We start from the raw sequence: 115,343 nt of genomic DNA, 5'->3' as shown, positions 1-115,343 counted from the left end.
TCTATTACAGAAGTTCCCACCATTTTACACCCAGATGGACGTACACGACCACCACATTTACACACATGGAGCGATGGTTGGCGACATTTACGCTTTTTATTACTTTACAGTCCACGTTGGTTATTTTTATACCCTGCGTTTTTTTGTATTATATTAGGAATCGTGTTGTCTTCCCTATTAATTATCAAACCTCTCACTATTGGAGGAGTTGTGTTTGATGTTCATACATTACTATACACATCAGGATTGGTAATTATAGGATTTCAATTCTTAATGTTTTACGGACTTACTAAAGTGTTTGCTGTAGAAAATGGACTCTTACCCAAAAGTAAACGTTATAACAAACTCTTTCAATTTTTAAACCTTGAAAAAGGATTAATCATAGGTTTTCTATTCTTCTTCTTTGGAATTTACTTAAGTATTGATGGTTTTCTTACATGGAAAGCTACCAATTTTAGTGATTTAAAACCAGTAGAAACACTACGAACTATTGTGCCAGCCGTTTTCACAATCATGCTCGGCTTTCAAATTATACTATTTAGTTTTTTCTTTAGTATTTTAGGGTTGAAACGCACCTAATTTCTTTGAATTACTTAGGAGCTGTTTGTTACAAAATGTTCTTGTAATAACTATACAGATAGTTTCTAAACACAATACATATTAAAATACTTTTCTGAACTTTACAGATAAAATTGCAGACTATGAATACAGAAGAAACCAAAAAATACTGGTCACAACGCTATAAAGAAGCCAATACAGGTTGGGACATTGGCGCACCTTCTACACCAATTAAAACATATATCGATCAATTAGAAGATAAAGATACTAAGATTTTAATTCCAGGAGCTGGCAATGCATATGAAGCTGAATATTTGTGGAAACAAGGATTTAAAAACGTTTATATTTTAGACATTTCTGAGCTTCCGCTTCAAGCATTTAAAGAACGGAATCCTGACTTTCCTACAGAACAGCTAATTTGCGAAGATTTCTTTACGCATGACAATACATATAATCTCATCATCGAACAAACCTTTTTTTGTTCCTTTCCTCCGTTTCCCGAAAAACGAAAAGCATATGCTACACATATGGCAAAACTATTACAGCCTAAAGGAAAACTTGTAGGCTTATGGTTTTGCTTTCCGTTGACAGACGATTTGATTAATCCACCATTTGGAGGTAGTAAAGAAGAATATATGGACTATTTTGAACCATACTTTACAGTTAAAACACTTGAAAAAGCACATAATTCTATACCTCCACGGGCAAGTAGGGAACTTTTTGGAATATTTGAGAAATTGTAAGACTATGAATGAGTTGTGCTAGAGAATTAAATTTTATCCTATTTCATACCAAACGCAAATAAATGATGAGGAAAAGATAGCTGGAACATTTGAGAGAACAATGTGTTAGCTAGAAAGGAGCTATTTTGTTTTTGATAAAAAAACATACCAATTTGTCATTGACAATATAGCAGAAAAAGCTTTTAAACGTTAAAATCTGTTAAAATAAGAAAGGAATTCAATATTGTTCGACAAATTCAACGATTCAACTAAAAATCAATCCAGAATCGTGAACTTTATAAAATTACCACACTTTTTTCTAGCAGTAGTATTGCTTTCTTGTTTTGTGGCATGTAAAACAGAAAAAAAATCAACTGTTACTACAAAAACAGCTTCTACCCATTCGCAAGAGCAGCTTAAAACCGTTACTAAAGCTTCTGCAATTTTAGATGAAACCATCAAAGCACACGGAGGCAAATTGTACAATCAGGCTCATTATCAATTTACGTTTAGAAACAAGACATATCGTTTTAAAAACAATGGAACGCATTATACGTATGAATCATTAAGCCATAATAATGATACATTAACTGAAGATATATTAGAAAACGGAACTTTTTCTCGTAAAGTGAATGGTGAACAAGTAACACTTTCTGAAAAGAAAAAAGCAAGTGCAATAGGAGCAATCAACTCAGTTATCTATTTTGCTACATTACCTCACAAATTAAATGATCCTGCTGTAAATGTTAGTTATGTAGAAAAAACGACAATCAAAGGACAGCCATATGAAGTATTAAAAGTAACTTTTAGTCAAGATGGTGGTGGCGAAGATTTTGAAGATGAGTACCATTATTGGATTAATCAAAGTACAAAAAAAGTAGATTTCTTGGCATATAATTATCATGTAAATGGTGGTGGCGTTCGTTTTCGTAGCGCATACAACGTGCGTGTAATAGATGGGATTACTTTTCAAGACTACATCAATTATAAAGCTGAAGTAGGAACACCTTTGAAAGACTTGCCTGCATTGTATGAAGCAGACAAATTAAAAGAAGTGTCAAAAATAGAAACCCAAAACATAATTAATCTAAACAAACAATCATGAAAAAATTAATGATGATGCTCGCGTTTTTCGCAGCAATTAGTGTAGCGAATGCTCAAGAATTTCAGAAAGCAGACAAAAGTCCTGTAGATATTGCTCATTATCCAACCGACGCAGCTAAAAGAGCGTTTGCAAAAACAGAAGCACAAAAGAACGCTTTAGAACCAAAGATTCGTGTTATTTATGCTCGACCATACAAAAAGGGAAGAGACGTTTTTGGTGGATTGTTAAAATACGGAAAAGCATGGCGTGTTGGAGCCAATGAATCGACAGAGATTTTATTTATCACTGATGTAATGATTGGTGACACTAAAGTGAAAGCAGGTCGTTACTCTGTAATTATTATTCCAAATGAAGATTCGTGGACTTTAAAAATTAATTCTGAAAACGATGGTTGGGGAAATTTCTCATACGATGCTTCCAAAGATGTAGCAAGTATTACAGTTCCTACACAAAAAAGTGATCAAGAAATTGAACAATTATCGATTGTATTGTATGAAAAAAGTAAAAATGTAGTGCATTTAAAAATTGGTTGGGACACAACAGTGGCAGAGTTTCCAATTACATTAAAATAGAAGTTACTTTTAGTTTATTTATATGGTAAAAAGCATTTACGTATTATATACGTGAGTGCTTTTTTATTATACATCTTAAATTTGTTGTGAGAGCTAAAAACTAATCTACAGAAACTATTTCATGACCAACATGTCTTCCAGAAAGTCTTCCTCCAACATAATCAAAGTCCAATACTGTAAGACCAACTTTTGGAGCTAATTGTATAGGAATTTCTACGAGTATTTTACCTTCTTCATCTTTTGCCATTAGTTTTCCATTTTCATAGCTTACTTCCCCTGTTTTAAATGCTGGATTATGTAGCTTTTCTAAAGCATTATTATCTGAAGTAAAGGCAACATGACGGCATATAGAATCGTGGTAAACTTGATCTAGTGCATTTCGCTTCGGGTCTTTATTTACAGGAGCATATCTATACAAATCGTGACTAGTAACTGTATACATAGAATTTCCTTTAGAATTGACCGTATTCTTGGAAGTAAATTTTGAAGGAACATTATTCCAGAGTTTTTTCTTTTGGACTTTACGATTTTTAAGAGGAGGTAAATGTTCTTTCCAACCACCAATATTATCTTCAACTATCCAGCCACTTACATCATTTACAGTACCATATACGTGATTTTTACTTCCAAATAATAAACCCGTAGTAAAGCCTTTCATTTTACTTGAATTAACACTAATGACATCGTCCTTTTTATAGTTTCCTATTTTTTGATGCTTGTCGTTTCTTACATTTCCATCATTTTTTGCAAAATAATTGCCAATATATTTTGCACGCTGCACAATAGAACTTTCTTTGGAATGATTTTTTAATGGAAGAGTTGTTTTTTGTTTCAATTGTACTGCTTTTTTACCCATTACATCAGCTTCTTTTTCTAAACTTACATCATCATTAATTGAAGCTCCCGAAACAGTTTTGGTAGGACGCACACGTCCTTGTTTTTGCTGTACTACGTGCCACGCTTCATGCGGTAAATGTTTTTCTTGTCCTGGTGCTACATGAATATGTTTTCCTTGGGCATAAGCATGTGCATTTAGTTGCGCTGGTTTGGATGAATTATAGTGTACTTTTACATCATCTAATGAATGTCCTGAAATATTTTCAATACCAGATTTTAAGTTATTAGGAAGTCCTGTTTTGTTTTTTCTAGTTTGTATTGCAGGAGCTGTCCGATTATCTTCAAGAGAAAAACCTTTTGTATGTGTATGCTCATTTTTAGAATGAGCAGCGGCAATTGGTTTGTGCTGGTTTTTTGGTTTATGTGTAGACTGCTTTTCCATAAAATACAGAGATAGTTTTGTTGTAAAGGCAAACTTAAATTTGTATTGATTCTTACTTATTTGTATTTGGAGCTTGGTGTGTAAAGTGATTTCCATTTACATGATAAATAGTTAACTGATGACCGTGACCAGCAAAATTTTCTGGCGGAATCATTCCTTGATATACAATAGTTATTGGGTTTTGTATATTCAACACTTGACGGATAATTTGAATAATTCTAGGAGAAGCAATCAACATATTACCATAACTTCCTATTTGCTCTCTAATACGCATTAATTGCCCTAAATTTGGCATCGCATTATGTGCAGCAAGTGCAATTGCATTGATAAGACAATTATTTACATTCAATAGTCTGTTGGCGTCTTCTTCTATCTTTGCATTCATTTTGGTTACCAAAGCACGTCCTCCAGTAATGGCTGGTTTGTACATAGGAGATGTACCCGCAAAAACATCTGAAAAACTTAGACTTTTTTTACTTTTTTTGATAGCACGGATTGTTTTATACAAGTAATGACGTCCACCTTTACTCCCTTTCATTAAATCTGCTCCAATAGCAGCAATTGCTTCTGCCGATACACTGTCCATTTTCATTTTTCCTCCTCTTTTAATATAAAAACGTAATAGATTTATCATTCGCCTTTTGCTATCAGTGTATCCCATTTCATCAAGACGCAATGCTAAATTTCTCCAATTATAATCACTACTCGTTCCTTGACGTTTATATGTTCTTCTCTTTTTTTTCTTGATTCCTTCCAAAGGAGTTGCATAAATATCTTTTGTGCCAGGATTATCAAGCTCAATATAATGTCCTCCAATATTTGTAATCATTGGTAGCCTATGGTATGAATCTCTTTTATTTACTTGTCTTCCAAAGCGAATGGCATCAAATGGATTAAATACAGAAACGTCTTTTTGATTTCTTTTTGAATCTGTTCGTTGCAAATCCATAGTTTCTTGTGATTTGCTTTTCATCACAGTATCTAAATCGGTTTCATCATCTTCATCAGAATCGTAGTTGGCTAAATCGTCAATGGTGGTAAAATCGGTGCTTTTTGGGAGCAAATCATCAGGTTTTGTAATTTTATACATTCCTGTTTGTTTATAGTTCCATGAGTTTAGTAAGCCCAAACGAAGTTTTTTATCATTCGAACTGTTTTGCACATAGGTTTGTACTTCCAAAAAAGTAGCACCAATTCCTAGGTTATGATCTTTGATAAATTTTTGAGCATTATTTTTTTTCAACTGCATTACGTTTGTGCTTTCGTAGGAAGTATGCAATTGCGTTACATGTGTTTGAGATTGTTTTTTTTGAATAACATTCTGTTGTTTTAGGGCTTTTTCGCCCATCACGTCTGCTTCTTTCTCTAAACTTGAATCATCATTAATTTTTGCTCCAGAAACAGTTTTGGTAGGACGTACTCGTCCTTGTTTTTGTTGTACAATATGCCAAGCTTCATGTGGCAAGTGTTTTTCTTGTCCGGAAGCAATATGAATATGTTTGCCTTGTGCATAAGCATGTGCGTTTAATTGTGCCGGTTTGGATGAATTGTAATGAACTTTCACATCATCAAGTGAATGCCCTGAAAGGTTTTCAATTCCCGATTTTATAGTATCTGGTAATCCTGTAGTGTTCTTTTTAGTTTGTGCAACAGTTGAAGAACGGTTGTCTTTTAAGGTTCTTCCTGTATACCCTTCTGTAGCAATTTCTCTATGCGCAGCCGCGATCTGGTTTGTTTCACGAAGAGTTTTATTTTTATGGTAGGATTGCATGAAAAAATAGTTCAAGTGTTATAAAATGATTTCATCCACAGCAACGATAACAGGTCCTTTTCCGCCAGCATAATCTAAAGCAGAACTATATTTGTGCTGATGAATGTAGTTTTTCAATCTTTCTACATATGGATTGTAAAAAGGACTTACTATTTTTTTTCCAGTGATTAACTTTCTAATGTATTCATTGTAAAAAGGGTATTTGTCAAACAGTTCATGCGGTGTGTCATAATCTATATCACATGAATTGTGATGTATAAAAGCAGCGGTTTTTTTGTAATGAAAAATCTTTTGAGCTACTTGCTTGTAGAAATAGTGTAAAATTTCTTGAAACGGAGTTGTTACACTTGAACCGATTAAAAATAAACGTCTCTTTGTAATGAGATATCCTAGCACATTAAAATCCTTGTGAATAGTACACTCATTTAATGATTCTGCGATGATAATATTGCGAACTTCTTGCGGAATGTCGTGACGCCATGATTTCATAACTAACAATTGCGAATTTTCTTTTAATAATATAAGTTCTTCGATATCCATCATTGACAAAGATTATGTTCGTGCTATTAATTTGTTTTCTTTTTTCAGTTCTCTTCGAATGCCTATAATCAATTCTTCTTTGGTTACAATGGTAGATTCTCGTTGAATTGCAGCCAAAGCGCAATAGCGTAGTACGTTAATAATAGCGCCACCTGCCAATTCATAATTTTCTGCTATTTGATACAAATCAATTTCTTCTGATAATGTTGGAGTTCCTGAAAATGCATTTTGCCAAAGTTGATATCGTTCTTTTGTAGAAGGCATAGCAAAGTGAATGATCGATTGAAATCTTCTCGAAAAAGCGCTATCCATATTATCTTTTAAGTTGGAAGCCAAAATGATAAACCCCGGAAAATCTTCAATGCGTTGTAGTAAGTATGCTGTTTGCTGGTTGGCATGTCGATCATTTGATGAATTGGCTTTGGTTCGTTTGCCAAATAACGCATCAGCTTCATCAAAAAATAAAATCCATTTTTGATGAGCCGCTGCATCAAATATGCGAGAAAGATTCTTTTCAGTTTCTCCAATATACTTAGATACAATCATTGAAAGGTCTACCCGATATACATCTAAATTTAGTTTTTTTCCTAAAAGAGATGCTGTCATGGTTTTTCCTGTGCCTGGCGGGCCATAAAATAGAACACGATAGCCCGGTTTGATGAGTTTTGATAGATTCCAGTCGTTAAGTAAAATTTCTTTGTGAGTTAACCACGTTTTCAATTCTACTATTTGATCCATTACAGAAGGATTCAATACCATATCGTCCCAACTTAAATTGGTAGTTATTTTTTGCGCAGGAAATGTGATGCTGTGTTCTTGTTCAGTTTTTTTTCCAGTTGTAAAATAGTGTAACCAGCGTTGGTTGATACTTAATACTCCATTATATTTAGGCAAATAACTTTCGGTTGATTCGATGTGTATTATTTGTTCTTTTTGAAAAACATGTTCGTTTTCAAATAGTTGAAGTACTTCTACTCGCCATTCAGGATTTAGTGCTGTAATCAAATAAAAAAGAGTCTGTCCTGTTGGTAAAAAACCACTGTGAGCTTTATCGATTACACCGCCAAATTCAGTAAAACCTCTATTGTACATTTTATTCTGTCCGAAAAAAATATCTAATATTTCTGGTCGAATGTGTGGAGCAATTGCTAAAATCAAGGCAACTCGCTCTATATTTGTCAAATTCCATTCTTTAATACAATTTGCAAACGGCGTATCGGTTTCAGAAATATCAGGCATTGCGAGTTCTGTCCAATGTGTTTTAGCTCCTTCATGCTGTAAATACATACTAATAACATGATGAATGACCTCGTGAAGCCAGTCAATTTCTTTGTGTATTGAGTCTATGTATTTTTTAGTATCCATACGAAGTGAATAATTTTTCTACATCATCTAAGCTGGTATTTACCCATGAAAAATATTGCAATGCTGTATTAGGATTAAGTTCATTGGCTTGTAACATGTCTAAAACAGAAACTTCTGCATTTTTAATTACCTGTGGATGAAATGAACTTTCATCATGATAGAAATCATATTCATAAAAATTATTTATCCATGAAGGGAGTTGTGATCGCTCACTAAGTAGTTGACTAATAAAAACATCCAATTTTTCTTGACGAACCGTTAGTTTTTTTGCCTTAAAAAAAGAAGGTTTCCTTTTATTTTCTCGATGATAAAATTCAATATCTCTTGCTTGAATGGTTTTTGCATTTGAATCGCCAAAAATATCTACCAACCCAAAATTTTCTGTTTCTGTAGCAATTTCTAATTCTGCATTTTCAGAACCCGCAATAGCTAGTGTCCAACTTTCAGTAACAGCACTTTCAGTGACAATATAAAGTTCTCTGAACGAAAACAAAGTTTGTGTCATTTTGATGATGAGTTCTTGTTGAAAATCACTCCAATTAGCAAATTTAACAGATTCGGGAGCACTACTTTTAAAGAAGAAACTTCCAAATCCGTCAAAAGCTAATAGTTGTTTGCTGTATTCAAAGTTTCCTTCAATCGGGTTTTGTCCTATATCTCTACCTGAATACGCTTTGTTAACACCTTCATTAAAATTCCAACTAGCTGCATTGAGCTGTACCCCATTTTCAAAAACAACATCATCTACATTGATAATATTTTTTCTGAAAATGTTTCCCAAAACAATCATTTCTCCATTTTTTATCTGAAAAAAATCACCAGGATATACATTTTGATTGAGTGGTTTTGTACAGATAAATCCATTAGTTCTATGATAAAAACTGCGATAAAACTTTTTAAATACGTCGTTCATAATTGTTGGGTTTTAGATGAAGCACCATGTTGTTGTAATCACAATTAGGAAGCGAGAGCTGCAGCATTTGCAGCTGCAAGACCAGATTGTAACGATTTTAGATTGACCTGTGCTTTGCTCAATGAATTTTTTGTAGCGTTTAATTGGCTAGTGGTATCATTGGATGCTGCCAATATTTCTTCATAAATATTACTAGTAATGTCGTATGCATCATATAAGTACTTTTTCAATGATTTTTTAGAAGAGGAAATTTCATTTTCTACGTTGTCTATTTCTTCTCCAATAATAAATTCATATAGCTTTGTAGCTTGTAAAAGTTCTAATGATAATGCTGATTTTGATTCAATGGTAGATGCTTGTGAAGCAAAAACTGACTCTAGCGCAACGAGTGTTAATGCAACGGCATTATTTGCATCAGAATCTGCTTTGGTTACCATAGAAATCAATTCGTCTGAAATAAGCGGATTGATTGCTTTTTTTCGAATGACTGCATTGGATAATTTATTGATTACTTCAGCAGAATAAATAAGTTTATTGATTACTGTATTTATTTCTGTAGCAACAGTTTTAATTTTGTCTTCTGCTGTAGCAGCTTCTTGATAGGTAACTCCAGAGCTTTCATACAAATCTTTAGCATTGTTAATTACATTATCAACAGCGTTTTTATTATTTAACGCTTGCGTTTTATTTGCTTCTGCAGTTGCAAGTTCGGTTTGCAACTTAGTCGATTTTTCAGTTAATGAGTCAACAATTGCCTGATATTGTTCAACTTCATTTTGGGCATTTAAGACCTCTTGGGTTAAAAAATCGATTTCTTGTTTTTTTCGTTCGGTAATTCCGTATTTATCACTTGCTGACGGGTCTGGAATTAGTATTGTTTGTCTACTCATAATGTATATCTTTAAAGGATTAGTTGATTGTTGGTTTTGGATACGATGTTAGTTTCGTTTTCGATGCATACGGATCTACGTAAGTAAATGGTGCAGTATGTTGAAAATCGGAAAGGGCATTGATAAATTGTACATTTACCGTTTCGTCAGGATTGTTAGAAATAGAAATAATTGCCGGAATGTATTCGTTATTGTTGATAAGACGATTTCCAAAATTATCGGTAGTTTCAGGAGCTAATGTTACTGTTTTGCTATAAAATTGATATCCTTTAGAAAGTAGAATTAGGTCCTTGATGAGTTGCCCGTAATCTTTGAGTAACGAATTCAATGTTTTACCAACCACTTCTTTGATTGTATCTTCAATATAAGTGATAGCATCTTGTAAAAACTGCTCTGTATCATTTTTGGCAGATTTCTTAGAAGCCAACCCTGTTAAAGTTGTATTCAGTTTTTGCACTTTTTCATCTTTTAAGCTCTCTTGAATGTCTTCAATATTTCTTAATAAATAAGCAATTAGCGAATCAGTTCCTTCTTGTGCTGTAGTATAACTTCCAGCAGGAATTTGTTCTGCAATTGTTAAGTTAAAGAAGAATCCAGGTTGTAAATGTCCTTCATTAGAGGCTAAGGCCGCTTGTTCTTTTTCAAGAATTTGTAATTGCTCGTTCAGCAATTCTTTTCGTTGTGCATCTGTAATAGTATTTGAGTTTGGCTTAGAAGCTTTTTTTGCTGCAGTTCCTTTAGGATCTTTTGCCGGAGTTTGTTCAGTTTTCTTTGCTTTAGTCTCAGCGTCAAGTAGTGCTAGCTTTGCTTTGATTTCACTAATTTTCTCTGTGTACAGATTTTCAATTTGCTTGCGATCATTTACTTCTTGATCAATATATTGCAATTCTTCCGTAGTAAGTAATCCGAGAACTAATTCTTTATTGTTAGGCAAGAAAGCACAACGATATTGAACTTTATAATCAGGATTTTCAAACACACCAAAATTGATTACGTTTTTATCATTAGGAAGTTGAATTCCACTAGAATCAGCCATGCTTAGTTGATTCTGTAATGAGAACCTTTTTGAAGGCGCTGTTAGAAAATCTTCAAAAGTATTGATTGATTTTTTATAACCATTTGTAAATACTGCAAAAACAAAAATTACGTAGTCTTTTCCTAACTCAAGTAGTTTTCCTTCAGAATCTTGTAGCACTTTATGATCATCTGTGGAAACTCCTTTAATATAAATTTTTTGAGCAATAATAGGATCATCACTTGGAGCAATTGACACAAAACGATCTGTATATCCTTCTGTCACAATTCCTTCTGCATCGTTAATACTAAAGGTAGCACTCTTACTATCTTCTACTAATAAAACATAATAATTTTGAACAGGATAACCCGTTGGTAATTGGGTATTTTCGTCAGGAGATTTTAAATTGAAAGGACTTTTGTATGGTTCAAATGATACAGTATAACTTTCGTGCGTACCAATGTTTATAGGAGTTGTAACCATTAAATTTAAGTTCAACTCGTTATTATTGATGGTATAGGCATCGTTTGCGGAATTATAGGCAACACTCAAATCTTCTAATTGTCCTTCGGCTTTCTTTTCTTTGCTATTGGCAGAAGCTAATTCTGCACTTTGTGTAGAAAGTAACGCTGTTGTACTATCAAATTGATTTGTAACCACGCTAAGAAGATCTTTAATAGAAGTATCTGTTACGGTTGCTTTGCTATTTAAGTCGTCGGTAGTTACTTCTGCTATAAGTGCAGATGCTTCCATACTATGCTGAGAAGCTTGTTCAGCAGCATATGCAGTATCATTCATTAAAACATATGCTTTGTTACTTTGTGCATAAATCTCAGTATCAAAATCTGCAGCATTGATAATGCTAAAAATACTTCCTGTGTCGCTTGCCAACTTTAAGATTGCATTCGCAGCAATTTGGACATTTGCAGCGGCAACTGAAGTATTGGAAACTGATTTTGAAGTAAATGATTTTGCATTTTTTGTAGACTGTAATACGTTGGTGGATACATCACTATCTACAATGGCTTGTTCGTGAATATTTTTTTGAAAAACATATTTTGCCGTTGTCACTTCTAATTCTTCGGCAGTCGTAATGCGCGCACCTTGTGCGTAGTAGAGTGAAAACATGGAAGCTTCCAGTTTTGCTTCTACATTTTGTAATTCTAATTCTTGTGTGTTCAATGATGAAACAACACTCGAATGTAGATTGTCGTTGTAAGAACTCATAAATGTTATTTTTTAGTTTGTTAATAAATTGTGTAACCTATTTGGTTATGCTTGGATTGATATTTTGTTATAGCTAACTACTGTCTATTTGTATAGTAATGTTATTTTTTTTCATGATGATTTGTATTTTAAAATGGCCACGTAACGTGTAAAGGTTTTTGCATCCATGGAAGTTTTATGATTGAAAAAGAAAAAGGAGATTTCAACATTAATATATCGTAAGGTCTTTTTTCGACAAGTAATTCCCAACGATCTTCGGTTTCTTTTAAAACCCCTTCTCTAACCAACCAATTTCCCCGAAAACCGTTTACAGATGTTTGTCCAATAGCACTCCAATATTGAATAACAGCTTCAATCATTCCATCAATTAACTGTTTGTCACTATCAGTCATATCAATACTGTCTTGTACAGGTGTATTTGGGGCTAATCCAGCCAACACTTTGTTGAGTGTTAATAATGACTCTTCCGTTTGTGTTAAACCTGTTACGATATACTGTAAGTAATGAACAGATTCAAGTTGGGCTTGTTCAGAAACAAATTCATTATCTTTTATAATTCCTAAACGATTAAAAAGAATAACAAAATAACTATTGAGCAGCACCAATCCTGCGTTTGGAATGTAAATACCTTCTTCTGGAAATGTGTTTGATTCGTTACTCATAGATTGTTTTTTTAGTTTTTTTGAAATTAAATGTTCTGGTGTTGTTTCAAACGATGCTACGATATCTTCAGATGGGAGTAATCGATTGTATGTGAGCTGTAAAGAAGCTGGTAAAGCAGGTTTGATTATATTAATTGCTGTAAAAAAATCGTTTTTATTGACTCCCATTTTTCCATGAATTTCCCAAAGTAATTCATTCCAAATATGAGTGCTTTTGAGAGTGTCCCAACGATTGGTTTTCCAAGCAATCAGTATTTTTGTAATGATAATTTCCTGTATTTTTTTAATAGAGATTCCTTTTATAGAAGTCATTGTAATAGCTTCATATAGTTTGGATATCTCTACAAGCGATTTTTTCTGTGTTGGATATAAACGCAGTAATGAATCAATGAACGAATGAAATTGTATTGTTTGTGCTAGAGTGCTTAGTTGTACGTTAGAGTTTAACTGACTTCGTATGGTTTTGAGCACTACTAAAGGTTGTTGTGTAATTAATTCATTTATCAATTTTGAATACGTATAATTTTTTGCAGAATACAACCACACAGGGATTTCAAAATGTGTAAAAAGATAGTCACTGAGGACTTCTATTTTTCCGTTTTCTAACAGTTCTTGAAAGATTTTTTCGGCTACAATAAATGGTTGTTTTTCAGTTAGGAGCTCAAAAATAGAATCTCTTTCAATGAGCACACTTTTGAGTAATGTTGGAACTTTATAATGATTGTTTTGAATATGTTTTACAATTGTAATTTGATCTAATGTTGGAATTTGTGAAAAAGCATCAAAAATAACTTGTACAAGTATCTCAATAATTTTCTTAGCAGTATACGTTGCTTGTAACATAGCAACAGTTTGTTTCCACAGTACAGGTTGTAATGAAGTAACTATTTGTGTGTTTCCTAACTCTTTTGTCAATACATAAAGTAAACGAATAGCATGAATTGCTGCAGATTGATTTGGAGAAGCATTACAAGCAATAATAGAAAGAAACATTTCAAAATCAATAGATTTTTGCAAGAACAACAACTGTTTTTCTGAAGAGAGAACATCTTTTAAAATAGTTCTGATTCTTTGTGGAGATGTTTCGGTGGCTATTTGAAACAGTTCTGAAAAGGAATAAAAAACACTGTCAATTTCAATCGTAGCATTACAATGTTCAATTTGTTGTGTCAATGCTTCAAACAATATCGTTTCTGAAATGCGATGATTTTGCACAACAATCGTACGTTTTGTAATCGTTGAATGCTTTGATGTTTTTTGATTCTTTTCTTTAAGAAGTATTGGAAAAAACTCCAGAATCGTTTTTTCAAAAAGCGTACAAAATGATGCTGAGTTTCCACGATGTTTTTCAAAACGAATTAATACGCTCCAAAAGCAATAATCAAATATATCTTTGTTGTTAATAGATGTGGTAAACCTGTTTTTTGTGAATTTTTTTTGCTGAAACTCTTTAAATAAATGCTTGTAAATAGATTCTGAATTTGGCAACAAGTACGAACGTATTTTTGCTTCATGCACTTTAAATTCGTATTCCTTATCTTTTTTATCAATTACTATTTTTTTTATCAAATTAGCCACCAATAATTGCTGATTAGGTTGTGCCATCAATTCTTTTACAAGAGAAATATTTGTCTGATTTCTTTGCAACTCAAATTGTGTTTTGCACAGTTGTACTATTTGGGTTGATGGCACTAATAGTTTCAATTTTTGGGAATGAAATAGAGTTTCAAAAGTTTCTTCAATCATTGTTTTAGAAAAATGTGTCGTTAATTCTTCTCGTTGAATGTTAATAAACAATTGCACCATCAAATCATTCACACCAATATTTGGCTGATTCCAAAGAATGTGAAAACTGTGTTCAAAAAGATGATTTTTTATTTTTCGAAAGATGGCCGTTTTTTTGGCATGTCGCGTAATTAATTGTTCTATAATTGATTGTAATGAAACAATAAATTGAAATATTTTAGGAGCTACTTTTCTAAGAAACGGAACGATTCCATAGTTTGAAACTAGAGCAGAAACACGAATAGTTGTTTGCGTGTTTTTCTCTATTTTTTGAACAGCTTCCCAAAATTGAATAGGAGCTTTTTGAATCCATTTTTCTAAGGTTTGCTCTAATTTTTTATAAGCTTTTGTAGTTGTTGACGATTCCTGAATTTGAGTAAAATAGGTTTCTACACTCTTCTTTAATGTTGCCTCGTTTGTCACAACAAATGAAGAAACATTAATTTCCCGTTGATAGTTTGTATGCAATGTATGATACAACGAACTAAAAAGAGGTCTTTTATCTTCAGATAATGCTGTGTTGGTCAAAAGTTGATCTAAAACAGTTCTCTTTTCTAACCGCTGCTTTTTAGCTATTTTTTCAATGACATATTGAATAAAAGCATCTTTTTCAAGTGATGAATGTTGATGTTTTACGCAAAAAATAAGCCCATGTGTGTACAAATCAAGAGTATCCATTTTAGCTGTATTTTTTAACGAAAGTGAAGCTAAAAACGAAATTTGTTCTAAAATTTGCTTGGAAAGCGAAGGAGATAATACTACAAATAAGCTTTCAACAGCGGCAGGAATCAAATCATGTAAAATAGTTTTCCATCGGTGAGTTGAAGTTTTTACCGCTAGGAGTATTTTTTGAAAACGAACAGAATCCAATTTGGGTAAATTAATGACTAACTCATTCAATTCATTTTTTTCAATGGATGATTGAGCCGAATTAGGATCTTTGAAATAGTCAGTTATTTTTATCCAAAAATGCTCTTTTTGCTTTTCGGTTTTTATTCGGATAAAAGGCTGTTCGTAAAGTTCTTTTGATAATAATTTAATAATTGCGATGAAGCTTTTATCTACTTGATAATACTCGCTCGCTTGTTTGATGGCACTTTCCATCAATTCAATCATTGCTTGATATGTCAAATTGAAATGTTGTGCCATTTGTTGAATGGTACTCTTTACAAAAGCTACTTTGTTAAAAATGGTGCCTCTGTCTGTAAATAAGTAATTGAGTATCCAAAACCATACATTTTTTCTTAAATCATTCGTGCTTGTCTGTACTACGGTTTCCTTTTCTTGAATTTTAATTAATTCATCAGAAAAACGGATAATTTGCTCATGACTACTAGGCTCAAGTCCTGCAATAATCTTTTTAATAATGACTACTGAAAACTGCCATGCAATTCGTTTGCGTACATTTTCAACTTTTCCTATTTCTTGAATCATTTGGATGACGTCCAAACGATTATTTGTAAGCTGAGAAAGTGCAATTTCAGAGATACTTCCATAGGCTTCTTGATAATTCCATGGCAGTATACCTTGTTGTAAAAATGTACGTAATACGTTGATTTGTGTTATATATTCATGCACAATTTCCAAGCGAGCTTCCCCACGTTTAGGATACATAATTAGCTCAAATAGTGTACTTCGTAACGCTTCTTCCAAGCGGGTTGGTAGCTCACTCCACAGGTTTTCATATACAATACTACCTAAATCAATTTGTAGCTTGTCTATCTTTAATGTTTGACCTTCAGGGCAAATACTGTCAAAAACACGATTTATAATACGTTGCATCTTGTAAGAACTCCACGCACTAATATCGTTTTGTAATTGATACGAATGTTTTTTCGAATCAAAAGCTGTATCCCAACAACAACGAGTAATGATATGTGTGCCTTGACTATGCATTGATGGAAATTTGACTTAATATTGAGATAAGATTACTTGTTGCACTTGCGAGTTCTTGCGAGTTGATAGTTTCTGTTTCAGCATTGTAAATATTAGCATTATACCAGTTTGCATATGCAGGAATAAGCGTTTTCATATCTGCAGCTGTTATGTTCAACGTTTTTACTGTAACCTGCAAGTCTAATTCGGTTTCTATAAAGTAGGAGAGGCGATATTGCCAATCGGCGGCATTAATTTCAGGTATAAAATCTGGAAATATCCAAAGCAAACTATTGCTTAAAAGTGAATCGGTAATATATATCGTATTTTCCTCGTTCCAGCTTACATTTGCTGTCCATGCATACCCTGTATTTCCAATAGGTGTAAATATTGCTTCATTTACGGAGCTACTTTCTATTTTTTCTAGTGCATATGAGGAGTCAATAGTAGTTAGATAAGTGGTAATATCTTGTGTTGACATTGTACTTAAACCTGAGGAAAGCTTCACAAAATCGTTATACATTAAAATTGTATTTAGGCGATAATAGGTTTTAGATAATGTATTCTCTCTAATAAATAATTGAAATTTTCCACTTTGCAAAAGAATATTAGTTTCAATACTAATCATTCCTTTTCGTTGTGTAATGAGCCATAAAGAAATTGCGCACTCGTCATACAATGTTTCTTTTTTATCGTTTGGAACATCGGTTTTTTCTACAACAGACTGAATAAAGTTCACGTAGAATGGACGCAACGTAAGTAGTATATTTAACTTTAAGGATACAGTTGTATAGTCTAAAGTATTCTGTGTGGTAATTTTTTCCTCTTCATCTACACGAGCACTATCAAAAACACCGTTTTTTTGATAACTTTTTGTAAGAATTTGTTGCAGCTCTTTCTTGGCTTTGTATGTTGCTTCTAATGTTCGTAATTGTTCTTGTGAAATAGACGTGTTTTTCTCAATATTTTTTTCTGTTTTTGAGAACAATTCTACCGTGGTAATTGCTGCCAAATCATTTATTAATGTATCTGTAATTTCTAACAGTTTTGAACTTAACTTTGAAGCTCCAATAACATTGTAAGCTTTTGTTCGATTGTAACTTAGAATGTCAAAATTTTGCAAGTAGAGACTTTTAATAATAACACGATCTTTTAGCATATCACCAGAATATACTGTGCCATTTATGAGTGTGTCAATTACCAAAGGCGATTCGCCGTGACGTGCCAATAAATGATCTAAGAGTTGATTTCTACGAGTAAGATTGACAGTTTCATCTTCATTAATAATTAGCAATCCATACATATATGAGTTATATGGATCGTCTTGATACGATGTCCAATTTTTGTGTTCAAGTGTTGTTTGTGATTCATACACAGGACCAAATTTGAAAATAGAATTGTTGCGTAATAAAGGCTCAATATTAGGAACACTTCCATATAAGGATTGATAAAAGTAGGTTGGAGAGAAAACTTCAAACGGAACAGGGTATTTTTGATTTATCTTTTCTTCAGCTGTTTTTGTATTGTTGTAGTTTTCTAAATCAGCAGGACTTCCTGTTGAAGCATTTTTAAATGAAAAGAGCTTATCGATGTTTGCCAATTGAGCAAATTGATTACTTAACATTTGATCAAATAAACTCAAATATCCTTTTAATTGTCGTGATTGTGCAACTTGATAAGTAGGTGTGTTTTGATTGGTTGCATTGAGTCCAACAGCATATACTTCTGGAAAAGTATGTTGGATAGAATAATAACTCGTAATATCTCTAAATTTTCCACTAGGAAGTTGTGGAGCCATTTGGACAGAAGCAACTTCATTGGCTTGTGCATCTGAAGATTGCATACTAGCAAGTTCATCAATCAACGAGGTGTTAAGCGAAGTATTTAAGTGTTTTCCGTGTGCACTGATTTCTAAAAGAGGGGCGTTTGTATTTTTAGTTAATGATGAAGAAAAGTCAAATGTTAAGATTTCGTCTTCATTACATGTAGCCGTGGTCGATGTCGTATTGTTTTCACTAAATTTTACTTTGCTAATTGATGATACACCTTCAACATCATGTATAATTTTTGTGATTTCAAATGCTTGTATTGTATCTTTTTTAGGTAACAAACTGCTCGAAGAAATCCAGCCGTTTTCTAAAGAAGGACCGTTAAAAATGTCATTGATACTTTCGCCTTTTTTCTTTAATGTATCATAGCCTGTTTGAGTGACTTCTGGAAATACATAATTGTTTATTTTTTGGACAATTTTTGGTAAAATAGTATTTAAGTCATATCCAGTATCAAGAACTAAATTTCCTGTAATTGTATATTTTTTGGGAACTAATATTTTTGGAGGTAAAAACCATTCACCTACATTTCTATAACTATTCAGTAAAAAATAAGTGTCTGAAACTGGAGCATTTATTACTGAAGGATCGTCATAAGAAGTACTGAGTTGTATATACACTTGATACACACCACTCACAAAAGGAAGTGTCAATGGAATTGGTATTACAATTGCATTTTTTACACTAGGAATACCATCAATAATACATTTTGTATAATCTTTTAGTGTAATTGGAGTCGTTGTTAAAATTTGTTGAGGTACAAAAAATTGATTCTCCACAGTAAGATTGCCATTTGCGTTGGTCAAAATATCTTTCATAGAGAAATTAGCACAATATCCTAACTCTGTAAAAGCATAACAAAGTTGCTCCAAAATTGTAACTCCTGGATCACTTGGATTCAGATTAGTCCAAGCAGTACTACTATGCTTTTGGATATATGCCAACCCTTCCGATTTCAAAGATTTGAAATCGAGCTCCAACGGAAGTGGTGTATCTACTATGTAATTTTCATTGCTCATAAATGATACTTGATTAGACTGTTTTCCGTTAAATTGTTGAGAGATGGTACCAATAAGACTCCATTAGTAGGAGCTATTTCTTGAATATGATCTTGATAATTGATTTGCCCAGTCGTAAAATTTTTAGTGCCAATTTGAAAAGAAAGCGTTGTAATTTCGAGCACGCTATCATATTCATTAATAAAAGCTGCCAACTCTGCTGTATCTAATCCGTTGTCAATAGTGATTTGTGTTTGAGCGCTAGTAATCCATGGAGCTAAAAACAAATTAACCCCGTTATTAATTTCTTGAGAAACAGAGGTTACATCTTCATCACTATTTAATAGGATATCAGCAGTAATTTTTACATAGTTCAATTTAAAATTCTCAACTACAATTTTTGAAAATGCAGAAGTACGTTGCGCTATGTAATTTTGAATCTCTAGTTCATTACATTCACTCAAAAGAGGAATAAAAGCATTTGTGTCATTTACATCAGAAACACGTTTAGCTACAAATATTTGTGTTTGATTGGTAAGATTATCATAGCTAGTTTTTGAATAATACACTTGTGGAAACTCAATACGGATTGTATTAAAATAATCTTGTTTTGCGACTAAACGATCTTTAGTTTTAAGACGATTACTTACTCGTGAGTTGGTTTGTATTTTTGTTTCGGCTGCTTTCCCGCCAAAAGAAGGAAATGGTTGTTCAACACTAGCTATTTCTGGTATTGCAGTTTTTGGACCTGTAATTGTATTTGCTTTTATTTGTGGAACTTCCGTAGAAAAATCGTTCGAAGCTACAATGCGTTGCAATGTGCATCCATTGCTTTTTAAAAAGGAGGTTTCTGGAAAGCTATCTAAATTATGGGTAGTTCCAATAGCAATCCAATAATTATTTCCAGCAAATGTATCGTGCTGAGTGGCGATATCCTCCGGAATATCAATTGTTATAATTCCAGAACAAGTAAACTTATTGGTGTCATCAGCAATAGAAGGCAAAGTTTTCCAACCAGTATTACTCAAGTAACTATAGCTTATTTCTTTAGAAGACAGAACGTTTTCTGTATAAGTTCGTGTTAATTCAATATAGAAACTTACACTTGCAGGAATAATCAAGTCTTGCAATTCTAAAAATAATTGCCCTTTTGACGAAAACTTAGGAACTAATGGGAGTGCTTTCAAGGGAATAATAGTTCCCAAGGAGGTTCTGTCTGGAGAATTTCCTAAGGTGGTATTTTCCGTAATAATGGGCGTTTCTACAGATGTATTATCATATACTTTATAATTTTTGAAAGGTGTATTATAAAAGCATTGCAATGGATATGCTTCATTATTATTAGAAAAATCATACGTGACTGATGCTGTATATGTGCCAGAAAATAACTTAACCATTGGGACAAAAGGAATGTTTGCAGGAGATATCAATGTTTGCGTATCACTAGTATCTTTTATTTTTTCAGCAATAATTTCTGCATTAAATAAAGCAATTGCAGCAACAACTTTTGGATATAAATCAACACCAAACCCATATGTAGGATCTGACAATGTCATCTGTAAAAAACCTTTGGTGCTTTGTTCGCTAAATTTTAGAGGCGACAGTTGTAAAGAAGGATCAATTACAGCAGAATCTGTGGTAAGACCTGTAAATGAAAAAGTACGTACTGGTGGAATGTAATCAGTGGTTGTTTCAAAAGGGAAATACAAATTTTTTAGTGTTTCTGAAGAAACATTATGGTCATTTACGTTGGTCGTAAATGTATTCCAAACACCATTTTCTAACCATTGAAAATTTATCTTAAAGGCTGTATTTGAAAACATGGATGTTGCTTTGTGAGTAACAGATACTTTTTCATGTTTGTGGAAAATATTGCCTATAGAACTCGTAATTCTTTTAAAAAGAGATTTCTTTTCATGTAATGATGTAGTCAAGGTTGTATTCTCTGCAGACAACAATTTTTCAAACACATAATTTTGTGTAGTGCTTATAGTATTTAGAATAGATGTTTCTGTAGAAGCAACACTTGCAATAGGCACCTTTTGATTGACTTTGATATTTGACATCAATTCGTTTTGGGCATTTTTGATAGCCGTAACCATTGAATTTTCATTGTTAATTATTGCATTAACCGTACTATCATTGTTTCCTGCTATTTTTTGTAAATTTTTTACTTCAGCAGTAGCAGTAGTTACAAGTTCTGATTGGGCTGCTTGAATTTGAGAGATAGCTTTTGTAGGATCTTTTTGATCAATAGTTTGAAATAGCTTTTTTTGAGTATTTGAAATGTCTGTAAAAAATGTTTCTTGCGAGTTAATAATCTGCTTGAACTTTTCTTTAATTGCTTCAATATCTTCTGGAGAACCCGAATATAGATTGTTTAAGTAATTATTATATTCTTGATAATAGGTAGAAAAGTCAAAATTTGATGCAAATGGATTCCAATTGATTTGAAAACTGATACTGTTTACCGGTTTGCTAAATATTTCTGCGCTCCCTACTCTGAAATGTTGATTCATTTTTGGCGCAGGACCAAATAGTTGGAAAGGTTTTTTGGCATTCAACTGACCAAAATCATTATACAATTCAAAATTTTGCAGTCCATCAACGACAACGTCAATTGAGAGTTTTTTAATCTGTGGAGGATCGGCTAAATTTTCATACTCTGAAAATTCCATTTTAAACAGCGGCCAATCACATGCATATCCATCTGGGTTTTTAGTAAAAGCAGCAATAATAGGATCAGTCGCTTTGAGCGTGATAGTTATTTTCAATAACCGATCAATGGTCATAGGTAATTTATAATCAGGAGTTGTAAAATCTAAGACAATCTGTTCTTTAGGAATAGAAAACCATGTCTTAGCCGTACTTAGATAAAATGTAGTATCTTCTTGTAAAATCTTGGTAAAGTTAGCATTTGAAAATGTGAAATTAAATGTAATAATTCGAGAAGATGCTTCTGTAAGGTACAACATTGGAGAGCTAATACTGAACGCCATTTTTTGTTGTATTCCTTCAGCATTTAGCTGAGAACCAAATGTTTTCCAGCTCTGAATTGTGCCCGATTTATCTTTTGAAACCACATTGACAGGCGGTAAGGTTTTTAAAAATAATGCATTGTGAAAAGGGTGTGTATTTTTCTGAGAAAGGGTATATGCATTGACAATTTTAGCAGAATTTAAAGACACATTTTTCGTTGTTTTAAATAGAATAGCTTCTTTATTACTATCCAATCCTGCATTGAAAATAGTTCCTTTTAAAAGTTTAAAAGTATTGGCTTTTTTAGATAAATCGAAACTAGCAAAAACAGTATCAGGAGTGACACTATTTGGAGATTGTTTTAAAATATCATGGTAGTAAAAATGTAAATGTTTTTCTGATAAACCGTTGAACTGTTTTTTATAAATTTTTAATAGACTCGTAAATGTTCGAAGCAATATTGTATCTGGAAAATGACCAGGTACTTTTTGAATAGTTTCCAATTCTGTAGCTGCATAAGAAATACATTTACTGTAAAAGGCAAATACTTTCTTTCCAGTAGTAAATAAAGAATTGTATAAATCTTGCTGTGTTACGTTATAAATATCAAAACATTGTTGATTGGCCTCATCAAGACAAGGAGTGGTTGGTAGACCTAAAACTTCCCAATACGGCAAAGTTCCTTTATTGACACTCCAAATTTTTGGATTGAAATTTTGAAAAGCGTATGAATTCACATTGAGAATCCCAGGAATCTTAACTTCTGTATTAGGTTTTTTTGCATAATTGTAAAGTTGTTTTCGCAATTCTAGCAACGACCATAAAATCAATCCATACGTGTCTTTAACATTGTTTATAACATATGTTTTTAAGTTGTACTCCATGGAAGATTGTTGCATATAGTATGTCCAACGCTCAATGATTTGAAAAATAACACACAACTTGTCAAATAGTTGGTTAAATGCATTCGAAATGAAATCAGGAAGTGCTGTTTGATTCAATGCTTTTTGAAGCTGAAAGCATGTATTTATGAAAAGAGAATACGCTTTTTGAAAAGAAGTTTTTGCAATTGAAGCGACTAAAAAAACAGGATCTTTTAATAAAAAAGGTGACCAATTCCCATTAATTGAATTTGTTCGGTCATAAAAATTGAATAAAGAAGCAAAATCAACAAGCAAACGCAAATGATCTGTTTCCGTTCTGCTGTCAACCAAATCGGCAGTTGGCACTAAAGCTTTTTCAAGTGCGAGTATTGCGCTATGTTGATCAAATTGATTCATTCTTTATCTCGATAAATTGGTTCCTTCTTTTATGTAAAAAGGATATACATAATTATGTCTTGTATTGGTTTGATTGTACATATAGTTAATTGTCACTTCTACCAAGCCAGTTTGTAGATCTGGGAATTCAACAATCACAGATATTACTTTGATTCTTGGCTCATTGTTTAACAAGGCTGTTTTTACAGCTTCTCGTATTTCTCCCTGTAAAGTGGGACGCATTTCTTTAAAAAAAAATGTTTGTAAACCAGAGCCAAATTGTGGTTCAAATGGTCGTTCTCCAAAAGTGGTTTGCATAATCAAGTCAATCATCTCATTGATGTTTGTCTCATATTTGGTCAATTGCAATTGATTATTTTCTGCAGAAAATGTTACAGGAAAAGACCAACCTGAGCCTAAAAACTCTTTTTGTATGTTTGCTTCTCTATCCACCAATCATTACTGTAAAATCTCCTAAAACTATCGAACCACCATGAGCAGTGGTATCTCCCATACGTGCTGCAGGCATTCCGCCAATCATCACTGTTGCTGAACCTTTTACAATAGAGTCTGGCGGACCTACACAAACTAGCATATCACCTACTCGTGCTGCTGGCAAACCACCTATTAAAACAGTGGGTTCGCCAGGTCCCGTAATCGGTCCGCCTACATGTGGTATGGGAGCAGGAACTGCAGGTGTTTGCATTGGACATTCATGAAAATCTGTTAATCGTGCTGCTGGTGGCATAGTTTTATGTATTTGTTTTTATGTAACTTATTCAGTTTGCTTAGTTATACATTAGTTAATCATTACCATTGCGCCTTTAATTGTGGTTTGAGTGCCTCCTTGGAGCGACGCAGTCATACTTCCTTCGGCAGAGTATTCCATATCAGCATTGGATTTAATGTTCATTCCTTTAATCTGTACATCACCTCCAGAAGATTGTATAGTAACTCCTTGATTTCCTTGCAAGGTTAAATTCTCTGTAGCTTGTACAGTGATACTTTTTTCGCTTTTAATTGTAATACCGCTTTCTGACATCACAATACTATTATTGTTTTGATCTTTGATGGTAATTTGTTTGTCTTCGTCACTAAAAATGGCCGTGTTTTTACTAGGTGTTTCAAGCGTTAGAATTTTCTTTTCATCGTCAAATTGAATGTTAATCCCTGACTTGGAAACTATAGCTTTTGTTGTATTATTTTCATTAGGGTCTAACCCGTTAAAAGGTTTGTTATTAGACGAACTGTACATGCTTCCTATAATAATGGGATAACGTGGATCTTCATTTAGAAAACCAACAACAACCTCATCACCAACTTCAGGCATAAAAAAAGCTCCTGCTCCTGAAGTAGAGTAGAAATTGGTCAGTCGTGCCCAAAGTCCTTCACCATTTGGGTCAAATAAAGGGATGTCTACTAATACACGATATTGATTATCAGGGTCTTCATACATTTTTTTTACAGTAGCATTGAAAAGTCCTTGAACTCCAGGTAATAATCCAGATGCTGGAGGTGCCATAACATCAGGTTCTTCAGTAAACCAAACAGGTGATAATCCTACAGAAACTTCGGTGGTCCAATTTCCATTACCGATAACATGATGTACGTTTGAAATAATATGATCACCGTTAAATCGGTCTCCTAAACCAGCAAGTGTGATATATTTTCCAGGATCTACTAGATTACTTCCTTGAAATTTCACATCTCCTTGAATTTTTGAATATGAACTTTTCGTCAAAGCAGCTTTAGACCAAGTTGTTAAATCTGTACTTTCCATTGGTGCCGTACTTTGCAACTCATAATTAGAAAGTCCCACTACTTCCGAAAGTTTTTTAGAAGATAGATTTCCTGGTCCTGCATAGCTGTTGGTAGCTTCTCCTGAAACTGTAGCTTGTGTCGAAAAATCCCAAGAAGTTGCTTTTGCAGATCCTAATTGCGTGATTGAGTCGAGCGAGGCATTAAATTCTAATAGATTGTTTCCGTAAGCAATTTCTAATACAGAACTTGTATTAGTATCAGGAGGAAATACAGATACTTTTCCATTTAGCGTAGTTACAATCATTCCGTTTGTTTCGGCGCGAGCTAATAGAAAATCCCAATCAGTTGCATAGTATTGTACCTGTTCAGGCCATTCTGTTGAAGTTGCGGAAACATCAGCACTTAAGCCACTGTAATTCCCTATAATTGTGCTCATAATGTCACTATCTTTTTGTTTGGAATAAGTAACACTTTTACGACCAACAATCATTTTTACAGCCTCATCGCGGCATTCAACAATCAATACAGAACCTTCGGCTCCGTGTACACGTATACTTTGCTTAGTAATAATTCCTTTGAAAATAACTTCGTTTTTAGAATCATACCCTGCTTCAATTGTAATGGAGTTTCCAGGAATAAATGTGCTAGATGAACTAGCTTCAAATGTTTCTGTTGCAGGACTTCCATCAATGATAGTAACTTTAGCAACAGATATACGGTTTACACCTTTTTCTATTTCAATAGATTGTATATCCATAGCATCGGGAATGGCATTGCCTTCCGTTTTAATGTCAAAGGTTACTAAACCTCCGCTAGAAATATTTGTTGACGCACTCATTTACGATGATTTTATAATGGGAGGAAACAGTAATTGTTGTCCTCCTTTTAGTTGTCTAAATTTGTTTAGGTCGTTGTACTGAGCAACTTGTATATAGTAATATGGAGTATTCCAAACTTTGTTTGATAGCTGAGGCAAATTTTCGCCCTGAGTTACTTCTACCAAGTGAGAAATATCAGGAGAACTTTCATTATCTTCTTTTTTTCGTTTATCTGAAGAAATATATTTCCCAAAAGTCAATGAAACTTTAGCTCTTAGCGGACTTCCGTCAGGTTTAAAAAGAGTATAAGTCGTATCAAAAGATTTTAATACACTGTAGAAAACCAAATTACTTCCCCATTGAATTTTTACATAGTTTGGGCGGTGAATATCTCCATTATAGGTATACACAATGTCTTCTAACGCTTTAATTTCATTGCTTAGGTCTGTTCTTTTATTGTCAACAACACCTGTACAATCAATCACAATATCAAAACTCAAATTGTCACTTGGCGTACTTTTGTACTTTTGCGAAGTTGAACTTGTGTCAATAGGTTGTTGTTCATTATACTCTATAGAACGACTCCATTGAATAGTTTCTGGATTAATCATCAAATTATAGGGTTCACCCGAGACAGCTTGTGTGAAGTCTTCATCTTTGTATCCAGTTATTTTCATGTATTCTAAAGACATAATCGTATATTACCTATTATATTTTTCACGTTTTTGAGCTTCCAATATCATACGCCTGCACATTTCAAGGACTTCGTCTTTTAGTTTTGTTGAATCTTGTACAGTTCGTTTACTATGTACATTTTCATGAACAGTTTTTATTTCTGTTTTGATTATAAGTTCTCTAATTTCTATAGGCATGATTTGTTGCTTGTTTTAATCAAGATGTAGATGAAATATTAAAATAATTATAAGCGAGTTCAATGGTTTCAATGAGAATTTCACTTTCCTGAGATTTTAGGTCAGAAACTGCATAACTTACGGGATATGCATTGTAAAATGTCCATTTCATTAGTGTTTTGCCCTCATTATCTAAAAGATCTACAGAAACATCTTGTGTTTGGATAGCTGTTGCCAAACCGTTATCTAGCGTGTCAGCGCACCACGAAATTAGTTTTGATCCTGTTGGTACAATAGCTCTTTTGAGTACTAGATTTTTACTTGTGCTAACAGTTGGTAATCGATATTTGAACCGATTTTCTCCACCACCAGCAACTTCTTCGACACCAAGTTCTTTACTGATGCCCGATACTTCTTTAAAAGCTGCATCTTCACCTTCAAACGAAAGTGAAAAGTAAAAACCAACAGGATATGTAGAACTACTATCCATTCGTAATAATTAGCTGTTCATGAGCAATTTCTAAAGTGTCAATCGCAACTTCATTTCCATCAGACTTTAAATCGGTACTCGTAATTTTGGTTGGCCACGCATTATTAAGTTGCCATTGCATGGTTACTTTTCCAGATTCATCTAATAATTTGATGAGAACAGTTCTACGTTTGATTGTATTCATTGAAATTTCAGCATGCCAGTTCCAAAATGTGTTATCATTTACAAAAACGCCTCGTTTCATGGTTACGTTTCCATATTTGACTATGCCGGGCATTTTCTCAGTTGAAAACAACGTGCTGTTACTTTTGCGATATTCAATGATTTGGTTTTCTACGTCCATTCCAGAAACTTCTTGAAATGCGACTCCTTTTAACTCAGTTCCTAAGTCTACTTCAAATCGGAACTTTGGCATGGGCCATGTTGAGCCTTCTTTACTTCCATCATCTGCCATAATAATATGTTTTTAAATGTTAATTTATTTTTTGAATGATTTAATTTATTAAATTCGATTAGCTTGAGGTTGCTTGCTGTTGTTGGAATGTCAGTACAATAAATTCTGCAGGACGTACAACCGCAACTTTAACGGTTACGTTCATAAATCCATTCAAAATATCGTCTGAAGTCATAGTAGTACCTAAACCGCAATCTACAGAAAATGCACTAGCTGCAGTTGCACCTTGCAATCCACCTTCTTTCCACACACTTGTTAAGAAACTACCAATCATAGATTTTACAGCTTCCCAAGTGTTTTTATCGTTTGGTGCAAATACATATGCTTGAGCAGCAAGTTTACACGATTGTTCAAGGAAAATCATAGTTCTACGTACCGAAAGATAGCGCCAATCTTGACTATTACCGTCTAAAGTTCTTGCTCCCCATATCAAAATTCCAAGGCCATTGAAAAAACGGATAGCATTGATCGATTTTCCTGAAACTGCATCAACATTGAGATCTGCTTGCTGAGATTCGGACAATTTAATTGGCAACGAAGCGGCTCCTACCATTGAAGTATTTGCAGGTGCTTGCCAAGGACCAACCTCATTATCGGTTACTGTGATAACTCCAGCCATTCCACCACTCGGAGGCAACATATTTGCATCGTTTAATACATGATTAATGATGGTACTGTAGGTTTTACTTGCTGCAATAAGTGAGTTGTTATATTGGCTAACAGTTAGCGGAGTTCCAGAAGGATTTTCAATATTTCCAATAATTGTTTCTACTGTAGAATTAGGATTGTCTGCTGGACTTAATAACGGTTGTAATTGTTTTAAATCACCTCCAAAAAGATTGGTGTAATCCAAGTCAGAAGTTTGCATGATTGTAGTACCCACAAAAGGATAATAAGCAGCACCATAATTCAAACCATTGGCTCCTGTATTGTTACGAAACGTTTCAATATCGTTTGTATACATGATTGGGTCAGGATTCCTTCCGCCAATAATATCAAAAATACACACAGAGGTTTGCATGTCTTCACTTTGTAATAACATTTCCTGCATCAATGTTCCGTTGTTTTCAACAGAAAGCAAGGTTGCTTCCGGACAAATGTACATGGTTGGTTCTTGCTCATTTTTTAATAAAGCCAGTCCATTAGAAAGGTCATTAAGCTGTACATTTGGATTGACAATTTGGTCGCCTGGTGTCATTGGTTTTCCTGATTGCGGCCCGTATGTTCCTACTGAAACAATATACGCATCGCCTCCACCATTTTCGTAAAATAAACGAATGCTATTGTACATGTAGTAAATGGTGTTTGGATCAGGGACAATAGAATAATAAGTTCCGTCAATCAATACATAATCACCTTTTTCAGGTAAGCTTTTTTGTGCTACTAAATAATATTGTGGACTGTATTGTTTTGCAGGATCTGCAGGAGGTGACGGGTTAGGTAACATAAAGATGGCTTGAAAGTCAGCAAACGAAGATACCTTCGTTGGTACGTTGGTGTATGATTTTCCTTCGTACATGGCTTGTGGTGTATACCCAATAAAGGCGGGTACAGCAGTTGCTACAGGAACAACTGAATTACCGAAACCATTTATTTCGTTGATATAAACCCCTGGAGATTTAATGGTTGATAAATTCATAAAACATAGTTATTAGTTCGTGTTAATTGTTATAATTGTTGAATAAGGCATCTTAGATATATACATATGCTACAGATGCTATTGTGTGATCGTTTTGTATTTGTAAATTCTCCGGATTGGGAATGGGCAATCCTTTGATAATAATTTCGTTACGTTTGCCCGATGCTGTTTTTTTTGTATTAATAAGGTCTAATGGATTGATAATAGTGTCGTGAAGCGGAATCTTAGTTTCTTCAGAAGAAAAACAGACGGCTTTTTGACCATTTTGCAAAGTAGTTTGTTGAGGTTTTGAAAAATGAATTGAACGATCCTTACTTTGAATTGACAGTTCTTGATAGGATTGATCTGAATTTTGAATAATAAAATAATTCCATTGAGTGCTACGCGCCTCCAATTGTATATTGAATTGTAAAATTTGATTCTCTTTTTGAAGTGAAATTACATCCTGAAATTGTATTGATACAGTCATTGCTTTTTCAGCAGAAGAATTCGCTTCAAAATTTTCTAAGAGAAAAATACCATCACTACTTTCATTTCCAATATTGGCACTTGAATAGGTTAAAGTTCCAAGCATATTGTAGGGAACTTTTGTAAAGTTGTAAAAGTTTTGTGTAGTTGTGGTAGCCCAAAAATCGAATGAGGTTTGATTTGAAACCTGAGAAATGTATGTTAAGAAAGTTTCTATGGTTTGATTGGTGGCTGCAAATAGTTCAAAACCACTATTCATTATATGAAGTACAATTCCATATTTTTGCATCAATGCTTGTGTTTGTGGGTGAGCTTCATACTTAAAACACTCACATACATTTGAAGCATAGTAGGAGTGAGTGATATGTACCCTGAACATTGATGTATAGGTTGTATTCATGATTTTACATTGGTTTTTGAGTTAATATTTGTTACAGCTGTTTCAAATCCTTCAATTTCATTGGATACAATTGTTACTAAACGAATCTTATAAATGACCGATGGTTGGTATTTAGCTCCGAGAGCAGTCCACAAATTTTGCATTTGCATATAGTTCTCACCTTTTTGAAATTCATATTCCAATTTCCCTAACTCTGGAGGAATTTCTCCATTTTTAGTAGCATCAATTAGTGGATTAATCTGGAAAAACTGAATAGAAGCATCCAAAAACTTTAAAGCTTCAGTATAAGCCTCAAAATTAGGTGTGATAAGTGTGAATAAATTGTAGCGGTGACTTGGCGGAGTTTTGACGTATGTGCCACTTTCTAATTGTCGATTCCTATTATAAAATTGAGTAGTAGTATCTTGCTCAACATGAATTAAAGAGAGAATGATTTTATTTTGATTCTCTAGTGGAACAACACCATTTTGATCAATTATGGCATTGATTTTCACGATGTCTTCATCCAAGCCAAATTTTTTTTTGACAAATTGGTTGAGCGCTTTTCCCGTGAATTGTAATGCTTTTTCAATCATGATGTAACAATATGGTATTGGTTGGTTAGTTTAAAGCATGTTAAAATTACGCATACAAACAATAGAAGATAGCGCTAAGGCGTATACCATTTATACACATTTTACAAGCACGCGTTTTTTTTCGTAGACAATTCGTAGACAAAGGAAAAAAGTGAAGTACTCTTTTTTGTGTCAACGCAAAAAAAATACGTATAATGTTTGTATAAAAAGGACAATTGTTAGCAATACCTCAAACAATAAGATAAGAAAAAATGTTTTTTGAAGTGCCAACAAAATAGTGCTGTCCAAAAAAGAAAAAGAAACTATTCTAATTTTGACTCAGGAAGAGCCATTGCTTGCGGATATTTTTTTGCCCTACTTTTTCTATAATCAACTTTAGCCTTTTCTATTTGTCCAAGTTGTTCGTAACAATATCCGCGACTGTATTCAGCTTTTCCATCAGAGAATGCACTTGCATTAATTACAATAGACAATTTTTTAATAGCTTCTGCGTAGTTTTTCTGAATCAAATCAATAATCCCGATATTTTGAATAGATAAATAATCTTTAGGATTGGTTTCTAAAATTTCTTCAAAAATATGACGAGCTTGTTCATATTGTTGTTTCACGAAGAAATCATATGCCTCTTGGTGCTTGGCTTTTACCTCTTTTTTACTTAAGTAGGATTTAAAACTAAGCCTTTTTGAAATATCTTTCTTTGTGTCGAGAATTTTTTTACTATACGAGTTGTATGCGAGTCCAGTATCCAAAATTTTTTGCATTCGTAACGTATCTTTAGTAAACTCATAAACCATAGTAGCTTTCGCAATCCAACCATTTACATCTCGATAGTTTTTAGTTGTGTAGCGATTCATTACTCTCCATAAATTGACCGTATCTTTTTGAGCACGGTAGATGTTTTTCAAAATAGTGTAATTGGCTTTGAATGCCGGATATTCGTCAAATACTTCTTCTGCATAATATTTAGCACTATCTAAATCATCTTTTACATTCAAAAAAATCTCTGCTTTAAAGGCTTTCACTAAATGTGCATCACCATTATATGATTTGATTTCATTTAAAATTTGTAGTGCTTCATCATATTTTTTGGCTTTAATTGCATAGTTAGCTAAATATACTTTATTGGCAGTACCAACGTGACTCAATTGTGGATAATTAATCCATCTTTTTTGAATGTTTGCATAATTATTTTTAAGTGGTTCATCACTAAACAAAGTTTTTCCAGATAAATCTGTGCGTAATTCTCTTTGTAATTGATACGATTTTAATACCAAATAGTTTGAAGCAATACTTGCAGAAGTCATCAATAATGCAATACCATATATAATGAAATGTGTTTTTTGGGGAATAGAAGTAGATTGTTCGTTTGAGTCTTTTGTGGAGAAAGTCAAGATAAAAATTACTGCCAAAATAAAGAACAATTGTATTGGTGGGCGTTCTAATGGAAAGTTTAATAAGGCATCGATAGTGTAAGCTGTTGCGACTAAAAAGATACAGAGATATAAAAACTGTTTTTGATAATCACCATCACGTCTCATCAATTTTACAAACCAAATAAAAGGTACTATAAAAAGAGTTATATATAATAAGAACCCAACAATTCCAGTTTCTGCGAGTTTTTCAACAAAATCATTATGTGCTCGACGCGGATTTGCAAATGTTCCTTTATTATGCGTGTAGTTAGCGTAATGTTCTTTCTTTTCAAGAGCTTTAAAGTTTCCGTATCCAACTCCCAAAAGCGGATTTTTCTTAAAATTAGTATACGCAAGTTGCCATAAAGAAAAACGACCAGAACTTATTCGAGATGGCAGCTCAATATGAACATCTGTAGGTTTTTGATGGTCTGATAAAGTTGAAAGTACGTTTCTTCCATCATAAAAGTCAATATTTTTTGGATTCAATACGGTACTGATTGAATTCATGGACTTTTTATCAATTTTGTTAATGTTTATTCCTAAAAGGAGTACTGTTAAAGGAATGGCAACAAGAATAATGGTTTCTTTTATTGTTTTTTGATAAGCAGAACGTTTTACTATTCCATAAATAGCAAAAAGAATACTAACTCCATAAATAATGGTCAAGGATACAATTGCAGTTCGCGAACCGGCCAAAAACAACGCTAAACTTCCTGAGAATAAGGAAATCCCAGAAATGTATTTCCAAATTTTTGAAAAATAAACAAGTCCATAAATTGCCAAAGGAATCTGTATGACAATAAATGCGGTATAAATATTTATACTAGAAAAAGGATGTCTAAAGTTAGACACAAATTCTGCTGATCGAGCAATATGTGAATTTCCTATAAAATAATCAAGAGCATACCAACTTTGATATAAGATAACAAATAGTGATACTTTACAGAGTAGATAAAAAAACAGTTTCGGACTCTTTCTAACAAAAAGATATAAAGAGTAAAACGTAATAATTACATTAACAAAACGTGATAAATGCACAAGGCTCTCACTAACATTGATTGCCGTGATTATAGACAAACAACCCATTGTAAAAAAACCAACTAAAAAAGCTAAATAAATTTTGGGTTTTTGGGGTAAACTGAAAGGTTGAAAAAAGTCTCGATGCTTCCATAAAAACACCAAATAAGCGATATTCAATATAGAAAAATACAGCCATTGAACCGCATCGTAATCTACAGCGCCAAACAATGGTACAAAACTTACAGCAAGATACAATATGCAAAAAAGTTGTGCGATGATAAGTTGATTAGCAATAGCTGCGTTTGTAGATGTTTTGGTCGTAGATGATTTTGTTTGGGCCATTATAATCGCTTTTGGTTTGGGAAAAATACTATTTTTCAAATAGTAAATCAAGCTTAGTGCATAATTGCTATCTCTAGTAAAGATCGAAAAAAAGAAGATTCAACAAGTAAATGTAAAAAAAGGAAACCTCAAAAACTCGATAAACTACATAAAAAAATCTATGCTTAACTGTTACAGCTACAACTGATTTCCTTACAAAAGTGATAAAGGTTTATAAGAATAGTTAGTACCTTTGTAGCTTAGAAAAAGAAAACATGTTAGACATTCAAAAGATACGTAAGGACTTTCCGATTTTAGAACGACAAGTAAACGGAAAACCATTAATATATTTTGACAATGCGGCAACTTCGCAAACACCACAACAGGTAATTGATTGTATTGTAAATTATTATTCGCATTACAATGCGAATATTCATCGTGGTGTGCATACACTAAGTCAAGAAGCAACCGATGCTTATGAAGAAGCACGTATAAAAATTCAACAACATTTCAACGCTGCAAAGCCGTACGAAATGATTCTTACCTCAGGAACAACTGATAGTATCAATATGGTAGCTAACGGATTTACTTCGTTGCTCAAAAAAAATGATGAAATTATAGTTTCTGCTTTAGAACATCACTCGAATATAGTGCCATGGCAAATGTTATGTGAACGCACAGGTGCAATACTAAGAGTAATCCCTATGTTTGAAAATGGGCAGCTTGATATGGAGTCGTATACGTCACTGCTTACTGAAAAGACTAAAATTGTATTTTGTAACCACGTGTCAAATGCATTAGGAGTAATCAATCCAATCGAATTCATCATTGAAAAAGCACATGAAGTTGGAGCTGCTGTTTTGATTGATGGAGCGCAAGCTTCCCCACATATAAAAGCAGATGTACAAGCATTAAACGTTGATTTTTATGTGGCTTCAGCTCATAAAATATGCGGACCAACAGGTGTAGGTGTTTTGTATGGAAAAGAAGAATGGTTGCTAAAATTACCTCCATATCGCGGCGGTGGAGAAATGATTGATCAAGTAACCTTTGAAAAGACTACTTACGCAGGGTTACCTCATAAATTTGAGGCAGGAACTCCAAATATTTGCGGAGTCATAGCATTTGGTGCGGCACTTGACTATATGAATGGAATTGGTTTTGAAAAGATTGCTGCATATGAAGAAGAATTACTTCAATATGCTACAAAAAAATTGCTTGCAATAGGCGATGTAACCATATATGGTACTGGTAAAAAAACGGCTGTTATCTCATTCAATATAAACAATATTCATCCTTACGATATCGGAACAATTGTAGATAAACTAGGAATCGCTGTCCGAACAGGACATCATTGTGCACAACCTATTATGGATTTTTATAAAATTCCTGGAACAGTGAGAGCTTCATTTTCTTTTTATAATACCAAAGAAGAAATAGATGTATTTATTGAAGCTATTAAGAAAGCCAAAATGATGCTTTCGTAAAAACGAACTAAAAAAACTACTTATCTAAAGAATCGTGCCATTGGTCGATTCTTTTTTTTTGCGCATTCATAAAAAAAATAAATGCAGTTTATCGATTGCATTAGTATTTTTCACTTGCGAGTAAAATTAACATTTTATGATTTGTTTACATAAAAATTATTGATATCGTGCTATTTATCTAAAAATGTAGTGAATTTGTTAAATTTTTAACAAAAATAAATACATTTGACAGATTTTTTTATTAACCCAAAAAACTTAAATTAAGAAAATTATGAAAAAAATTTTTTTAAGCATGGCTGCTCTTGCGATGGTCATGGTATCGTGTAGCGATGATCAGGCTGCAACAACAAATGATGACTTACAAGGAGTAGATATGAGTAATTTCTACTTACGTACTGATGATGTAGAGACGAAAAATGCTGGAGGATGTTTTACAATGCAGCGATTGAATGCACAACTTGACAAAGATGCGGATCTTGCAGATAGAATGTTTGATATTGAGAAAAAATATCGTCAACGTATGTTAGCTAAAAAGCCAGGTAATGGCGGTGGTGGAAATGGTGGAGGAGATCCACAACCTCCAACAGACAATCTTGGTGTAGTGACAATCCCTGTATATGTACATGTAGTATATAGTAACAACAATGAAAATATCAGTGATGCACAGATCAATTCACAAATGGCTGTATTGAATGATGATTTTAGAAGAACAAACAATGATGCGAATCAAACGCCTTCATTATTTGCTCCTGTAGCTGCTGATACTGAAATTCAATTTACACTTGCAGGAGTTTTTAGACATGCAAATTCAAGAACTTCTTGGGGTACAAACGATTTAGTAAAATCAACGTATCCACCAGTAACACCTTCAACTCACTTAAATATTTGGGTGTGTAATATCGGTGGAGGAATTTTAGGATATGCTCAATTCCCAGGAGGAAATTCTGCAACTGATGGAGTCGTAGTTGGTCCACAATTCTTTGGGACAACTGGATATGTTGCCTCACCATTTGATGGTGGTAGAACTACAACTCACGAAGTAGGACACTACTTAAACTTACGTCATATTTGGGGAGATGGAAGATGTAATAGAGATGATTTTGTTTCTGATACACCAACTTCTGACAGACCAAACTACGGATGTCCTTCTTACCCTACAACTCACTGTCGTTCTACTGATATGACAATGAATTATATGGACTACACTGACGATGCTTGTATGAACATGTTTACTGCAGGACAAAAAAGTAGAATGCGTGGCGTATTAGTACCAGGAGGTGCAAGAGAAAACTTAGTGAATTAACCTAACATAAGTGCTAAATTTAATACGGAAAAGACGCCAATTGGCGTCTTTTTTTGTATCATTATATATTAAAAAATAAATACTATGAAATTTCTATTTTATGTTTTCTCAATAGTGATTCTTGCAAATGGCTGTAATGATGGTTCTTCTAAGGAACTAGCAACTAAAAGTGCGCAAGATAATATAACCATTGAATATGAGGCTTCTTCAAGAGGGTTTTATCAAAAAGTCAATTTATCTAAAGAAAATTTTTTACTTACTAATACACGAGATGGTAAAAACACAATACAACAAAATATGACTGCTGAAGATTGGAAAGAAATCATACAGTTGTTGGATAAAATTGATGCAGAAAAACTAAAAAACAACTATGTCAATCCAGACGATTTAGGACGAGATGCCGTTATTCCTGCCCTGTTAACTATCAACTACAAAGAGAATGTGGTAACCAATGTAGAGTTTGGGCATGGAAACCCACCAAAAGAATTGGACGCTTTAATGACAAAAATTGAAGCAATGATAAATGCAGTTGATAAACCGTAATAGATGTTGTATTTTTGCGTCAAAATAAAAACAATCGTGTAAAAACGAAGAACGAAATAATGACGATACAAGAAATACAAGCAGAAATAGTAGATGAGTTTAGCATGTTTGATGATTGGATGCAACGCTATGAATACATGATTGATTTAGGTAAATCGCTGCCACTAATTGATGAAAGCCTTAAAAAGGATGAAAACCTTATCAAAGGTTGTCAAAGTAAAGTTTGGGTTCATGGGGAAATGCAAGATGGAAAGCTTGTTTTTACAGCTGATAGTGATGCAATCATTACAAAAGGAATCATAGCAATTCTAATTAGAGCGTTTTCCAATCAAAAGCCATCAGCTATTATTGAAGCTAATACAAATTTTATTGATGAAATCGGGCTAAAAGAACATTTGTCGCCAACACGCGCTAATGGCTTGGTAAGCATGATCAAACAACTAAAGTTATACGCTGTCGCATATCAAACTCAACTCAATTAACATGTCAGAAATCACTATAGATACAGACGCTTTAGGCGAAAAGATTGTAAAAGTTTTAAAAACAATTTACGATCCAGAAATTCCAGTAGATATCTATGAATTAGGATTAATCTACGATGTTTTTGTAAATGAAAACTATGACGTGAAAATCTTAATGACATTAACGTCTCCTAATTGCCCTGTGGCAGAAACTCTTCCGTTGGAAATAGAAGAAAAAGTAAAATCACTCAAAGAAGTTAACAATGCCATTGTTGAAATTACTTTTGATCCACCATGGGATAAAGAACTTATGAGTGAAGAAGCTAAACTTGAATTAGGATTACTATAACAAGTGTATGGCAGACGAGATTATCAATAGAGTCGCACAAAGTAAACTAGTTACGATTGACCTTGAGGATTATTATCCTTCTGGGAAACGTGTGCTTTTTGATATTTCTGGTTGGTTAATGGAAGGATTGATTCTTCGCGAAAAAGAATTCAGGAATCATGTAGCAGAGCATGACTGGTCACAATACAAAAATCAATATGTAGCATTGTATTGTGCGACTGATGCAATCATTCCTGCTTGGGCATATATGCTGATAAGCGTACATTTGACACCTTTTGTCGAAAAAGTGATAATTGGCACTTTGGAGAATTTAGAAACGGCCATTTATCAAGAAGTCATTAATAATTTGGAAGTTTCAAACTATTTAAATAAACCTGTTATCATTAAAGGATGTGCAAACAAACCTATACCAGACAATGCTTACACGATGCTAATTGGTAAATTACATGGAGTTGCCAAAAGTATCATGTATGGAGAAGCATGTTCATCAGTTCCTCTTTATAAAAAGAAAATATAGCTCTATATATTTTGTAAAAATCTGAAATTCAAATAATTGTATAAATATTATTATTTTTGTGAACTGAAAAGCAACAGTTATATTTGCCGTCGCAAAAAAATAAAACAATACTTATGAAAAAAATCGTATTTGCAATTGTAGCGTGTTTAGGAATGAGTTCTATTCATGCACAGACAGTAGAAGAATTAAAAGCTCAAAAAGCAGAAAAACAAGCTGCTGCCGATGCTTTACAGGCGGAAGCAAATGCTATACAAGCTCAAATTGATGCACTACCAGGTTGGAAAATTGGAGCTTTTGGAGTAATTGGAGGAAGCCTTTCTGAATTTAATAATTGGTATGCACAAGGAACACCTAACAATGCTTCTGGGAATATTGGATTTACAGTAAATGGATTTGCGAATCTAAACCAAGAGAAATTTTTCTGGAACAATAGTTTAAATGTAAACTTAGCTTGGGTAAAACTTGATGATAAAGATGATCCAACTGATAGTGATGATTTTAGAGAAGCTACAGATGTATTTAATTTAACATCTTTATACGGACGAAAATTAAGTGAAAAATTTGCTGTTTCTGGATTGGTAGAATATAGAACTACAATTCTAAGTAACTTCAATGATCCAGGATACTTAGATGTCGGAGTCGGAGCAACGTGGACACCTATTAAAAACTTAGTAGTAGTTATTCATCCATTAAACTACAACTTTGTATTTAGTGATAATGACACCGTTTTTGAGTCTTCTTTAGGAGCAAAAATTGTAGCAGATTATACAAGAAATATTGGTAAAATTAACTTCAAAACAAATTTGTCGTTATTTCAGAGCTATAAGAGCAATGATTACTCAAACTGGACGTGGATCAACTCTTTTTCATATACTTTATGGAAAAGAATTGGTGTAGGATTTGATTTTGGACTGCGTCAAAATAAACAAGAAGCTGTCAACTTTAATCTTGCAAACGGGAACATAGGTACTACATTTGAAAATGTAGATAATAAACTTCAATCTTACTGGACTTTTGGATTGAGTTACAATCTATAAGGAATCCATTTTCAATAAAAATGAAAAGCACTTCAATATTGAAGTGCTTTTTTTATTTTTGCTTGGTATAATTTTTGATGCTGAACCTTCTTTTAAATATCTAAGACTAACTTTATGAAAAATGCACTAACCATCTGCCTATTTTGTATAAGTATGCTTCTTACTGCTCAAGAATCTCAAAAACGAAGAGAAGTAAAAGTTTTAAAAGGAGCAATTCGTAAATCAATCATACCTAAAAGAGATCCAATTCCAAAAGGTTGGCGTTCCGAAGGAAAGATATCATTTCTATTCAATCAAGCTGCTTTTTCTAATTGGGTTGCTGGAGGAGAAAATAGTATTTCAGGAACTTTAGGGCTTCATTACGATTTTAATTATCATCAAAAAGATTGGGATTGGGATAATAGAGTGATTGTTGCGTACGGATTAACTCAAACACGAAACAGTAAATTCACAAAAAAAACGGATGATCGATTTGAACTTAACTCTGTAATAGGAAAAAAAGGAAGAAATCATTGGTTCTATTCTGGGTTTTTAAATTTTAGAACACAAATAACCAAAGGGTTTCGATATACTACTAATGAAAACGGGAAAGAAATTCGAATGGAACATACCAATGCATTTTCACCAGCCTATGTGTCATTTGGACCTGGAGTTTTGTGGAAAAAAAATGATAATTTCAAATTCAATATTGCACCAGGAACTTCCAAAGTAACTATTGTTGATGACGAATTTACTTTGCCAAATGAAGAATATTTTGGTGTGGTTGAAGGAGAGTCTGTTCGTTATGAACTAGGAATGTATGCGTCTGGATACTGTAAATTTCCTTTATTGAATAATGTGATTATGGAAAATGTTGTCAACCTTTATTCAAACTATTTAGAAGATCCTAAAAATGTAGACCTTGATTATAGTGTAAATGTAGTGATGACAATCAATGAATATCTGTCAACAACTATAAATTTTCAAACCATTTATGACGATAACGCATTTAAAGGTTTCCAAACAAGAGAAGTTTTAGGGTTAGGTGTCAATTACGTCTTTTAAACAATCACCTGTAAGTTAATGGATAAGATATGAACCATTTCTATCTATTAACATTCAAAATATAAAACGCTGTAAACACATAGGTTTGCAGCGTTTTTTAGGTTAATGTTCGGTTAACGATATAAAATTTTATGGCAACCAGTAGGTGATTCGCTACTTTTGAAATGTAAAAACTGAGAAAACAGTTTGTGACAACCAACCAATCATACATGAAAAATAAAATCACCATATTAATAATTGCTTCAATTGCTACCTTAATTGCTCTATCGGGAATTCAAGCATATTTGATAGAAAACACTTATCAATTAAAAAAACGTGCTTTTATTCAAGAAACTGATGATGCAATTTCCGATATCGATAATCATCCTGAATTGGATTCACTTATGGATATTCTCGGAGAAGATTTAAGAGTGAATCTAGGGGATTATGAAAATGATAGAATCAGCAAAAAAACAGTAATTCAAAAATTGCGTACCGTAAGTGATAATATCAATACTCCTTACATGCAACGCTATCAAAAAGAATTGGATTCTATAAACTTAGGATATAAAATTCGTTACAAACGAGAGTTGGTTAGTATTGTTGTGTTTACTGGTGAAAAAAATGATACCATCTTTCCTTCTAGCAGTATGCAAAATGCTACTTTTTTAGGAGAAGATTTTAAAGATAAAGATTCGCATGTAGTTAAAAATTCAAGAACGTTTACTGAGTTTGATTTCATTACTCAAGAAAAAGACAGTGTTTTTCTAAATACTTTTGATGTGGAGCTGAAAACTCGTGATGTAATTCTTATTACCGACTGGAAAAGTATCGTTTTTAGACGTATGGCAACACTTTTAATCTGTTCTGTATTGCTTTTTTTATTTGTGGTAGGACTGCTATATTATTCAATCAAAAAACTCATCAATCAAAAGAAAATTACCGAAATCAAAACAGACTTTATTAATAATATTACTCATGAGTTAAAAACGCCACTAGCAACATTGAGTGTGGCATCCAAAAGTTTAAAAAACAAAGAAATACGAAACTCAGAAGAAGCTTTTGATAATACATTAGCAATTGTAGATAGGCAAAATACTAGGTTGCAAAAACTGATTGATCAAGTATTAACCAATAGTTTAAGTGCTAATGATATTGTATTATCTAAAGATTTGGTAACTGATACTGATTATTTCAATGACTTAATAGCAGATTTTAAACTCGCTACACAACAACATGAGCTAGAAGTTGAAAATAATATATGCTCGCAAGAAGTAGTATTGCGAATAGATACATTTCATTTTACAACGGCTATTATGAACATACTAGAAAATGCTGTAAAATATGGAAATAGCCCAACCAAAATTAGCATTGAAACATTTGTAAAAGGAAGCACCTATGTAATCAAAATTATGGACAACGGTCCTGGTATTAATCAAAAAGACCAACAGCAAATTTTTGACAAATTTTTCAGAGTAAGTCATGGAAATGTACACAATGTAAAAGGTCTTGGATTGGGCTTGTATTATACAAGTCAAATTGTGAAAGCTCATGATGGAGAAATAATAGTAGAAAGCGAAGTGCATAAAGGAACCACTTTTATTATTCAAATACCAATTCACTAATGGAACATACTAAAGTTTTACTCGCAGAAGACGATTACGATTTTGGAAGTATATTAAAACAATACTTGATGATTCACAATTTTGAAGTGATTTGGGCTAAGGATGGCGAAGAAGCATACACATTATTTATTGCAGAAGAACATCAAGGGGCAAAAGCTTTTGATATATGTGTATTTGATGTAATGATGCCTAAGTTAGATGGTTTTTCACTCGCTGAAAAAGTGATAGAACACGATCCGGAAGTGTCTTTTATTTTTTTGACTGCCAAAAAGATGAAGGAAGATAAAATACGAGGATTAAAACTCGGAGCCGACGATTATATCGTCAAACCGTTTGAAGCAGATATATTGGTATTGCGTTTGCAAAACATTTTAAAACGTACACAACGAAATCATCAATCATCAAAAAACGAACAACCCTTTTCTATTGGTGCGTATATTTTTGACAAGCAAAACTATCAATTACAATTCAACGGTACAATTCAACGAATTACTGAAAAGGAAGCGCAACTTATACAGTATTTCTTCGATCATAAGAACCAAATGGTGAAGCGAGAAGACGTTCTTGCAAACGTTTGGGGAAATGATGATTTCTTTTCTGGAAGAAGCATGGATGTTTTCATTAGCCGACTTCGGAAATATTTTAAAGAAGATCCAACAATTACCATTGAAAGTACTCGTGGAGTTGGACTTACATTTAAAATCAATAATTAATTCAAAAAAATCAAAAAACAATGAAAAATGTATTCATAGTAATCGCAATGTTTGCAACTCATTTAAGTATTGCGCAACAAGAGCCACCTTTACCACCAACTCCACCATCAACTTCTAGTTCTGTTAGTATCACAAGTAATAGTAGTCAAGGAGAAAGTACTTCAATTTCTATTAGTCATGATAATGATAGTTATAAACTAAGGGCTAAATTCCCTGAAAACAGGTATGATCGCTTAAAAAAATTAATAGAAAAAGAACTTGGCGGAAAAAATATGTTGCTCGAAAAAGGATATTCAAAATGGAGTAACGATGAAAAAGTATATGAAGTAAAACTTACAAAAAGAAGTTTGCGAATTTCAGTTGACTTAGAAGTAGCTTCACCAGATTTAGCTGAAAAAATTAAGGATCTCGGAGAAGATGTAAAAATGATTATTTCGGGTTCTAATGTTAATAGTGAAAAATTGCGTTTACAGCGTGAAGCTGATCGAAAGCGTCGTGAAGCCGATCGTATGCAACGAGAAGCAGAACGACTGGAACGTCAAGTTATGAGAGAGGCACGTCGCGTAGAACAACAAGTAGAGCGAGATGCGCAAAGAATTGAAAGAGATGCAGCGCGTATAGAAAGAGAAGCAAAACGTTTAGATAGGGAAGCTAAAAGAGTAGAAGAAAGGGCGCGTCATAGTGGAGGTGTGAGTAACTATATACAACGTTTGTTGGAAGACCCAAAAACAAAATATGTGCCCGTTTCTGGAGGGAAAATAAACTGGATTTGGCCAGAATTGCAAGAAAATCTATTAGCTCAACTAAAAAAAGATGCGCTAGTTGAAAATACAAACGAAGTTACTTTTACAATAGAAAAAAATCGCATGTATGTTAATGGTTCAGAGCTTACTCAAGTTCAGTATGCTAAATACAATAAAATGTTCCTAGATGCGGGAATGCAGTCAAATACTGATTTTTCTTTTTACAAAAAAGAAGACCATATTGTCATTGTAGGGTTGAATGCTCGAATCAAAAAAGTATTTAATGACTTATATAAAAAAGGATACATTGACTCTACAGACGAACCGGTAAAATTATTAATCAATGGAAATTCAATTAATCACAATGGTCGTGTATTATCTCAAAGCAAACTAGCTTCTTTTAATGCAATTCTTCGAGATAACGGAATTATTCCAGCGCCAGGGAAATATATTGAAATGAAAAAAGCAGGGAGTTATCGATTAGGATACACGTTGGGAAGTAATGGAAATGTTGGAACTTGGATAGAAGAAGATAGATAAAATAGAGTCAGATTTCAAAAGATATACGTGTCATTTTATAAATTGAATACATGCAAATTACAAGTCAAAAATTACGAAGCATTCGTGTGTAAACTATTGATATGTTTGAGGTTGTAGTTTTTGTATATACTGTGCGCTTTATAAAATAGTAATTACTTTCCTTGTGCTCTACAGTAGATTGATGTTGTTTTACACAAAATAAAACAATCAAAATTTACATCTTATGAAAAAACAACAAGTAAAAAATTTATCGTTGAGAAAAAGAGAAATTTCCAATTTGAATGCCTCTGCTCTAGAGGGAGGAAAAGGAGTAAGAAGTATTGATAGTCCATGTGCTACGCAAACTGAATTCCCAACTTGTGGTGTTGAAAGCATTAAAAATGTGTGTATTACTCAAACAGAATACCCTACATGTAGAAATTGCATATAATTTAAAGTATATAGGTATTATCAAAAAAAGTCAGAAGCAACGTGCTTCTGACTTTTTCTATTGTATAAAATACTGAAAATTCTAGTATGGATTAGGTGGAGGACAATAGTAACAAAAAGTTCGTGCCGTTGGATCGGTACAAGTTAAGGGCCCGCCTGTGTTTTCTGCTTTTCGCAATCCTCCAACTACTTTTTCTCCTAAACTTGAAACGGCTTTCTTGTTTAAAGAGAGTTTTTTAATATTTTTTTTCATGATTTTAAGTTTTAGTTGTTAACTATATATTTTTATCGTTGTCCAGGACATACAAAACAAAGAGTTAATGCAGTTGGTCCTGTTGGCCCTGTTGTATAGGTGTCGGTGGTGTCATCTTGACGACGAAGTCCGCCTTTAACAGTAAGGTTTGATACTTCTTTTTTGTTTAAGGCTAATTTTTTAAGGTTTTTTTTCATTTTAATTAGTTTTATAAAAGTGAACGATCTAACAAATATTTAGATCTAGAAAACTTTTCAAGTAAAACAAGTTTACTTTTAGACTTAGTTGAAAGTTGTTGGAGGACAATCAAAACATCTTGTGTTTGCAGTAGGATCGTTGGTTGGTAATCCATCTCCTGCTCTTCGCAAACCTCCTTTAATAGTTGAAGTTAAACTTGAAACTGCTTTTTTGTTCAGTGAAAGTTTCTGTAAACTCTTTTTCATCTTATTACTCGTTTTAAATTATTCCTACTCGTGCGTTTTTCGGATACCACGTAAGTGCTTGTGAAACTTCCAAAAAAAAAGAAACACAAACATGCTTGTTTTAGAAAAAGAGGGGAAAGGACTAATGGCAAATTAGTTGACAATTTGCGCTTTAGCTATTGAAAGATACATAAAAAAAAAGGAAATCATATAAAAGATTTCCTTTTTCTTGCGATTTCTTATTCTATATCTTCGTAATCTGGATAAAGAAAATTATTGTAAGGAAAACGAGTTACATGTATTTCGCGTACTACATTATATACTTTGTGTTTAAACTCGTCTAAGTTTTCTTTGTTGATAGCAGAAATAAATAGCACATCTTCTGCTGAAGAGTTCATCCATGTTTTTTTCCAGTCTTCAAGGGTGTAATGTGCTTTGGTTTTTTCAGTTATAAGATCATCATTATCAATGGTTTCATGTGTATAAGCATCAATTTTATTAAAAACCATTACGGTAGGTTTATCTGCACTGTCTATTTCACCCAAAATCTGATTTACAGAAGCAATATGATCTTCAAAATTAGGGTGTGAAATATCTACAACATGTAGTAATAAGTCAGCTTCACGCACTTCGTCAAGTGTGCTTTTGAAAGAATCAACCAATTGTGTAGGAAGTTTTCGAATAAAACCTACGGTGTCACTCAATAAAAATGGCAAATTCCCAATCACAACTTTTCGAACAGTAGTGTCTAGTGTAGCAAATAATTTATTTTCTGCAAACACTTCACTTTTACTAATCACGTTCATTAGTGTTGATTTTCCAACGTTTGTATATCCAACCAGTGCTACACGTATGAGAGCTCCTCGATTTCCGCGTTGTACAGCCATTTGCTTATCAATCGTTTCCATTTTTTTGCGAAGCAAAGCAATTTTGTCACGAACAATACGTCTATCAGTTTCAATTTCCGTTTCTCCAGGTCCACGCATTCCAATTCCACCTCGTTGGCGTTCTAAGTGAGTCCATAATCCTGTTAATCGCGGTAATAAATATTGGTATTGCGCCAGTTCAACTTGTGTTCTAGCATAGCTGGTCTTGGCACGTTGTGCAAAAATATCTAAGATTAATCCCGTTCGGTCAATGATTTTACATTTTAATAAGCGTTCAATATTTTTTTGTTGAGATGGAGACAGTTCGTCATCAAAAATTACAGATCCAATATCATTCGAATTGACAAAAGCTTCTACTTCTTCCATTTTCCCTGTTCCAATAAATGTTTTCGGATTCGGAATATCAATTTTTTGTGTAAAACGCTTTATGACTTCACCACCTGCTGTATATGTTAAGAATTCAAGTTCGTCCAAATACTCTTTTGATTTAGTTTCGTCTTGATCTTTAGTGATAACTCCTATAAGGATAGCACGTTCGTATGCAATAGATTTCTTTTCTAACATAATTAAATAAAAAAGCAAAGTTACACATTTCCTTTCTTGAATTTAGTACTTTTATACTTTATAAACAGACTTTTATTGCATTTATGGAGTATAAAAATACAATCCAAACATACCATACAGTCGCTTTTTACAATCTTGAAAATTTATTTGACACAGAAGATGATAAATATGTGTTGGACGATGATTTTTTACCTACTTCTGATAAAAGGTGGACTCCCAAAAGATATGATAAGAAAATCTACAAATTAGGTTCGGCAATATCAAGCCTTGGGCCAGATGATAGTGAAAATGCACCTGTGATTATTGGTGTAGCAGAGGTTGAAAATAAAAAAGTTTTAGATGATTTGATAGATTCTAAAAAAATAAGGGAATTTGAATATGATTATGTACATTATAATTCACCAGATGAAAGAGGTATTGATGTAGGTTTGTTGTATCAAAAAAAGTACTTTCAAGTAATCTATTCAGAATCTATACCTATTATTATATATAATGAAGAAGGAATTCGCGATTTTACAAGAGACACCTTATATGTAAAAGGACTATTAAATAATGAGCCTATACATATATTTGTGAATCATTGGTCTTCTCGGAGAGATGGTGCTGAAGAAACAGCATATAAAAGAATCAAAGCTGCAAGTGTCGTTAGAGAAAAAATAAATTATATACATACTGAGGAATCAGATCCACATATTATTATAATGGGTGATTTTAATGATGACCCAACCAGTACAAGTATTCAAAAATATTTAATGGATACAGACCTATATAATCCTATGGAAAAATTATTGACTATATATAAAGGTAGTCTTAATTATAGAGGTGAATGGAATTTGTTTGATCAGATTATATTTTCTACCAACTTTTTTGATTACAAAAAAGGAACTCACAGTTTTGCAACTGCAGATATATTTGATGAACACTTCTTAACTCAATGGAAAGGGAAGTATAAAGGGAACCCTTTTAGAACATATGTAGGTAAAAAATATCTTGGAGGATATAGTGATCATTTCCCCGTGTACATTCGTTTAAAATTCAATAGCTAAATCATTATTTTTTTCAACTAAATTGTTAAAGTAAAGTTAAGTTTCCATTTTTTTACTATTTTTAGGGCTACTAACTATTAACCAACTTTTTTATGAAAAAAATTACCTTGTTATGTATGTTAACGTTCCTATGTACGTTATCATATTCTCAAGTATTAAATCAGCCCGCAAGTTGGCCTAACACGAATTGGTCAGTAACAGGGACATATGCAACAGATCCGACAGCTTTTGAATCAGATCCAACAACATCAGCAAACTTTGCTTTTGATGATGATGATGCAGGAAACGGTGTTGCCAACACTATTGCCGCAGAATCAGATGTAATTGATATCACTGCTGCAGTAACTGCTGGTGAAACATGGCTTACGACAACTGTTGATTACACATATAATGATTTAGGAGGTACTCTAAATTTGGAGTATTGGGACGCAGATGCGTCTGCTTGGGTAGTCTGGCAAACGTTTGTAGGTTCTGCAAACCAACCAAATGACAATTTTTGTGGAGGAACAAGAGATTCTTTCACAAGTAATCCACTTGATGTAGCTGGATTTACTGCGACTCAGCAATCAGGTTTTCGCTATCGTTTGTCATTTGATGACGCTGGTGGATGGCAATGGGGGTTTTGTTTTGACTCGCCAACTATTGCCTCTTCAATGCCGCCTTCTTGTTTAGATATTTCAAACTTAACTTCTGCAAATGTTACGGACAGCACTGTAGATATTAGTTGGGATGCAAACAACGGAGAAACAGCTTGGGAAGTGGCAATTCAAGCAGCAGGTACAGGAGTGCCTGCAGGAGCAGGAACTGCTGTTACAACAAACGCTCCATACAACGCTACTGGATTAGCGCCAATTACAGCTTATGAAGTATATGTAAGAGCTGATTGTGGAACAGATGGATTTAGTAACTGGGTTGGCCCTATCAACTTCACAACATTAAATTCACCACCACCAGCGCCTGTAGGAGTTACTTGTAGTACAGGAACTTCTTCTTATATTTTTACAGAAGATTTTGATAGTAATCCACCATCAGGATGGACAGGAACTGGTTTTGACGGTTCTAATGGAAACTGGGATATTGCCGCTGGAGGAGCAAACTCCTTCGGTACTGGACCTTCAACTTCTTTTAGTGGAGGAACACACCTAGAATATGAAGCGTCGGGTAACTCAACTGCTATAGCTTCTGCAATTAGTCCTGTGATTGATTTATCATCTGCAACAGATGGGGCTGAATTGTCTTTCTATTTACACGCATTTGGTGCTGACATGGGAACACTAAATGTTAACATTGGAAACTCACCAACAGGTCCTTTTACCAATATATATACATGGTCAGGCGATCTTCAAACAGCTGATACCGATGCATGGGTTCCTGTAGGAGTTAATTTAGATGCATACTTAGGACAAGTAGTATATTTAGAGTTTAGTTACGGTGGAGCTGGAACTGGATTTGAAGGAGATTTATCAATAGATTTGGTACGAGTAGAATCTTGTGGTTCTTTCTGTATTGCTCCTTCTGCATTGGCTACTTCTAATATTACGGATAGTGCTGTAGATATAGCTTGGACAGCTAACAACGGTGAAACACAATGGGAATATATAGTACAACCAGCGGGAACAGGTGTTCCAACAGGAGCAGGTACAGCTATAACAACAAATCCATTTACTATAACAGGAATTAACCCTAGTACAGATTACGAAATTTATATAAGAGCTATATGTGGTCCAGGAGACGAGAGCGCTTGGGCTGGCCCTGTTAATTTTAGAACACTGAATGCACCGCCGCCACCACCAGTGGGTGTAACGTGTGCAACAGGTACTTCTTCTTATATTTTTACAGAAGATTTTGATGATAACCCGCCATCGGGATGGACAGGAACTGGTTTTGATGGTTCTAATGGAAACTGGGACATAGCTGCTGGTGGAGCAAATTCATTTGGGACAGGTCCTTCCGCTTCTTTTAGTGGAGGAACACATTTAGAATATGAAGCTTCAGGAAACGCTACAAATATTGCTTCTGCGATAACTCCTCCAATCGATTTATCATCAGCGACAGATGGAGCTGAACTATCTTTCTATATGCATGCCTTTGGAGCAGATATGGGAATATTAAATGTTAATGTAGGAACATCTCCAACAGGTCCTTTTACAAACGTATATTCTTGGGGAGGTGATTTACAAATTGCTGATACAGATGCTTGGACTCCAATAGGAATTAACTTAGATGCATATTTAGGTCAAGTTATTTATGTAGAATTTAGTTATGGTGGAGCTGGAACTGGATTTGAAGGAGATATGTCAATTGACTTTGTGCGAGTAGAATCATGTGGGGCTTTTTGTATTGCTCCTTCAACATTGGCAACATCAAACATTACAGCAAACAGTGTAGATTTAGGATGGGTAGCTAATAGTGGTGAAACGCAATGGGAATATGTGGTGCAACCAGTAGGAACAGGAGTTCCAACAGGATCAGGTACTGCAACTATGACAAACCCAGTTACAGCAACAGGTTTAAATCCAGATACTGAATATGAAGTATATGTAAGAGCTATTTGTGGTCCAGGAAGTGAAAGTACTTGGTCAGGGCCAATTACATTTAGAACATTTGTACAAGTTGATTGTGCTGCAGGTACTATAAATAATGTATTCTGTTATGATAGTGGAACAACTCTTACTTTTAATTATGCTAGTTCGGATGGAACGTCAACGCTTGCAGTTAGTGTAAACTCAGGAAATGTTGAAAACTTCTTTGACGAATTTAATGTGTACGATTCAGATGGTGTCACATTATTATATTCTGGATACGGAAATGCGGGAGATCTTGCGGGACTTACATTTGAGTCTACAGGAAGTACAATTACTATAGAAGTAACTCCTGATGGATCTATTAGCTGTCAATCAAGTGGAAATATTCAACCAATTGATTTAACAATTGGATGTATTGATCCAACAGCACCACCATCATGTGTGTCTTTAACGTCTCCAGTTGACGGAGCAACCGCTGTTGAAATTGATCAAAATATCACATGGGGATCTGCTATTGGTTCTCCTGCAGGATACATTTTAAGTGTTGGAACAACTCCGGGAGGTACAGATGTAGTAAATGGAATTGATGTAGGAAACGTGAATACATATCTTTTAGATACTGATTACAATACTACTTATTACGTTACTATCCTTGCTTACAACGGAAATGGTTTAGCAACAGGATGTACAGAAGAAAGTTTTACAACAAGACCTGATCCAAATCAAATATTTAATTTGGTATGTGCGAATGGTCCTATCAATGTGAATCACTGTTATACAAATAATGATGACAATACATTTACATTTACAAGTGATACAGGATTCCCTATCAGACTTACATTTGCTTCAGGAACAATAGTTGATGATGACGATGTAATTACGTTCTACGATGGATCTGATAACACATTCCCAGTAATTTTCTCTGGAAATAATGCAGGAGATTTAACTGGATTAATAATCGAGTCTTCTGGAGGAAACTTATTCATGGAAGTGAACAGTGATGGATTTACAAGCTGTTCTACAGGATCTGGTACTCCTTGGGATTGGACTGCAGAATGTCTTACTTGTTTCAAACCAACAGCAACGTACACAGTTGTAGAAGACTGTGCTGAAGGAGATCAATTCTTAGTAGATGTGGAAATTCTTACAACAGGTGATGCAAACTCTATAACTATAACGGATGACTTTGGAAGCCCTGCACAAGTAGTAACTGCACCAGGTGTATATACCTTTGGTCCATATCCTAACGCTACTGAAATAGTGTTTACTGTAGCAGATACTGATGATAACAATTGTGTACTTACAAGTGATCCTAAAACACAAGCATTTTGTCCAGACCAAGCGTGTGGAATCATTAATGCAGGGTATGATCAATTACAAGAGTGTGATGAAACATCTACAGATTTGTCAGCAACATTTATGGCAAGTTCCATCACATCTGACACAAGTACCTATACAATCAGTGACTTACAATGTCCTCCTGATAACTTAACAGGTTTACCAACATCAATTACGTTAGATGATAGATGGTCTTCTATTATTGATTTAGGATTTGAGTTCTCTTTCTTTGGAACTACATACAATCAGGTAATTATTGGAGCTAACGGATTATTATCTTTTGATATCGCTGATGCAGGAAACTTCTGTCCATGGAACTTTGCTCCAACAGATTTACTGCCAACACCAAACGTGCCAACAAATGCAATTCATGGAGCTTTCCACGATATTGACCCAAGTGTTGCTGGTGATCACTACATTGAATATGCAGTAGTAGGAACAGCGCCATCAAGACAATTTAAGGTAACATTCTTCGAAGTGCCACACTTTGGATGTAATGATATTACAACAACTCAACAGATTATTTTATATGAATCTTCTAATGTTGTTGATGTAATACTTATCGAAAAACCATTCTGTCCAACATGGAATGATGGAGGAATCGCAATAGTAGGAATTCAAAATGCTGCTGGAACTGTAGGATATGCTCCTCCAGGAAGAAACAATGGAGTATGGGAAGTTACACAGCAAGAATTGTGGCGATTTGTGCCAGCTGGAAATCCAAACTATACATTCGAATGGTTGGATGAAAACAATAACGTAATTAGCAATAATACTGATATTACAGTATCTCCAACAGAAGATACTACATATACAGCTTCTATTACGTATGCTTTAGCAAATGGATCGTTGGTTACTTTAACAGATGATGTAACAGTAACCGTGCAAACAAACCCAGAAGTGGTTGCTACAGAAACATTACAAGTTTGTGATGACGACTTTGATGGTGTAGCAGAGTTTGATCTTACAGTTCAAGATGCAAACATCATAGGAACGCAAACTGATGTAACAGTATCTTACTATGAATCTTTAGCAGATGCTGATGCAGGAACAAATATGCTTGTAGATCCTACTGTGTACTCTTCTTCAGGTGGAACTGTGTATGTTCGTATTGAAGATAACAATACTGGATGTTACGGAACTGGAGAATTCCAAATCGAAGTATTGACACAAATAGATCCATCAAATATTGGATTAGAAGGTGAGTGTATCAACGATGAGTATACTATCACAGTATCACCTCTTAATGGAGGATTTGATCCTGCAACAGTAACTTATGAATGGTCTGGTGGTTCATCAACGAACAATACAGGAGCTCAATTCATTGCTACTGAAGATGGAGAATACACTGTTACAGTAACTACAGCAGATGGTTGTTCAAGTTCACAAACATTTACAGTTATAAATTCTATGTGTTCATTCCCTCAAGGAATCTCTCCAAACGGAGATAACCTAAATGATTCTTGGGATTTAAGAGCTTTTAGAGTTAGAGAACTAGAAATATTCAATTCACATGGACGTTCAGTTTACAAAAAAATGAACTATACGAACGAGTGGACTGGACAAACGAATGATAATGATGCTTTACCAGTAGGAACTTATTTTTATGTATTAAGACTAGAAAATGGTGAAATGAAGAATGGATGGGTTTATCTAAATAAATAACATTCATTGCATAGAAACTAAAAATTATAATCCTTAACAACATTATACATCATATCATGAAGAACATATATATCGCACTATTTGTATTACTTTTTGCACTACCATCGCATGCGCAACAAGATCCACAGTACACACAGTACATGTACAATATGGCAGTCTTAAATCCAGCGTATGCAGGGTCAAAAGAAGGAATATCTTTAGGAGCATTATACAGAAATCAATGGACTGGATTCGATGGAGCCCCAAGAACGTTTACGTTCTTTGGGCATTCTCCAGTCGGAAAAAATGTAGGACTTGGTTTATCAATTATTTCAGATCAAATTGGTCCTGTAAAAGAAACGAATACATATGCAGATTTTGCATATACCTTAAACCTTGGAGGCTCACATAAATTGGCTTTTGGAATTAAAGGAGGATTGACATTTCACGATATCGGATTGCTTGATATCAATCCAACGTTAATTGACCAAGGTGATGAAGCATTTTCTAGCAATGTGAATGAAACTACATTCAATTTAGGAGCTGGACTTTTCTATTATACAGATAATTATTATTTAGCATTATCTGTTCCTAACTTTTTGAATGGAAAACATTTAGATGTAAATGGAAGAACTTATGGAACTGAAGTGTCTCACTATTTCCTTACAGGAGGTTACGTGTTCCAAGTTAGTCCAAACACCAAGATTAAACCATCTTTCTTAGTAAAATCTGCATTTGATGCACCAACATCGTTCGATTTGAACTTGAATGCATTATTCTACGAAAAATTTGAAATTGGGGCTTCTTACCGTTTGGATGATTCTTTCAGTGGAATGGTCAACTTTGCGATTAACCCGAGATTACGAATAGGATATGCCTATGACGCAGTAACATCAGAAATCTCTTCTGTTGCTAATGCATCTCACGAAGTATTTTTATTATTTGACTTATACTTCCCGAGAAAAATTTCTCGTTCGCCAAGATATTTCTAAAACCTAATACGCCTAAAGAAAATGAAAAAATTATATATATTATTCTTAATTCTAGCAACATCAAATATCTTTGCTCAGAATGAAAAAACCAAAAAAGCAGACAAGCTTTACAATAGGTTAGAGTTTGTAAAAGCGGCTGAGGAATATGAAGAAATCGCTATTGATGATGCTGATGCTTATGTGTATGAACAACTGGCTAATTGTTATTACAATCTTTTTAAAACAGAAGATGCTGAACGTTGGTACAGACAAACAATTGAAGAAGGAAATAGCAAAGCAGATGTTTACTTTAAGTACGCTCAAATGCTAAAGGCTAATGGGAAGTACGAAGAGCATAACAAGTGGATGTCAAAATTTGCTGCCGCTAAGCCAAATGATCAAAGAGCTATTGCATTCAACAAAAACCCAAATTACATTCCGCAGATTTTAGCAAAAGTGACAAAGTTTCAAGTGAAAAACGCTGAAATTAATACACAAAACTCTGATTTTGGAGCACTAGCTGTTGGAAATACAGTATACTTTACGTCAACTCGTGATGGAGGTAGAACGTATGGATGGAATGGACAACCGTATCTTGATATTTATATGGCTAGCTATGCTGGTGATGGAGAATTATCGAAGCCACAAGCACTTTCTAAAGATATTAATACCAAGTTTCACGAAGGAACAGTAAGTTTTTCACCAGATAACAAAACAATGTACTTCACACGTGAAAGTTATTACGATGGAAAATTTAAAAAAGATGAAGAAGGGAAAGGAACGTTAAACTTGTATACAGCAACTATGGCTGATGGAGAGTGGACAAACGTACAACCTGTTCCTTTTAATAATGATGAATATTCTGTAGGACATCCATCTGTAAGTGCTGATGGTAAAACATTGTATTTTGCTTCTGATATGCCAGGAGGATACGGTCAATCAGATATTTACAAAGTAGCTATCAATAGCGATGGAACTTTCGGTGAACCAGAAAATTTAGGAGCAGATATTAATACTGAAGGAAGAGAATTCTTCCCATTTATTAGTAACAATAATACATTATACTTCTCTTCAGATGGACACTTAGGAATTGGAGGATTAGACGTATTTGCTTCAAAAGTTGATGGAAATTCATTTGGAGCTGTTCGTAACTTAGGAACACCATTAAACAGTAATTCCGATGATTTCTCATTTACATTTAATGAAGAAACTAAAAAAGGATTTGTCGCTTCCAATCGTGACGGAGGAAAAGGAAGTGATGATATTTATGAAACTACATTAATCAATCCTATCTGTGATGTTGATTATGTAATTAATGTAACAGACAAAGAAACTGGAGCTGCATTGAGTGGAGCAAAAGTAGTATTAGCTGACGATCAAGGAAATGCTGTAGGTTCTAAAATGACAGACGAAGAAGGAAAAGTTGTTTTTAAAGTAGAATGTGATAAATCATCGCAAATTGAGGCAGCTATCCAAGGATATGTTCCTCAACAAATTGATGTAAATAGTGGAGACGCTCCAGAAAAAGTAATCAACATCGCATTGGCTCCTATTGAAGAAATCATTGAAGATGTAATTGTGTTAAATCCTATCTATTTTGAATTTGATAAACACAACATTACTAAAGAAGCTGCATTTGAGTTAGACAAAGCATTAAATGCAATGACAAAATATCCTAACATGGTAGTGAAAGTAGAATCACATACTGATGTAAGAGGTTCGGCTTCTTACAACCAACGTTTGTCTGAGCGAAGAGCTAAATCAACTGTTCAGTACCTTATTTCTAAAGGGATAGATGCTTCTCGCTTGAGTAGTGAAGGAAAAGGAGAATCTGATCCACTGATTGATTGTGGAAAGAATTGTACAGACGAAGAGCATCAAAAGAATCGTCGTTCTGACTTTATTATTGTTAGCAAAGAATAATTTTTAATCATAGTCATAAAAAACCTGTAACTCTGTTGCAGGTTTTTTTTATGTTTAAATTTTCCCTAAAAAAAGAATGGCAATCAACGAAAAAAATTAACACTTAAACGTCAAAACCAAGTATTTCTACCGTTAAATATTAAAGCATTTAATTCTACATTTGAAAAGTATGTAAATGAACTTTATGTGATTTCCCCTAAATGCACTAGTACACCAGAAATACCTTTACAGTGACTGCGACACATGAAAATATTCTCATTGGAAGTGATACTTCTACATCTTTGGCAAGTATTTTAAAAAGTTTGCAAGAAGTTGAGCAATATAGTTTTATTACAACTACTCGGATGTCTGATATGATACAATTATCTAAATCGATTAATCCCATATTAATTATACTAAGCTTCCGAGACAATCAAAATGTTATTAACTCATTAATGGCATACAGTAGAGAGTTTTTTATTCCTGTACTATGCTTAACGCAGCAAAATCAATATAAGAAGTTACAATTGCCTAATGCGAATATAATATTTACGCTGTCCTACGAACATGGCATTAAGCTCAATAATTTAGGTGTCAATGTGCGTAGCATCGTACAGATGACACAAAAAAGAAAAAAAACGTCAGAACAAAACTCTTCCCAACATTCGCTTCAAACGCATAAGCAAGTAACAGATCTTACCAGATATACACTTGAGCTTGATCAAAAAAAAGCAATGTTAGATAAAATTAAAGATCGTATCAAGCAATTATATGCTGAAGTAGACGATTCTACTAAAGTGCAATTAATGTCTATCGTAAATACAATAAAAATAGCGCGCAATGATCGGAAGCATTGGGATGATTTTAAACGATATTTTGAAAACATCAATCCAAACTTTCTAAAAAAATTAAGTACCAAATTTCCATGTCTTACCGCCAAAGATTTAAAATATTGTTGCTACTTGAAAATGAATATGTCCAATGAAGACATTCGGCTTATGCTCGGAATCAATCAAGAAAGTGTTCGTACGCATAAATATCGTTTAAAGAAAAAAATGGTACTTGCAAAAGAGCAAGATTTACGTAATTACATACAAACTTTTGTGAATTAAAAAAGAAGCTGTTTTTATAACAGCTTCCTTTCAAAAAATATGATTAGCAAATAAATTGAGAACCACAACCGTCAACTAACGATGGGCAGTCTAATGTTAATGGACAATCCAAAGTTTGTGGACATAAAGCCGTTTGCGGGCACAACAAAGTTTGTGGGCAATTTAAAACGGTTCTAGGACACAGCAAAGTTTGCGGACATGCCAACGTAATGATAGTACCTCCATTTACTTGACCTTCTTCTAATTTTGAAATTACACTTTTATTAAGTGATAACTTCTGAACACTTTTTTTATTTTTTTTCATGATTTTTAATTTTTAATGATTAATAAGGACAGGCAATAGTGTTTATAGGACACGCTAATGTTTCTATTGGACATACTAGAGTTTCAATAGGACAATTAATTCTTGTCACAATTGGACACGCAATGGTTTCAATTGGACAAATTAATGTATCAGGACAATTAAGTCTAGTATTAATAGGACACAACAATGTTGCTGGAGCACCTCCATTTACCTGATTGTTTTCTAAATTTGACACCACATTTTTGTTAAGTGTCAACTTTTTTAAACTTCTTTTCTTTTTTTTCATGGATAGTAAGTTTTTTAAAGGTTTATATTTCTGTAAAACCGCTACGTAACAGCCTTACAAAGTTTGATTAAATTAGGCAGTTGAAAAACAGCTTTATAGATACTTTTTTTAAGTGTTTTTCCTGTATTTCAATTAGGAAAAACACGGTCGCTGATGTCATCCTAACTTTCATTTTAATATATTTGAGTAACCAAACAAGTCTGTCTTATGAAAAAAGTCTTTAAAATACTTCTGGTAGTACTAGGAATACTAGCTATTATTGTTGCTTTTAATTATTCTCGACTCAATATAATTTCAGGATATTCTGCCAAGAATATGAGCTCTTCAGTTTTTGTAGCTGGTAGATCAGTTGCTTTTACAGATAATACAGATAACAATTTCGGACCAATCAATATAGCAGATGATGTAGTTGATCAACAGAAAAAAACTGCTTCTGCTTCTGTTTTTGGATTAATGGAACGAACAGCTATCTATCGAAAAGGATTGGGAAGTGTGCTCATAGATGATGAGTATGATGTTACAAAAAAAACATCAGTTCCTGCCCGAACCAATATTGCTCGCATGTTGCCATATCCTTACGGGAATATGCAGCCTAAAGACTCAATTTTTTCTAACATAGATTATCAAAAATTACAAAAAGCTGTAGAATATGCTTTTGCTGAAGAAAATGGGGAAGACATAAAAAAAACACGCGCAGTTTTAGTACTATATAAAGATCATTTAATTGCAGAAAAATATGCTGATGGGCTCGATAAAGATTCGAAATTATTAGGTTGGTCAATGACGAAAAGCTTATTAAGTACTATGTATGGTGTTTTACAATATCAAGGAAAAATTAATGTATGGGACAAGGCTCCTGTAGAAGCTTGGGCAAATGACGAAAGAAATGCAATTACAATTCATAATCTTTTACAAATGAATAGTGGACTTGAGTGGGAAGAAGATTATACTAAAATATCTGATGTCACCGAAATGTTATTTTTAGCAAAAGATATGACACAGCCTCAAGCAGAAAAACCACTAGTAGGAAAACCTAATGAAACATGGTATTATTCGTCAGGCACTTCCAATTTGCTTTCAGGAATCTTACGTAAACAATTCAACTCACATCAAGAATACTTAGATTTTCCTTACAGAGATTTTATTGATAAAATAGGAATGCATTCTATGCTTATTGAAGCAGATATGGAAGGGAATTATGTAGGTTCATCGTATGGATGGGCCAATCCACGTGATTGGGCAAAATTTGGGCTGCTATACTTGCATAAAGGAAATTGGAATGGCACACAAATATTTGACGAATCTTGGGTAGATTATGTAACAAAACCTACACCAACATCTGAAGGGCGTTATGGAGCGCATTTTTGGTTAAATGCAGGCGGATTCCACCCTGATGTTCCAAAAGATATGTATTCGGCAAACGGATATCAAGGGCAACGAGTATATATAATTCCGTCAAAAGATCTTGTTGTAGTTCGTTTTGGACTCGCTGGTGGCGATTATATAGATTTTAATAAATTCTTAAGCGAAATATGTGAGTCTGTAAAATAGGCTTTCTAGTTCCTTCAACATCTTCATAAAATAAAGCTGAAAGCTGCTAAATTGGTAGTTTTCAGCTTTTAATGTATCGTAAAAATTCTTCTTAGAACACTTTTAAGTAATAAGCGCCTTAAACATATTACATATTATTTAGTGAAATTACAGACTAAATGCATGTAATATGTTTTAATATAAAAACATTTGTTGTAGAATTGCGCTGTGGTTTTATAAAATTCATGAATTGAGTATAGAATCTCTATAAAAAATTAATCGCGAGTAATTTTTTATGATGTAAGGAGAAAGCCGAAAAGCCTTTTGAAAAAGAGTAGGTAAGAATTTAAAAAAAATAATTATGCCAGTTAGTCCAAACGAAATTGCCAATATTAATTTTAGCGCAATGTTAGGAAAGCCGTTAACAGCAGTAATTGATGCACAGGCGGCTGCAGCACTTTCTACCGTTGATTTTATCAATGAAGTAGGTCTTGATGACTTAGGGAAGGTAAAAAATGTATCGTTTATCTATTCTAAATTGATTGATGGAACCAATACAGAAGTTACTTTAACAACCCCTTTGTTAACGATTGTTCCAATTCCATTTATGCGAGTAGCAGAAACAACAATCGATTTTAATGCAAAAATCTCAAGTGTTTCTAAAGTAGAAACAGTAGCTTCCCATAAGCTAGACTTGAGTGCAGAGTTGAGTTTGCGTTGGTCTTTCGGACGATTTAACTTTAAAGGAAGTTACTCGTACCAAAAGAAAAATACGTATTCAGATGAGTCGAAACGTTCATACAGTATGAATGTAAGAATCCATGCAGTTCAAGACGAGATTCCTGCTGGAATGAGTAGAGTATTGGATATGCTAGAAGAATCAATTTCTGAAGTTTAGAGTACAATACTATAACTAATTCAAGAAACCTCTTCGGAGGTTTCTTCTTCACTTATTAATTAAAAAATCATGATTACATTAAAAGATTATATCGGGAAAATTTATAAAGAAGTTACGAATGCCAAAGTACAATCAGATATTGAAACACTGGCAATTGCACAAGAATATGTAGAAAATCCATTGTTGAGACATTTTTCTGTGCCTAATATTCGAATAAAAGATTTAGAGTTAACTATTCCTGTTGCAATTGATACTACAAAAACAGTGGTTCAACATTATAAGGAAACTGAAATTCAAAAAGTGTATGAAGATGCTTTTTTCAAAGTAACAACAGATTTTTACCCTAATCAACCAGAAGATCAAAAAGCATACTTTGATGGTATAAAACCTGAATTGAGTAGTAAGTCTCAACAACAATCAATTGAAGCTGCCGCAAATTTACAACAAGCTGATCCAACGACTGAAAATTATGCTTCTGAAGTGAAAATAGCTGCTACCAGATTTGCTGAGACTTCGTATAGCTTTTTAGGAGATTATGTAATTGAACAAGAGACTTTTAAACAAGCAATAGTTCAAGAAATTGAAAATAATTTGCAACCCAAGCCTCCTGTAATTGAAGAACTTCCTGTAATTGTTGAAACACGTGCTTTGAAAGAGATTAGTGATCCTGCAAGTATGGTGAATATTAAAATAAATATCACAGATGATGCTATGGAATGGACAACAGATATTGATGAAGAGGGCAATACAGTAAGAGTATTGAATTACGAGTAAAATTGATATTTCTTGTGCGATTTGTATTGTATGAGAGATGCTAAAAAAGAAATAACATGAAAACAAGTATCATAGAAAAAAATAACTTTTTTGAAGCTTCTATTTTTAAAGTAGAACTAATTTCAGAATTACTTCGTACCAAATCATCTCGTTTTTTAGATGAAATAGAAAGATGGCTTTCGGAAAATCAAGAAATTTTGCGAAAATTCGGCTTCGTTGAATCAAGTCGGATGAGTATTTTACAGAATCAATTGTTTACAGCCAAAAATAAAGAAGTTCCTCAAAAAAGAAGGTATCTATTGATGGTTGGTGCTAATTGCTTGGAAGCTGCTTTTGAAGTGCTATCAAATTTGCACGAGCCGATAAAGACAAAAGTATTACAGGGAAAAGAAACGATTCAGCAAATATTAGTAATGATTCGTGAAAATCCAGAGTACAAACAGCGACAAGAAGAAAATTTTAATCAATATGTAAAGAATACGTGGAAGCGTTTACAGCAAGATTCACAATTTGGCGCTGTAACTGTACAGTTACAAACCATGCTTCCAGAAGTAGATATTTACAGAATTATTGCAGAAGAAATTGAGCTTTAAGGCGAATCAAAAAGTAAGGCTGTCTAAAAAAACACTGCGGGTACAAAGTAGTAGCGCATGTGTTAACTAATTTTAGACAACCTTATTTTATTTATAAATCAAAACCTAGATTTACTCCTAGTTTTTGTGCAATAAGTTTATTAATTCGTGTTTTGATAGCGTTTATTTTTACGCTTTCTAATACATTATTTGCAAAAGCATACATTAATAATGCTTTGGCTTCTTTCGCAGGAATTCCTCGCGAACGAAGATAAAATAAAGCATCTTTATCTAATTGGCCAATTGTACAGCCGTGAGAACATTTAACATCATCCGCAAAAATTTCTAATTGTGGCTTGGTGTTTACCGTTGCTTTATCATCTACTAAAATATTATTGTTTGCCTGAAATGCGTTTGTTTTTTGCGCTTCTTTTTCTACAATTACTTTCCCGTTAAAAACTCCTGTAGAACGATCACCAAAAATCCCTTTGTAATCTTGATGACTTTCACAATTTGGTTCTATATGATGAACTAGTGTGTTGTGATCTACATGTTGTTTATCACCAATAATGGTAATTCCTTTCATAGTAGAGTCAATATGTTCCCCTTTTTGGAAAAACTGTAAATTATTGCGAACCAATTTTCCGCCAAATGCAAATGTATGAACAGAAGCATGACTGCTTTGTTTTTGTGAAATATAGGTATTGTCAATCAAAGAGGCATCTTGATTGTCATTTTGGATTTTATAATAATCTACAATTGCACGTTTGTTTGCAAAAACTTCAGTCACAGAATTCGTAAGAACCACATTAGAAGTTAAACTTTGATGACGCTCAATAATTTGAACATGAGAATTTTCGCCAACTATGATTAAATTACGAGGTTGCAAGAGCAGAGTTGCTTCATTTCCAGTAGAAAAATGGATAATTTGTATAGGTTTTTCTACTATTTTATTTTTCGGAATATGAATATAAGCACCTTCAGAAGCAAATGCAGTATTTAACGATGTTAAGCTGTGTTCCTTTTTGGCAATTTTGTTGTAATATGAATCAATAATGATTTTATATTTTGGCTTGTTCAATGCAGAACTCATCAAGCAAACATCTATTCCGTCATGCGTTGTCTCAGAAAGGAATGAACTATATTTTCCATCAATAAAAACAATTTTATAAGTGTCAATATCATGAATAAAATATTTTTTGACATCTTTAAATTCTACCGCAGGTTCATGTTTTGGAGAAATACAGTAATCGTGTTTCAACAAGGCATTGAGCGAAGTATATTTCCAATCTTCATCTTTTTTTGAAGGAAATCCTTGTTGCTGAAACGATTTAATTGCTTCATTTCTGATTTCATTCAAGTTTTTTGATTCATCGTCCAAACGATCTTCAAAAACCATAAAAGATGATAATAATTTATCTTTTAATTCCATGTGTTTTTTTTAAATCGTTGCTTCTTGCTTAATCCAATCGTATCCTTTTTCTTCCAATTCTAAAGCCAATTCTTTAGTGCCTGACTTAACTATTTTTCCGTTGTGTAAAACGTGCACAAAATCAGGAACAATATAATCTAACAAACGTTGGTAGTGTGTGATTACAATCACAGCATTGTCTTTATTACGCAATTTATTTACTCCATTTGCAACAATGCGAAGAGCATCAATATCAAGTCCAGAATCAGTTTCATCTAAGATTGCCAACTTTGGTTCTAACATTGCCATTTGAAAGATTTCATTTCGTTTCTTTTCTCCTCCAGAAAATCCTTCATTCAAAGAACGAGATAAAAATTTACGATCTATTTCTAGCAACTCAGCTTTTTCACGGATTTTTTTTAGCATTTCACTTGCAGGCATTTCTTCTAAGCCCTTTGCTTTACGTGTTTCGTTGATTGCTGTTTTTACAAAGTTTGTTACGCTTACACCAGGAATTTCTACTGGATACTGAAAAGATAAAAATACACCTGCATGTGCACGTTCTTCAGGGCCTAATTCGTCAATGTTTTCGCCATTTAAGAAAATTTCTCCTTCAGTTACTTCATATTCCTCTTTTCCTGCAATCACAGAAGATAAGGTACTTTTTCCAGAACCATTTGGTCCCATGATGGCATGTACTTCTCCTGCTTTCACTTCTAGGTCAATTCCTTTAAGAATGCCTTTATCTTCAATACCTGCGTGTAAATTTTTTATTTGTAACATGGTAAACTATATGTTTTTTTGAATCGAATATTATTGATTGTTTTTGATGATAATGGTTCCATCGTCATCAAGCTTGGGTTTTTGAACTGAAATAATTTGTTTAATCTCTATGATTTCTTTCCAAGCATTCTCTACTGGATTAGGTTTTTTAACACCTCTCACCACTACAGGAACCATATCGTACTCTTTATTTTTATAAACTTTGCATTGCTCGTTCAACGCTTTCATTTGATTGTTAACCACAACACCATACATTTTACTTCCTGTTTGTAATACTGCAGCATTATCGCTCTCCAAATACAAAAACATACCCGCAAATGTTTCAAACTCATTGTTTACAGTTTTTGTTGCCGTATAATTTGATGTATTTGCTGTCGTTTCTGTTTCGTGTATTTCGTTTGATGTAGATTTTGCCTCATTTTTACAACTTAGTATACTTAGACTCAGTATACATGCGAAATAAAATTTTTTCATGTTTTGCTGATTTTTATTTGATTATCCTACAGAACCTTCTAAAGAGATTTCTAATAACTTTTGAGCTTCAACAGCAAATTCCATTGGTAATTTATTCAATACGTCTTTACTGAAACCATTTACAATCAAGGCAATTGCTTTTTCTGTGTCAATTCCTCGTTGGTTGCAATAAAAAATTTGATCTTCTCCAATTTTACTGGTTGTAGCTTCGTGTTCTACTTGAGCAGTCTTGTTTTTGGCTTCTATATAAGGAAATGTATGAGCACCACATTTATTTCCCATTAAAAGCGAATCACATTGCGAAAAGTTACGTGCATTTTCAGCTTTTGCTGCAATTTGAACTAATCCACGGTAACTATTTTGTGATCGTCCGGCAGAAATTCCTTTAGAAATGATTGTACTTTTCGTGTTTTTTCCAAGGTGAATCATTTTAGTTCCTGTATCTGCTTGTTGAAAATTGTTAGTAACAGCAATTGAATAAAATTCTCCTACAGAATTGTTCCCTTTTAATACACAACTAGGATATTTCCAAGTTACCGCAGAACCGGTTTCTACTTGAGTCCACGAAATTTTTGAGTTTGTTTCGCACAATCCTCTTTTGGTTACAAAATTGTATACACCGCCTTTTCCTTCTGCATTTCCTGGATACCAGTTTTGAACGGTTGAATACTTGATTTCTGCATCATCCAAGGCAATTAATTCAACAACTGCAGCGTGCAATTGGTTTTCGTCACGAGATGGCGCAGTACAACCCTCCAAATAGCTTACATAACTTTCTTCATCAGCAATGACAAGGGTGCGTTCAAATTGACCAGTTCCTGCTTGGTTAATTCGGAAGTATGTTGACAATTCCATAGGGCAACGAACGCCTTTCGGAATGTAACAGAATGATCCATCTGTAAAAACAGCTGAGTTCAAAGCAGCATAAAAATTATCTTTTTTAGGAACAACTGTCCCTAAATATTTTTTGACCAACTCTGGATGCTCTTGAATGGCTTCTGAGATAGGGCAGAAGATGATTCCTTTTTCTGCCAATGTTTTTTTGAATGTTGTCGCTACAGAAACAGAATCTACTACAATATCGATAGCTATTCCTTGAAGCTTTTTTTGCTCATCAATAGAAATTCCAAGTTTTTTATACATTTCCAACAATTCAGGATCTACATCATCCAATGTTTTATTTGGGTCCGCTTTTTTAGGAGCTGAATAGTAGGAAATATTTTGAAAATTAGGTTTTTCATAATGTACATTAGCCCATTCTGGTTCTTCCATTTCAGACCAAATTTTAAAAGCATCAATTCGCCATTCTGTCATCCATTCTGGTTCATTTTTCTTTTTAGAGATAGCTCTGATAATATCTTCATTTAAGCCTTTAGGAAACGTTTCGCTTTCAATATCGGTATAAAATCCGTACTCATATTCTTTGGTTTCCAGCTCTTTTTGTAATTCTTCTTCCGTATACTTACTCATTTCTTTCGATATGATTTAATCTTTAAATTTTCAAAGAGAAAACGATTCTCCACAACCACAGGTACGTTGAGCGTTTGGATTGTTAAATACAAATCCTTTTCCGTTCAATCCTCCAGAATATTCCAAAGTGGTTCCTACTAGATATAAAAAGCTTTTTTTGTCAACGATGATTCGTATACCATTGTCTTCAAAAATCTTGTCTTCTTCTTTTTGATCTTTGTCAAATGTAAGGTCGTAAGAAAGTCCGGAACATCCGCCACTTTTCACGCCAACGCGAACAAAGTCAGTAGTCGCATCAAACCCATCGTCTGTCATGAGTTCGACTACTTTTTTACGGGCTGTATCTGAAACTGTTATCATTATTTTTATCTACATTAATTTTCAATGGGCAAAGATACGCTATTTGCCGCTTTTATTGAAAAAACCTAACATTTATATAACAAATTGCTTCATAGAATTTTTTGATGATGTTCTGTTAGAGAAAGGAAATAGAGGAATTTTTGAATTATTGAAAGAGATTTTTTGAGTAAAATCAAGAAGTAATTTTAGAATTCTGAAAATCGTTGATCAAAGATAAAATCAGTATCTGTAAGTGTTTTTAAGAAGTCAATAATGCGATCTTTTTCTTCATCTGTCATCGGTATTCCTAATACACCATTGGTTTGACGAAGAGAATTGTCAAGATTGTCATAGTCTGTAATTCCGTTTCTGTAGTGTTCTAAAACGTCCTCTAATGTAGCAAAACGTCCGTCGTGCATATATGGAAATGTAACTTCAATATTTCTCAGATTAGGAACTTTAAATTTATAGTTGTCTTCTGTAAGACCTGTAACACGTGCGCGCCCAATATCATTGTATTGTGAATCTATTGCCAAGCCGTTATTACGATATGATCCATCCGTAAATAGTTCGCCAGCATGACAGGAAGTACATTTTTGTTGGAATAGTTCCATGCCTTGCATTTCATTAGGAGTTAGCGTAATATTCCCTTCGTTGCGACGAAATTTATCATATTTACTGTTTGAAGAAACCATCATAATCATGAATTGTGATAACGCTTTTAAGATGTTTTCAGCATTAATTTCTCCATTTTCGAATGCTTCTTGGAATAATGTAGGATAATCTGGGTGTGATTGTAATTTTGCAATGATATTACTAAATGTCTCATTCATTTCAACTTCGGCAGTAATTGGAATAATGGGTTGTAGGTCTAAATGACCAGCTGCGCCGTCCCAGGTAAATTCACTTTTGAATGCGAGGTTGTGTAACGGTTGTGCATTTCTAGAGCCAATAGCACCGTCAACGCCGTGACTTACAATATGAGTGTGATGCGTAAAGGCAAATTCTTGAATGTGACAAAAACCACAAGCAACAACATTGTCAGAAGCCAAACGGCCTTCATAGAATAAACGTCTTCCTAATTCAAAACCTGTTTCAGTAGGCGGATTATTTTCTATATCATACATCAAAGGGGGAAAGTTGGAAGGAATTGTAAAATCAAGCAAGACATTTTGAAATTCTCCAACTTGGGAGGAAGGAATTTCTTCATAGGGCTCATTTTTACAACTCATGCAAATAAGCACCAAACATATGTATGTAAAGTAATTGAGTTTCATAGCTTTTGCTAAAGTATTAAATGTCTTTTGATTTGACAAGCAATAGCAATTACTCCCAATTATCTAAAATCAAAAATCCTACAAAATGAATGATTCGCTGCGCTGTTATAGAAATTACTTTTGACTATATCAAAAACATAGAAATTATGAAAAAACAAGAATTTAAAACAGGATTGAATTTAAAGAAGCAATTAGTGTCTAATTTGACAACAGACCAAATTTTAGGAGGTGTAGCTGGTAGTACTATTGGCGGGCCAACTTGTAGAGAGTCAAGATTTAGTGTGTGTCCAACTTATAAAACACAAACTGAATGTGTTGGATGCAACTCATGGTATTGCTAGATTTTTTGGTAGTAGTATAGTGTTATAACTCACAGATGTGCGCTTTTTTAGGTTTATGCACTCTGTGAGTTTTTTATATCATTTTTTTTTCGTTCGCTAATCGAATAGCTTCTGCTTTAGAGTTTACATGTAATTTTTGATAAATATTGCGAATGTGAGTACGCACTGTCGTTTTTGAAACAAATAATTCATCGGCAATAGTGCTATATGTTTTTCCTTTGGCGAGTAAAGTAAGCACTTCTTTTTCTCGTTTTGATAAGGTGTTATCATGATGATTTAATTGAAAAGACTCGACGACCATTTTAGCAATTTTATTGCTCATGGGAGCACCTCCTTTTTCAAGATCTTCTAAAGCTTTGGTCAATTCAGGGAGCCCTAAACTTTTGGTTAAATAACCACATGCGCCTGCTTTTAAGGCTTCAAATACCATATTGCTATCTTCAAAAACAGTGACAATTATAAGTTCTGTTTTTGGAAAGTGTTGCTTGATTATCTGTGTTCCTTCAATTCCATTTTTGCCAGGCAATCCGATGTCCATTAAAATGATATCAGGGTGATTTCCAGAGGAAAAATCGTCAAAGGCAGTTTCAAAATCAGCATATGTACCTAGCAAAAAATAGCGATCTAATTGTTGTATGTATGCTGTCAAGTTTTCTCTGAAAATGTCATTATCTTCAATAATAGAGATGTATCTTTTAGTCATAAAATTTTGTATTAATTTTTTTCGTCTTTTAGATTCATGGAAAATGTGTAGGTTACACCATTAGAAGTGTTTATTATCATGGAAGCATGTATGGTTTCCATTCGTTTTTGGATGTTTTTTAATCCATTCCCGTTGTACGTTTTTGAAGGGTCAAAACTATTTCCGTTGTCTTGAATCTGAATTGTAAAAATGGGTTCTTCCCAATAGGCTTTAAAAACGACTTTAGTTGCGTGAGCGTGTTTTAGGATGTTTCCTAAAATTTCTTTATATGCTAAAATGATATTTCTACTTTTTACATATGATATTTCTACAGGGGCGATGTTAATTTCTAAATATAAAAAATCGATAGTGTCAAAAAGATCAAAAAAGTTTTCTCCATAATCTCTCAAATACTTGCACAAGCTCTCAATGTTATTGTTTTTAGGATTTAGAGACCAAACAAAATCTTTTGCAGTGTGGTATACTTCTTTGGAAAGATCGGCTATTTTATCAATTTTAGGAGAAGTAATTTTTTCAGCATGTTTTAGGTTGTTTGAAAGCCCAATAACAGAAGCGATTTTGTTTCCAATTTCGTCGTGAAAATCACGCGCCACTTCTTCACGAAGATTTTCCACTTTGTGCTCTAAAAAAATACGTCGTTCAATTTCATTAGATAGTGTTTCATTTCTATGTTTGATACTACGTAACCGATACCACAAAAAACCTAATAGTAATAGAGTAATAGTGCTAAAAATACTAATTTTGATAGCAGTAATCTGATACCATTTTGGATAAATGATAAATTGTGTTTTTTCAGGAAGAGACCATTCGCTATTGATTTGTTTTCCTCGAAAAGCAATATTATAATCTCCAGGTTTTAAGCTGCTTAATTCTAGGTTTTTACTAGGTAAATTACGCCATTCAGAATTATTAATATTGTACTGAATTGTAACAGCTTCCGGGAAATTTCGGGTTCTACTTTGTACCTGTATGGAAACATGATCATTATGAATATTTTTTTGGACAATTTCCATAGAAGGAGGAAGAGTGACATCTAATAATTTTGGATTGAATTTCATAATGCCGTTGCCAGAAATCATCCAAATTATTCCTTTGGAATCTTGATAGAATGAATAAATATTATCTGAATTTGAGCCATTTTGCGTAGTAAAGTGATAATTGAAATTGTTGGTAAGCACCCAAAAACCTTTATTCGTTCCACAATAAATTCTGTTTTGTGTATCTATAAAAACATCGTTAATGAATATGTCTTCTGTTGTAAATTGTAACGAAGAAATTTGTAAACCATCATAAGAGTATATTTCATAGGGAGTTGTAATAATCAATTTTTGTTGCTGTGATATAATTTTTCGGATTACACGTTGTTTGAAGTAGTTTTGCAGTAGCGAATCTTGCTCTTCAACCCACACGTCGGCATTGTTTTTTTGAAAGAGTTTGATGCCATTTTGTGTTCCTACATAGATATTTTGTCCAAATAGGATTCCGGTATTTATTTTTTTGTCTTTTTTCTTATAATGAATACAATGAATATCTTCTCGCTCACCATTATGATAACGACTTAACCAATATTTAGAATAAAAAATAGTATCATTTTTTGAGGCGTATAAAATAGCATTCATACGAGTGTTTGCTATTTTTTCAGCTCGACTATCGTACAAGTTGGCATGAGAAGAAAAATAATGTTTACCATTAAATTGAAAAATGTCATTGAGACGATACGGGTTTTTTTGTTGAATGAATGAATCATTTTCTTTTAAAAGGTATGATATATTTTCAGTGGCAAAAATCATATTTCCTTTGTCATTTTCATATATAAATTTTGGAATAGTAAGCTGATGTTCATTTTTATGGTAGGACTTGATAAGTGAGGGAAATAATTTGTAAAGTCCATTGCCGTAACTTGCTACATATATTGTTTCTTTATCTACAAAAACATCACTTATTCCATTGTTGATGGTTAATATCGGAGTGATGTCTGTTATTTTTGAATACTCATTGTCAAACGTTAGCAAGCAGAGACTATTTTGTTCTGCTCGATGATTCAGTTGTATTAAAAATTGCTGTTTTTTGTAAGGAATCATTTTTTTTATAGCAGCAATTTTTTCAAAATGATGGGATAATTTTTTAGTTGCCCCTTTTTTAGAAAACCAAGATAAATTTCCCTTTTGATCTCCAATAAATAAAAGATTATCTATAGCAAATAAGGTTTCAATTGTTGCTGTAGTTTGATGAGGAAATTCGTATTGTTTTTTTCCTAGCCAATTATACACATAAATGAACTCTTTTTCTGCAACGTAAATGGATGTATCATCTATTGCAATGCGTCGGTTTGGATTTGTGTTTTGTAAGTCTACAATAGTATCTACTTGATGTCCGTTCTTTATGCGCAAAAGAGCTTCTCGTTGATATGTGTTGTATACAAGGTGTTTATTGTTTGTTTTTAAAATTCTATTGATGCGATCTGGATATATATGTTTGATGTTATTTCCATTTGTAGTTACAATTCCATCAAGCCATGAGCCTATATATAGTATACTATCATGAGCATTGAGTAGTGATACTGGGTAGCGAATTTCTTTTTTATTCTGAATTTTAAAATGTGTCCCATCAAAAGTAACCAAACCTCCATCTGTAGCAACATATATTTCATCTTGAAATTTCGTTACAGCAAACGTGTAATTGTTAGGCAAGCCATTTTCTACATTAAAATGTTGTTTGGTCCAGTATTGAGCATTTAGCACAAAACAATTCAACCAAAAAACGCTATATAGAATGATTTTTTTCATTAGAGAAACGTACGTTTCTCTAAAAATACTAATTATGGGATAGTTGGAGTACTACAGTTTGTAGTATTTTAATTGGCTTGGAATGCACTTTCAAAGTTTGTTGCAATTTTGGGTGCATTTACAGGGTCTACTTGAATATTGTTAGTTTCAGATAATTTAATAGAGTTTGATGCATCGAGAATTTTTTCAACATGAGTTTGAATAGTTACGGTCGCATTATTTCCAGAAGAAACCTCTAACGTATTTTCTAGTGGAAGTGTGATGAATTTGTAATTATCTAATGTTTGTCCATGGCTTCCTACGTGAATTACGAAAGGACTTTCTGTGCCATTTTGTGGTGTAAAAGATCCTTCAAATTTGATAAAAATATAACCCGCAGCCCAATTCCAGATCATTTGAGCTTCTTGGGCGGTTGGGATAAAATTAAGAAGACCATTTAAAGGGTATTCCGATTGATCTACACCAATTCCAAATGAAATATGTGTATAATTGCCAACAGGGATTTCAGATAAATTTATTGTCAAACTACTTGGGTCAGCTTCATTAATGACAAAATAAGAGTTTTCTTTGGGATATTCGAATGTAGTACCATTGTCGGTACGTAATGTGATGTTCGAAATAATATATTTCAATTCATTAGTCACTATATTTTCATTGTTTTGGTTTACAAACGTTGTGGTGCCTAATACAAGATCTTGCTCAGCAGAAATACGATTGTCAAATGTTATTTGCATTGTTGATTTTGATAAAGAACTATCATCGTTATTACACGATAATAGCATTAAAAAAATACTTAATAATGTATATATATTTCTTTTCATTTTTTATTTTATTTGGATAAGTAGCGCGTCTTTAACACCTTTGTTTTGCACAATATCTCCATTTGTACTTTGTGTACTTCCAATTACAACTAATTTTTGATTATTTGTTTCGGTAACTCCAAACGCAATATCTAATTGTGAACCTCCAAAATTTTTCTCCCAAAGAAGTGTGCCATCATTTCCTATTTTAATTACCCAAAAATCGTTTTGCCCATAATTGGTTTCTACATCAGTATCATCACTTTTTGAGCTACCTACAATAGCAAATCCGCCATTTTGCAAAGGAGTAATTGCTCTTGCTGAATCAAAGTCGCTTCCTCCAAAGGTTCGCTCCCACATAAGAGATCCATCGGTATCATTGATTTTAATAACCCAGAAATCAGCCGATCCTTTTAAGTTTGAAATATCACCATCAGCACTTCTTGTATCACCTACTACAATATAATTTCCATCTTCAGTATGGGTAATATCATATCCAATATCAATTCCAGAGCCACCATACGATTGCTGCCAAATCATGTCGCCGTTAGGAGCCAATTTGACAACCCAAAAGTCATAGCTTCCTTTACTGTTTGTAATGTCAAAATCAGTACTTTCTGAAGAACCTGCAAGGATAAAATGATGATTTGAGGTTTCTAATACTGCATAGGACCTATCGTTATTAGTGCCGCCAAAATAACGACTCCAAATAATTGTTCCATTAGCATCTAATTTATGACACCAAAATTCGCCAACTCCATGTTCAGGGTTTTCAAAAGCTCCAATACTAGTAGATCTTCCGAAGTTTCCTTGTCCGCCAGATGCGGTAATATCTAAAAAACCTGTTGTAAGATACCCGCCATCGTTGGTTTGAATAATGTCAAAAGCTTGATCACTTCCTGAATAGCCAATGCTTTTTTCCCATTGAATATTTCCACTAGCATCCAGTTTTACAATCCATTGGTCATAAAAACCATTATTGCTCGACACATCTTCATCAGCACTTCTACTATAACCAGTAATGATAAAACCTCCATCATTGGTTGTTTTGATAGCTTCTCCACGATCATCTGCAGAACCACCATATGTTTTACTCCAAAGAATAGAACCATTTGCGTCTAACCGTGTTACCCAATAATCATTTTGTTCGGTTACGTGATCAGAAATATCACCATCGATACTTTTGGTATACCCAATAATTGCCAATCCGCCATCTGAAGTATGAGTTATATCTTGCGCATTGTCTTCCTGAGTTCCTCCAATTGTTTTAATCCAGTCAATTTGGCCTAAAAAAACGGAAGGTTCAGGATGGGGAGTTACAGTATTATTATCATCAGACGAACAAGCGATGAACAATGATAATAAACTTAGAAGGTATGTGTATTTTTTTAGCATTTATTGTTCGTTATTTTTTCGAATGATAAAAAGACCTGAGTTGATGTCACTTATGATAATGTTTCCACTTTCAAAATAAGGATATACGTTCCATGCACCACTAAAGACAGCTTCATTATTTGCAGGGAAAGTATCAAAAAAACCTTGTTCTTGCATTTGATTCCCATTAATTTGAGCGATATCGATTACACGTACTCCAGCAGAATAATTTGCTAAGAAAAATTGATTCCCTTTGGTGTAACCATTATGATCAATTGCTTCGGTTGGCCCTGTATATGTCATGTGTACTACAGGGTTGTCCAAATCTTGAAGGTCAAAAACTACTGTTCGTGAATTGAACCCAAAATTTAATTCGTCTAATTCGTCTCCTAATATAAAATAGCGTTGATTTTCTGTAAACCAACCTTGATGCGTATAGCCAATATTTGTGTAGGTAATTGTAGATAACTGAATTGGGTTTGCTTTGTCGGAAATATCAATAATAATTACTTCGTTTGCATTACTGCCGATGAGCAATTCTTTTCCAGCATGTTCTGTATCGGGACCATTATAAGTAATAACTTGTGCATCATGTGAGTACGCATCGTCTGCATATCCGCCAGCAGCTACTGGGTTGGTAGGGTTTTGAATATTTACAAAATGAGGTCCACCATTAAATGAAAATGTAGAATCGTCCAATGTCATTGCTCCTACAGCATACGCATAGCCACTTTGTTCGTTAATTACAATATTATGAGCACTACCAAAACCATCATACCAAGCATCTGTAGTGAATATTTGCGGAGCATTATCACTATTTCGTAACCGTGTCAAATCAAACACTTGCATTCCGTGACCAGGAGCTTCACTTACAATGAATGCATAGTTATTGTATACTTTTACATCTCTCCAATTACTAGCTACAGTTTGGGTTGGTAAGTACCCAAGATAAATAGGAGATGTAGGGTTCGTAATATCAACAAATGCAGTATTTTCATCAGTGCATATAAGTGCATACTCTTTTCCGGTTTGGGAATCTGTCCATCCCCATGAATCACTTCCTCTTACAGCTCCAAATGTACTTAAAGGCAAATGTTTCATTAAATCATAACCATTGCAAGGATACAAACCTGCCATACCATTTTCACAAATAATAGCATTAGGAAAGGCAATTGAGTTTGGAATCTCTCCAGATATTGGAGATGTAGGTGTCGAATGATCATCAGAGGAACATCCATACAGAAATAGGGTTGTTATAAAGGCGTATTGAATGTATTTGAAAGTTTTCATGTAAATGAATTTTAAAGCAAATTATTTCGCTAATTCACTATTAGTTTTTGAGACGACGATTCATTTATTTTAATAATGTATAAGCCTTCCGGAAAATTTGCAACAGGCAATTGGAATTGATCATCGTGTAATGCTTCATAAGAAACTATCTTTTTTCCAAGCATGTCAAACACCTCTATTTTTTTTATTTTTTGATTATTGCTTGCAGAAATGAGCGTGTTATTAGACGCAGGATTCGGAATCATAGAAAATTCCGTTATTGTTTGTTCTTTAGTTGTTAACGTATTACTTTCTCTTATAACGAATAATCCTCTATCAATATCACTTACAATGATATTTCCGCTAGCAAAATAGGGGTATACACTCCACGCTCCAAAAAATGTTGTATTGTTGTTTTCGGGATGCGTATCAAAAAAACCGATTTCTGTTACATTAGAAGGGTTGCTAATGTCTAAGATACGTAATCCTGCGGTATAATTAGCTTGGTATAGTTTATTTCCATGTGTATAGTAATTATGATCAATTGCATTGGAGTTTCCTAAGAAAGTCGTTACAAAACTCGGGTTGTCCAAATCAGAGAAGTCAAAAACAAGCCCTCGTGTGGCATATCCAAAATCAATTTCGTCTGTTTCATCGCCTAAAAAGAAGTAACGTTGGTCGTCTGATAACCAACCTTGATGCGTATAACCTACATCTACATAATCAATACTAGAGAGTCTTGTTACAGAGGCTTTGTTTGTTACATCAAGAATAACGATTTCATTTTCATTACTAGCAATCATAATCTCCTTTCCTGTATGTTGTGTATCTGGACCATTGTAAGTAACAATTTGTGCGTCGTGAGTGTAACCGTCTGTAGCATAACCGCCAACTGTAACAGGATTGGCGGGATTGGAAAGATCTACAAAATGAGGTCCGCCACTATATGTGTTGCAGCCTAATAAGTAAGCAAAGCCAGTGCTTTCATTAATTGCAATATTATGACAACTTCCTACATCTGTTAATACGTTATCAGGAACAAAAGTTTGCGGTGGGTTGTTTACATTTCGTAGTCGTGTCAAGTCAAACACTTGCATTCCGTGGTTTCCAACAATGTCAGCCACAATATAAGCGTGATTATTGTAAACTTTGATATCTCTCCAAAAATTTACTCCTGCATTTGTAGGGATATTTCCTAGGTAGATTGGATTTACAGGGTCGGTCACATCAACAAAACAAGTTTTATCTTCAAATGTTATCAAAGCATATTCTTTGTTGGTAGTGGAATCTGTCCATCCCCAAATGTCACTTCCGTCTTCATTACTGAGTGTAGATTTTGGTATGTTTGAAAGTAAATCATATCCATTGCATGGAAAAGCTCCAGCAAAACCATTTGTACACGGAGTTACTTGAGCAAAGGAAAGGGAATTACAATAAAGCGCAAGAACAAAGAGTAGGTTTCGTGCAATACGTGTCATTTTTTTGGCTAATTTTGCGTTTTTAAGTGATCGAGGCTTTAAAAACAGTGGAACAAAATACAATTTTAACGTAATAAATACTAGTGGAACATGTTAAAAGATAAGAATGAAGAACGTACATCTTTAGCGAGTTTAGGAGAATTTGGTTTAATCGATCATTTGACAGCAAATTTTAAAATCACACAGAATTCTACAATCAAAGGAATTGGAGATGACGCTGCTGTTTTAGATTTTAAATCTAATAAAGTAGTTGTTTCTACCGATTTGTTAGTGGAAGGTGTTCATTTTGATTTGAGTTACATGCCTTTAAAACACTTAGGTTATAAAGCGATTATAGTAAACTTGTCTGATATTTATGCTATGAACGCTACGGCTACACAAGTAACGGTTTCAATTGCAGTTTCCAATCGTTTTCCTCTAGAAGCTTTAGAAGAATTGTATGCAGGAATTCAATTAGCAGCTAAAATTTATAATGTAGATGTGGTTGGAGGAGATACTACTTCTTCCACAAAAGGATTGTTGATTAGTGTTACAGCTATTGGTGAAGTTGCTGAAGAAAAGATTACATATCGAAATGGAGCCAAAGAAAATGACTTGTTGGTTGTTACGGGTGATATTGGTGGCGCATATTTAGGGTTGAAAGTATTACAACGTGAAAAATCTGTATTTGAAGTAAACCCAAATAATCAACCTGATTTGGATATGTATTCATACATTATAGAGCGTCAGTTAAAACCAGAGGCTCGAAAAGATATTCCATTATTATTGAAAGAATTGGAAGTACAACCTACTTCTATGATTGACATAAGTGATGGGTTGTCATCTGAAATTATGCATTTATGCAAGCAATCTGGCGTTGGTTGTAATTTATTTGAAGAAAAAATTCCATTAGATCCGCAAGTTATTTCAACATGTGAAGAATTTGAACTTGACAGTACAACCATTGCGTTGAGTGGTGGTGAAGATTACGAATTATTGTTTACAATTCGTCAAGAAGATTATCCAAAAATTAAAGCAAATCCTAACCTTACGGTAATAGGTCATATGACAGAAGCCAACGAAGGCATACACTTAATTACGAGAGCTAATACCAAGATAGCCTTAAAAGCGCAAGGTTGGAATGCGATGAACGAATAATACATACAGAGATTACGAGTTTAAAAAAGCATGATTCTTTTTTTGGTGTAACAATGTAAGAGTTTCATTAATGTCTCGTAGTTGAGGTGTAAGTTGTGTTAATTTCCCTTTATCATCATTTGTGGCTTCACAATTGCAAAGCATACATTGATATTCATTGATGTGAGAAGTGATTTTTTTGGTTATTCGGTAGCGATGTCCGAAAAAGTTACAATAAATTTTTCCTAAAGAAAAAGTAGTTTTTATGCTCATATCTTCCATTAGAATAAGTAGGTTAAGTAAGTTTTTTTGGTTAGTTCGAATATACATAAACTCAGTCATTTATCCGATGAAGCGACTGGTTTTTTAGATGAACGACACAGTTTTAAAAGTTTAACGGTATGTTAAAAAATAAATTCTTTCTATTAAAATTGTAAAATCTTATCAATAAAAAAGTATTTTCTTACTAAAGAGTGTTTTTGTGCTTATCTGATAGGAAAAAAAGTTAATTTTTGATGAAATCTTTTAAAGAAATCAGTAAGTCTTCTTTATGTTCTATGTGACTCATATGACCATCTGAAAAAATACGCACGTCTACAGATGAATTTTCTGTTTGTTCTAAAAGGTGCTCGTAATTTAAAATAGGATCTCGTTTTCCTATAATCATCATCTTTTTATACGGAGTAAAATGCAACAGAACTTCTCTGTCTTCTCTAATTTTCATGCCTTCCAAAGCAGCAACAATTCCTTGAGGAGAAGTTGTAAGCGCTTCTTTTTTAATTTCTTTTATAGTTTTGGCGAAAATTTTCCGGTTCTTTGGTCTAAATAAATTTGAAATTGCCAAACGTATGAATTGTTTGTGATTGTATTTGACAGCTGCGATGGCACGATCTCTATTTCTTTTACGTTCTTCGCTATCGGCTCGTGATGTAGAATTTATCAAACATAATCCCTTTACATAATCAGGAAACATTTCGGCAAAAGCCAACGCTACATAACCACCCATAGAATGACCTGCAATGTATATTTTACGCAAACGTAATTCTTTTATCACAGCAAACACCGTTTCTGCCATTTCTTCCATCGTATGAATATATCCTATACAGGCAGTATTTCCATGTCCTAACAAATCGATGGTTATGATTTTATGAGTTTTGGAAAGTTGTTTCACAAACGGTTCCCACATAGTACTAGTTTCCAAAAAACCGTGTAGTAATACTAGTGCGTTTCCATTTCCAGAAACGGAATATGCAATTTCACTATTTTTATAATTCACAAACTGTTGCATCTGGCAAAAATATGTATCTTTCGTTAGTTGTAAAACCTCAAGGTCAAAATGTTTATACGAACTTTTTCAACACTCTCAGTCACAGCCGAAAAAAGGCTGTTCGTCCTAACAATAGCTTCTTTTTTGTTGGCAGCTAGCTGTATGATACATTTTGATGAGCCGTTAAAAAGTGAAATTACTCCTTTGGGAATTGTTTCTTTCGAATTGGCAAAAACACCCGAAAAAGCATTACAAATCTTAACGCTTTGGCAAACAACTGAAAATGCAATATTATCGGCAGAGTGGAGTTTGTGGTTTGATTATATTTTTATTATCACGTATGCATTACTGCTGAGTTTAATTATTGGTCATACTCAAAAAAAGTGTTGGAAATCGCAAGATGGCTTGGGGTTTCGATTAGGAACTATTATGATTCGTATGGTAATACTAGCAGCTTTTTTAGATATGGTTGAAAATGCGGCTTTACTTTTATTGTATTATGGAGATGTGAAATCGCTTTGGACGCATTTGGCATTTGCAGCAGCAACTATAAAATTTATACACCTCATGCTAGCTATTATATATATTATTGTAAGCTGGTTAGTGATTGGTTTTAAAAAAACAATTTATGTCAAAAAATAAAGAGTTATTAATTACCGCTTTTGCGTTATTTTCCATGTTTTTTGGTGCTGGTAACTTATTATTGCCGCCACTTTTAGGATATCAAGCAACAACTCAATGGACTTGGGTTACTCTTGGTTTTATGATTACGGCAGTAATCATTCCTATATTTGGAATTTTGGCTCATGCACGGTTGCAGGGTTCTATATATGATTTTGGAAAAAAAGTATCTCCAATTTTTAGCACAACGTTCTGTATTATAATTTATATAATTGCGATTGCAATTCCTTCTCCCAGAACTGCTGCTGCAACACATGAAATTTCAATATACCCTAATTTTGGAACAAGCGCATTGGTAACTAGTAGTATTTACTTTGCTTTGGTGTTGGTTTTTGTGTTGAATCGTTCGAAAATTTTAAATTTATTAGGGAAGTTTTTAACTCCATTAATTGTAATGATTTTATTATTGATTATTGGAATAGGACTTGCTATGCCACATGAAGCTGTTACATCTTCTTCGATGGATACATTCCCTTTGTTTGTAGGACTATTAGAAGGATACCAAACCTTTGATGCTATTGGTGCTATTGTTATTGGTGGCGTAATCATTATTTCTTTAAACTTAAAAGGACATCATTCATATGAAGCAAAGAAACGACTCATTGCTCAGTCGGGTTGGATAGCTGGTTTCGGTCTTTTTGCTATCTATGCGGGATTAATTTTATTGGGCTCTTATTTTACAAATGAAATCCAAATTGATATGAATATGAGTGGCGATATGAAGCGCGCTACTTTGCTAAGAGGTATCAGTCTTGCTACATTAGGAAATATTGGAACTGCATTTTTAAGTGTATTGGTCGCTTTGGCATGTTTTACAACGGCTGTTGGAATAGTAACAGGAACTTCCGATTACGTTAAGCAACTGTGTAGAGGTTCGCAAAAAGCATACATTTTTACAGCAATTATTGCTTGTTTTATAGGAGTAATAGTTGGACAGCTGGACTTTCATAATATCATTATGATTGCAATACCTGTATTAAAATTTATTTACCCGATAGCTATAATTTTAATCTTTTTAAATATTGTATCACAAAAATTTGCAACACCATTTGTATACAGAGCAGTTGTTTTAGTCACATTTCTCTTTGGTTTGGCTGATGCTATCACATTCTTTTACCCTGAAAACTATTGGTTGCTTACTTTTAGAGAAGCCATTCCGTTGGGAGTATATGATTTTGGTTGGGTATTACCTGCGTTAACAACATTTTTGTTGGTTGGTTTTTTTCAAAAAAATGAAGCATGATTGTGTAAGTAGTTTAAAAGTAAATTAGATACATGATATCTATGTTAAAAATCAGTCATCGTAGTAATAGCAAGCAAATGGCGGGTAAAAAGCGCGCTATTTTTTATTGAACTTTAAAATCCTGTACTAGTTTTGATGAAAAATGTATATACCATGAAACAGCCAAAATTAGGACAAAAGATTGCAGCTTTACGCAAAGAAAAGGGACTTACCCAAGAAGAATTAATAGAACGTTGTAATGTAAGTATTCGAACCATTCAACGGATAGAAGCTGGAGAAGTAACACCACGAAGTTACACACTCAAAGCGATTTTTGAAGCATTGGATTATAATTTAGAGATAGAACAACAAGAAAAACGTGTGTTCGAAGAATCATGTGAGATACGAGCAAATTGGTTTCAAGAGCCTAAAAGTTGGATGATGTACGCTTGGGTTTTTGTAATGACTTCGGCATTATTTATTTTACAGCTAATCTTTAAAGATGCTTTCAACATAGAGTATTATTTTTTTATGGCAATGCTTTTAGGAGTACAACTTGTTTTTGTAGGGAATTCATACTCTAGCAAAAATAGAGGGAAGTATAATGTAGAAAACGCTCCGATTACTATTGAATTTAATGGTGCTAAAGTACTAGGGTATTTGTTGCTTGCTCTATCAACAGAATTTTATTTAATCTTCATCGTATTCAATTATCAAATAAATACTATAACATCTGTATTTGTCTCTATTTTTTTTGGGCTAATAATGATATTTCCTATGTACTTTATGTTAAAACATGTTTATCCATATTTAAATAAGTTTTTAGGAAAGAAGATAGGATTGGTAATATCGGATGAAGGACTGATGGATAATTCCATGTTTGTTACAAATACAATAATTCCTTGGAAAGACATTGAGCGTGTAGAAGTTGCAGAATCTACGTTTGGCTATAAATGGGTTGTTCCGATCCTGAAAAACCCAGAAATATTTATAAATCAGCAAAACAACCACTTTAAAAAAGCTATTGCCAAAGCAAATTATCGTAAATATGGTTCGCCGCTTAAATTATATACAACAACTTTACATATAACACCAAGTGAGCTATATAAAATAGTATGTTTAAGGATTCAAAATAATTACGACTAAGCCTGTAATACAATTTATTTTTACACATGGCTGTTCAAGATATTACTCATTATACGTACCAAAATACCTTCTCGTTAAGTGTTGTACAATTTGAAAAAGCCTGCGTGGTTAACAAACCCGAACAAGTGGATTCATATACGATTTATTGGATTAAAGAAGGAAAAGGAACGTATCATATCGATTTTGAAGAATATTCTTTTGATGGAACTATCATTTTCTTTTTATCACCAGGGCAAGTCTTTTCAGTAAGTTCAGAAAAAATTAAAGAAGCCTATAAATTATCATTTAAGCGTGATTTTTATTGTATTCAAACTCACGATCAAGAAATATCTTGTAATGGTGTATTATTTAATAATGTGTATGACATGCCTTTTGTTATTCCTAAGGCAAAAGATATACAGCGTATGAGCTTGTTGGTGGAAGATCTCATTGAAGAATTTAATAATACAGATTCGGGACAATACGATATGTTGCAAAGTTATCTGAAGCAGTTTATCATTCATTCAGTGCGAATTAAAAAAGATGACTTTGTTGTTAAAGAAGAAGCAGAAACAAAGTTATATAAAGACTTTAGTGTGTTGGTTGAACAAAATTTTAAAGAATTACATTCCGTTTCTGCCTATGCAAAACGTTTAGGAATGTCACCTAAATCTATCACTAAACATTTTCAAAAATTAGGCACTAATACACCAAGTGATTTCATTAAAAACAGAATCATTCTCGAAGCCAAACGTCAATTATTATATACTGAACAATCTGTAAAGGAAATCGCTTTCGAACTTGGATTTAATGATCCAGCCTACTTTTCACGCTTTTTTACCAAAGCCACTCAGCAATCACCACTTACATTTAAAGCAGATTATAAAAAGTAGAATTTTAAAACACTTTTGGTGTTAACAAAGTTCATACTTTAATACTTGTTGGGTACATTATTTCACGATTAACTTCCAAAGGTTACTTTCTTCACAAGTATCATGATTTTACAAAAAAGTATCATTCTATACTGAGTATAGTATGCATTGATATGAATCAATCGCTTGCTATAATCAGTATGTAATTAGGTGTTAAATTGTTCAAAGTAGATGTGTGAAAAGGGTCTAATTATCTCTTTGTGTAATCAAAAACCTATTTGTCCAATAGGAAGGAACTTTTGTCCATTTCTTGGCCTGTATTTCTGCTGCATCTTTGTACTGTTCAAAAAAAACAAACAGATACATTAAAAATTATGAAACATACAAAACAAACAGCTTGCCCAAATTGTTGGGGCTACCAAGAATACGACGAACAGCTTTCAGGAGAACAATTCTGCGGAAGTGAAAATTAAAATGATAAAAAAATAAAAATTTAAAGATTTAGAAATTATGAGTACACGAATTGAAACATTAAACCCAGAAACAACAACAGGAACATCAAAAGAATTATTTAATGCAGTACAAAACAAATTAGGATTCATTCCTAATTTAATTAAAGTATTTGGAAACTCTCCAGCTACATTAAAAAGCTATTTAAGCTTAGGAGAATTAACTGCAAGCGGAAACTTTAGTAATAAATTTAGAGAGCAATTAGCACTTGCTATTGCAGAAGAAAATAGTTGTAATTATTGCTTATCAGCACATACAGCTATTGGAAAAATGAATGGCTTGACAGAAGAGCAAACCGAAGCAAGTCGTCAAGGACTCGCAAATGATGCAAAAGTACAAGCAGGATTACAATTTGCTCAAAGTGTTACTAAAAATAGAGGAAATGTAACTGGAGAAGAAATTGCAGCAGTAAAAGCTGTTGGATATACTGATGGTGATATTTTAGAGATTGTATTAAATGTGGTATCCAATACTTTGACAAACTATGTAAACCATATTGCAGAAACAGAAATTGACTTTCCAACTGTAGAAGCAGGAAAATTTGCTGTCGCACAATAGTAAATACTATTGATTCAACTTCATATTTAAAAATTGAGAACTTCTTGATTCTTTCAAAAAAAATCAAGAGTTCTATAGTAAAACAACTAATTATATAGACATTAATTTTAAAGAGAAATTACAATGAAAAAAGTACTTGCCATGTTAGTATTATTCGTAGGGTTTTCAATCTCTGCGAACGCACAACACAAAATGATGAAGAAAGATGTGAAAACGGTTTCTTTAGAGCAAACGAAAGGAGAGTTTACACAAAAATCAATTACACTTTCACCAGGAACATACGTATTTGAGATTGCAAACACCAATGTAGGGCACGATGTAGGATTCGTATTAGCACCAAAAGGGAAAACAGATGCAGCTCATCATATACAAAATGCTTATGTAACTGAAGTGGTAAAAAATAATACAACAGGACACTCAAAAGAAGTTACACTTGCCAAAGGAGAATATGTGTACTTCTGTCCACTCAATCCGACACCTCAATATACATTAATCGTTGAGTAATGTCTTTGTTTTTTTCATGATTAATAAGTGAAAAAGCACGCTGAAAAGCGTGCTTTTTTTATGCTTAAAATTTATAAAGAGTTTGACTTTTTACACTTCTTTATTTGTTCATCAACTCCTCAATTTCGTCTGCTTCAATAGGAATATTGCGCATTAAGTTGAATGGTTCTCCACTTTCCTGTATTACAACATCATCTTCCAAGCGAATTCCAAAGCCTTCTTCAGGAAGATAAATCCCAGGCTCTACTGTAAATACCATATTGGCTTGCATTGGTTCCGTTAATATTCCATAATCGTGAGTATCAAGTCCGATATGGTGTGAGGTTCCATGCATAAAATACTTTTTGTATGCTGGCCATTCAGGATCTTCGTTTTGAATATCAGCTTTGTCTAACAATCCTAAACCTAATAGTTCAGAAGTCATAATTTTACCGACCTCAACATGATAATCTGCCCAAATGGTTCCTGGAACAAGCATTTTAGTAGCTTCATTTTTTACACGATTAACAGCGTTATATACGGCTTTTTGTCGTTCTGTAAATCGCCCTGAAACAGGAATTGTACGTGTCATATCACTTGCATAGTTAGCGTATTCAGCACCAACATCCAAAAGAATCAACTCACCAGCTTTACACTGTTGATTGTTTTCAATGTAATGTAAAACATTGGCATTATTTCCAGAGGCAACAATAGGAGTGTAAGCAAATTTTTTAGAGCGATTTCGTAAAAACTCGTGAATGAGTTCTGCTTCAATCTCATATTCCCAAACTCCTGGTTTTACAAAATTGAGCAATCTGCGAAATCCTTTTTCGGTAATGTCGCATGCTTTTTGCATCAAATCGAGTTCAATCGAATCTTTTACAGAACGTAAACGTTGTAAAATTGGATTGCTTTTCGCTACGCTATGCGCTGGGTATTTATCTTTTAACCATTTTGTAAAGCGATCTTCGCGAGTTTCCGTTTCTACATTGGCACGGTAATGTTCATTGGTGTTGATGTAAACCGTATTGCATTGTGTCATAATCTCAAACATAATCTTTTCAAGATCTTGCAACCAGTATACGGTTTTGATTCCTGACGTTTGAAAAGCCGCTTCTTTTGTTAATTTTTCGCCTTCCCAAATTGCAATATGCTCATTAGTTTCTTTCAAAAATAGAATCTCACGATGTTTTTCTTTGGGAGCATCAGGGAATAATACCAGAATACTTTCTTCTTGATCTACTCCGCTGAGGTAAAAAATATCTCTGTGTTGCTCAAAAGGCATCGTACTATCTGCACTAATTGGATAAATATCGTTTGAATTAAAAATAGCCAAACTACTAGACTTCATCTGTGCCATGAAGTTTTTTCTATTCTTGATGAATAAGTTGCGATCTATTGGGTGGTATTTCATAAATATGTCTTTTTAAATTGATTTCTTTCAAAAATACGCAAACAAAAAAAGGAGCATGTAGCCAAATGGCGGGTTTTTTATTGTAACGATATTTTTGTTTTATCAGTTTGAAGATGAGTGGTTAAATTAATATACAATTAATTTTCCTTTTACTATTTTGTTTTGTGTTCGAATATTATATAAGTAAATGCCAGCACTTAAATTCCATTGATTGGTAGGAATGGCTTTGTTGGTTTGAGTAAAAATTGTGCCAATTACCTTTCCTTGAATGGTATACAGTGAGAATGTAATGTCTTCGTTTTTAGAGCTTTTTGCAAAAACGGTATTGCCACTTTTTACTGGGTTTGGAAAGAAAGTAAGAGTGTTGTTGTTTACTTCAGAAACACTAAGGGTACTTCCTAAGTTGATGTTATCAACATATAATGCTTGTCCATAATTATTCACATTTCGAAACTTCACCTGAACATTTTCATTGCCAATATAAGCTGAAAGGTCAATACTTTCTTGTCGCCATTGTGTAGCTGTTGGTTCAAATTGTGCTGTTGTATTAGGTGCGGTTGCTAAAGTACTTCCAAACTTGCTATACTCAGAAGTCCACGTCATACCACAATCTGTAGAAACATACACTTCCAATCCGTCAGCATATGCACTAGAGTACAACGCGTATGCTACATCGAAGGTAAGTATTGCATCACCTGCATTCGTGCTCAACATATTTAAAGGTGCAATAATGTCGCAGTAAGTTCCTTGTTGTGCAATTACATAATTATTTACGAACATAGAATTGGTGCTCTGTCCAAATCCGCCCACGGTATTTTGGTATGTCCAAGCATAATTTCCAGTAGCTTCTTGTGTCCAACCATCAGGGACGAATGCTACTTCAAAATCTTCCTCCAATGCAGTATTGGTCAAAGCTTCCATGGTAATTGTGATGCTATCACTTGAAGAAATACCGGCATCATTTGTAACTGTGAGAGTTACTAAATGTGTTCCAGCAGTTGTAAAGCTTACTTGCGGATTACGCAAGGAAGAGGCGGTGATGTTGCCATTCTCAAATGTCCATGACCAGGTAGCATTTGTATGATTCAGCATCGAATAATCATCAAAATAGAAAATATCACCAGCACATGTAGCTTTCAATTTATCAACCATGATTTTAGCTACTGGACGTGCGGGTGTTTCAAATAAATTGCTTTCCCAAATACCTTTTCCATAACTTGCTAAACGAATTTTTCCATCTCTGTAAAAAGGTCGTAAATCGTTTGCTCCTATTGTTGTTGGTAAATTTGCATTGTCTAGTGTCCATGAAGACATCGTATTATTTTTATAATATACGGACATGCTTGTTCCCACATACACACCACCATCAGTACCACCAATAGTGGTCAATACTTGTATATTTTGTCCATCCAATTCGCTAGACGTTTCGTTATTCCAAGTAGAACCACCATCTATACTTTTGTATATTTTAGTGCCGTTGCCACCACGCGGAAATGCGAGCCAAATTGTTTGATCGTTTTCAGGATCCAAACTAATTAAAGCCAAAGTTGTATTTATATTTGGAAGTGTTACGATTGAATTGGTAGCCCAATTGTCAATAGTTTTTACGATATACGCACTGCCAGAATTTGGGCGAACCACGATGTACATCGTATCTGGATTGCTACGAGAAATTTCAATACCCAACACTTCACTATTCGCTGGAGCTGTATAAATAGCGTCAAACGTAGCACCTGCATCTTCACTTTTAAACAGTTGGTTTGCATTACCTGTGTATACATAATTATAACAACTTGGGTGAAATTCCATTTCGGATGATTGTGCAAACCAAGGTGACTCATTTGGAGCAATTCCTAAAGATGCGTTTAAAACCGCTCCGCTTAAGGTTGTCGGAATGAAACGGCTTCCAATATTGGTAGAATAAATTTGTTCTGTACCTGGGTTTACATAGCCAGACGCAGGTTCGCCACCGCCAAGATCTAAAAAGCTTCCAAACGGAAAACCCTCTGCGTATACATCTACACCATTATGAAATGTTCCACCAACAAGTAAGTCACGATTCCAACCAGAACCAAATCCCCAAAAATCCGTTCCGTGTACACCATTCATTTTAAACTCAGGTTGCGTCGCAAATAAATCGTTTGACTTGAACATACCACCATCGGTTGTTGCCCAATATTCATTGCCAAATGCACTAAACTGCTGCATGTCAACGTGCATTGGATTGTAATTGCCACAACCGTAATTATAAATACATGTAAATGTTTGTCCGCCATCATTAGACTTCCACATACCTATACCACCAACTAATACTTCGTTAGCATTAGAGTTGGATGCCATTGCGGCACAATTATAAAATCCTTGATTAAAACCAGTGGCTGATGTGTCAGAATTTAACAAGTTAGGATGTGTTGCTGTGTATGGTGCGCCATCGTAACCCATGGTATTTGTCCACGAAACACCGGCATCGTCACTCCGATATACGCCAATAAAACCATTATCACCTGCTTTTGAATTACCAATTAAAAATGCATATACACGGTTAGGATTGGCATCACTCACTGCAATTTTAGCGCCAACAACATTTCGATTTGAGTCAGTTGAAGTATACCAACCGGCAGTTTGTGCAATCCATACAATTCCTCCATCGGTTGATTTTAAAAATTGATGTGTATTGGTAGCTGTATTTCTTCGTATAACATATAAAGTTGATGGGTTTCCAGGTTGCGCTTTAATATCATAAGTTTCATTTGCCACAACTCGTATCCAATTATTCCCGCCGTCGGTAGATCTGTGAACACCTGCTTTTCCAGCTAGCAATATAATATCTGGATTGGTTGGATTGATGAAAATCTCTGCTGGGTTTTCAATGTAATCAGATAAGGCAATATTACTGTCAAAAACTACCGACCATGAAGCGCCACCATTGGTGGTTTTAAAAACTTCGCTTCCCGATCCTGCATATACGATATCTGGATTGGTAGGGTGCACTGCAATAGCGCGTACGCCAGCATTTGCAATTACCGCTTGTGGAGCTAATGTAGTAACTAGTGTTTTAGATGCATTTATCCAATTGTTACCTCCATCGGTAGTTTTGTAAATTTCACCTGATTCTGTGCCACAATATAAGGTGTTTGGAACGTTTAAGCATTTGTCAATACAATATACGTTGGTTTGTGCACCACTTAATGTAGTGCCACCTTCACGATAGCTTTCAAAAGGCCCGATAACCGACCAGTTTCCTGTTTCTGAGTTTGAATGTTGAGAACGTTGAAGTTTTTCAGTAGCAACTATGGCTTGCAATTTCTTGGTATAATCGTAAAACCCTTCCTCATTTAAGTATGGGTTAATCGCTCTACGCCATCTTTTATAATACTGTGTGTGAAATGTTTTCTCATACGGATGCGTCTCGTAATAGGTTCGATATAAATAATCAACAGTATTTACATTTGGGTTTTCACTATACATTAGTTTTGCCCATGAAGGAGCTTCTTTAAATAGTTGATTTGAAATTTCTACTTTGGGAGATTGTTGCCCATAATTAACGACTGCATGAAGCAATACGAACAAGAATAGTAATTTTTTCATAGCGTAACTTGTCTAATCTAACAATAAAATCGAGGCAAAAAAGGTAAAGTTCGAAGGTGTGTTTTATTCTGAACTTGTTGTAAAAATATAAAATTACCTCAATTTAATAAGGTCAAGGTCAATTAATTATCGTATTTTATTTAATTGATTTTCGAATTCGACTCATATGGCGTGAAGAAATTCCAAGGAAAGAAGCTAAATAGTGCAATGGAACTTCTCTCAATAATTTTGGATCGTTGATAAGTAGTTTTTTGTAACGCTCTTCAGGTGTTAAAGTCAACAAGTCAATTCGATAATCGTCAATTCGATAAATCTGATTTTCAATTAAATTGTGATAAAAACGCTCAAAAGCATGATTTGTATTCAATAAATATAGAAAGTCTTTTTGATTGATTACAAACAAGTCGCAATTGCTAATCGCTTTGATGTTTTTTCGTGAAGGAATTTGATGCATAAAACTTTTTAAAGCAGCTGTAACAGAATTTTTTAATGCTAGATATGTAGTTTTTTCTTCTCCTTCAATTAAAATATTGTGTTGTAATATGCCGCTTTCAATAAAACAAAAATAGGGGCAGATTTTTCCTTCTTCTACAAAAAGTTGATTTTTTTGTAAGCGTTTATGATGAAACATATTCAAGATGGTATCAACTTGATTATTCAAGGAATCATCGTTGAGAGTGTCTTTAATATACGCTTCAAAATTGGCTTTAGAAATCATTGAATTGACTATAGAATATTCGCTAAAGTACGGACTTTGTTGTTTAAAAAAAGGCTCTTTCTTTAACTATTGTTAAAAAAACAGTCAAAATTTTGCCAAGTTTACAACATTGAGTAATTTCCATCACTAAATCAAACCAACCCATGAAACCTAATATTTTTCTATCCGTATTATCTCTATTATTTATACAAGTTAGTTTTTCGCAAAGTACTCCAACTACAGCAGAAAAAGTACAAAAAGCTCTTGAAGAAAAGACAAAACTCACCCAAAATTCAACCGTAAAAAATATCGAATTTACCAATATTGGTCCTACTATTATGAGTGGTCGTGTGGTTGATTTGGCTGTAAATCCTAATAATCCAATAGAGTTTTATGTAGCCTATGCTTCTGGTGGATTATGGTACACAAAAAATAACGGAACTACATTTGAACCTATCATGGATGCTGCTCCTACACAAAATATTGGAGATATTGCTGTCGACTGGAACTCTAGAACCATTTGGGTAGGAACAGGAGAAAATAATTCATCACGTTCATCTTATGCGGGAATTGGTATTTTGAAAAGTACAGATCAAGGAAAGAGTTGGCAAAATATGGGCTTGTTTGATTCACACCATATTAGCCGAATACTTGTTAATCCTACCAATTCAAATGAAGTCGTAGTAGCGGTTTTAGGTCATTTATATTCTCCTAATTCTGAACGAGGAATTTTTAAAACTACCGATGGAGGAAAAACTTGGAACAAAACATTGTTTGTGAATGAAGAAACAGGAATAGTTGATTTGGCTGTTTCACCAACTAACTTTAAAGTGCAATATGCCTCTTCATGGGAACGCGATCGTAAAGCTTGGAACTTTGTGGGGAATGGAGTGAATTCAGCCATATACAAAAGTACAGATGCGGGAAGTACTTGGACAAAAGTAAGTGAAAAAGTAGGTTTCCCTGAAGGTGATGGTGTAGGGCGTATCGGATTGGCAGTATATGATGATGATACTGTGTATGCGTTTCACGATAGTCAATTTAGACGTGAAAAAGAGAAAAAAGAAAAAAGTGATTCTAAAGCATTGACAAAAGAAGATTTTAAAACCATGTCATCGGAAAAATTCTTAAATCTTTCGGATAAAGAATTAAATACATACTTAAAAACAAACGGTTTTCAGGAAAAATACAGAGCAGAAAATGTAAAACAACTGGTAAGAAGTAACACGATACAACCTGAAGATTTAGCAAAATATCTGGAAGATGCCAATTCACTATTATTTGACACACCAGTAATTGGAGCTCAAATTTTCAAAACAACCAATGGAGGGAAATCATGGGAGAAAACGCATGAAGATTATTTAGATGATGTTGTATATTCTTATGGCTATTACTTTGGAATGATTCGTGTCAATCCAAAAAATGAAAAAGAGCTATACATTGCAGGTGTGCCAATTTTGCGTTCACAAGATGGAGGAAAAACATTCAAATCAGTGAATGGAGAAAATGTTCACGTAGATCATCATGCACTTTGGGTAAACCCAACCAATCCTAATCATATTATTAATGGAAATGATGGAGGAGTAAATATCTCTTATGATAAAGGAGAAAACTGGATTAAGTGTAATACGCCAGCTGTGGGACAATTTTACGCAATTTATGCTGATCAGCAAGAGCCTTATAAAGTTTATGGAGGTTTGCAAGATAACGGTGTTTGGGTAGGGCCAAACAGTTATAAAGCTTCTGTAAAGTGGCATGAAGAAGGGCAGTATCCGTATGAGCGACTCATGGGAGGTGATGGAATGCAAGTTGAAGTTGATGTGCGTAACCCAAATATTGTATATACAGGATATCAATTTGGAAATTATTTTAGAATCAATCGTGAAACAGGTTTGCGTCAGTACATTCAACCGAAACATGAATTAGGCGAATCTCCTTATCGATTCAATTGGCAAACACCTATTCATCTCTCAATTCACAATCAAGATATTCTCTATTTAGGAGGAAACAAACTGCATCGTTCTCTCAATAAAGGTGACGAATGGGAAACCATTTCAGGCGATCTTACACAAGGAGGAAAAAAAGGAAACGTTGCATATGGAACGTTAACTAGTATTTCAGAATCGCCTTTCCAATTCGGATTAATTTATGTAGGAAGTGACGATGGACTCGTACATATTACAAAAAATGGAGGTAGCGATTGGCAGAAAATTTCAAATACATTCCCAAAAGATCTTTGGGTTTCACGTGTAATTGCTTCTGCGCACAAAAAAGAACGTGTATATGTTACATTAAACGGGTATCGTTGGGATGACTTTACCACTTATGTATACCTGTCTGATGACTACGGACAAACGTGGAAAAATATTGGCAATGAAATTCCTGCGTCACCAGTAAACGTAATAAAAGAAGATCCAACCAATGAAAATGTATTATATATAGGGACGGACAATGGAGCGTATGCTTCGTTAGATATGGGAAAAACATGGCAACCATTTCATAAGGGATTGCCAAACGTAGCTGTACACGATATTGTGATTCAAAAGAAAGCAAAAGACCTATTGTTAGGAACTCACGGACGTTCTATTTACAAAGCAAATATTGCGGTATTGCAACAACTAGACGCAACAATTGCAGCCAAAGATATACACGTTTTTGATACAACAAGTGAGCGCTATCGTTCATTTTGGGGATCAACTTGGAGTAAATGGATGGAGCCAAACGTTCCAAAAAAAGAACTATACTTTTATACTAAAAATAAAGGGAAAATTACAATAAAAGTTTTGGCAGATGATATAGAAATGAATACATACGAACTTAAAGCAGATGCAGGATTTAATGCGTGGAACTATGATTTAAGTGTTACTGAAAAAGGACGTAAAAAATATCTCAAAACTAACAAAGATGTAGATATCTCTAAAAAGAAAAATGGAGCCTATTATCTTCCAAAAGGAACCTATACAATTGAAGTTTCTGGTAATGGAGGAAAAGATACAACCAAGTTGGTAATTGAGTAGTCTTTTTTGGAGTTTATAAATTGGTTGAAAAGTTTACTCTTCTATCCAATAATATATGACAAAAACAAACGTACACTAAACGGAGTCGAAGTGTGCGTTTTTTGTTTTTAATAATGTAGTATGTGTAACATTTTTAGAAAATAGTTGTCTTTTCTAATATCATCAATCAAAAACAACCATGAAACTAAAACATTTATTTTTACTCGCAATTGTTATTTGTGCAACTTCTTGTATTTCCATTAGAACAAAGTCTAAACGTGTAGACGACCCAAAAGAAGTATATGTTCCTGTAAATCAGCAACTCTATACTACCATTATGAACTTGGATAAACAGTTTTTTGATGCTTACAACTCTTGTGATTTGGAAACTCAGGATAAACTTATTTCGGAAGATTTAGAATTTTACCATGATAAAGGCGGACTAGCAACTTCTAAAGCACAAATTATGGAAGCAATGAAAAATAATATTTGTGGCAAAGTTACACGTACACTTATAGAAGGCAGCGTTGAAGTTTACCCAATTGAAGGCTATGGAGCAGTACAAATAGGGGAGCATAAATTTTTTAATAATCAAGAGCCTACGGCTATATCTATTCCTAGCAAGTTTGTTACTATTTGGAAAAATGACAATGGGAACTGGCAAATGACACGTATTATCAGCACGCATAAAAGTTAAGCAGGTAAGAGTTGTTAGCATTGCATTTCGACTACACTTAATGAACAGCTCACTGTAAAAATATTGAGAGTTTCTAATACGCCCAAAATTTAACAACGAACCGATTTAACTACCGATATGAAACAATGCATCTCCTTGGTTAACCACTGCCTGATTGTTAATACAAAACACAAAACCATCATAGGGAGCCTTGATTTCTATACAATATTCGGCAAATGTGTCGGTTACAACACCTAAAATAGCTCCTTCTTGCACAGAACTGCCATTTAACACTTGCGGGACAAACATGCCTGCAGTTGGTGCACGCAACCATTTGTGATCTGTTATTAATTGACTTTTTTCACGTTCGATTAGTATGGGGTCTATCTTATCAATCATGCCTACAAACTTCATCACATTCATAATTCCTTGTATACCTTCTTTAATCGCATATTCGTCAAAGCGCATACTTTCACCACCTTCATATACAATAATGGGAACGTTCAGTTTGTACGCTGTTTTGCGAAATGATCGAGCAATCAATGAAGTTGCAAAATAAAAAGGAGCATTAAAAACTTCTGCTAGTTTTTTACTCTTAGGTAAATCTTCTGTATACCGAATCTGAGGATGATTATTTCGTTGTCCGCCACCCGTATGAAGGTCAATTCCGAAATCTATTTGAGGTAATACTTGTTGTGTTACTTGATAAGCAATTCGTGAAGCTAAAGAACCATTTTTAATTCCAGGAAAACTACGATTTACATCTTTTCCGTCAGGGACTTGTCGTGAAAAGTGAATAAATCCAAAAATGTTCAACAAAGGTAATACGACAACAGCACCATGTTTTATTTTATAACACCCTTCAAAAAGCATTCTGCGAATAATTTCCATGCCATTAATTTCATCACCATGCAGTCCTCCTTGTACGAGCATTGTTGGGCCTGCTTTCTGGGCATTGTAAACATAAATAGGAATATCAATCAGTGTGCCTGTCGGTAACCGATCAATGGGTATTTTGATCCATTTTTCTTCACCTGGTGCGACAGTTTCATCATAAATAGTGATAGTTTTATTTTCTAAACTTTCGAACATTCTTTTCTACATATTTGATAATTTCTCGTGCTACATTCACTCTAGTGTGCGCTTCAATTCCTTCCAAACCAGCAGAAGAATTAGCTTCAATAACTAAAGGGCCGCGTTTGGATCGTAAAATATCTACACCACACACAGGTAATCCTAATACTTTGGCAGTTTGAATTGCCACTTTTTTCTCTTGATCAGTTAGTTCTACAGAAGTAGTTGTGCCGCCACGATGTACATTGCTTCTAAAATCTTCTTCAGCACTGTTGCGCATCATTGCAGCTACAATTTTATTTCCAACAATATATACTCGAATATCTTGCCCGTTAGCTTCTTCAATAAATTCTTGCAAAATAATGCTCACATTCATGTTGTACAAAGATTCAATAATAGACTTGGCTGACTTTTTACTATCAGCAATCATAACGCCCAGTCCTTGAGTTCCTTCTTGTACTTTAATAATAATAGGAGCGCCTCCAAGTAAATCTATATGTGATTTGATATTTGAAGTGTCTTTTGCAAACAATGTTTTTGGGATAGGAATACGCTTCCGAGCCAAAATTTGCATTGTTCGCAACTTATTTCGAGAACGTAAAATTCCTAAAGATTGTGCAGTAGTAAAAGCGCCATTCGCTTCAAACTGTTTTACAATTGCTGCGCCGTGTTGGGTAACTGATGTTCCGATACGAGGAATAATTGCATGAACATCTTTTGTAATATTTTCACGTCCTAAATAAATTTGGGGTTTAGACTCTGCTCCGAGAATGATAGCACATTTCGTATGATCAATCACACGAACATTATGCCCTTTTTTTACTGCTTCATGATACAATCTATTAGTAGAATAAATTCGCGAGTTAATAGAAAGAATGTAAATATTCATTGCTCGTGGGATCAAGTAATATTTTTTAAAAATAAGTAAAGTTTCTCATTTAATGTCTGTTCAATAAAAAAATTAAATTTTTAATGAATACTATTGCTTAAGGTTTGCAATGAAAAGTTGTGAGGAAAAAATTTAATTATATTCATTCTAAATAGACTTCAAAATCAATGTTAAAATTTGTAGACGTTCTGTGTGAGCCGTATATTTGTATAACAAATAATTAATCACAATTATAATGAGCGGAATTTTAAATTCTTCGATTGGAAGAAAGTTTGCAATGGCACTTTCAGCGTTCTTCCTGATGATCTTTATCTTACAGCATTTTGCAATCAACATTCTTTCTGTTTTTAGTTCTGAAACTTTCAATGAAGCATCACACTTCATGGGGACTTTTTGGGCAGTACAGTTTATTTTGCAGCCAGTTTTAATCTTTGGAGTGATTTTTCACTTTGTGATGGGATTTGTGCTCGAAATAAGAAATAACAATGCAAGAAAAGTAAGTTATGCGAAAAATAACGGGAGAGCAAACTCTTCTTGGATGAGTAGAAATATGATTTGGAGTGGAGGTTTCATTCTTGTTTTCTTAATCATTCACTTTATTGATTTCTGGATTCCTGAAATAAATACGAAATATATTGTAGGTGATATGTCTGGAATGCACAATGGTGAATACAGATATTTCCATGAATTACAAGAAAAGTTTATTCCTATATGGCGAGTAGCACTATACTGTGTAGGATTCATCTTTTTAGCGTTACATTTATTACATGGTTTTGGTTCTGCTTTTCAATCTGTAGGAGCTAATAATAAATACACAAGAGCATTACAAGGCTTCGGTAAAGTCTACGCAATTGGAATTCCAGCAGGATTCATTTTTATCGCTTTATATCATCATTTCGTTCATTAAAACTTATCAGAACTATGGCTTTAGATTCAAAAATACCTCAAGGACCACTAGCAGATAAGTGGACAAACCATAAAAATAATATCAACTTAGTCAATCCTGCTAATAAACGTCTTATAGATGTAATTGTAGTAGGAACTGGACTTGCTGGTGGATCTGCGGCAGCAACACTAGCTGAATTAGGATATAATGTAAAAGCATTTTGCTTTCAAGATTCTCCACGACGCGCACACTCTATTGCGGCACAAGGAGGAATCAACGCAGCGAAAAACTATCAAGGTGATGGAGATTCGACCTACAGACTTTTTTACGATACTGTAAAAGGAGGTGATTATCGCTCAAGAGAAGCAAACGTATATCGATTGGCAGAAGTATCTGCAAATATCATTGATCAATGTGTGGCGCAAGGCGTTCCTTTTGCACGTGATTATGGAGGGTTACTAGACAACCGTTCGTTTGGAGGTGTATTAGTATCTCGTACTTTTTATGCTAAAGGCCAAACAGGTCAACAATTATTACTAGGAGCCTATTCTGCAATGAATAGACAAATAGGACGTGGAAAGATTAAAATGTACAATCGCCACGAAATGTTAGATGTCGTAATTGTAGATGGAAAGGCAAGAGGAATTATTACGCGTAACTTAGTTACAGGAGAGATAGAGCGTCATTCAGCTCATGCGGTTGTATTAGGAACTGGTGGATATGGAAATGTATTCTTCCTTTCTACTAATGCAATGGGAAGTAACGTAACTGCTGCTTGGAAAGCACATAAACGTGGAGCTTATTTTGCAAATCCATGTTATACACAAATTCACCCAACATGTATTCCAGTGTCAGGAGATCATCAGTCAAAATTGACATTGATGTCTGAATCTTTACGTAATGATGGTCGAATTTGGGTTCCAAAACATAAAAAAGATGTAGAGGCAATTCGTAATAAAACGTTGAAGCCTACTGATATCAAAGAAGAAGATAGAGACTACTATTTAGAACGTCGTTATCCTGCCTTTGGAAACCTCGTGCCACGAGATGTTGCATCGCGTGCTGCCAAAGAACGTTGTGATGCCGGTTATGGTGTAAACGCAACTGGAGAAGCGGTATATTTAGATTTTGCTTCAGCAATTCAACGTTATGGAAAAGAGCAAGCACACGTAAAAGGACTAGATGAAAATGATGCAACTTTGGTTAAAAAACTTGGTCAAGAAGTAGTTAAGACTAAGTATGGAAACCTGTTCCAAATGTATGAGAAAATCGTAGACGAAAACCCATATGAAACTCCAATGATGATTTATCCTGCCGTTCACTATACGATGGGAGGACTTTGGGTTGATTATAACTTGCAAACTACAATTCCAGGATTGTATGCTATTGGAGAAGCAAACTTCTCTGATCATGGAGCTAACCGATTAGGAGCTTCTGCATTAATGCAAGGATTGGCAGATGGATATTTTGTATTGCCTTATACAATAGGTGATTACTTGTCAAATGATATTCGTACAGGACCAATTGCTACCGATACGAAAGAGTTTGAAGAAGCAGAAAATAAAGTGCGTTCTGAGATTGAACACTTCATCAATAATAATGGAACAAAACCTGTTGATTATTTCCACAAGAAGTTAGGAAAAATCATGTGGAACAAATGTGGAATGGCACGTAACGAGAAAGATTTAAAATCTGCAATTGATGAAATCTCTCAATTGAGACAAGAATTCTGGAAAGATGTGCGTGTGCCAGGTGATGCGAATGAATTTAATGAAGAACTAGCAAAAGCGGGACGTGTAGCTGACTTCTTAGAATTAGGAGAACTATTTGCTAAAGATGCGTTGGTTCGTGAAGAATCAGCAGGAGGACACTTTAGAGAAGAATATCAAACGGAAGAGGGAGAAGCTATGCGACGTAAAGAATTCCAGTTTGTTTCTGCTTGGGAACATAAAGGAGAACCGAAAGATGCAGTGCTTCATAAAGAAGACTTGGTATACCAAAATATAGAAGTAAAAGAAAGAAGTTATAAATAGATGTCGGTATTGAGACATGAGATGTTAGAAATGTAACTGCTCAATACTCAATACTCAATACTAAAATCTAAACAGTTATGAATTTAACACTCAAAATATGGCGTCAAAAAAACGCTAACGACAAAGGAAAAATGGTTGATTACCAAATCAGTGACGTTTCTCCAGATATGTCTTTCCTTGAAATGTTGGATGTATTAAATACACAACTCATTGAAAAAGGAGAAGAACCTGTAGCTTTTGATCATGATTGTCGTGAAGGAATCTGTGGTTCATGTTCTTTATATATAAATGGAGAAGCACATGGACCAGACCGTTTAATTACGACGTGTCAATTGCACATGCGTAAGTTTAAAGATGGCGATACCATTTACATCGAGCCTTGGAGAGCAAAAGCATTTCCTGTAATTAAAGATTTAATTGTAGACAGAGGTGCTTTTGATCGTATTCAGCATGCAGGTGGATTTATTTCAGTAAATACTTCAGGAAATACGCAAGATGCAAACGCCATTCCTATTGAAAAAGCAAGTGCAGATGCGGCTTTTGATGCAGCTACTTGTATTGGATGTGGAGCATGTGTGGCTAGTTGTAAAAACTCTAGTGCAATGTTATTTGTTTCTGCCAAAGTTTCACAATTTGCATTGTTGCCTCAAGGACAAGTAGAAGCAACTGATCGTGTATTGAATATGGTGAATCAAATGGACGCTGAAGGATTTGGAAACTGTACAAATACAGGAGCATGCGAAGTTGAATGTCCAAAAGGAATCTCACTAGAAAATATTGCACGTATGAATCGTGAGTATTTAAAAGCATCGTTTAAAGGATAAGAACAATTGTTCATACATTATATAAAAATCCTAGGCACTACGCTTAGGATTTTTTAGTTATATTCAGCAAAAAAATCTATGTTACTACCAAAAACCCTAAGTTTATTTGTGCTCGTACTATTGGTGAGTTGCAAGACAAGGCAAACCACCAAAACTACTACGGAGACTAATAAAGTAGCTACAGAAGTTATATATGACTTTTCTAAAGAGCAAATATTGCAACATGTCAAAGAGCTTTCCTCAGACAAATATGAAGGTCGTGAAACGGGAACACGAGGAGCTGTGAAAGCAAAAAACTACATTGTCAATGTGTTTAAAAAAATGGGAGTCCATCCTTTAGGAAGCAAATTTGAACAATCGTTTCCTATGCCTAAAAATGAACATATTGAATATGGAGAAAATGTAATAGGTTGGATTAAAGGAAGTGAAAAACCGAATGAGTATATAGTAATTTCTGCTCATTATGACCATGAAGGAATTAAAAATAATCAAATATATAATGGTGCAGATGATGATGCTTCTGGAATAGCAGCTTTGTTTGCTTTTGCAGAATATTTTCAAAAACACCCACCAAAACATTCGGTAATTCTAGCAGCTTTTGATGCAGAAGAAAAAGGCTTGGTAGGATCGTATTTTTTTGTAAAAAATCCAATTATCAATAAAAATCAACTAAAGCTTACAATTAATATGGACATGATTAGTCGAAGCGACCAAAATGAATTGTATGCAGTTGGTCCGCAGCATTATCCACACTTAAAACCTTACGTTGAGAAAGTTCAAAAAGTTGGAAATGTCGAACTAAAGATTGGACATAAAGAATGGACGTATATGAGCGATCATGCTGGTTTTCATCAAGCAAATATTCCGTTTGTATATTTTGGAGTTGAAGATCACAAAGATTACCATCAACCAACAGATGATTTTGAAAACATTCACTTGGATTTTTACGTGAATTCCGTTCAGACTATTATCAATTTCTTTAAAAAGGTTGAGGAAACTTCGTTGTGAAATTGAAAAAAAACATCATTATAATTACGGTCTTTTTAACGCTTGTTGGTTGCACTGACTCTAAAAGATATCTAGACTCTAATAATAAAAAAAGATATGTATTCGTATATTTTACGGATGTTGCAAAGCCAATCATGGAATACCAATTTGGAATCAAAGAGAATGACTCTGTTATAAAATATACATACAAGAATTTAAAAGATCACAAAAAAGACCTAGAATTTTTATATGACAAATCTTCAAAAAACATCATTTTTTATGTTGATGATTTTACTTCCTTAAATTCACCAGTATATTTGAATAAACAGATTTACAAAGAAGGTTTTACAGCGTATAGGTCAGTGAATTATTCTCAGATACTATATCATCGTCAATATGGTGTTTTAGGGATAACACATTTAGAAGGTCCTCATTTTGTGTTTTTACCTGAACTGAATATTGAATTGGCAAATGAAGTGTTTTATCAATTGACAAAATAAATATTTGCTAAAGATTTGAGTGAAGAAAAAAAAAGCTAAAAAAACAGAACTGTTAAACTTTCCTTAGAAACGTCACGAAGCCTATAAAACGTTCTTGATTTTCTATTTTTTTTTGTTTCTTGATACGATATTTCTCGCTAAATAAATGATACAAGATCCAACCACTTTTTACAAACAACAGAAAGCAACATTTGAAGCCAAATTAAAAGTACAACGCCAAAAACTAAATTTGTCGAGTATACTGCGACTGATTGTTTTTTTGAGTATTGTGTGTACTATATATATCTTTTTTGGTGAGTGGATATACGTAACCTTAGCTGCTGTAGTTGGAATGACACTTTTTTTGTTTCTTGTTTTTCGTCATTCAGATTTGGTATATCAAAGCAATAAACTAAAAGCGTTGATTCAATGTAATCAATTGGAATTAGATGTTTTGAATGGTGATCTTTCCAAATTGCCCACTGGAGAAGAATATATAAATGCAGCACATGAATTTAGCTATGACATAGATCTTTTTGGCAACGCTTCTTTTTTTCAATATCTCAATAGAGCCACTACAAAAGAAGGAAAAAATACACTAGCTTCTTTGTTAACGAGCAATGATACTACTGAAATTACTCTTCGCCAAGAAGCAATACAAGAATTAGCTCATAAGGGAAACTGGAGGCAACATTTTTCTGCAACAGCATTATTGATTCAAGTAGAAACTACATCACAAAGCATTACAAATTGGCTAAAACAGTATAAAAGTTTTGTTCCTAGTGCTATACGATATTTACCAACAGTTTTTTCAATACTCTCAATATTAGTAATCACACTTGCATCATTTCAAGTAATTCCTTTTGCGTATGTATTATTATGGCTATTTATAGGATTGGGAATTACAGGGAAGTTTTTAAAAAAAATCAATCAACTATCAAACAATACCAACAAAGCCAAAGATACATTTCAGCAATATGGACATTTACTTCGATTCATTGAAGAAGAAAATTTCACTTCATCTTTATTGCTTCAAAAACAAAAAAACATTCATACAGAAGCTCAAAAAGCGTCTACCCTAGTCAGAGAATTTTCCAAGCGAATAGATGCTTTGGACAATAGAAATAATATTTTAGTAGGAATCTTTTTAAATGGGTTTTTATTATGGGATATTTCTAAATCGTACCAAATTGAATCATGGATTGAGAAACACCGAACAAAAGTGGCGCAGTGGTTTGAAGTTGTTACTTTTTTTGATGCGTATAACAGTTTAGGAAACTTTGCGTTTAATCATCCTACATTTAACTATCCTATCATTGTTGAAAATGTTAGTTATGTTATGGATGCGCAACAGTTAGGGCATCCTTTACTTCGAGCAAGCAATCGAATTGATAATGATTTTACTATTGGAAACACCGAGTTTTTTATTGTAACTGGAGCTAATATGGCAGGAAAAAGTACATTTTTACGAACAGTTTCTTTGGGAATTGTACTGTCGAATGTCGGATTGCCTATTTGTGCAAAAGAAGCTCGCTATTCTCCAATCAAACTTATCACAAGTATGCGTACTACTGATTCGCTGGCAGAAGGCGCTTCATATTTCTTTTCGGAATTACAGCGTTTAAAAATGATTGTGGATACCATTGAAAACAATACCTACTTTATCATCTTAGATGAAATTTTAAAAGGAACCAACAGTCATGACAAAGCAATGGGATCTAAAAAAATTGTACAAAAACTAGCGTCGCAACATGCGGCAGGAATTATTGCGACGCACGATTTAAGCTTGTGCGAATTGGAAGCTGAGATAGATCAAGTGAAAAACTACTTTTTTGATGCAGAAATTATCAATGATGAACTCTTCTTTGGATATCAACTCAAAAAAGGAATATGTAAAAATATGAATGCATCATTCTTACTAAAAAAGATGAAAATTGTAGAGTAAATTTTTTTTAATCATTGTTTAGTGTCTTTTCCAGACACAACAAATCGTTGTCAGTCATTCCTTTATCGTGTAATTGTATCCACTAATCTAATTTAACCTATTTTCAGTATGTAATTTCATACCTTAGAAATAGTAATGTCTATGTCGGCAGTACTACTTTTACTCCCCGTAAAAGTTCCCCTATTCTGTAATTGCATAAATACAACGTTCAATGGAATTGAAATATCTCCGTGTTAACGAAAAACAGTTAACGGAAAAATTACTGATTTCCTCAAAGCAAGTCTTGCTATTAAAAGAACTTTTAAAAGACTTAATCCAAAAAGAAGTCTTAGTCATCAATACCCATTTTGGTTTGGAAGTTTATTATGAATCTTCGGATGATTACACGAACATTATTAAAAACATACTGACTTTAGTGATGAGTGAGAAGCGTGATGTGAATGTTTGTTTTGATGTACTTTCGCTTCAAAATGAAAAAGAAATTCAATGCATAATCGATATGTCTATCGTTCATGTCGTGGAAGAATCGATATTTCTGAAGTATTTAAAAAGTATGTTGAATCAAGTAAATTTACAACAAAAATCCAACAGAAAGATTATTAAAAAGTTGTCTCAAATTTGGAATGAAACTACACGTAATTTGCAAAGAAATGATGTGAATTTGAAGGAAATTCAAGCATTGCATGCTGATTTTCAACAGGTGTATATCAACAACATTAAAGACAAAGTTTTGAAAGAATTGATAACAGATGCCGTGTACACGAAATTTGTAAATTGATGTATTATACCTAATAATCAAGATGTATGAATTGTTTCAACTACTTGCTTTATGGGTTTTTCCCTGAAGTGAGTAGTTGATTATAATTTTTTTTCAATTACTTCATTTCTTCTCGTGTAGAGATCAATCTTGCCAATGTCAGTTAGAAATTTTTTTCTGTCAACACTGTAATAAATTGCTTGTTCGTTTACTAAAGTAAAAATAGCATCACAAATTTTTATCTTGTAGCACATGCAATCATCACGAGAACACTACTTTCAAGAGGTTATTACACAACACAAAGACAAAATCTATCGAATCTGTTTCGCTTATTTATATGAGAAAGAGTTGGTTGAAGATCTGTATCAAGAAGTGTTAATCAATGTGTGGAACGGACTCAAAAACTTTAAAGGAAACGCAAAGCTAACTACATGGTTGTATCGTGTTACACTCAATACGACTATTACCTTTAATAGGCATCACAAAAAGCATTTGCAAATATTCAACAATCAAATTCCAGATTCATTTGAAGAGGTGTTAGACACTGAACGGCAGGCGCAGGAAAATCGTGTGAATAAACTCATGAGATGTGTGCAAAAACTAAAAAAAGAAGAACGCCTCATTATCAGTTTAGTTCTCGAAGAATTAAGTTATAAGGAAATTGCAGAGATTATTGGAATAGAAGTCAATAATGTGGGCGTGCGTATTAATAGAATCAAAAAACGACTTTTAAAAATATATAACAATGAAGGATTTTAACGACATGATAAACGATTGGAATTTGGTTGTTTCAAGTAAAACCGAGGTTGGAAAAGAAACAAATTCATTATTCGAAAAACTTAAAAAACTACAACGAAAAATTGTATTTGGAAACTTACTTATGAGTATTTCATTTGCCACCGTGTTTGCCGTTTTTATTTGGTTGTGGAAAGCCAATCCACTCAAAGAACGTTCAGATAATTTTTATCTCGCACTTACATTTATGTTTATTTTATTAATCGTTACACTAATAATGATGTGGTATCGGGTACTATTTTGGAGAACACCAAACAACATTTCTGAAAATATGAAAGAATTTGCTGTAAAAATGCTAAAAAAACTGCGCTACTTTGTGTGGATTACAAACTTTTTCATGCCTGTATATCTGATATTATTAGCTATTGGAATCACTATTTATTTTCAAGATACTTTGCGAAATGTTACTCTTTCATACAAAATACTTATCCACACATTTACATATGGTTGGTTATTATTTGTGGGCTTTATAGTCACACGAAAAAAACAAAAAAAGAACAACAAAGATGTTGTTCCAATTATCAAAAACCTAGAAGAAATTCTAGAAACGTTGCACTAAAATAGGTTATCCGAAAAGCGTTCTGAAGAATCTTACTTTTCAGATAACCCTTCTTGCATCAAATTATCTATTTCGTATTGGGTCTTGCTGATGTTGCCCTGGATCTTGCTTTGTATCGTCAGCAGCGCCACCACAAATACAAGATAGTTCGAAAGTATCTGTCGGACAGTTAGTAGCAACAGGAAGTGTTACTAATTCTGAAGGAACATCTGAATAATTTCCATGGTTTGCATAATTTGAAGGCAAAGCTCCTCCATGAATGGTTCTTCCGTTGATTATAGAAATTGTTTTTTTATTTAAAGCAATTTTCTTAAAACTATTTTTTTTCATACTGTTTTGATTTTTGTGGTTAAACAATGAATCAAAGGAATGATAAAAAAAAGTAGCTTCAAAAGTATGTGTGTGACACTTTATAAAGTATCAGCGGTGAATTTTAAAGTAATTTTTAATGTCTCTTTTTATGAAAAAAACAGTGATTGTGTTTTCAATATTTAAAATTTTAAATTACTGAAAATTAAGCATTTGTATTAAATATTTTCTTCTCAATATAGTGTTGCTGAGCGTAAAAAATTAAGTGACATTTTATAAAGTGCCACCGAATAGAACTAGAATAAAAAATCCTTCTTTTCTATTAAAAAAAGACATATAAAAAACCTCTAGAAATGCTTTTTTGTTTTCAACAGAAAAGATTCTAGCCAGAAAAAATCTAATACATATATACTAGCATCTTACAAAAGACGGACAGGCATATACGCTTGGACATGCATCGCCAGTTTGGCATCTAATAACGTCTCTAGTATTGCAAGCATCCAACTTAGTAAAACAAGTAACTGTCACTTCTGCATCGTCTGCGCCTCCATACATTGAATGGAGAGGAAAATTGGCAACAGCATTCTTATGAAGTTTTAAAGGGTTTGCTTTTCTTTTTTTCATGATGTATAAGTTTTTGATTACCAAAATAATAATACGCTTTTTTTCTAAAGTTTAAGTACGGGTTTACCGTACTAATGCAATTACAGGAAAGGAATAATTGAATACACTCACAAGCCTTTTATTTTTCTACGTTTCTTTTTTTAAAGTGGACTAAAATCACGACTTTTAGCAGAGAATAATGACGTCTTTTCATATTATAAATCGTTAAAAATTTGTTTTGATAATTGAGACTCACATTATAATTAATACAATACGAGTCAAAAAAACCTAAGAATTACATGATTCAACATACTTCCAAATTACCCAATGTAGGAACTACCATTTTTACGGTAATGAGTCAATTAGCTGCTAAAGAAAACGCAATCAATCTATCACAAGGTTTTCCAAATTTCCCATCTGATCCAAAATTGATAGGAATGGTGCAACAAGCCTTGCGTGAAAATTACAATCAGTATGCACCAATGCCAGGTGCGTCAATTTTGAGAGAAGCGATTGCAGAAAAAATGGAACTTCTGTATCAACGCGTTTATAATCCAGATACTGAAATTGTGGTAACAGCAGGAGCTACACAAGCAATATTTACTATTATAAGTGCTTTTATTCGTCCTAAAGATGAAGTTATTATTTTTACACCTGCTTATGATTGTTATGCGCCTGCAATAGAAACGCATGGAGGAAAAGTTGTGCCTATTCAGCTTCGAGGAAAAGAATTTTCAGTTGATTGGGACGAAGTACGAAGTAAAATTTCTTCCAAAACAAAAATGCTTATTATTAACACACCTCATAATCCTAGTGGAACAGTTTTGTCTGAGGACGATATGCGTGAATTGTCCATTATTTTAGAAAACACTGATATTATTTTGCTGAGTGATGAGGTATACGAACATATAATTTTTGACGGAGTACCACATCAAAGTGCGGCATTACATCCCAAACTGGCTGAACGAGCATTTATTACAGCTTCTTTTGGAAAGACATTTCACAATACAGGATGGAAAATAGGCTATTGTGTTGCGCCAAAACCACTAATGGAAGAGTTTAAAAAAGTTCATCAATTCAATGTGTTTTCAGTAAATCATCCTATGCAAATTGGGATTGGAAAATATTTAAAAACTCCTAAGCATTATATGGAGCTTCCTGCTTTTTTTCAGCAAAAGCGTGATTATTTTTTAGATAAAATCAAAGATTCACGTTTCACTTGGAAACCTTCTCAAGGAACCTATTTTCAAGTTCTTTCGTATGAGAACATTACAGACGAGTATGATGTAGACTTTGCCAAAAGATTAACTCGAACACATAAAATAGCTTCCATTCCGCTTTCCGTTTTTAATGCACAAAAAGAAAATCATCAATTGTTGCGATTTTGTTTTGCCAAAACAGAGGAAACCTTAGCTGCCGCTGCAAATATTTTAAATACCATATAAAAAAAGCTCTTGTATACACAAGAGCTTTTCAACCTAAATAAAATATTGCTTCTTAGTGAACGTGACAAGATGTGATACACAAAGAAGTTCTACTATGACAATCTGCAAATCCTGTTACTCCACCTTTAATTTCTTGTGATGTTTGCTTATCTAAATTTGCAATAGAAGCTTTTACGAATTTTAAAGATTTTCTTTTTTGAGTTTTCATGGTTAAAATAATTTATAGTTAATAATTTAAGATTTCGGAAATGTATTTTCCTGTAAATTTTGTTTTCTAAAAGTACATTAGAAACGGAGCGTATAAAAGTGTAAACAACGCATTTCGTTTAAAAATTGAAGGAATTGAGGGAGTTTATTGCATAAAAAAGGGAGCGTATTGCTCCCCGTTTTTCATATGTAAATTACAAAGTCTATAATTTAGAAACAAATGTAGTCTTTACAGTGAGTGTCTAACCCAGTTTCAGGATCAAAAGAGCGTGTTCCTCCTTTAATCTTTTCAACATCGACACTATTCATTTTTGCAATAACAGCTTTTTTGAAATGGATTTTTTTAAGTTTTTTTGCTTTCATTTATTTTGGGTTTTAGGTTGCAATTATACAATGAAAGATACTTTTTTTTAGTTCACTTACATAAACATTTGCGCTTGCTGAACCTCAAATTATTTAATTTGAGGTATTCTTTTTAGAGTTATCTTCAAGATTTTTAATGTAATAGGACGGATATAGTTTAGTGTGTGCTTTAAAATGTTTGGTAAACGAATTTGTACTCTTATAACCAATCTCTTCAGCAATGTGTTTGATGGAATACTTTCTAAATTTAGGATCTTCTTTTAATCGTTTTACTACATATTCAATTCGTAATTCATTGATGTATTCGTAGAATTTTTTCTCTTTATAAGTGCTTATGATTTTAGATAAATAGGTTGTGTTGGTTTTTACTTTTTTAGCAAGTGTTTGCAATGTACAATTACTACTTAAAAAGAATAAGGATTGTTCTAACTTATCTAAACGGTCTAAAATTTCTTCTACTTTTTTATCTTCAATAATAAGGTCTTTTTTAGCAGGCTCTTCTTTTGTTGATTCAATTTGTGAAACCAACTTTTCAAAAATAATTTTATTCTGCTTGCGAGCTTTGATTAATTTAAATAGAATAAACGCACATAGTGCAACAACAAAAACAGCAAATAGTACCATATAAATTAACCTACTCTCTAGTTTTGTTGTCAATGATGAAAGCGTGTCATTTTCTTTACGTACGGTTTCATATAAATCTTTGATTACTTCTATATTTTCACTTTCATTATATTCATTGAGCTCAAAAAACTTCTGCGTATACTGGGCATAGGCATCTTCTTCTTGTAATTTTTCATAAGCGTTAGCCAATGCTCTGTAGGTTCCTAATAATTCGGGAGGATTAAAACCGTTTGGGTTTTCTTTATTAATAGCAGCTACAATTGTTTCTACTTTTTTTAAATATGTTACAGCTTTTTGATATTCTTTACGCTCATAATATGATTTTCCGATGTAGTAATAAATTTCGGTGAGCCTTTTTTGATTGTTGAGTCCTCTAGTAATTTTTTCAGCCTTTTCTAAATAATCAATAGCAAGTTCAAAATCGCCTTTAATAAAATGTGCAATTCCAAAATCAATATAGAAATAGCTAACACCTTCAGCGTCATTAATTGCCAAGCTTTTTTGCAATCCAATTTCAGAATAATGCAAAGTTGAGTCGGGTTGCCTTAGCCTTAAAAAAGTACCACCAATGCCCATGTAAGAGTTTATAGCGATGAGAGGATCTTTAAATTGATACTGTTCGGCAAGATTTGCATTCGTTTTATAAATTTCTAAAGCTTCTTCAAAAAACTCCATGCGTCTTTTAATCTTGGCAATATTAGCAGTCGCTTTAATTTTAAGTTGAATATCATTCCGTTGATTTGCAATTTCTAAAGCTTTGAGATACATCGCTAAAGCTTCTTTATTGTCGCCTAAGTATACAATAGCAGTTCCTTTGGTTAAATAAGATTCTGCAAGCGAAAAGTTGTTTTTGAGCTTATGAGCATATAGAATTGCAGAATCACAATAACTTATAGAAAGTGAATAATCTCCTTCAATTGTGGCAATTCGAGCATTTTGAAAATGAGCATCAAAAATACCACGAATATCATATGCATTTCTACTTTTGTCGAGTAGAATGCTAGCATATTTTTTTGCCAGTTCAGGATTGGAATGTTTTTGTTGAATGATAAAAGCAAGGATGTCTTCGGAAGAAGCATTTTGTGGCATTTCTTGAGCACACGTATAATTGTGCATTACTACAAAAAAGAAGCATGCTAAAAGTCTAGAAAGCGAAAATCTCATAAATATATTCCTGTCGTCGGCTTTAATTGGCTATTAAAAAGTGATTGAAAAATAATGGTAGACAATTTTCTGTACGAACACTTTTTGTTAAAATTAGCAATAATTCTATACATAACGCAAAAAGCAACACAAATCTCATATTGAGAGGTGTTGCTTTTAAAAAAACAAACGTTGTTTGTAAGAAAGAATCCTTATTTTTCTATTTGGCTAAGCATTTTTTGAGCATTTTGGTCGTTTGGGTCTATATCTAAAACTTTTCGGTAATATTTTTGAGCAGCTTGGAAGTTATGTGCTTCGTAATAGGCTTCAGCTAGACTGTCGTAACTATTTTTATTTTTTGGAAAAAGATGTGTGTTAATTGTAAATACAGTAATTGCTTTATCAATTTCCTTAGCACGAAGTAATACATATCCGTAGGTGTTGAGTTCTTTCAAACTTTTCGCATACGGTTGAAGATGAGTGACAATTTCAGTAATATGGTTTGTAATGTGAGTTATTCCTTTTTTTTCAATAAGTTGCTGAAGCTGAGTGACAATTTGATACGAATGCTCGTATGGTTTTTTTCGGCAGATTTTTAAAAGATCGGCTTCCAAACTTTCCACAGGATGTTCGACGATACGACCAATTTCTTTTCCTTTTTGATCGAATACAATAAAAGTTGGAACTCGATGAATATCAAACCCTTTTTCCTCATGATTAGGTCCTTGTTTGTATGAATCTCGTTCATTATTGAGCCCGATAACACGTAACTTGTCCTGTGGGAAACCCGTTGCTTCCAGAATTTTGTAAAATCTTGGAACTTCGCGTTTGCTATCGCCACACCAAGTTCCCATAAAAATAGTAAGAGTATGTTTTTTTAATTTTCTGCGAAGCTTTTTAATTATTTGTTCATTAGGCTCATATGCTTCAAAATTTGGGGTAAACCAGGAATTAAAAGAATTCGAGGTCAATCCTTGTTTTGTAATAATACCTAACATTTTTTCATTTCCACGAGCATCTTTACTTAGAATAGTAGCATCTTGTGAAAGCGAACGTTGGCATAAGAATACTGCGATGATGCAAAGGATATACTTGTTCATTTTTTGATGATTTTAGATTGAGAATTCAAAATTGGTTAACGCAATTATGAAAAACTAAGAAAGTGTATCAACTGCATAAAAGAATCAATAAACAACAAGAAGAATGTATTTGTTCTTTTTTGAAGAGAGTTGGAATTTGATACCTACATTTCTGCTTTTTATACTTCATAATTTGACGATCTTTCGCTTTCTTAGTACTTTGATTGTTTGTAAACAAACCAAGATGAATTTTTTTAACTATAAAATATCAAAGATTCTAATCCATGTTTTATTTTGGGCATTATTCATCTTTGTTTCCCTATTTTACTTTTCAGACTATTATTGGGCTGAGAATCCGTTTTTGCAATATTTATCGATTTTAGTGAGTATTGTGTATGTGAACGACTTTGTATTACTTCCTTTTTTTGAAAAGAAAAAATGGTATGCATTATATATATTGATAATTACAATCATTAGTTTTTTAGCAACACAATTATATTGCAACGTGTTTGCTCAATGTGGATGTAGTGTAGCTAAGTGTTTGTCGGATTATGTATGGCAAACCATTGTACCAATCATTTTCTTTTCTTTTGTGTGGATGTTATTTCGGTATTTACAAAAAAAGGATGAAGTAGAAGCTATTGAGCAAAAACATACTGAAATGGAACTGAAGTTCTTAAAGTCTCAAATCAATCCACATGTATTATTCAATAATTTAAATACAATCTATGCGTACTCGTTAGAAAAACCTGCTCAAGTGCCAGAATTAATCTTAATGTTATCCAATAATTTGAAACATGTATTGTATGAAAGCAATGCAACGTTTGTTCCGTTAGAAAAAGAAATTACCTTCATAGATAATTATATCAAGTTTCAAGAAATTAGAACGGAAGGAATCAAAACAATTGAATATTCTAAACAAATTCAAGACAATCATTATATGATAGCTCCATTGCTCTTAATTACATTGATAGAAAATTCGTTTAAGCATAGTACAATGGATACAAAGATTAAAATTTTTATTACTCTTGATAATGAGGTGCTAACTTGTAAATGTGTAAATGCGTATGATGCTTCTAAAGAAACAGAAAAAGAAGCAATTGGGTTGCAAAATTTGCAAAAACGACTGGAGTTGATTTACAAAGATTGTTATGAACTAAAAGTAACTACTCATGAGGAATACTGTGTAACGTTAAAATTACAATTAGTATGAAATGTATAATAATTGAAGATGAAATTCCTGCACAACGGATTTTAAAAAGCTATATAGAAAAAGTTTCTTATGTAGAATTGGTAGGAACATTCAACGCAGCCTTAAAAGCATATGATATATTACATACGGAAGAGATTGATCTTATATTTTTAGATATTAATTTACCAGATATTTCAGGATTAAGCTTTTTGCGAACATTAAAAAATCCACCAACAATTATTATGACTACAGCATATCCTGATTATGCCGTAGAGAGTTTTGAATTTGAAACAATTGTGGACTACTTAGTAAAACCTTTTTCATTGGAACGTTTCTTAAAAGCTATTCAAAAAATACAACGCTTTAAAGTTCAAGCTGTATTAAAAGAAGAGCCAAAACTTGTCACAGAGACTTTATTTTTAAATGTTGATAAGACTTTTTATAAAATCCAGTTTCAAGATGTATATTATGTAGAGTCTGAGCGAAATTACTTGACGCTTGTCAGTAAGCAGCAAAAGCTTTCTTTTATTGGAACATTGCGAACTTGGAAGGAAAAACTACCTGAACATCAATTTGTACAAGTACACAAGTCATTTGTAATTAATAAAGATCATGTTGAAAAAATTGCGGGAAATGAAGTGTATATTTATGATCAACGTATTCCAATAGGAAGAACCTTTAAAACAAAGCTTTTTGAAGTATTAAATATTCATGGTCATTGAGCTAAAGATGTCTTTGTTTAGCTAAAATTAGTTAACTGAAAATTATTGCTGTTATACTGAAAACTACACTAATGAGTGATAGGGCGAAAGATATTTTTTGTACTTTCATACTCTCATTTTTATATGATTTCAATGGAGAAAGAAGTTTTACAAATTGCATTAGTGCAAACGAGTCTTAGTTGGGAAAACCCTCAAGAAAACCGTTCTCAACTGTCTAAAAAAATAGAAGCAATTACGGAGTCTGTAGATATAATTGTATTACCAGAAATGTTTACCTCTGGTTTCACTATGAATCCGCAAGTTGTAGCAGAAACAATGGATGGAGAAACGATGTTGTGGTTGAAAAATTGGGCAGTATCCAAAAATGTAGCCATTACAGGAAGTATGGTAATCTCTGAAAACGGACATTATTACAATCGTTCTGTATTTGTATTTCCTTCAGGTGAAGTTGAAACATATGATAAGAGACATACCTTTACATTAGCAGGAGAAGATAAAGTATATACGGCAGGAACTGAAAAAAAGATGATTCATTACAAAGGTTGGAATCTTTGTCCGTTAATTTGTTATGATTTGCGCTTTCCTGTTTGGGCTCGAAATGTAGAAAATTATGACGTTTTATTATATGTAGCCAATTGGCCAAAACCACGTGTAAACGCTTGGGATGCATTACTTAAAGCTCGTGCAATTGAAAATATGAGTTATTGTATTGGAGTCAATCGAGTAGGATTGGACGCAAATTCGAACGAGTATTCAGGGCATTCAGCAGCGTATGATGTTTTAGGTGAAAAGATTTCAACTATTTTGCCAAATACAGAGCAAACGGAAATTGTGACATTGACCAAAAATCACATTGCCACATACAGGAATAAGCTAAAATTTTTAAATGATAAAGATGCGTTTACTTTAAATTTGTAAGTGTTTCAATTACATCCCAATTAGCGCGAATTTCAACTCTTTTTGGAAAATACTTAACTGTTTCGGGTTGGATATTTTTTAAGTAATTTCCAGTGTCCCATTTTCCATTTTTATTGCTGTCAAAAATTACGCGGAAATATACAAATTGTGGGTCGATATACGGAAAAGTATACGAAGGCTTTGGTTCTGTTACATATTCTTCGGCAATGACTTCCAGTTTTTCATTCACAATTTGAATAATAATAGGGTAGGAACTACTATTGTATGATAATTCAATATTTCCGTACTCTTTATATTCTTTAGTTGTGAGTGTGTAATTCAATGTGTCATTTACTTCGCCATAAAAATCTGTCATTGCTTTAGGTAACATTTTTACCGTATATCGTTGACTTTCTTTTTTCTCAAAAGCAATATCTAGACTATTGTCTATTTTATTATATGTTGTTTTGAATGTAACAGCCACAGAGTCTTTATTTTGAATTGATATTTGGCGTTCGTCAAAATCAACAATAGGAGTATTACAAATTACTTTAAAATTTTTGTTTGGAGGAATGGTGCCTCGATAATTGGGTGTTAGGGTCATAGAATCTCGTTCTATATCTTTCAATTTTACAGTAAAATCTTTGCTGTAATTCCCTTTAGAAACCGTAAACACTAAAGAATCTGTTTTGGGTTTAATATTATCAAACCAATATCGCAAGGTGTCTTTTTCTGGATCACGTGTTATTGCGTACCGAAAATCTTTTGGAACATCAGATGTGACCGTAATATTCATGCTATCTACTTCACCCTCATATCCAAAAGCAATCATTTTTTTTGAAATTTGTGCTGGACGCGTAGCTTTAAAAGCTGGAATTTCTTTAAATAATGTGATGGTATATGATGAATCAGTTGGAATAGTAACTTCCTGTTCTACATACCCAATTTTATCTCGTGAAGGATTAAAAACATAATTGTTGGAAACATCTTTTAATGCAATCATTTTATAAGTACCAGCACGTAGGTTTGAAAGTTTGAATTCTGTTAAACTATCAAGTGTGTTGGTAATATAAGTAGGTGTTTTTTTGTATACAGTAGAGTCATTGTATGTAGAATCAATGGCATACAACATTACCGATACAAAATCTTCAGGTTTCCTATTTAAGGCATCTTCAATAGTTCCTGAAACCTCAAGAGAATCAATATAAGGACCTGTAGAAAATACATATTTGAAATAATCGTATGGGTTGTTTTCATTATTATCTACAATACTTTGACCAAAATTGAATGAATACGTTGTATTAGGTTGTAAGGAATCTATAATTTGAATATCTATATATTTACTAGCACTCCCTTGAGGATAAATAATATAACCACCATCTTTAATAGGTGGCGAGATAATTAATTGCTTTTGAATATCTTTTACTTTGATATATTCATCAAAATAAATACGAATCCGCTTTTCATTAAAGTTAGTGCTAAATTCCTCAGGCTGCGATTTTACCATTTTTGGAGGCGTTTTGTCTGGATCGCCACCTGTAGGGAAACCACGCTTTGCGCAATTCATCAAAGATAAAATCAAAAAGAAAACTAAAGAAAAATATATAAAACGTTGTCTCATTAACTAAACTAAATAATGCGCTACAAATTAACTAATTATTTTTCGTACTAACGAAGGTTTTAACTTGCTATTGACATTGTTGCAATACTGATTTTAATATTTGGCGTTTTTTGAAGTGCATTTGAACATGCCTCAAGAGTTGCTCCAGTAGTAATAACATCATCTACAAGTAATATGTGTTGATTTTTTAAAATCTCATAGTCAGTAACTTCAAAAGAATTTTGAATAGTTAGCCAACGATCAGTCCTATTTTTGAATGCTTGTGTTTTTGTATGCGTTGTTTTTTGAAGAACCGTATCAGTATATGTTGCTTCTAAATGTAGAGCAAGTTGCTGTGCAAATTTTGCAACTTGATTATACCCGCGCGCTCGCAAACGTTTTTTATGTAATGGGACTGGAATTACATATGAAATGTTTTTGTAGGAAGGAATGTCTTTTAGTTGATTTCCTAATAAAGTCCCCAAAAAAGTTCCAATTTCTTCTTGTCCTTTATACTTTAAATGATGTAGTAACTGTTGTACTATTCCCTTTTTCTTGTAATGTAACAAAGCAGTTGCATTTTCAAGAATTATGCGTCCGTAAAAAGTGTTGTATGCAGGATTTTGTTGGTGCTCATGAAAATTAGTAAAAGGTAATTTGTGAAAACATTTTGTGCATACATGCGTTTCTTGATGCATAAGTTTTTCTGAACAACCAATACAAGTTTTTGGAAAAAAGGAAGAAAGAATATTATTTAATATATTTGTCATTCAAAAAAGTCTCGATATAGTATCATTAGCAGTTAAAAGTACTACTTTTTTATGGGCCGAGCCACAAAAGACACAATTCAAAGAATATTACTAATTG

At 33.6% G+C, this 115,343-nt stretch carries 102 protein-coding genes (2 of these 102 cut by a window edge); 49 read left to right on the top strand and 53 right to left on the bottom strand.

The window, feature by feature from the left end:
• The 4 genes from AA088_RS06410 to AA088_RS06395 all read left to right on the top strand — a co-directional run.
• On the top strand, positions 1–579 hold the 3' portion of the coding sequence (locus AA088_RS06410; protein ID WP_046744096.1) for a glycosyltransferase family 2 protein. 570 nt of this gene lie to the left of the window's left edge; only the last 579 of its 1,149 coding nucleotides appear in the window; its start codon lies beyond the left edge, outside the window; the stop codon is at positions 577–579.
• A gap of 122 nt (positions 580–701) precedes the next feature.
• Complete coding sequence (locus tag AA088_RS06405; protein ID WP_046744095.1) at positions 702–1,301, top strand: methyltransferase domain-containing protein; 600 nt, start codon at positions 702–704, stop codon at positions 1,299–1,301.
• A gap of 268 nt (positions 1,302–1,569) precedes the next feature.
• Positions 1,570–2,385, top strand: coding sequence for a DUF6503 family protein (locus tag AA088_RS06400; protein ID WP_241483389.1), 816 nt, complete (start codon positions 1,570–1,572; stop codon positions 2,383–2,385).
• Positions 2,382–2,957 carry a DUF2911 domain-containing protein gene (locus AA088_RS06395; protein ID WP_046744094.1) on the top strand — a complete coding sequence of 192 codons (576 nt, stop codon included), beginning with the start codon at positions 2,382–2,384 and terminating at the stop codon, positions 2,955–2,957. The genes AA088_RS06400 and AA088_RS06395 overlap by 4 nt, the downstream gene beginning before the upstream one ends.
• Before the next feature lie 100 nt (positions 2,958–3,057).
• On the opposite strand, the gene AA088_RS17940 is transcribed toward AA088_RS06395, so the two are convergent.
• The 21 genes from AA088_RS17940 to AA088_RS06295 all read right to left on the bottom strand — a co-directional run bounded on the left by AA088_RS17940 (position 3,058) and on the right by AA088_RS06295 (position 33,577).
• Positions 3,058–4,236, bottom strand: a complete 1,179-nt coding sequence (locus AA088_RS17940) for an eCIS core domain-containing protein (protein ID WP_082106591.1) — start codon at positions 4,234–4,236, stop codon at positions 3,058–3,060.
• 52 nt (positions 4,237–4,288) lie between these two features.
• On the bottom strand, positions 4,289–6,007 hold the full coding sequence (locus AA088_RS17860; protein ID WP_064972161.1) for an eCIS core domain-containing protein: 1,719 nt from the start codon (positions 6,005–6,007) through the stop codon (positions 4,289–4,291).
• An 18-nt stretch (positions 6,008–6,025) separates the two neighbouring features.
• The gene (locus tag AA088_RS06380) at positions 6,026–6,550 is read right to left on the bottom strand and encodes a hypothetical protein (RefSeq protein WP_156168448.1); all 525 of its coding nucleotides are present in this window, start codon (positions 6,548–6,550) and stop codon (positions 6,026–6,028) included.
• 9 nt (positions 6,551–6,559) lie between these two features.
• Positions 6,560–7,912: an ATP-binding protein gene (locus AA088_RS06375; RefSeq protein WP_046744092.1), complete on the bottom strand. Its 1,353-nt coding sequence runs from the start codon at positions 7,910–7,912 to the stop codon at positions 6,560–6,562.
• Positions 7,902–8,825: a hypothetical protein gene (locus AA088_RS06370; RefSeq protein WP_046744091.1), complete on the bottom strand. Its 924-nt coding sequence runs from the start codon at positions 8,823–8,825 to the stop codon at positions 7,902–7,904. Before AA088_RS06370 ends, AA088_RS06375 begins: the two co-directional genes overlap by 11 nt.
• Positions 8,826–8,869: 44 nt before the next feature.
• A complete protein-coding gene (locus AA088_RS06365) occupies positions 8,870–9,715 on the bottom strand; it encodes a hypothetical protein (RefSeq protein ID WP_046744090.1) in 846 nt (281 codons plus the stop codon).
• 19 nt (positions 9,716–9,734) lie between these two features.
• Positions 9,735–11,957 carry a hypothetical protein gene (locus AA088_RS06360; protein WP_046744089.1) on the bottom strand — a complete coding sequence of 741 codons (2,223 nt, stop codon included), beginning with the start codon at positions 11,955–11,957 and terminating at the stop codon, positions 9,735–9,737.
• A 128-nt stretch (positions 11,958–12,085) separates the two neighbouring features.
• Positions 12,086–16,300 carry a contractile injection system tape measure protein gene (locus AA088_RS06355; protein WP_046744088.1) on the bottom strand — a complete coding sequence of 1,405 codons (4,215 nt, stop codon included), beginning with the start codon at positions 16,298–16,300 and terminating at the stop codon, positions 12,086–12,088.
• Positions 16,293–19,127, bottom strand: coding sequence for a hypothetical protein (locus AA088_RS06350; protein WP_046744087.1), 2,835 nt, complete (start codon positions 19,125–19,127; stop codon positions 16,293–16,295). The genes AA088_RS06355 and AA088_RS06350 overlap by 8 nt, the downstream gene beginning before the upstream one ends.
• Complete coding sequence (locus AA088_RS06345) at positions 19,124–23,365, bottom strand: hypothetical protein (RefSeq protein ID WP_046744086.1); 4,242 nt, start codon at positions 23,363–23,365, stop codon at positions 19,124–19,126. The genes AA088_RS06350 and AA088_RS06345 overlap by 4 nt, the downstream gene beginning before the upstream one ends.
• Before the next feature lie 3 nt (positions 23,366–23,368).
• Complete coding sequence (locus AA088_RS06340; protein ID WP_046744085.1) at positions 23,369–23,797, bottom strand: GPW/gp25 family protein; 429 nt, start codon at positions 23,795–23,797, stop codon at positions 23,369–23,371.
• Positions 23,790–24,092 (bottom strand): PAAR domain-containing protein, encoded by a 303-nt coding sequence (locus AA088_RS06335; protein WP_046744084.1) that lies wholly within the window; start codon positions 24,090–24,092, stop codon positions 23,790–23,792. The genes AA088_RS06340 and AA088_RS06335 overlap by 8 nt, the downstream gene beginning before the upstream one ends.
• 51 nt (positions 24,093–24,143) lie before the next feature.
• Entirely contained in the window at positions 24,144–25,943 is a 1,800-nt protein-coding gene (vgrG, locus tag AA088_RS06330; RefSeq protein WP_046744083.1) for a type VI secretion system tip protein VgrG, read from the bottom strand.
• Entirely contained in the window at positions 25,944–26,600 is a 657-nt protein-coding gene (locus AA088_RS06325) for a CIS tube protein (RefSeq protein WP_046744082.1), read from the bottom strand.
• A 24-nt stretch (positions 26,601–26,624) separates the two neighbouring features.
• Complete coding sequence (locus AA088_RS18810) at positions 26,625–26,795, bottom strand: DUF5908 family protein (RefSeq protein WP_394332084.1); 171 nt, start codon at positions 26,793–26,795, stop codon at positions 26,625–26,627.
• Positions 26,796–26,814: 19 nt separating this feature from the next.
• A complete protein-coding gene (locus AA088_RS06320; protein ID WP_046744081.1) occupies positions 26,815–27,264 on the bottom strand; it encodes a phage tail protein in 450 nt (149 codons plus the stop codon).
• Positions 27,257–27,718 (bottom strand): phage tail protein, encoded by a 462-nt coding sequence (locus AA088_RS06315; RefSeq protein WP_046744080.1) that lies wholly within the window; start codon positions 27,716–27,718, stop codon positions 27,257–27,259. Before AA088_RS06315 ends, AA088_RS06320 begins: the two co-directional genes overlap by 8 nt.
• A 58-nt stretch (positions 27,719–27,776) precedes the next feature.
• Entirely contained in the window at positions 27,777–29,357 is a 1,581-nt protein-coding gene (locus AA088_RS06310) for a phage tail sheath family protein (RefSeq protein ID WP_046744079.1), read from the bottom strand.
• Between the two features lie 52 nt (positions 29,358–29,409).
• Positions 29,410–30,225, bottom strand: a complete 816-nt coding sequence (locus AA088_RS06305; RefSeq protein WP_046744078.1) for a hypothetical protein — start codon at positions 30,223–30,225, stop codon at positions 29,410–29,412.
• Positions 30,222–30,800 (bottom strand): DUF4255 domain-containing protein, encoded by a 579-nt coding sequence (locus AA088_RS06300; protein WP_046744077.1) that lies wholly within the window; start codon positions 30,798–30,800, stop codon positions 30,222–30,224. The genes AA088_RS06305 and AA088_RS06300 overlap by 4 nt, the downstream gene beginning before the upstream one ends.
• A 302-nt stretch (positions 30,801–31,102) precedes the next feature.
• Complete coding sequence (locus AA088_RS06295) at positions 31,103–33,577, bottom strand: O-antigen ligase family protein (RefSeq protein WP_046744178.1); 2,475 nt, start codon at positions 33,575–33,577, stop codon at positions 31,103–31,105.
• Between the two features lie 254 nt (positions 33,578–33,831).
• On the opposite strand from AA088_RS06295, the gene AA088_RS06290 reads away from it, so the two are divergent.
• From AA088_RS06290 to AA088_RS06235, 12 genes are all read left to right on the top strand, one after another.
• The gene (locus tag AA088_RS06290; RefSeq protein ID WP_046744076.1) at positions 33,832–35,043 is read left to right on the top strand and encodes an aminotransferase class V-fold PLP-dependent enzyme; all 1,212 of its coding nucleotides are present in this window, start codon (positions 33,832–33,834) and stop codon (positions 35,041–35,043) included.
• Positions 35,044–35,314: 271 nt separating this feature from the next.
• A complete protein-coding gene (locus tag AA088_RS06285) occupies positions 35,315–36,346 on the top strand; it encodes a zinc metalloprotease (RefSeq protein ID WP_046744075.1) in 1,032 nt (343 codons plus the stop codon).
• An 84-nt stretch (positions 36,347–36,430) separates the two neighbouring features.
• Positions 36,431–36,889, top strand: a complete 459-nt coding sequence (locus AA088_RS06280) for a hypothetical protein (protein ID WP_046744074.1) — start codon at positions 36,431–36,433, stop codon at positions 36,887–36,889.
• Between the two features lie 59 nt (positions 36,890–36,948).
• Positions 36,949–37,371, top strand: coding sequence for a SufE family protein (locus AA088_RS06275; protein WP_046744177.1), 423 nt, complete (start codon positions 36,949–36,951; stop codon positions 37,369–37,371).
• 1 nt (position 37,372) lies between these two features.
• Complete coding sequence (locus AA088_RS06270) at positions 37,373–37,699, top strand: iron-sulfur cluster assembly protein (RefSeq protein ID WP_046744073.1); 327 nt, start codon at positions 37,373–37,375, stop codon at positions 37,697–37,699.
• Positions 37,700–37,706: 7 nt separating this feature from the next.
• On the top strand, positions 37,707–38,216 hold the full coding sequence (locus tag AA088_RS06265) for a DUF2480 family protein (protein WP_046744072.1): 510 nt from the start codon (positions 37,707–37,709) through the stop codon (positions 38,214–38,216).
• A gap of 113 nt (positions 38,217–38,329) precedes the next feature.
• Positions 38,330–39,253: a DUF3078 domain-containing protein gene (locus AA088_RS06260; protein ID WP_046744071.1), complete on the top strand. Its 924-nt coding sequence runs from the start codon at positions 38,330–38,332 to the stop codon at positions 39,251–39,253.
• Between the two features lie 114 nt (positions 39,254–39,367).
• Positions 39,368–40,297 (top strand): DUF3078 domain-containing protein, encoded by a 930-nt coding sequence (locus tag AA088_RS06255; protein WP_052752802.1) that lies wholly within the window; start codon positions 39,368–39,370, stop codon positions 40,295–40,297.
• Positions 40,298–40,506: 209 nt separating this feature from the next.
• Positions 40,507–41,901, top strand: a complete 1,395-nt coding sequence (locus AA088_RS06250; RefSeq protein WP_046744069.1) for a sensor histidine kinase — start codon at positions 40,507–40,509, stop codon at positions 41,899–41,901.
• Positions 41,901–42,614: a response regulator transcription factor gene (locus AA088_RS06245; RefSeq protein WP_046744068.1), complete on the top strand. Its 714-nt coding sequence runs from the start codon at positions 41,901–41,903 to the stop codon at positions 42,612–42,614. The genes AA088_RS06250 and AA088_RS06245 overlap by 1 nt, the downstream gene beginning before the upstream one ends.
• Positions 42,615–42,634: 20 nt before the next feature.
• A complete protein-coding gene (locus AA088_RS06240) occupies positions 42,635–43,897 on the top strand; it encodes a hypothetical protein (RefSeq protein WP_046744067.1) in 1,263 nt (420 codons plus the stop codon).
• Between the two features lie 223 nt (positions 43,898–44,120).
• Positions 44,121–44,327 (top strand): hypothetical protein, encoded by a 207-nt coding sequence (locus AA088_RS06235; RefSeq protein ID WP_046744066.1) that lies wholly within the window; start codon positions 44,121–44,123, stop codon positions 44,325–44,327.
• Between the two features lie 81 nt (positions 44,328–44,408).
• On the opposite strand, the gene AA088_RS18215 is transcribed toward AA088_RS06235, so the two are convergent.
• The 4 genes from AA088_RS18215 to hflX all read right to left on the bottom strand — a co-directional run bounded on the left by AA088_RS18215 (position 44,409) and on the right by hflX (position 46,452).
• Positions 44,409–44,579: a hypothetical protein gene (locus AA088_RS18215; protein WP_156168446.1), complete on the bottom strand. Its 171-nt coding sequence runs from the start codon at positions 44,577–44,579 to the stop codon at positions 44,409–44,411.
• A 32-nt stretch (positions 44,580–44,611) separates the two neighbouring features.
• Positions 44,612–44,776, bottom strand: a complete 165-nt coding sequence (locus AA088_RS18625) for a hypothetical protein (protein ID WP_164484234.1) — start codon at positions 44,774–44,776, stop codon at positions 44,612–44,614.
• Positions 44,777–44,860: 84 nt separating this feature from the next.
• Positions 44,861–45,022, bottom strand: coding sequence for a hypothetical protein (locus AA088_RS18620; protein ID WP_164484233.1), 162 nt, complete (start codon positions 45,020–45,022; stop codon positions 44,861–44,863).
• 218 nt (positions 45,023–45,240) lie between these two features.
• Entirely contained in the window at positions 45,241–46,452 is a 1,212-nt protein-coding gene (hflX, locus tag AA088_RS06230; RefSeq protein ID WP_046744065.1) for a GTPase HflX, read from the bottom strand.
• An 83-nt stretch (positions 46,453–46,535) separates the two neighbouring features.
• On the opposite strand from hflX, the gene AA088_RS06225 reads away from it, so the two are divergent.
• From AA088_RS06225 to AA088_RS06205, 5 genes are all read left to right on the top strand, one after another.
• The gene (locus tag AA088_RS06225; protein ID WP_046744064.1) at positions 46,536–47,498 is read left to right on the top strand and encodes an endonuclease/exonuclease/phosphatase family protein; all 963 of its coding nucleotides are present in this window, start codon (positions 46,536–46,538) and stop codon (positions 47,496–47,498) included.
• Between the two features lie 92 nt (positions 47,499–47,590).
• Entirely contained in the window at positions 47,591–53,026 is a 5,436-nt protein-coding gene (locus tag AA088_RS06220; RefSeq protein ID WP_046744063.1) for a fibronectin type III domain-containing protein, read from the top strand.
• Positions 53,027–53,082: 56 nt separating this feature from the next.
• Complete coding sequence (locus AA088_RS06215) at positions 53,083–53,997, top strand: PorP/SprF family type IX secretion system membrane protein (protein ID WP_046744062.1); 915 nt, start codon at positions 53,083–53,085, stop codon at positions 53,995–53,997.
• A gap of 21 nt (positions 53,998–54,018) precedes the next feature.
• Positions 54,019–55,899 (top strand): OmpA family protein, encoded by a 1,881-nt coding sequence (locus AA088_RS06210; RefSeq protein WP_046744061.1) that lies wholly within the window; start codon positions 54,019–54,021, stop codon positions 55,897–55,899.
• 230 nt (positions 55,900–56,129) lie between these two features.
• Positions 56,130–56,990 (top strand): helix-turn-helix transcriptional regulator, encoded by an 861-nt coding sequence (locus AA088_RS06205; RefSeq protein WP_046744060.1) that lies wholly within the window; start codon positions 56,130–56,132, stop codon positions 56,988–56,990.
• A 43-nt stretch (positions 56,991–57,033) separates the two neighbouring features.
• Here the strand turns inward: AA088_RS06205 and AA088_RS18210 are convergent, their stop codons facing one another.
• Both AA088_RS18210 and AA088_RS18205 read right to left on the bottom strand, forming a co-directional pair.
• The gene (locus AA088_RS18210; protein ID WP_156168444.1) at positions 57,034–57,294 is read right to left on the bottom strand and encodes a class I lanthipeptide; all 261 of its coding nucleotides are present in this window, start codon (positions 57,292–57,294) and stop codon (positions 57,034–57,036) included.
• Between the two features lie 19 nt (positions 57,295–57,313).
• Complete coding sequence (locus AA088_RS18205; RefSeq protein ID WP_156168442.1) at positions 57,314–57,580, bottom strand: class I lanthipeptide; 267 nt, start codon at positions 57,578–57,580, stop codon at positions 57,314–57,316.
• A 207-nt stretch (positions 57,581–57,787) separates the two neighbouring features.
• Between AA088_RS18205 and AA088_RS06200 the strand changes: the two genes are divergently transcribed.
• The 4 genes from AA088_RS06200 to AA088_RS06185 all read left to right on the top strand — a co-directional run bounded on the left by AA088_RS06200 (position 57,788) and on the right by AA088_RS06185 (position 61,375).
• Positions 57,788–59,131 carry a serine hydrolase domain-containing protein gene (locus AA088_RS06200; RefSeq protein ID WP_046744059.1) on the top strand — a complete coding sequence of 448 codons (1,344 nt, stop codon included), beginning with the start codon at positions 57,788–57,790 and terminating at the stop codon, positions 59,129–59,131.
• Between the two features lie 340 nt (positions 59,132–59,471).
• Complete coding sequence (locus tag AA088_RS06195) at positions 59,472–60,008, top strand: DUF2589 domain-containing protein (protein ID WP_046744058.1); 537 nt, start codon at positions 59,472–59,474, stop codon at positions 60,006–60,008.
• Between the two features lie 69 nt (positions 60,009–60,077).
• Complete coding sequence (locus AA088_RS06190) at positions 60,078–60,782, top strand: hypothetical protein (protein ID WP_046744057.1); 705 nt, start codon at positions 60,078–60,080, stop codon at positions 60,780–60,782.
• Positions 60,783–60,838: 56 nt separating this feature from the next.
• On the top strand, positions 60,839–61,375 hold the full coding sequence (locus AA088_RS06185; RefSeq protein ID WP_046744056.1) for a hypothetical protein: 537 nt from the start codon (positions 60,839–60,841) through the stop codon (positions 61,373–61,375).
• Between the two features lie 91 nt (positions 61,376–61,466).
• Here AA088_RS06185 and sufD read toward each other — a convergent pair whose 3' ends face one another.
• From sufD to AA088_RS06155, 6 genes are all read right to left on the bottom strand, one after another.
• Entirely contained in the window at positions 61,467–62,786 is a 1,320-nt protein-coding gene (gene sufD, locus AA088_RS06180; protein WP_046744055.1) for a Fe-S cluster assembly protein SufD, read from the bottom strand.
• Positions 62,787–62,795: 9 nt separating this feature from the next.
• Positions 62,796–63,548, bottom strand: a complete 753-nt coding sequence (sufC, locus tag AA088_RS06175; protein WP_046744054.1) for a Fe-S cluster assembly ATPase SufC — start codon at positions 63,546–63,548, stop codon at positions 62,796–62,798.
• A 30-nt stretch (positions 63,549–63,578) separates the two neighbouring features.
• Positions 63,579–64,022 carry a hypothetical protein gene (locus AA088_RS06170; protein WP_046744053.1) on the bottom strand — a complete coding sequence of 148 codons (444 nt, stop codon included), beginning with the start codon at positions 64,020–64,022 and terminating at the stop codon, positions 63,579–63,581.
• 21 nt (positions 64,023–64,043) lie between these two features.
• Positions 64,044–65,492: a Fe-S cluster assembly protein SufB gene (gene sufB, locus AA088_RS06165; RefSeq protein WP_046744052.1), complete on the bottom strand. Its 1,449-nt coding sequence runs from the start codon at positions 65,490–65,492 to the stop codon at positions 64,044–64,046.
• 30 nt (positions 65,493–65,522) lie between these two features.
• Entirely contained in the window at positions 65,523–65,852 is a 330-nt protein-coding gene (locus tag AA088_RS06160; protein WP_046744051.1) for a HesB/IscA family protein, read from the bottom strand.
• A gap of 185 nt (positions 65,853–66,037) precedes the next feature.
• Positions 66,038–67,108 carry a cytochrome-c peroxidase gene (locus tag AA088_RS06155; protein WP_046744176.1) on the bottom strand — a complete coding sequence of 357 codons (1,071 nt, stop codon included), beginning with the start codon at positions 67,106–67,108 and terminating at the stop codon, positions 66,038–66,040.
• A gap of 146 nt (positions 67,109–67,254) precedes the next feature.
• On the opposite strand from AA088_RS06155, the gene AA088_RS06150 reads away from it, so the two are divergent.
• Positions 67,255–67,449 carry a hypothetical protein gene (locus AA088_RS06150; protein ID WP_156168440.1) on the top strand — a complete coding sequence of 65 codons (195 nt, stop codon included), beginning with the start codon at positions 67,255–67,257 and terminating at the stop codon, positions 67,447–67,449.
• Positions 67,450–67,522: 73 nt separating this feature from the next.
• Here AA088_RS06150 and AA088_RS06145 read toward each other — a convergent pair whose 3' ends face one another.
• The 6 genes from AA088_RS06145 to AA088_RS06120 all read right to left on the bottom strand — a co-directional run bounded on the left by AA088_RS06145 (position 67,523) and on the right by AA088_RS06120 (position 75,859).
• On the bottom strand, positions 67,523–68,152 hold the full coding sequence (locus AA088_RS06145; protein ID WP_046744049.1) for a response regulator transcription factor: 630 nt from the start codon (positions 68,150–68,152) through the stop codon (positions 67,523–67,525).
• 11 nt (positions 68,153–68,163) lie between these two features.
• On the bottom strand, positions 68,164–70,938 hold the full coding sequence (locus AA088_RS06140; protein ID WP_046744048.1) for a sensor histidine kinase: 2,775 nt from the start codon (positions 70,936–70,938) through the stop codon (positions 68,164–68,166).
• A gap of 68 nt (positions 70,939–71,006) precedes the next feature.
• Positions 71,007–71,759, bottom strand: a complete 753-nt coding sequence (locus tag AA088_RS06135; RefSeq protein ID WP_046744047.1) for an MbnP family protein — start codon at positions 71,757–71,759, stop codon at positions 71,007–71,009.
• A 3-nt stretch (positions 71,760–71,762) separates the two neighbouring features.
• A complete protein-coding gene (locus AA088_RS06130) occupies positions 71,763–73,133 on the bottom strand; it encodes a hypothetical protein (protein ID WP_046744046.1) in 1,371 nt (456 codons plus the stop codon).
• The gene (locus AA088_RS06125) at positions 73,134–74,402 is read right to left on the bottom strand and encodes a choice-of-anchor B family protein (protein ID WP_046744045.1); all 1,269 of its coding nucleotides are present in this window, start codon (positions 74,400–74,402) and stop codon (positions 73,134–73,136) included.
• Between the two features lie 29 nt (positions 74,403–74,431).
• Positions 74,432–75,859 carry a choice-of-anchor B family protein gene (locus AA088_RS06120; protein WP_046744175.1) on the bottom strand — a complete coding sequence of 476 codons (1,428 nt, stop codon included), beginning with the start codon at positions 75,857–75,859 and terminating at the stop codon, positions 74,432–74,434.
• Positions 75,860–75,949: 90 nt separating this feature from the next.
• On the opposite strand from AA088_RS06120, the gene thiL reads away from it, so the two are divergent.
• Positions 75,950–76,996, top strand: a complete 1,047-nt coding sequence (gene thiL, locus AA088_RS06115; protein WP_046744044.1) for a thiamine-phosphate kinase — start codon at positions 75,950–75,952, stop codon at positions 76,994–76,996.
• A 12-nt stretch (positions 76,997–77,008) separates the two neighbouring features.
• Here thiL and AA088_RS06110 read toward each other — a convergent pair whose 3' ends face one another.
• Together AA088_RS06110 and AA088_RS06105 are read right to left on the bottom strand one after the other, a co-directional pair.
• On the bottom strand, positions 77,009–77,305 hold the full coding sequence (locus AA088_RS06110; protein ID WP_241483388.1) for a hypothetical protein: 297 nt from the start codon (positions 77,303–77,305) through the stop codon (positions 77,009–77,011).
• Between the two features lie 175 nt (positions 77,306–77,480).
• Positions 77,481–78,263, bottom strand: a complete 783-nt coding sequence (locus AA088_RS06105; RefSeq protein ID WP_046744043.1) for an alpha/beta fold hydrolase — start codon at positions 78,261–78,263, stop codon at positions 77,481–77,483.
• A 48-nt stretch (positions 78,264–78,311) separates the two neighbouring features.
• On the opposite strand from AA088_RS06105, the gene AA088_RS06100 reads away from it, so the two are divergent.
• The 6 genes from AA088_RS06100 (at position 78,312) to AA088_RS06070 (ending at position 83,714) form a co-directional block, all read left to right on the top strand.
• On the top strand, positions 78,312–78,884 hold the full coding sequence (locus AA088_RS06100; RefSeq protein WP_156168438.1) for a hypothetical protein: 573 nt from the start codon (positions 78,312–78,314) through the stop codon (positions 78,882–78,884).
• Positions 78,871–80,166, top strand: a complete 1,296-nt coding sequence (brnQ, locus tag AA088_RS06095; RefSeq protein WP_046744041.1) for a branched-chain amino acid transport system II carrier protein — start codon at positions 78,871–78,873, stop codon at positions 80,164–80,166. The genes AA088_RS06100 and brnQ overlap by 14 nt, the downstream gene beginning before the upstream one ends.
• A 153-nt stretch (positions 80,167–80,319) precedes the next feature.
• Positions 80,320–81,291 (top strand): helix-turn-helix transcriptional regulator, encoded by a 972-nt coding sequence (locus AA088_RS17570; RefSeq protein ID WP_156168436.1) that lies wholly within the window; start codon positions 80,320–80,322, stop codon positions 81,289–81,291.
• A gap of 26 nt (positions 81,292–81,317) precedes the next feature.
• Positions 81,318–82,163, top strand: a complete 846-nt coding sequence (locus tag AA088_RS06080; RefSeq protein WP_046744040.1) for a helix-turn-helix domain-containing protein — start codon at positions 81,318–81,320, stop codon at positions 82,161–82,163.
• A gap of 489 nt (positions 82,164–82,652) precedes the next feature.
• On the top strand, positions 82,653–83,210 hold the full coding sequence (locus AA088_RS06075) for a carboxymuconolactone decarboxylase family protein (RefSeq protein ID WP_046744039.1): 558 nt from the start codon (positions 82,653–82,655) through the stop codon (positions 83,208–83,210).
• Positions 83,211–83,333: 123 nt separating this feature from the next.
• Positions 83,334–83,714: a plastocyanin/azurin family copper-binding protein gene (locus AA088_RS06070; RefSeq protein ID WP_046744038.1), complete on the top strand. Its 381-nt coding sequence runs from the start codon at positions 83,334–83,336 to the stop codon at positions 83,712–83,714.
• 100 nt (positions 83,715–83,814) lie between these two features.
• On the opposite strand, the gene AA088_RS06065 is transcribed toward AA088_RS06070, so the two are convergent.
• From AA088_RS06065 to AA088_RS06055, 3 genes are all read right to left on the bottom strand, one after another.
• Positions 83,815–85,107: an aminopeptidase P family protein gene (locus AA088_RS06065; protein ID WP_046744037.1), complete on the bottom strand. Its 1,293-nt coding sequence runs from the start codon at positions 85,105–85,107 to the stop codon at positions 83,815–83,817.
• A 126-nt stretch (positions 85,108–85,233) separates the two neighbouring features.
• Complete coding sequence (locus AA088_RS06060; protein WP_046744036.1) at positions 85,234–88,695, bottom strand: T9SS type A sorting domain-containing protein; 3,462 nt, start codon at positions 88,693–88,695, stop codon at positions 85,234–85,236.
• 136 nt (positions 88,696–88,831) lie between these two features.
• Complete coding sequence (locus tag AA088_RS06055; RefSeq protein ID WP_046744035.1) at positions 88,832–89,413, bottom strand: Crp/Fnr family transcriptional regulator; 582 nt, start codon at positions 89,411–89,413, stop codon at positions 88,832–88,834.
• A gap of 143 nt (positions 89,414–89,556) precedes the next feature.
• Here AA088_RS06055 and AA088_RS06050 point away from each other — a divergent pair, with 143 nt between their 5' ends.
• On the top strand, positions 89,557–92,409 hold the full coding sequence (locus tag AA088_RS06050; RefSeq protein WP_046744034.1) for a VPS10 domain-containing protein: 2,853 nt from the start codon (positions 89,557–89,559) through the stop codon (positions 92,407–92,409).
• Positions 92,410–92,587: 178 nt separating this feature from the next.
• A complete protein-coding gene (locus AA088_RS06045) occupies positions 92,588–93,085 on the top strand; it encodes a nuclear transport factor 2 family protein (RefSeq protein ID WP_046744033.1) in 498 nt (165 codons plus the stop codon).
• Between the two features lie 105 nt (positions 93,086–93,190).
• On the opposite strand, the gene AA088_RS06040 is transcribed toward AA088_RS06045, so the two are convergent.
• On the bottom strand, positions 93,191–94,156 hold the full coding sequence (locus tag AA088_RS06040) for a succinylglutamate desuccinylase/aspartoacylase family protein (protein WP_046744032.1): 966 nt from the start codon (positions 94,154–94,156) through the stop codon (positions 93,191–93,193).
• Positions 94,134–95,042, bottom strand: coding sequence for a RimK family alpha-L-glutamate ligase (locus tag AA088_RS06035; RefSeq protein WP_316931675.1), 909 nt, complete (start codon positions 95,040–95,042; stop codon positions 94,134–94,136). Before AA088_RS06035 ends, AA088_RS06040 begins: the two co-directional genes overlap by 23 nt.
• Before the next feature lie 220 nt (positions 95,043–95,262).
• On the opposite strand from AA088_RS06035, the gene AA088_RS06030 reads away from it, so the two are divergent.
• The 9 genes from AA088_RS06030 to AA088_RS05990 all read left to right on the top strand — a co-directional run bounded on the left by AA088_RS06030 (position 95,263) and on the right by AA088_RS05990 (position 104,292).
• Positions 95,263–95,934 (top strand): succinate dehydrogenase cytochrome b subunit, encoded by a 672-nt coding sequence (locus AA088_RS06030; RefSeq protein WP_046744030.1) that lies wholly within the window; start codon positions 95,263–95,265, stop codon positions 95,932–95,934.
• A gap of 14 nt (positions 95,935–95,948) precedes the next feature.
• Positions 95,949–97,946, top strand: a complete 1,998-nt coding sequence (locus tag AA088_RS06025; RefSeq protein WP_046744029.1) for a fumarate reductase/succinate dehydrogenase flavoprotein subunit — start codon at positions 95,949–95,951, stop codon at positions 97,944–97,946.
• Between the two features lie 77 nt (positions 97,947–98,023).
• On the top strand, positions 98,024–98,770 hold the full coding sequence (locus AA088_RS06020) for a succinate dehydrogenase/fumarate reductase iron-sulfur subunit (RefSeq protein ID WP_046744028.1): 747 nt from the start codon (positions 98,024–98,026) through the stop codon (positions 98,768–98,770).
• Positions 98,771–98,878: 108 nt separating this feature from the next.
• The gene (locus AA088_RS06015) at positions 98,879–99,778 is read left to right on the top strand and encodes a M28 family peptidase (RefSeq protein WP_241483387.1); all 900 of its coding nucleotides are present in this window, start codon (positions 98,879–98,881) and stop codon (positions 99,776–99,778) included.
• 134 nt (positions 99,779–99,912) lie between these two features.
• Complete coding sequence (locus tag AA088_RS06010) at positions 99,913–100,257, top strand: hypothetical protein (RefSeq protein WP_156168434.1); 345 nt, start codon at positions 99,913–99,915, stop codon at positions 100,255–100,257.
• 145 nt (positions 100,258–100,402) lie between these two features.
• Positions 100,403–102,181: a MutS-related protein gene (locus AA088_RS06005; protein ID WP_046744025.1), complete on the top strand. Its 1,779-nt coding sequence runs from the start codon at positions 100,403–100,405 to the stop codon at positions 102,179–102,181.
• Between the two features lie 211 nt (positions 102,182–102,392).
• Positions 102,393–102,959 carry a hypothetical protein gene (locus AA088_RS06000; protein WP_046744024.1) on the top strand — a complete coding sequence of 189 codons (567 nt, stop codon included), beginning with the start codon at positions 102,393–102,395 and terminating at the stop codon, positions 102,957–102,959.
• Between the two features lie 231 nt (positions 102,960–103,190).
• Positions 103,191–103,697, top strand: coding sequence for an RNA polymerase sigma factor (locus AA088_RS05995; protein ID WP_046744023.1), 507 nt, complete (start codon positions 103,191–103,193; stop codon positions 103,695–103,697).
• The gene (locus tag AA088_RS05990; protein ID WP_046744022.1) at positions 103,684–104,292 is read left to right on the top strand and encodes a hypothetical protein; all 609 of its coding nucleotides are present in this window, start codon (positions 103,684–103,686) and stop codon (positions 104,290–104,292) included. The genes AA088_RS05995 and AA088_RS05990 overlap by 14 nt, the downstream gene beginning before the upstream one ends.
• 63 nt (positions 104,293–104,355) lie before the next feature.
• Here AA088_RS05990 and AA088_RS05985 read toward each other — a convergent pair whose 3' ends face one another.
• Positions 104,356–104,622: a hypothetical protein gene (locus tag AA088_RS05985; RefSeq protein ID WP_156168432.1), complete on the bottom strand. Its 267-nt coding sequence runs from the start codon at positions 104,620–104,622 to the stop codon at positions 104,356–104,358.
• Between the two features lie 884 nt (positions 104,623–105,506).
• Between AA088_RS05985 and AA088_RS05975 the strand changes: the two genes are divergently transcribed.
• Entirely contained in the window at positions 105,507–106,649 is a 1,143-nt protein-coding gene (locus AA088_RS05975) for a methionine aminotransferase (protein WP_164484235.1), read from the top strand.
• Positions 106,650–106,701: 52 nt separating this feature from the next.
• Here AA088_RS05975 and AA088_RS18615 read toward each other — a convergent pair whose 3' ends face one another.
• From AA088_RS18615 to AA088_RS05965, 4 genes are all read right to left on the bottom strand, one after another.
• Positions 106,702–106,857 (bottom strand): hypothetical protein, encoded by a 156-nt coding sequence (locus tag AA088_RS18615; protein ID WP_164484232.1) that lies wholly within the window; start codon positions 106,855–106,857, stop codon positions 106,702–106,704.
• Between the two features lie 209 nt (positions 106,858–107,066).
• A complete protein-coding gene (locus AA088_RS18200; protein WP_156168430.1) occupies positions 107,067–107,219 on the bottom strand; it encodes a hypothetical protein in 153 nt (50 codons plus the stop codon).
• A 93-nt stretch (positions 107,220–107,312) separates the two neighbouring features.
• Complete coding sequence (locus tag AA088_RS05970) at positions 107,313–109,007, bottom strand: helix-turn-helix domain-containing protein (protein WP_082106579.1); 1,695 nt, start codon at positions 109,005–109,007, stop codon at positions 107,313–107,315.
• Positions 109,008–109,198: 191 nt separating this feature from the next.
• Positions 109,199–110,086 (bottom strand): tetratricopeptide repeat protein, encoded by an 888-nt coding sequence (locus AA088_RS05965; RefSeq protein ID WP_046744017.1) that lies wholly within the window; start codon positions 110,084–110,086, stop codon positions 109,199–109,201.
• Between the two features lie 223 nt (positions 110,087–110,309).
• On the opposite strand from AA088_RS05965, the gene AA088_RS05960 reads away from it, so the two are divergent.
• The 3 genes from AA088_RS05960 to AA088_RS05950 all read left to right on the top strand — a co-directional run bounded on the left by AA088_RS05960 (position 110,310) and on the right by AA088_RS05950 (position 112,897).
• Positions 110,310–111,278 carry a sensor histidine kinase gene (locus AA088_RS05960; protein ID WP_046744016.1) on the top strand — a complete coding sequence of 323 codons (969 nt, stop codon included), beginning with the start codon at positions 110,310–110,312 and terminating at the stop codon, positions 111,276–111,278.
• Positions 111,275–111,979 carry a LytR/AlgR family response regulator transcription factor gene (locus AA088_RS05955; protein ID WP_046744015.1) on the top strand — a complete coding sequence of 235 codons (705 nt, stop codon included), beginning with the start codon at positions 111,275–111,277 and terminating at the stop codon, positions 111,977–111,979. The genes AA088_RS05960 and AA088_RS05955 overlap by 4 nt, the downstream gene beginning before the upstream one ends.
• Before the next feature lie 132 nt (positions 111,980–112,111).
• On the top strand, positions 112,112–112,897 hold the full coding sequence (locus AA088_RS05950) for a nitrilase family protein (RefSeq protein WP_046744171.1): 786 nt from the start codon (positions 112,112–112,114) through the stop codon (positions 112,895–112,897).
• On the opposite strand, the gene AA088_RS05945 is transcribed toward AA088_RS05950, so the two are convergent.
• The gene (locus AA088_RS05945; protein ID WP_241483386.1) at positions 112,881–114,443 is read right to left on the bottom strand and encodes an Ig-like domain-containing protein; all 1,563 of its coding nucleotides are present in this window, start codon (positions 114,441–114,443) and stop codon (positions 112,881–112,883) included. The genes AA088_RS05950 and AA088_RS05945 overlap by 17 nt on opposite strands.
• 113 nt (positions 114,444–114,556) lie before the next feature.
• The gene (locus tag AA088_RS05940) at positions 114,557–115,246 is read right to left on the bottom strand and encodes a ComF family protein (protein WP_046744013.1); all 690 of its coding nucleotides are present in this window, start codon (positions 115,244–115,246) and stop codon (positions 114,557–114,559) included.
• A gap of 51 nt (positions 115,247–115,297) precedes the next feature.
• Here AA088_RS05940 and AA088_RS05935 point away from each other — a divergent pair, with 51 nt between their 5' ends.
• A protein-coding gene (locus AA088_RS05935) for a hypothetical protein (RefSeq protein WP_046744012.1) crosses the window boundary here: on the top strand, positions 115,298–115,343 show its 5' end (the start). Its footprint extends 353 nt past the window's final position; 46 of the gene's 399 nt are visible here — the first part of the coding sequence; the start codon lies at positions 115,298–115,300; the stop codon falls past the right edge of the window.

The organism is Kordia zhangzhouensis (genome assembly GCF_001005305.1).
Taxonomy (GTDB): domain Bacteria; phylum Bacteroidota; class Bacteroidia; order Flavobacteriales; family Flavobacteriaceae; genus Kordia; species Kordia zhangzhouensis.
The sequence above is the reverse complement of the archived record's forward strand: the minus strand, read 5'-3'. Positions and strand labels throughout refer to the sequence as shown.

Coding starts and splice junctions, on each gene's coding strand:
- AA088_RS06405 (WP_046744095.1), top strand. CDS start 702: ATGAATACAGAAGAAACCAAAAAATACTGGTCACAACGCTATAAAGAA.
- AA088_RS06395 (WP_046744094.1), top strand. CDS start 2,382: ATGAAAAAATTAATGATGATGCTCGCGTTTTTCGCAGCAATTAGTGTA.
- AA088_RS17940 (WP_082106591.1), bottom strand. CDS start 4,236: ATGGAAAAGCAGTCTACACATAAACCAAAAAACCAGCACAAACCAATT.
- AA088_RS17860 (WP_064972161.1), bottom strand. CDS start 6,007: ATGCAATCCTACCATAAAAATAAAACTCTTCGTGAAACAAACCAGATC.
- AA088_RS06380 (WP_156168448.1), bottom strand. CDS start 6,550: ATGATGGATATCGAAGAACTTATATTATTAAAAGAAAATTCGCAATTG.
- AA088_RS06375 (WP_046744092.1), bottom strand. CDS start 7,912: ATGGATACTAAAAAATACATAGACTCAATACACAAAGAAATTGACTGG.
- AA088_RS06370 (WP_046744091.1), bottom strand. CDS start 8,825: ATGAACGACGTATTTAAAAAGTTTTATCGCAGTTTTTATCATAGAACT.
- AA088_RS06365 (WP_046744090.1), bottom strand. CDS start 9,715: ATGAGTAGACAAACAATACTAATTCCAGACCCGTCAGCAAGTGATAAA.
- AA088_RS06360 (WP_046744089.1), bottom strand. CDS start 11,957: ATGAGTTCTTACAACGACAATCTACATTCGAGTGTTGTTTCATCATTG.
- AA088_RS06355 (WP_046744088.1), bottom strand. CDS start 16,300: ATGCATAGTCAAGGCACACATATCATTACTCGTTGTTGTTGGGATACA.
- AA088_RS06350 (WP_046744087.1), bottom strand. CDS start 19,127: ATGAGCAATGAAAATTACATAGTAGATACACCACTTCCGTTGGAGCTC.
- AA088_RS06345 (WP_046744086.1), bottom strand. CDS start 23,365: ATGAATCAATTTGATCAACATAGCGCAATACTCGCACTTGAAAAAGCT.
- AA088_RS06335 (WP_046744084.1), bottom strand. CDS start 24,092: ATGCCACCAGCAGCACGATTAACAGATTTTCATGAATGTCCAATGCAA.
- vgrG (WP_046744083.1), bottom strand. CDS start 25,943: ATGAGTGCGTCAACAAATATTTCTAGCGGAGGTTTAGTAACCTTTGAC.
- AA088_RS06325 (WP_046744082.1), bottom strand. CDS start 26,600: ATGAAAATAACTGGATACAAAGATGAAGACTTCACACAAGCTGTCTCG.
- AA088_RS18810 (WP_394332084.1), bottom strand. CDS start 26,795: ATGCCTATAGAAATTAGAGAACTTATAATCAAAACAGAAATAAAAACT.
- AA088_RS06320 (WP_046744081.1), bottom strand. CDS start 27,264: ATGGATAGTAGTTCTACATATCCTGTTGGTTTTTACTTTTCACTTTCG.
- AA088_RS06315 (WP_046744080.1), bottom strand. CDS start 27,718: ATGGCAGATGATGGAAGTAAAGAAGGCTCAACATGGCCCATGCCAAAG.
- AA088_RS06310 (WP_046744079.1), bottom strand. CDS start 29,357: ATGAATTTATCAACCATTAAATCTCCAGGGGTTTATATCAACGAAATA.
- AA088_RS06305 (WP_046744078.1), bottom strand. CDS start 30,225: ATGAATACAACCTATACATCAATGTTCAGGGTACATATCACTCACTCC.
- AA088_RS06300 (WP_046744077.1), bottom strand. CDS start 30,800: ATGATTGAAAAAGCATTACAATTCACGGGAAAAGCGCTCAACCAATTT.
- AA088_RS06295 (WP_046744178.1), bottom strand. CDS start 33,577: ATGGCCCAAACAAAATCATCTACGACCAAAACATCTACAAACGCAGCT.
- AA088_RS06290 (WP_046744076.1), top strand. CDS start 33,832: ATGTTAGACATTCAAAAGATACGTAAGGACTTTCCGATTTTAGAACGA.
- AA088_RS06285 (WP_046744075.1), top strand. CDS start 35,315: ATGAAAAAAATTTTTTTAAGCATGGCTGCTCTTGCGATGGTCATGGTA.
- AA088_RS06280 (WP_046744074.1), top strand. CDS start 36,431: ATGAAATTTCTATTTTATGTTTTCTCAATAGTGATTCTTGCAAATGGC.
- AA088_RS06275 (WP_046744177.1), top strand. CDS start 36,949: ATGACGATACAAGAAATACAAGCAGAAATAGTAGATGAGTTTAGCATG.
- AA088_RS06270 (WP_046744073.1), top strand. CDS start 37,373: ATGTCAGAAATCACTATAGATACAGACGCTTTAGGCGAAAAGATTGTA.
- AA088_RS06265 (WP_046744072.1), top strand. CDS start 37,707: ATGGCAGACGAGATTATCAATAGAGTCGCACAAAGTAAACTAGTTACG.
- AA088_RS06260 (WP_046744071.1), top strand. CDS start 38,330: ATGAAAAAAATCGTATTTGCAATTGTAGCGTGTTTAGGAATGAGTTCT.
- AA088_RS06255 (WP_052752802.1), top strand. CDS start 39,368: ATGAAAAATGCACTAACCATCTGCCTATTTTGTATAAGTATGCTTCTT.
- AA088_RS06250 (WP_046744069.1), top strand. CDS start 40,507: ATGAAAAATAAAATCACCATATTAATAATTGCTTCAATTGCTACCTTA.
- AA088_RS06245 (WP_046744068.1), top strand. CDS start 41,901: ATGGAACATACTAAAGTTTTACTCGCAGAAGACGATTACGATTTTGGA.
- AA088_RS06240 (WP_046744067.1), top strand. CDS start 42,635: ATGAAAAATGTATTCATAGTAATCGCAATGTTTGCAACTCATTTAAGT.
- AA088_RS06235 (WP_046744066.1), top strand. CDS start 44,121: ATGAAAAAACAACAAGTAAAAAATTTATCGTTGAGAAAAAGAGAAATT.
- AA088_RS18215 (WP_156168446.1), bottom strand. CDS start 44,579: ATGAAAAAAAATATTAAAAAACTCTCTTTAAACAAGAAAGCCGTTTCA.
- AA088_RS18625 (WP_164484234.1), bottom strand. CDS start 44,776: ATGAAAAAAAACCTTAAAAAATTAGCCTTAAACAAAAAAGAAGTATCA.
- AA088_RS18620 (WP_164484233.1), bottom strand. CDS start 45,022: ATGAAAAAGAGTTTACAGAAACTTTCACTGAACAAAAAAGCAGTTTCA.
- hflX (WP_046744065.1), bottom strand. CDS start 46,452: ATGTTAGAAAAGAAATCTATTGCATACGAACGTGCTATCCTTATAGGA.
- AA088_RS06225 (WP_046744064.1), top strand. CDS start 46,536: ATGGAGTATAAAAATACAATCCAAACATACCATACAGTCGCTTTTTAC.
- AA088_RS06220 (WP_046744063.1), top strand. CDS start 47,591: ATGAAAAAAATTACCTTGTTATGTATGTTAACGTTCCTATGTACGTTA.
- AA088_RS06215 (WP_046744062.1), top strand. CDS start 53,083: ATGAAGAACATATATATCGCACTATTTGTATTACTTTTTGCACTACCA.
- AA088_RS06210 (WP_046744061.1), top strand. CDS start 54,019: ATGAAAAAATTATATATATTATTCTTAATTCTAGCAACATCAAATATC.
- AA088_RS18210 (WP_156168444.1), bottom strand. CDS start 57,294: ATGAAAAAAAATAAAAAAAGTGTTCAGAAGTTATCACTTAATAAAAGT.
- AA088_RS18205 (WP_156168442.1), bottom strand. CDS start 57,580: ATGAAAAAAAAGAAAAGAAGTTTAAAAAAGTTGACACTTAACAAAAAT.
- AA088_RS06200 (WP_046744059.1), top strand. CDS start 57,788: ATGAAAAAAGTCTTTAAAATACTTCTGGTAGTACTAGGAATACTAGCT.
- AA088_RS06195 (WP_046744058.1), top strand. CDS start 59,472: ATGCCAGTTAGTCCAAACGAAATTGCCAATATTAATTTTAGCGCAATG.
- AA088_RS06190 (WP_046744057.1), top strand. CDS start 60,078: ATGATTACATTAAAAGATTATATCGGGAAAATTTATAAAGAAGTTACG.
- AA088_RS06185 (WP_046744056.1), top strand. CDS start 60,839: ATGAAAACAAGTATCATAGAAAAAAATAACTTTTTTGAAGCTTCTATT.
- sufD (WP_046744055.1), bottom strand. CDS start 62,786: ATGGAATTAAAAGATAAATTATTATCATCTTTTATGGTTTTTGAAGAT.
- sufC (WP_046744054.1), bottom strand. CDS start 63,548: ATGTTACAAATAAAAAATTTACACGCAGGTATTGAAGATAAAGGCATT.
- AA088_RS06170 (WP_046744053.1), bottom strand. CDS start 64,022: ATGAAAAAATTTTATTTCGCATGTATACTGAGTCTAAGTATACTAAGT.
- sufB (WP_046744052.1), bottom strand. CDS start 65,492: ATGAGTAAGTATACGGAAGAAGAATTACAAAAAGAGCTGGAAACCAAA.
- AA088_RS06160 (WP_046744051.1), bottom strand. CDS start 65,852: ATGATAACAGTTTCAGATACAGCCCGTAAAAAAGTAGTCGAACTCATG.
- AA088_RS06155 (WP_046744176.1), bottom strand. CDS start 67,108: ATGAAACTCAATTACTTTACATACATATGTTTGGTGCTTATTTGCATG.
- AA088_RS06150 (WP_156168440.1), top strand. CDS start 67,255: ATGAAAAAACAAGAATTTAAAACAGGATTGAATTTAAAGAAGCAATTA.
- AA088_RS06145 (WP_046744049.1), bottom strand. CDS start 68,152: ATGACTAAAAGATACATCTCTATTATTGAAGATAATGACATTTTCAGA.
- AA088_RS06140 (WP_046744048.1), bottom strand. CDS start 70,938: ATGAAAAAAATCATTCTATATAGCGTTTTTTGGTTGAATTGTTTTGTG.
- AA088_RS06135 (WP_046744047.1), bottom strand. CDS start 71,759: ATGAAAAGAAATATATATACATTATTAAGTATTTTTTTAATGCTATTA.
- AA088_RS06130 (WP_046744046.1), bottom strand. CDS start 73,133: ATGCTAAAAAAATACACATACCTTCTAAGTTTATTATCATTGTTCATC.
- AA088_RS06125 (WP_046744045.1), bottom strand. CDS start 74,402: ATGAAAACTTTCAAATACATTCAATACGCCTTTATAACAACCCTATTT.
- AA088_RS06120 (WP_046744175.1), bottom strand. CDS start 75,859: ATGACACGTATTGCACGAAACCTACTCTTTGTTCTTGCGCTTTATTGT.
- thiL (WP_046744044.1), top strand. CDS start 75,950: ATGTTAAAAGATAAGAATGAAGAACGTACATCTTTAGCGAGTTTAGGA.
- AA088_RS06110 (WP_241483388.1), bottom strand. CDS start 77,305: ATGTATATTCGAACTAACCAAAAAAACTTACTTAACCTACTTATTCTA.
- AA088_RS06105 (WP_046744043.1), bottom strand. CDS start 78,263: ATGCAACAGTTTGTGAATTATAAAAATAGTGAAATTGCATATTCCGTT.
- AA088_RS06100 (WP_156168438.1), top strand. CDS start 78,312: ATGTTTATACGAACTTTTTCAACACTCTCAGTCACAGCCGAAAAAAGG.
- brnQ (WP_046744041.1), top strand. CDS start 78,871: ATGTCAAAAAATAAAGAGTTATTAATTACCGCTTTTGCGTTATTTTCC.
- AA088_RS17570 (WP_156168436.1), top strand. CDS start 80,320: ATGAAACAGCCAAAATTAGGACAAAAGATTGCAGCTTTACGCAAAGAA.
- AA088_RS06080 (WP_046744040.1), top strand. CDS start 81,318: ATGGCTGTTCAAGATATTACTCATTATACGTACCAAAATACCTTCTCG.
- AA088_RS06075 (WP_046744039.1), top strand. CDS start 82,653: ATGAGTACACGAATTGAAACATTAAACCCAGAAACAACAACAGGAACA.
- AA088_RS06070 (WP_046744038.1), top strand. CDS start 83,334: ATGAAAAAAGTACTTGCCATGTTAGTATTATTCGTAGGGTTTTCAATC.
- AA088_RS06065 (WP_046744037.1), bottom strand. CDS start 85,107: ATGAAATACCACCCAATAGATCGCAACTTATTCATCAAGAATAGAAAA.
- AA088_RS06060 (WP_046744036.1), bottom strand. CDS start 88,695: ATGAAAAAATTACTATTCTTGTTCGTATTGCTTCATGCAGTCGTTAAT.
- AA088_RS06055 (WP_046744035.1), bottom strand. CDS start 89,413: ATGATTTCTAAAGCCAATTTTGAAGCGTATATTAAAGACACTCTCAAC.
- AA088_RS06050 (WP_046744034.1), top strand. CDS start 89,557: ATGAAACCTAATATTTTTCTATCCGTATTATCTCTATTATTTATACAA.
- AA088_RS06045 (WP_046744033.1), top strand. CDS start 92,588: ATGAAACTAAAACATTTATTTTTACTCGCAATTGTTATTTGTGCAACT.
- AA088_RS06040 (WP_046744032.1), bottom strand. CDS start 94,156: ATGTTCGAAAGTTTAGAAAATAAAACTATCACTATTTATGATGAAACT.
- AA088_RS06030 (WP_046744030.1), top strand. CDS start 95,263: ATGAGCGGAATTTTAAATTCTTCGATTGGAAGAAAGTTTGCAATGGCA.
- AA088_RS06025 (WP_046744029.1), top strand. CDS start 95,949: ATGGCTTTAGATTCAAAAATACCTCAAGGACCACTAGCAGATAAGTGG.
- AA088_RS06020 (WP_046744028.1), top strand. CDS start 98,024: ATGAATTTAACACTCAAAATATGGCGTCAAAAAAACGCTAACGACAAA.
- AA088_RS06010 (WP_156168434.1), top strand. CDS start 99,913: ATGGAATACCAATTTGGAATCAAAGAGAATGACTCTGTTATAAAATAT.
- AA088_RS06005 (WP_046744025.1), top strand. CDS start 100,403: ATGATACAAGATCCAACCACTTTTTACAAACAACAGAAAGCAACATTT.
- AA088_RS06000 (WP_046744024.1), top strand. CDS start 102,393: ATGGAATTGAAATATCTCCGTGTTAACGAAAAACAGTTAACGGAAAAA.
- AA088_RS05995 (WP_046744023.1), top strand. CDS start 103,191: ATGCAATCATCACGAGAACACTACTTTCAAGAGGTTATTACACAACAC.
- AA088_RS05990 (WP_046744022.1), top strand. CDS start 103,684: ATGAAGGATTTTAACGACATGATAAACGATTGGAATTTGGTTGTTTCA.
- AA088_RS05985 (WP_156168432.1), bottom strand. CDS start 104,622: ATGAAAAAAAATAGTTTTAAGAAAATTGCTTTAAATAAAAAAACAATT.
- AA088_RS18615 (WP_164484232.1), bottom strand. CDS start 106,857: ATGAAAACTCAAAAAAGAAAATCTTTAAAATTCGTAAAAGCTTCTATT.
- AA088_RS18200 (WP_156168430.1), bottom strand. CDS start 107,219: ATGAAAGCAAAAAAACTTAAAAAAATCCATTTCAAAAAAGCTGTTATT.
- AA088_RS05970 (WP_082106579.1), bottom strand. CDS start 109,007: ATGAGATTTTCGCTTTCTAGACTTTTAGCATGCTTCTTTTTTGTAGTA.
- AA088_RS05965 (WP_046744017.1), bottom strand. CDS start 110,086: ATGAACAAGTATATCCTTTGCATCATCGCAGTATTCTTATGCCAACGT.
- AA088_RS05960 (WP_046744016.1), top strand. CDS start 110,310: ATGAATTTTTTTAACTATAAAATATCAAAGATTCTAATCCATGTTTTA.
- AA088_RS05955 (WP_046744015.1), top strand. CDS start 111,275: ATGAAATGTATAATAATTGAAGATGAAATTCCTGCACAACGGATTTTA.
- AA088_RS05950 (WP_046744171.1), top strand. CDS start 112,112: ATGGAGAAAGAAGTTTTACAAATTGCATTAGTGCAAACGAGTCTTAGT.
- AA088_RS05945 (WP_241483386.1), bottom strand. CDS start 114,443: ATGAATTGCGCAAAGCGTGGTTTCCCTACAGGTGGCGATCCAGACAAA.
- AA088_RS05940 (WP_046744013.1), bottom strand. CDS start 115,246: ATGACAAATATATTAAATAATATTCTTTCTTCCTTTTTTCCAAAAACT.